The organism is Sporocytophaga myxococcoides (genome assembly GCF_000775915.1).
Taxonomy (GTDB): domain Bacteria; phylum Bacteroidota; class Bacteroidia; order Cytophagales; family Cytophagaceae; genus Sporocytophaga; species Sporocytophaga myxococcoides_A.
Map to the genome: position 1 here is coordinate 57,672 of NZ_BBLT01000007.1, position 115,343 is coordinate 173,014.

Below are 115,343 nucleotides of genomic sequence, written 5' to 3' on the forward strand. Positions count from 1 at the left end.
TAAAGATAAAAATGAAAGCGATATTGCCTGGGCTCCGTTTGCAGCTTCAGATTGGCAAAACTGGAGATGGGTCGAGCAGTGGCTTCCTCATGATGCCTGGTTTCTGGTTTCTGTAGCTCAGTTAAATGCTATTGTGGAAGATGTTGAACCTCTGCCTTTGAGCTTTTCTCCATCTTTTAGAAATGAAGAAAGTATTATCTGTTTTCCTGTGCCATTCCATCATGAACTTTCTGTGCAATTGCCTTCAGGGGTTTCTCCTGAAATGATTAAAGTATTAAATGTGCTTGGTGAGACACAAAAGCTTATTGAGAATCCATCTGGAAATACATTCAATATTTCTACGGAAAATTGGTCTCCTGGACTATATTTTGTAGAAGTGCATACTCAGAGCAAAGTAAAAACCATTAAAGTTGTAAAATAAATAATCATTCGTTTCTACAACTATAATAACCCTCCTGAAAATACTCTTTTGGTTTTTCAGGAGGGTTTTGTTTTTTTAAAACAGTTAAACTTGACAGAATTAAAGCTCAGATTTTATTTGCCTGTTTTTTATATACAAAACATTTGAAAATATAGAGAAACTAATATTAATCAATGACCAAATCCTAAAAGTCAAGGCATTTAAATCTAGGGACTAAAGGAGTTTATTGTTAGTAATGCATTGATTTTTAATGTGCAATTTATGATGAGAACTTAAGGGGAAAACCTTGAGAAATTGGTAAGTGGATGTGGCCTCAAACTTGTTATTAGTAGGTTAGGACTTAAAAAATACTACTCTTATGAAACCGATCATTTATTCAGGCCTTTTTCTAATGTTATTTGGATTAAACATCCCTGCTCAGTCCCAGCCTGGCAGAGGTCATGATAAACAAAAACAACATAATAATAACAATCATTACAACAATAACCGAGGCAATAACAATTCACATCATTATGCACGGGTTGATTACAATAAAAAACATGGTCATTCTAATGGACCGGGTAACAGAAACATCTATGTTGACAGAAGAGTAACAAATGTATACCATACTCCCCAGCGCTATGGAGTTATGCCTGTCTATAGAAGCAGTGTTGCATATGCTCCTTCTTCTTCAATAATTATTTCAAATAGAGGAATAAACTTCCGTTATTATAATGGAATTTTCTACCAGCCTATGAATGGATCTTATATAGTAGCATCTGCACCATGGGGTGCAAGAGTTAGGACTATTCCTGTCAATAGCTTGAGAGTGCATGTTGCTAGTGTACCATATTATTACTACTATGGTTCTTTTTATACTCACTCAGTTCAAAATAATGAATATATGGCAGTGCAACCTCCTATGGGTGCCAGAGTTGATTTCCTGCCTGAAGGAGCATCGAAAGTATATGTAGATGGAAATACTTATTACGAAGTTAATAATACATATTATAAAGCCTTTGCTGATGAAACAGGAGCAATATGGTATGAAGTCGTAGGGCAGAAGTAATAAGGGAACTAATTATAAAAAGAAAAAGGGATATGTTGACGAACTCAGCATATCCCTTTTTTATAGCTAAAATTTTTAGATCTTATTCATCCAGCTTGACCAGAATTGTTGTTCCGAAATAGTCATTTCCTGTATCTTCCACTACTTTCCATCCCATCTTTTTTAAATCTTTTTTCAGGTATCTGTTTAGCAAACCATGAGCAGTAAGCACAACTTTAGCGTTTTCATTACTTGCTTCATCAAGAATTGCTGCTCCTTTTTTAGCTCTGTCTTTGGCTTGAGAAAAGCTTTCAATGTTCTTTGGTTTGCTGATACCGAGCATCCATTTAATTCGGGCTGTTGTCTTCCATCTTTTTATTGAATATTTTTTCTTAGAATCAGACTCTTTAATTGTGTTTTCAAATTCTCTGAAATATGGGGAAACAGTAATTGCTCTTTCGGTTCCGAATAAGTAATGAGCAGTGCTTAGTGCCCTGTTTAACGGACTGGAAAATATTTCTACCTCTTCATTTGCTCCAAGTTCAAAAAAAGGTTTTTCCGGAACTATAATACAAACGCTGTCATAGCATTTTAAAAATTGATTAGCTTCAGTGCAAGTATACTGACCTGTTTTTACCATATCAGGTTCGCCATGCCTGATAATTGCAATCTGGCGTAATTTACTATAATCCTTAACTAGATTATCGTCCTCTTGAATAAACCTCAGACTTTGGCACATAGGTTTTCCATTCGCTTTAATGACAGGTGCAGTCTTACTTAAAGCATCATATTTCTTTTCTATTCTTTCAATAGTTGATTTTGGGGAGTCATTTTTCCCTTTTGATTTACTAAAGCCTGGCGCTATCAATAATGCGAGAGAGAAGAAGATAGTGTGTATTTTCATTTCTTCTAAACCAGTAAGATTTATGTTAAGTTTCAGTCTGCTTAAATCTTTGAGGATATCTTTAATTTAGGTGAGGTGAACTTTTTAGGGTATTTCTGAAACCTTTTAAAACAAGCAAACTGTTTTTTTGAAAATACAAAAACTCACCATCTATAATTGATAGTGAGTTTTGCGGTTTGCAGCGTCTTTCTATTTTTCCAGAATTACCTTAAGTTTTTGAAGGCCTTTATCGAGTTGTGTTCCAAGAGTACCGGATATCATCAGGTTCATAAAGTTGAACGGATACTTGCTTTTGCCAGTCATTCCCCATTTAACCTTGGTTGCTTCATTACCTTCAGATTCTGTGACAAGGTAAGCATATGCAGTACTTTCAAATGGTTTAATAAATCTGAGTTCCAGGTCTACCTTTTCTCCTTCACTTATATTTTTAATTTCCTGTTCACCTTTACCTGCCTTTTCTCCATCCCATGCAAAGACAAATCCAACGTTAGCATCAGTACCTCTATACTCTTTATTCATTCTGGGGTCCATCATTACCCACTCATTGAAATAATTCTGGTTTTTAACGTGTTTGATATATTCAAATACCTGCGCTTTGGGTTTGTTGATTGTTACCTCTCTCTCAATAGCATATTCCTTTGGTACGAAGATAGCAGTAATCAGTAAAAGCGCTATTAGACCTAAAATACCCAGCAAAATGAATCCTAAAATTTTCATATTTTTTAAATGTTTTGGTTATTGATGTTACAAATATCAGTGCTTTCTTTAAATTATTTAGATTAGGAAAACGACAATCCTGAGGGGGATTTCTGACAATTGATTTTAATAAGTATATTGGAATAAAGTTTTTGAAATCAAACAATTTTCCTAAAATGGAACTAATTCCGAACCTATATACAATTGAATAGAAATGATAGAACCTGGAAAATACAAACATTATAAAGGTAAATATTATAAAGTTATTGGCGTTGCCAAACATAGTGAAACCATGGAGGATATGGTTTATTATCAATGTTTATATGGGGATTTTGGTTTTTGGGTGAGGCCATTGAAGATGTTTAAAGAAACCATTACAGTTGAAGGAGAGTTAGTTCCAAGGTTTAAGTTTATTGAAAAAATTGATTGAATTTTTTCTATTTTTTTTGGGATAAAAATGCATTTTATACGTATTGTAGGCAGATTATTTTAAACAATTAGATTAAAATTGAGTTATTTCCGTCAATAGTTTTAAATTTTAATCGTTGGTTATTTGATAGAATAATTTAAATGGATCATTATATGGAAAATTATCATGTCAAAATTTTTAAGTCCAGCAAGCGGATTGGTATTAAAGAAGTTACGGCAGCTTCCATAGACCAGGCAGAAGCTTTTCTGTTAAAAAAGCTGAAAGAAACTTTTTGCAGAGAAGATAATTTGAAAAATCTCATTCAGGTGATTCACCTGGTAAAAGAAGATTTTGAACGGCAAATAAAAGTAGAAATTCCCGGTAAAGAAAAACTAACTATGACTATATGGAAAGGCTAAAAGCCTTTCTTTTTTTTGTTTTATACTCTTTGTGTTTTTGATAAGCTTCTAATACAGATTTTTTAAATTATAATTAAGTATTGATATTCAGGTAAATGGTTTGTCTATTGAGGATTTAGATCTTCTTTTCTAACAGATATTATTATTTTTAGTAGTAGTACGTAAAATATTTTTAAGTAAAAATACGTATTTGTGTTTTTGTTTTTTATATTTGAAAAACAAAATGCAAAAACGATATGCAGATTTCTAAGGCGACCAAAATTGAGCTATTAAACTTTAAATGTGTCCCTATGAAGGCTTTTCATGCTTCATGGCTTACATTTTTTATATGTTTTTTCGCATGGTTTGGTCTTGCGCCATTGATGCCAGAGATAAAAAATGAACTTAATCTGTCTAAAGCACAAATCGCAAATATTTCAATAGCTGCTGTGTCCATGACCGTTTTTGCCCGATTGCTGATAGGGTGGTTGTGTGATAAGATAGGACCCAGATGGTGCTACGTAATTTTACTTAGTGTTGGGGCGCTTCCGGTAATGATGATAGGATTCGTTAATAGTTATGAGTCCTTCCTGATCGGGAGATTGTTTATCGGACTGATAGGAGCCTCTTTTGTAATTACCCAGTATCATACTTCTGTGATGTTTGCCCCGAACATAGTCGGGACTGCTAATGCTACTGCTGCAGGCTGGGGAAACCTGGGTGGTGGTGTAACCCAAGTGGCAATGCCTGCAATCTTTGCAGGTGTTGTATCGCTGGGTTTTACCGCTTCTGAAGCATGGAGGATAGCAATGATTTTTCCTGGACTTGCATTATTGCTGATGGCTTACGTGTATTACAAATATACACAGGATACTACTGAAGGAAATGTCCTGGAGTTAAGAAAGAAGAACCCTGAATTCAAAGCTAAAAATCCCGATATCAAAGGAAGTTTCTGGATGGCTTTTAAAGAATATAGAGTATGGATTCTTGGGCTGGTTTATGGAGCTTGCTTCGGAATAGAATTAACTATGGATGGAATTGCCGCCATTTATTTTACAGAAGAGTTTAACACTCCATTAATGATTGCTGGTATCATAGCTGCGTCATTTGGAATGATGAATCTTTTCGCTAGAGCTCTGGGCGGTATTTATTCAGATAAGATTAGTCAGAAATTTGGTCTGAAAGGAAGGGTTATATTACTAAGTGCTTTTCTTTTCCTGGAAGGAATTGGAATTATATTGTTTTCTGAAATGAACCTCCTTCCATTGGCTATCCTTACTTTGATTTTGTTTGCTTTGTTTGTTAAAATGTCTAATGGAGTCACTTATTCGATCGTGCCCTTTGTGAATAAAAAGGCTTTGGGTAGTGTGGCTGGTATCGTTGGGGCAGGAGGAAATATTGGCGCCGTTTTAGCGAACTCCGTTTTTACTGTTCACTCATATCGTTACGGTTTATTTATTATAGGGACTGTTGTTTGTGGTATTTCAGTATTGGCTCTTTTCTTAAAATTCCCTAATGAAGTATCTTCAGATCTTCTTGTCAATATAGGAGAAGCAAAAGAAAATGAAAAAGTCAGAGAATTAACTCGGATTTAGTAGAAGTATTTATAATAAGCTGTTAGGTTAAAGTAAGGAATCAGCACATGATAACTATTCATCATGTCTGATTCCTGAAATATTTTATTAACTTTTATTTTTCTTAACAAGAGTTCCTTCCGGATCGAAATATACATCATATTCCTGCTCTCCTTGTTTTACCTCAATTTTATATAAAGTCTTACCTTGAGGTTTCTCTTTCTTTTCCACGTCTTTAACAGTCCACGATTTATATTCTGATTTGTTAAGACCGTTTCTTACTTTTTCTGGAAGGTCTTTTTCTGTAAGATCTACTTCAGTTGATATCCAATTACCCGAATTGTCAAGTTTTACTTCATAGTCTTGTCCATCCTTGGTAAATTCTGCCTTGTAGTTGTTGTCCTTCTTTTCCCACTCGATATCGCCAGACTTAAGATCGGGATATTTTTGTGTCAAAGCTGAAGACACTTTACTTGGTACACTTTTAGAATCTACAACATCCTGGGCCTTCATTGTATACCCTGCCACCACTAATCCAATCATTAAAAGCACCTTTTTCATGTTCGTTCTTTTTGTTTTATCTAAGCTTCCCAAAAAGCCTCGAAAAAATAACCTGTGATTTTAAGGAAGTGTTTGAGGGAGGTTGTAAGATGTTGAAAGTTAAAATAATAGTATCTAAGGTTTTTTATTTAACCATTTCAGAAATGTCTGGAATCATGCTGACATAGGGTTGTCAGTCCCCTTGATTAATTTTGCATTGATTTCATATAATAAATACATGAATGGAAACATTGGATTTGACAAAAGCATATAAAACTTATTTTACGGCAAAAGCTAAGCCTGAATTGATAGACATTGAACCTGCTCAGTTTTTATCTATTACAGGAATAGGAGATCCTTCACAAAAAGCTTTTTCAGAAAAGATTCAGGCACTGTATTCAACAGCCTATACTCTGAAATTCACTTTCAAAGCTATGCAAAAGGATTTTAAAGTATCAAAGTTGGAAGGACAATGGTGGTTTGACGAAAATAAGTATAGAGTACTTTCCATGACCGAAACATCCATAAATGTTCCCCGGGATGCATGGGAATATCGATTGCTGATTAGAATGCCTGATTTTATTACAGAAGACGATGTTCGCACTGCAACCAGTTCTGTAGTTTCAAAAAAAGAAATTTTATTGGCAAAGAATGTAGAACTTTTTAGAATGACGGAAGGGAAATGTGTACAAATGCTGCATATAGGACCCTTTTCAAAAGAAGTGGAAACTCTTAAACAAATGGAAATTTTTATGAATGAAAATAATCTGGGCAAAAATGGATTGCATCATGAGATCTATCTTTCTGATTTCAGAAAAACGAGTGAGGATAAATTAAAGACAATTTTAAGGGAACCTGTGAAATTTGCATAAAATGGAGACACCCTTTTTCAAAGGTCCAGGTTATAAAAAGTCATTATAGAATTTAGAATTTGTATAGAGCTGAATATAGTCGTAGTATTTTTATTCAGCTCTTTATGAGATTGATTTTATTTATATATTATACACCTCCTTTTCAAAGCTCCATGATATCTTCATTCCAAAGCTCAGGTTTTTCTTTAATAAAATCTTCCATCATCTTTTTACATTCTGCAAGATCAAGATCTACCACTTCTACACCATGTTCTTCCATAAATGCTCTTGCACCACTGAATGTTCTGGATTCTCCAACAATTACTTTAGGTATTTTAAATTGGACAATAGTGCCAGCGCACATATAACAAGGCATAAGTGTAGAATAAATTACTGTGTTTCTGTAACTGCCTATTCTTCCGGCATTGTTAAGGCAGTCCATTTCTCCATGCAAGATAGGATTGTTTTCTTGGACACGTTTGTTATGACCGTGTGACACAACCTTTCCGTCTTTTACCAATACAGAACCAATGGGGATTCCACCTTCCTTCAGTCCTTTTCTGGCTTCGCTTATAGCCAGTTTCATAAATTCATCCATAGTATCTTGATAATGATTATTAATTGAATAAAAATATTTTATAAGTTAAACAAAGCGGATAATGTTCACTAATATTTAGCTGATTTCTTAAATAAAATATTCAATTTATTAATACTTTTAAAGTATTTTATAAAAAGGTTATATTGCTTGAAAACTTAAAATTAATAAATGGAACTCAATCATAAACAAGCCAAAGAAATTTTAAACGCTATTATTTTTGAACTTGAGAAAAGAGGGAAATATGCAGTAGTTGCGATTGCAGATGCTCACGGCGAACTGCTGGCTTTTGAAAAAATGGATAATACCAAACTCCCGTCCATCGCAAATGCTATTAATAAAGCCTATACAGCTGCACGCACACAGAAAAATACATCGGAGATAGGTAAGGCTCTTAAAGATCCCGTTAAAGGATATGACATAGCTTTTTATGGAGATCCTAAAATCTGCGGCTGGGGTGGAGGGGTGCCTGTTATTGCAAATGGTAAAGTCATTGGCGCTGCTGCAGTAAGTGGCCTTTCACAGGAAGAAGATGAAGATATCGCAATGATAGGGGTAGGGCATTTGACAGTGAAATAACATATAAATATTGCGGATAGAGAGTTTATAGTTTAGGGTAGTTATATTATGATGACTATATTTATTTATCCGTTATTTTACTTCAATTAATAGCATATATTCTTTTGGATAAATGGCAAATTAGGGGAGTTAAGGGAATATTATTAAGTAGTATTGTTTTAAGCAATCCACTGGTATTCCCATGTTTCTTTTTTGTATAGATTGATTCCTTTTGCGCATTGCTAATTCAGGAATTGCAATGTCGTTTTTTATTTTTGGAAAGTTATTGCTGTCCATCTAATTTATCAAATGTTTAACAAAAGTCTCTTTCAGGAGAAAAGCAATAAAAGAGTGATCTTAAGTACCTTTGAATTTGAGAATGATTTATATGAGATAAAGAAAATAACCTTTATTCTATTTCATTTATATTGAATTCAAGAACAAATGTTGTTCCATGTCCCCACTCACTTTCACAAGTAATACTTCCTTTGAGTTGTTCTACCAATAGTTTTACTATAGATAATCCTAGTCCGCTGGAGCTCTCGCCAGCTGTAGGTTTTGCAGATAGCTTTTTAAATTTTTCAAACAAATGTTGTTTGTCCAGTTCTGTCATTCCCTGGCCTTCATCTTTTATAGATATAATAATTTTATCAGGTTTGCTGGTTACATTAACATAAATATTTTTGTCATTGTAAGAAAACTTAACTGCATTTGAAATTAGGTTGTCCAAGATACGCCTTAAAAACTCGGGATCTGTGCTGAGTTCAGAATGTTTTGATTCATAGTTCAAATGAATCTTTATATTTTTCTTCTCTGCAACAGTCTGGCAAATTTTTAATTCTATTTCAAGGAATTTTTGAAGGTCAATAATCTCTTCTTGTTTGTTTATTTTCTGCTGTTCAATGGCGCTAATGTCCAAAATCTCTTTTACCAGGTTAAGTCCCTTTTTTGATACTGCTTTTATATTATCTATAAATACCTTTTGGTCGCCTTCAAGTGGAGCAATCATTTCAATTACCTGAGCCATTCCCTGAATTTGTTGAAATGGAGATTTTAAATCATGTGATACAATATTGATAAGTCCGTTTTTTTCCTGGTTTATTTCTTCCAGTCTGTTGTTCTTGAATTGGATCTCTTCATTTTGAGATAAAATCAAAGCATTTTGCTCTAAAAGGTGATCATTGGCTGCTTTAAATTCCTCATTGTTTTCAGCAAGTCTTTGGTTAGTGAAATAGATTTCACTGATATCCTCAAACATCCATAATCTTCCTTTCTTTCGTTCTGTAATGATAGGTTTGCTTGAAACTTTATAAACACTGTTCTTAAACTTCCAAAGCCAGTTATTGATTTCTTTTTCCGGATCTTTAAATAGTTCGGTGGCAATAGAAGTTATTTCACTTTCGTTAATGGCATTTTCTCTGAACATTCGCATATATTCAGAAATTACAATAGGTGATAAGATTTCATTTTCAGAATAAATTCCTAAAATCTCTTTTCCCTTTGAATTTATCCAGGCATTGTTATCTGTTTCATCCACAAATATCAAAGCCTGAGAAACCGAATGAAAAACTGCATTAAACTTAATTCTCAATTCTTCAAGAGAAAATATCATATAATTAAGCTTCAATACTTCTTTTAGCCTTGTTATACATACATTAAAGAAGTAATCCATCCCTTCTGAAAGCTGAAAATAAGAATTCCAGGCAAGTACGATTGATGCTTTAATATGAATTTCGTCTAAAGGTATATGAATAACTGCTGTATTATCTTTAAGAAAATGAGACTTTCCTACTTTCACTTTTTCATGGTAAGAGTATTGATTTTTAATGTCAGGATCATTCAGAAAAGATGTCTCAGTGAATGTTCCTTCCAGATGAGGTTGATTGGAATAAGTAATTCTTTCAGAAATTTCATCTTCCTTTATTATAAAGAATATGTCATCACATTTTGTAAGGTCTTTCATTCTGAGCAATAAATTGCGTCTGAATGCATGTACATTCTGAAAGTCATAAACTGTTTTAATCTGGATGAGAAAATCAAGAGCTTGTTCTTTCCAGTATAGTAGATCTTCCAACGATATAATCAATTTTACTTTATAAAAATGTCTTTATAGCTTGAATGACCTCCTCAGGAGCACTGATATGAGGAAAGTGCCCATCTGCATTGATCACAAATAGAACGCTATCTTTGATGTTTTTATTTAAATACTTGCCAACCTCAACGGGTACTGCAATATCTTTTATCGACTGAATAATGAGCGACTTTTTATTGAATTTAATCAAATCTTTCCGGTGGTCCGATTCAAAAATTGCTTTACATACTGTATATGCTACATCAGGTCTTAAAGACGCTAATGAATTGGCAAATTCAATTGCAAGCTCAGGTTTTTCAGGATTGCCCATAAAGGTAGGAGCAAATCCACTTACCCATGCATGATAATTTGTCTGCATTTTATTGTATAAATCTTTCAGATCTGATTGCTCAAATCCTCCAATATATTCAGTGTCATTAAGGTATCTTGGGGAAGCATTAATAAAGACATGTTTGCTGAAAAGTTCAGGAGCTTTTATGGAGGCAAGCATACCTGTAATTCCGCTGACTGAATGTCCGATAAAAGTCGCATCTTTTATCTGAAGATTTTCAGCGAGGTCTATAATGTCATCAGCGTAACTTTGGAGTTGCGAATATTTATTATTGCTATAAGCAATCGGAGGAGATTTCCCAGCACCAACATTGTCAAACGTTATTATTTTATATTGTTCTGAAAATGCCTTTGTTACTAATCTCCAATATGTCTGGTCAGTACCAAATCCATGACCGAATACAAGTGTTTCTTCTGAATTCTGATTTCCAGCCACAGTGACAATATTTTTTTCTATAGGATTCATGTTCAATGACTAATACTTCCCTCATAGCGATTTAACAATCTTACTTCGTTCTAGTTCCGCTCAAAAATGATTTTGAAATTTAATGATAGAGGAAAGAGAATGGTTGAGGAAATTTTTTCTACCTTTTGTAGCATTTTTACGATTGTAATTTTGAAAGGTTAAAGTAGATTACGAGAGGTATATAGTAGTATAATTCGCATCAATTTGTTGGAATAGATTTAAAATAATACTTTAACTTTGATTTTAGTTTTTTTAAAAAATGATTGTATACGGTATTAAAAGCTGCGACACGGTAAAGAAAAGTACGGAATGGCTTAAAGGACACAAACTTCAGTTTGAATTTCATGATTATAAGTCCAAAGGAATAAGTAAAGAAAAGCTCAGGGAATGGACAAGTCAGGTTTCTTGGGAGGTTTTGGTAAATAAAAAAGGAACAACTTGGAGGAATCTTGATGAGTCGGTTAAAAATAAGATCGTAGACGTAGAAAGTGCAGTGGAATTAATGAAAGAACATACAAGTCTTATTAAAAGGCCTGTAATAGAAGATAATGGACAGATAATTGTCGTCGGGTTTAATGAAAAGGAATATGCTGAGAAACTCAGTTAAGAGCTGCTCAGCAGTTTGTTTATAGATTTTCTTTCAGATATTTTCTGTCGAGTAACTCATACTCCTCAGGCAGGAACTTCAGAAGGAAAGATGTGTAATAATTATATGTCTTATGCTGATATACCATAGGTTCTTTTTTGTAAAGTTCTTTATTTACAAAATGCCCATTGGAAGCCCTTGGGTAAATAGCCATCAGGGAATCGTTTTGAAGGATGGTTGAATCTTTAAGAATCTTCGGATATACTGCTTTGAAAATTTCAATTCTATTGCCAAGTTTATAATAATTTATGTCTTCAACAAACGGAGGCATGGTTACAGTGCCAACTTCATTTGATATCTGTTTTGCTACAGATGTACTAAGTCTTCTGACAGTATTTGCCAGGTTTTTATCAAATAATAAAAAAGCACCATCTTTAAATTTTTCAGCTAAACTCGCATCGTCAAACAGTAAGGACATTACACCTTGCGAAAACGAACTACTTTCTTTGTAACTCATTGGGAGTAATGGTACTAAGTCGGCGGGATTAACAAAGTTGAAACTTATGTTTGTTTTACAGAATCTCTCATTGTATTCATCTGTGAATGCCTTATTTCCTATCATTGGTGCAGCAAAGGCATAACACTTAAAGGAGTTCTTAGATGACAGTTTATTTTCAGGAAGGTTATTTATATAAGCGAGAAGCATATTAGCTAGTGCTCCTCCCTGACTATGGCCAGTAATCAGGAAATTGAAAATGCCTTCTTCATTTAAGTTTTTAATGTTTACCAATAAATCCTTCTCAAGAAATGCCATAGCAAGGGCATATCCTGCATGCACAGCGGCGTGATTATCTTTAGCAAAAGTATATTTAAATTTATCCTCCTGTATTTTTATTGTCCCTTTTGCTGGAATCATTGCTGAATAAATATTCTCCATCCAGCTTATTTTTTTTGCAGTTGATCCTCGAAGATTAATGACGGCAACATCTTTTTTTCTATAGATTTGAAATAAGTTATCCATTCCTAATACATCTGAGGTATAAGTTTTTATATATCCTTCAGGAATTATAGTTGTGTCCGTGCCAAATAATTCAGTAAAACTAAAACTATTACATAAAGCAATCATATCACGGGCTTCAGCTTTATTGAATTCCTTATCGGGCTGGGCTAATAGCAACGAGCTTAGAAAAAACAGTATAAGACCTGGTAATGCTGATTTATTCATAAATCTGAAGTATGTATATAAGTCTTCTAAATTAGTTTTTTTTGAAAAAAAAATATAGTTAATTTTAATGATATTTTTTGTAATGAAATCAAGAAATAAATTTTATTCTAATGGGATTCTAATTGTATTTTCATACATTTTTAATTATTGTAAATGATATTGCAAGAAGTGTTTTTGTTAAATTTTAACAGATAAAGCCAGACTTAACGTTATATAAAAAAATAGAAGTCAATTTGTTCTTCTATAATAAGTTACTTGAAAACTAAAAGGGTATTAATTAATAAAAAGTAGAATAATGAATTTTTTTAAAACCGATTCAAAACGAGCTATAGAAGCTATATCAGAAGCACAGAAAATAGCATTTGCACCAGTTATTTTTCAGGCAGTCAGATGTTTAAGAGAGTTAGGGATTCTGGAATATGTTTCGAAAAAAGGCCAGGCTGGAGCCAAGCTCGAAGACATTGCAGCCGATCTGGATTTATCGGTTTATGGTGCAAGAGTATTGTTGGAAGCAGGATTAGGTATAGGAGTTTTGTATCAGAAAGAAGATGATTCTTATATAATTACCAAAGTTGGGCATTTTATTCTTTATGATGAAATTACAAATGTAAATTTTAATTTTATACAGGACGTTTGCTACCAGGGATTAAATGAATTAAAAGATTCAATTAAAAACGGGAAGCCTGAAGGATTAAAGGTTTTTGGAAACTGGCCAACAATATATGAGGGACTTTCAAAATTGCCCTCTAAGGCGAAAACGAGCTGGTTTGAGTTTGATCATTATTATTCAGATCAGGCATTTGATACTGTTTTGCCATACATTTTTAAACATAAGCCTGCTCATATTTATGATATAGGGGGCAACACAGGTAAGTTTTCGTTAAAATGTGTGAAGTACGACAAAGATGTCAAGATGACCATTATAGATTTGCCGGGACAGCTGGCAATGGCGCAGGAGAATATTACAAAGGAGGGATATTCCGATAGAATAAAAGGGCATCATGTAAATTTATTGGATGCATCTCAAAGCTTACCTAAAGGAGCAGATGCGGTTTGGATGAGTCAATTCCTTGATTGCTTTTCGGAAGAAGAAATTATTTCTATTCTAAAAAGGTGCGTAGATGCGATTGATGATAATGGTGCGGTTTACATTCTTGAGACCTATTGGGATAGACAAAAATTTGAGGCATCAGCATTCAGTCTTCAGATGACTTCTTTGTATTTTACTGCGATGGCTAATGGAAATAGTCAGATGTACCATTCCAAAAACCTGATTCAATGTGTTCATGCTGCTGGGTTATATGTAGAAGAGGATATTGACAATATCGGAGTAAGCCATACATTGTTCAGATGTAAAAAAAGAAAATAATGATTCTGCATAAACTTAAGCAGTTTGTCTTTTTCTAATAATATCCTTCCAATTCCCTTCCATATGGGGAATTATAATGTTAAATTTGCTTAAAATGTAATTTTTGGAAACCTGAATCTCTTTTTTTGGTTTCTAAAAATTACATTTTTATTTTAGAATCTTGTTATGGTACACTTACCCCCACTTATTTCAGATTTAGGACTGATACTCGGCGCAGCTGGCCTGATTACTTTAATTTTTAAAAGAATTAAACAACCTCTTGTACTTGGTTACATTATCGCAGGTTTGCTGGTAGGTCAGCATATTTCTATATTCCCCAGCATTACTGACCAGGAAAATATTGAAATCTGGGCAGAAATAGGCGTAATATTCCTGCTTTTTACTCTTGGACTTGAGTTCAGTTTTAAAAAACTAGCTAAGGTAGGAGGAGCTTCTTCTATTACCGCTGCCATGGAAGTAATCGTGATGCTGGCATTGGGATATGGTACTGGAAAACTGCTAGGCTGGTCCAGTATGGATAGTATCTTTCTGGGAGGGATTTTGTCTGTTTCCTCAACAACAATCATTATAAGGGCATTTGAAGAGTTGGATGTAAAGACTCAGCAATTTGCAGTGCTCGTCTTTGGTGTACTAATCGTAGAAGATCTTGTTGCTATTCTCCTACTTGTACTCTTATCAACTCTTGCATTGAGTCAGAATTTTTCCGGAACTGAAATGCTTATCTCGGTATTGAAACTGGCTTTCTTCTTAATTTTATGGTTTATAGGGGGAATTTTTCTTATTCCCACCTTCCTTAAAAAAACCAGAAAATTGATGAATGACGAGACTTTGCTCATCGTTTCAATTGCTCTTTGTCTGATTATGGTGATGTTAGCTACAAAAGTAGGCTTTTCTCCTGCTTTGGGGGCATTTATTATGGGATCTATACTTGCAGAAACTGTCCAGGGCGAAAAAATTGAACATCTGGTAAAGTCCGTAAAAGATCTGTTTGGTGCTATATTCTTTGTTTCTGTGGGTATGCTTATTGATCCTGATATGTTGATTGAGAATATCGGACCTGTTTTATTGATCACTTTTATAACTGTTGCAGGAAAATTATTCAGTACTTCAACAGGTGCTTTGATTTCCGGACAATCGTTAAAAGCTTCGGTTCAAACAGGGATGAGTCTTTCTCAGATTGGTGAATTTTCGTTTATCATTGCTACCTTGGGTGTTACTTTGAAAGTTACAAGTGATTTTCTTTATCCGATAGCCGTTGCAGTGTCAGCAATAACTACCTTTACAACTCCTTACCTGATCCGTTACTCTGCAGGGCTCTATGATATTATAGAAGAAAAATTGCCAGCTGGATGGATTAAAAAACTTAACAAATACAGCTCAACGGCCCAGGTTATTACTACAACCAGTGACTGGAAAATTTACCTACATTCATATATTTACAATATAGTTATACAATCGGTTTGTATCATTTCTATATTCTTTGTCACTGCAAGATACATTTCTCCTTTTGTAAGAAACCATGTCAGCAATGCAATCATTGTTGATTTTATGACCGCTGGGTTTGGTTTGCTGCTTGCTGCACCTTTTTTATGGGCTCTGGTAGGTAGAAGGATTCAGGAAAATGCATATTCCAATTTATGGCATAATGAAAATGTGAGCCGTGGTCCACTTATAGCTCTGAATCTTTTCAGGATCGTGTTAGGCTTGTTTTTTACAGTATTATTGGTGATTCAGTTTATCTCGGACCCATATATATTAATACTTGTAATTGTAATTATTGCTGTTTTGAATAGTCTTTTTACGAAAAGGATTCAAAAGATGTACAACCGTATAGAGAGACGTTTTTTGACAAACCTGAACGAAAAGGAAGAACAAGCTTTGCATAAAGATAAAATCAGACCGGATATAGTGCCATGGGACGCTCACCTTGTGGAGTTAAAAGTTTCCCCCGAATCCCCTTTTGTAGGGCAGAACCTATTTGACCTTGGAATCAGAGAAAAGTTCGGGGTAAACATTGCAATGATAGAAAGAGGAAGAAATACAATTGCTAACCCTGGCAGAGATGAAAAATTGTATCCCGGAGATGAGGTAATGGTAATTGGAACTGATGATCAATTGGCCAAATTAAAGCCGTTTATCGAACTGTCTGAAGAAAACAGGCCGCTTGTTCAAAGGGAAACGATGACACTTCAAAAGGTCACAATCAATTCTAATTCGCCTCTTAAAGGAATTACTATCCGCTCCTCTGGTATGAGAGAAAAAGCTAAAGCCCTTGTTGTAGGTATTGAAAGAGATGGTGAAAGAATTTTGAATCCTGATTCTTCTATGCAATTTATGGAAGAGGACATTGTCTGGATTGTTTGCAATCAGAAAAGACTTCAGGAATTTATTATGCAATTGCAATAACTATTAAATTGGGGGATATTAAAGAAGTTTTCTAATAGATATAAGCGAGATGGAATAGGTATAAGTACCCTAACAGGAAAAAGTTTAATAAAAATAAAAAAGCCTGCATTAATAAGAATGCAGGCTTTTTTTATTATTTATTTTGATTCATTGATTTTTTAATCATATCATCAAAGTATAAAATAGACCAGATGATATTGGTTTTTTCAGAATATGGTACAACGTCATCCAATGTTTCAAAAAGTGATTTAATAAAATCCTGCTTGTTTTTCATCTCTTTTTCAAGATGTGAAATATTGGTTTCGGTTTCGGGTATTGACATTTCGCGGAAAGAAGATCCTGGCTCCGGATTCAGAGAAAGGAATGGTAATATCTCAATCAGATAAGCTAATCTGGACTTGTAAACTTCAATCAAGTCAAGTTTCTGAAGCTTGTTTAATTCATCCTTCGAATAGAATTTCGTTATTTTTATATTAGGTTTTACAAAGCAAAGTGTTGAGTCACTTTTTTGATTTGCATTCACGTTTTGTGTGGCTTGCGAAAAGCCTTGTGTATGCAGTAAGGTGGACAAATAAATTGTACAAGCTGCGGAAAGCTTAACAAGTCTATTATTCATAGGTCAAACTGTTTGTTTACGAAATTTAGAAAAAAAAAGTTTAAAAAAAGAATCTAAATCCTTAAGAATCTAAAAATAATTTTAGATCTTCTTGGATCTGTACTATGTTTTAGACTAAATTAAATATATTTCTGATAAGTTATTATTTGATAAATTACAAAATTTAATACTTGCAACAATTCTAATTGTTTGTCCATTTATAAATAAAAGTAAAAGTGTATCAAAAAAACTACCCTGCAGTTTTGAAGCGTTAGGTAAAATATATCCATAACAAATTTGTTCAGGTATAGACTTTATTTTTCTGATTTTAAAAAAAATGACATTTTAAACTAAAGCATTTAATTCTATGTGCTTTGGTAGGACAAAATTCCATGAAAAAAGGCATTTATTATTTATTGGTACTTATTCTTTTATTCAATATAAAAGCAACGTCTTGTCCTGTATCTATTTCCGGTATTGTCCTGGACGCTGCTACGAAAGAGCCTCTCCTTTATGCAAATATTGAAGTACAGGGTAAATCAAGGGGTACTGTGTCTAATAGCGAAGGACGGTTTTTACTTGACACTGCAGATCTTTTGTCTGACGATACCATAGTTTTTTCATACATAGGTTATGAAACCATCAAAATAAGACTTGAGAACCTGATGAAGTCCGGAGAAGTATTGATGGTTCAGGCTTCAGGTCTTCTTAAAGAGATTCAGGTAGTAGCTCAGAAATTGACTATCGAAGAAATTTTAAAAAAAGTAAAAGAAAATTTTAATAAAAATCATCAGGCATCTATAGATAAAAAACATTTGTTTTTTCACAGCTACGAAAGAACTCCTTTTCATCATAACAATCAGATTGTTTTAAAGAAATCCAACTTTGTGGGTATGGATAAAACTACTTTTAATGAATTGTTTAAAAAGATGCCTTCGGAGGTTGTAGAATATGAAGATATCATAGTGAACCTTTATGGAAACGGAACAACCTATAAGCTCATTCCGGAAAAGGCCATTTCTCTTGAAGACGGAACGCAGAAAACTCTTTTGAAGGAATTTGAAGATAGACTGGATATCTTTTTCAGCGATATAGAGAAAAGCAGGGAAAATGAAGAGATTTACTATAAAATCAGGACAGGAATATTGAGTAAAAAAATTAAGAATAATAGCAGTAATGAATCTACATGGACCACAAACAAAAATGATACACTGAATTATATTGTTAATACAGATCTGGTAAAAAGCGAAATTTTATATCTTCTAAAGGAATATACTTTAGTCGAGAGTAAAAACTGGGAATTTATTAATAGTATAAAAAAATATAATTATACACTGCTTGAAATAACCATTCTCGATGATGAGCCTGTATATAAAATTCAGTTTGTCCCCCACAACCAAGGGTTATTTGAAGGAACTATGTATATTTCTACTTCTTCTTTTGCTGTATTAAAATTGGATTTTGCTTTTGCAAAAGGTAAGAAAAGTGAAAATTTTAAGTTATTGGGTGTCGGTCACTCTATTGATTTTAAGGAGGCACATATTATTTTTCAAAAAGGTAAAACATCTTATTACCCTAAATTTATAAGTGTCAATCAAAATGAGTTTGCATCCATTGACAGAAGTTTTTCCATTACTAAAAAGGAAAAAAGGTTTTTTATAGATAAGGAATTGAATGAAATGAAACTTGATCTAAAAATATCTTTTAATTCAGAAAGCAAATGGGAACTGCTTGTGATGGATGTTGAGGATATTGATGAATCAGGGTTTAATCTTATCATTCAGCCAGCCACCATGAAATTTAAAAAGGAATATGCCTATAATCCGGAAACATGGAAAAATAGGACAATCCTGGTTCCTTCTTCAGAATTGAAGAAATATCAAAATAAGTAGGATTTGAATGATTGAATTTTTTGAGGCTTTATTTGAGTCTTTATTTGGAGAATTAGTATATCAGCTGTTTCGTATTACCGGAGCAAGTTTCAGATTTTTGTTTTTAAGAAAGTATACATTCAGAGAAGTATTAAGCCAGAATTGGAATGGCAGAGTAGGGCTAGTTGTTGTTTTATTAATTGTCGGTTTTATATTTTGGCTTATTAAGTTCCGTTAGCAAATAATTTTACTTGCTTTTCCTTTTTAAATTTATCTACTAAATTTGGAGTCATCTGATGATATGATGAGTGTATCTACACCAATAAAACGTCAAAATCTGGCAGAGGAAGTTGCAAACCTTCTTAAGCAAAAAATCAGTTCCGGCGAATATATGGAAGGGCAAAAGCTACCTTCAGAACCAGAGTTGATGCAGCTGTTTGGTGTAGGTAGGTCTACAATCAGAGAGGCCGTTCGGATATTGGCGAATACAGGAATGGTCAGGGTTCAGCAAGGTGCAGGAACTTTTGTAGAAAGTCATCCTGTTATTGCAGAACCTCTATCGAAAAGGCTTCAAAGAGAAAATGGAAATGATCTGAATGAGGTTCGACAACTATTGGAATTGAAAATTGCTGAAAAAGCAGCTTTGTTTCGGTCCGATGAGGATATGGAAAAGATGAAATACTTTCTTAATCAAAGAAAGGAGGCTGCTTTTTCTAATAATACAGAAATGTGTATCGAAACTGATATTAATTTTCATATAAGCATTGCAGAAGCCTCCCAGAACTTTATTCTGGCTGACCTATACAAAACTTTTGCTACAGAGATGAAAAAATCCTTCCAGGAGTCCTTTGTTAATACAGAATCCTTCTTGGAAACCCAGTCCATGCATGAAGCTCTTCTCCAATCTATTATTGATAAAAATTCACAAAAGGCTTGGTACTGGGCAGCTTGTATCACAGGTCAGTGCAAATAAAAAATTTAATCTTAAACATCAGATGATCTGATTAATTTGAAGTATGAAAAATACAGAAGATTTAGCCGCTTCCAAAGAAGCTGCACAAAGCACTGTGATGGTGATTTTGATAGGAATCAGTTTTTCTCACATGTTAAATGATACCATTCAATCTCTGATTCCTTCTATTTATCCTCTTGTAAAAAACTCCCTTGATCTCAGTTTTGCTCAACTGGGTCTCATTACCCTTACATTTCAGCTTACTTCTTCTGTATTGCAGCCGTTTGTTGGCTATTACACGGATCTTAATCCTAAACCGAATTCACTTGCTGTTGGAATGGGATTCACTCTTATTGGTCTTATTTTATTATCACTTTCTACTACTTATCCTATGATTTTGGCTTCTGTAGGTCTAGTAGGAGTTGGTTCTGCCATATTTCATCCTGAAGCATCAAGGCTGGCTTATATGGCATCAGGAGGCAAGCGGGGTTTCGCTCAATCTCTCTTTCAGGTTGGCGGAAATGCAGGTAGCGCTATCGGTCCTTTATTAGCAGCATCAATAGTTGTTCCTTATGGGCAATCGAAGATCATTTGGTTTTCGCTGATAGCTTTGATTGCAATTATCGTTTTATTTAACCTTGGCATATGGTATAGGAATAATGGCCTTAACAGGATTAAGAAGCATAAAAAAGAGTCTGAAGCCAGGTCTTTGCCGAAATGGACTGTAATTTTTTCACTGGGTATCCTGATTATACTCATTTTCTCTAAATATTTCTATATGGCAAGTATGAGCAGTTATTTTACCTTTTACCTGATAAACAAATTCCAAGTTTCTGTACAGGCAGCTCAAGTATATCTGTTTATATTCCTAGTGTCTGTGGCTGCTGGTACCTTGGTAGGAGGACCAGTTGGGGACAAAATCGGCCGTAAATATGTCATATGGATCTCTATACTTGGGGTTGCTCCTTTTACATTGTTACTTCCTTATGCTAATCTGGAATGGACTGCAGTGTTGATCAGCTGTATCGGGTTTATATTGTCTTCAGCGTTCTCTGCTATTCTTGTATATGCTCAGGAATTGGTGCCTGGTAAGGTGGGCATGATCTCTGGCTTGTTTTTCGGACTTGCATTTGCAATGGGAGGAATAGGTTCAGCTATTCTTGGAAAACTAGCAGATATTACAGGGATAGAATATGTCTTTCATTTGTGTTCATTCCTTCCATTGATTGGTCTTATTACTGCATTTTTGCCTAATCTGGAAAAGAAATAATACTATTTGAGTTAATTTATATTTGAAGTATTTAAATGAAAATCAGGAAAACCATCGCAATTGACATGGACAATGTTATTGCTGACATCGAGTCACACTATATTGATTGGTATGAAAAAGAAAAAGGAATACGAGTTGATAAAAAATCATTAAGCGGCCTACCTGAAACGGAAGCCTTACCTGATAAAACAGCAGTTATGAGATACTTATTCACTCCTGGCTTTTTCCGAACGATACCTGTAATGACAGGAGCAAAGGAGGCTCTACAAATTCTTTCCGGAAATTATGAAATTTTCATTGTTTCTGCAGCAATGCAATTCCCTCAGTCTTTAAGCGAAAAGTATCAATGGCTTGCTGAGCACTTCCCTGATATAACCTGGAAGAATATTGTGTTATGTGGAGATAAATCTGTTATAGGCACCGATTACATGATTGATGATCATACAAAGAACCTGGATTGTTTTAAAGGTAAGCCATTACTTTTTACAGCAAGTCATAATGTTCACGTCAATCATCATGTCAGATTGAAAGACTGGAATGAAGCAACCGTTTATTTCGAAAATGAGCTAAGGAAATAAATGATTATTGAGCCTCAATAAATAGAATTCCTACTCATAGCTAATGAATAGTTGAGTGGGAATTTTTTATTTTAGAAAAAACTACTTTTTGAAAATACTTCTTGTATAACAATGGTTTTCCGTTATCAGATTTATAAAGTAAATTCCAGGGAGAAGATCTCCTCCAATAGTTAGTTCGTTTGATTGAATGTCTTTTGTATGAAAAATTTCTTTTCCTTCTGAATTTACCAATTGCACACTTAGAAGTTTTTCCGGTCCATTAAATGAAATTGTTAAGTCTGATAAAAATGGATTAGGGAAAATATTTAACTGATTATTATTATCAATTTCAAGGATGTAGCTTACAGTGCTTACAGCAACAGATATTGTGTTTGATTTTGAGGTTTGACCTAAGTTATCTTTAGCAATGGCAAAAATATCATATTGACCGTCTTTAGATTCTGTCCAGATAAAGGAATAGGGAGCCTGGGAGGTTGTTCCTATGAGTTTAGATCCAGAATAAAACTCAACACTAGCAATGCTACCATCAGAATCATTTGCAGTTGCTTTAATATTGATTGAAGCAGGAGCATTGAACACACTATTATTGACAGGTTCTGTAATTGAAATGAATGGGAGAGCATTAACATGTATTTGTAGAGGAGATGAAACTGTAGTTGCGCCTGCATTATCAAATGCCTTTGCCGTGATTATATGGGCTCCGGCAGGCAAATCGGTTAAAGAAAAACTATAAGGTGCTGTTGCATCTGTTCCCAGAAGGGTAGATCCATCATAGAACTCGACTTTTGTAATCGATCCATCAGGGTCAGAAGCAGTGGCATTTATGATAAATGATGCGGGGGCATTGATTATCGGGCTATTCGCGGGACCTGAAATAGTGATCACAGGAGGAAGATTATTAAGCTTGTAAAGAAAGAAATCATCACCACAGGCACTTCCGTTGCCCGACTGCTTGTACCAGAATACTATGGCACTGGTATTAGAACTTCCTGTAGTAAAGATCACTGAATCTTTAGTGAATGACGTGCTGCTTACACTTTTGGTAATCTGATTTCCTCCATAATTTTTGACTCCAAACATTGCTGTTTCTCCTGATGTATTTACTTTTCCATATCCTCCGAATACGTATCTGGTGTTGGGCTCGACGGTAACTGTTCGTTCAATACTAACAGGGTTTCCTGATAATTTGACACCATAATTACCGGACCTTTTGCAATCTGTAGTTATAGTTGCATTGTTCCATGGTCCCCAGGGAGCAAGGCTTCCGTTTTCAAAGTCAAAATTTGCTGATTCATTTAACTTCCAAACCCGGACCCAGTCACATTGGTATATGGCTGGCCATTGGGCATTGGCTGGTGGAGTAGGAGCCCAGCCATCTATTGCCAGATTAATTAACATATACATGTTTTTACCTTGGGCGGCTTCAGGCCTGTTGGTATAAGAATTAAGCAGCTGTCCATTGAAATAAAATTTCAGGTAAGTAGGCCCCCATTCCACTCCATAAGTATGAAAGCCTTGTGATTTATCTGGTCCGGAATGAGTACTTCCAAATGATTTCTCATTTTGCCAGTCAGGGCCATAGTGATAATAATAATGATGTACTTTGCGGTCTTCCGGAATTTCCAGAATGTCAATCTCAGGAGGCCAGGCTCCATCAGCATTCAGTGTCCAGAATGCAGGCCAGGTTCCTAGTGTGGACGGGGCTTTGAATCTTCCTTCAATATAACCATATGTTGTCTCGAATTTTCCCTTTGAATGAATAGCTCCGCTGGTATAATCAAAGCTGAGGTAACCAAAGCTTGGGTATTTATCAGTTCCAGCAGGGGCGCTTGGATGCCGTTTATTTATTGCTTTTATACTAAGCATTCCGTCTTTGACCGTGACCATTGAATCCGTCATAAATGCTCTGTGATTATGAGTATTTCCCCAGGGATAGTTATAGCCCCATTTGGATTGATCCAGCTTAGTGCCATCAAAATTATCTTCAAATACAAGTTTCCAATTGGTTGATGCCCCAGGTGGTTGAGCATTGGAAAACTGAAAGAATAAAAAATTGATTAAAATCCATATAGAGCAGTTTGTCCTGTTCATAATAGTCAGATCTGTTAGGTCCTGATACATTACAAATTGGAGGGCAAATGGTAAACTGATTATTTAAAAAAAGTGCGATAGGAGCGGTTATAAAAGAAAAAAGCCCCCCGTAAGTCGGGAGGCTTTTTACATTTAAAGATTTCAGTTTATTCAACTACAACTCTTACATGTTCAGTACCTTTAGCGCCTGTAAGTTCAAGCATGTAAATGCCACGGGCAACATTTTGCAATGGTAACTCTTCTGTTAAACCAGAAAGTGTTTTTGTTTTAATAACGTTTCCTGTCATATCCATCATAACAGCTTTATTATAAGACATCTCTTCCTGTCTGATATTGATAAGTCCGTTTGCAGGCATTGGATATACTGTTACTTTACGTTCAGCTTTTGCAGGAATTGATGTAATAACTTCGAAAGCTTCGAAAGTCATGTTATCAATATTTGCATCTGGTCCGTCAAATACCAATCTTATTACTTGCTTTCCTTGGCTCAGAGCAATAGGCTGAGTAGTTTTCAGAGTGGTGTAAGTTTGCCATCCTCCTGTTGAAGCAAGAGAGAAATCGGAGTTTGGAATTTTTTGCCCATTCACTTCCAGATGCCATTTTCCTGTAGCACGCTCTGATGCAGCTCTGAAGCTAACATGATAAGTGCCAGGATACTTTACATCTACCGTGTAGTTTAACCATTCTCCTGTTGATGTATAACCAACGTTCCAATTGTTCGTAGAACCTCCGGCAAGTTCGGTGAAAACTTTGTCTCCTGGTCTGTAGCTTGATGCGGGCTGTCCTTCAGTTATATCATAATATCCTACACCTTGTCCACCTTTATCGAAATTTTCAGCTTCAATAGTTCCTGGGATAGGATATGGAGTTCCTGAATAAGCATTACCATCACACTCAATCTTGCCGGTATTCCCTCCAACACATACGCCGCAAAGGTCAATAAAGGCAGTACCTCCAGCTACACCATTACAATCGCAGCCATCTTCAGGTACTCCACAGCCGCATTTTCCAGGTTTGGTTTTGTTTGGGTCTTCAGGACAAAGATCCACATCAACATATTCTTCACAACTTACAGCTTTAGTCTCGTCATATCCAAGGCTAAAGTTATCAATAGTCCATGTTCCAGTAAAAGGAGGTCTTGAATATACTCCGCTTACATTTGGATTTACCCAAATTGTTATTTTAGTTACTTTAGAAAAGTCAAAAGTGGTTCTGTCATAAGTATCTTCCTTTGGATCACCATTGGTTCCAGGTGTTGCAGGAGGGGTTCTTTTAACTCCATTGGTGAAGTCTGCCACTATAGTTTTAGTGGTGCCATTCACTGGAAGAATGAAACGATTATAAGACCCCAATGCTGTAGCATTGATGCTCTTTTCATTGGCATCAACCAGCTCGATATACAATGCAATATCATTAGCTGAATAATTTGTTTTCTGGAAACTTACATCAAACTTAAGCACCGCATTGGCACGTAGGTCGATAGGAACATGGGTTGTAGCATTTAATTTTCCGAAATCAAATCCGAAAGTAGAGTAGTTCGGGTCAGCATTTACAGAGGTGATTACAAGTTTTTCGTTCTGAATTACTGCAGAATAAACTGTACTTCCTTCTGATGGTTTTTTCCAATATGTAAAATATGGTACTGTATCTTTTGAGAAGTCAGTTCTTACATATGCTTGTTTGGTGTTATATCCCTGACAATAGTTGGTGTTGAAAGTATTGGTAACAGGGCAGCCATAAATGTTAAGATTAGAGCCTGTAGCATTAGGACAAACAGGTGGTTTTGGCGTAACTGGTATAGTTACAGAACCACAAGCTGTATAATTTTTGGTTTTTCTTAGTTCATCATAGATAAGTTTTCCTGAATTTCCTGAATTGTCTGTTCTGAAATCGATCCATGATTCTCTGATACAAGAACCTTCTTTTAACAGAGAAGACGATTCGTTTTTGTCGGAAAACTGCCAGTTAGCCCAGCTTATTTTATTCTGCTCTAACAAGGATAACCAGTCTCTGGAATTGCCAGAATCTATATTACCAGCGCCACTTGCTTCAGTTGTTCCCCACTCTGAAACAAATACAGGAAACTTAGCTGAAACTGCATCTCTCAAATAGTTTTTATACTGATTATGAGCACCACTTCCGGCATAAAAGTGAAGCGTATACATTACGTTCTTTGCATTATTTCCGGATAAGGGATTACTTCTGGCCTGATCGATTCTGCTGCTCCATTCAGGAGTTCCGACAAGGATCACCGCATTTGGGTCATTGTTTCTTATTGCAGGAATAATATCCTCAGCATAAGTTTTAATCTGATTCCATTGTGTTCCGCCATTTGGTTCATTACAGATCTCATAAATGACATGTTTTTTGTCTTTATATTTGCTGGACATCAATGTAAAAAAGGCCTTTGCTTCATTTTGATATTTTGAAGGATTTCCATCCTTTAGAATATGCCAGTCAATAATTACATAAATTCCGTATTTTTCAGTAAGACTTACCATTTTGTCGATCCACTGATAATAAAATTCTTTATTGGTTGACTGGGCAAAACCTTTTGTAGCTCCATCGCTATTTTCAGTATAAAGAGCAAGTCTTAGAAGGTCTGCCTTCCAATCCTGAGCAATTGCTTTAACTGAAGATTCAGTATAACATTCCTGATGAAACATCACTCCATGGGTGCTTAATCCACGAAGTTGTACAGCTGTTCCACATTCATTGACCAGTTTACCGTCAGTTACACTTAACCTTCCGTTCATGGAAAGCGGTGTCTGAGCCCATGAAAGCACTGCCATTAACAGCAGGAAGTGCATTACGAGTAGAGTTTTTTTCATTTTTTCTGTGTTTGATTTGAGTATGTGAAGCCTAAAGATAATAAAAATATCAAAAATCCTAAATAAACATGGCTAAATGCAATTGCTCTTTGTGGTTATATTTTTTAGATTGAAATACTCTAAATTCATTCCTGGCTTGCGTTTTAGATTTATTTGATACTATTTAGATATTGTTATTTAAAAGAAAAATTTTAGAATAAATGCTTCGGGATTGAATAGTCTTTTTAAAAGCACAAGCCTTTGACTTATTATAAAAGGCTTGTGCTTTGATAGAAAGTATTTGAAAGAATTCTCTTTTAATTAACTCTACTTTGTCACAACTAAGTTATTAGTTTTCTGCGATTTTCATTCAATGGTTTTGATACTTTGTTTAAGAGATCTTGCAGTGATAAAACCTTTTGAGGTAATAGTTTAATAATAATTTTGCAAAGTATGGGAGTAGTAGGTTGCATTCCTTCATTTCTATAGAGTTGTTTTTCTATTTGGACAAGTAATAAAGCCAAGGATGTCATAGCCATGTGTCTATGCCACCCTTTATAACCTCTTATTTGATATTCATTCATCCCCAATTGCTGTTTGGCTTCCTGAAAAGATCTTTCTATAAAATATCTTTGAGCCTGCATGAAGGCAAGCCTTTCCAATGATTCATTTATTGCATTAGTTATAGTATACCTGATGGTTCCGTTCTCATCTTTACGGATTAATAATATAACATTCATTACAGATCCATCAGCTTTCTTTACAATATTTGCGGGGCAGGAGAAAAACTTAGCTTTTACATTTTTTCCATTATTGTTCTTTCTCAATATAATTTCTCTGTAATCGGTTTCCTTGATTTGACTGGCAATTTTATTAACAACTATCGACCGACCTTTAATTATTTTTCTGGTTGATTTTCTTCCCCTCTTTCCAATACTGTTAACAGGTTGTAAAACTTTTGGGAGCTTTAAATATACTGCATGGTCATTAGGAATATCGGCCGCAAATGTGATAGAGAGATCCTGTAAAGAAAAAAGTAAACTAGAGTCTCTTCCGTAAAAACTATCAAAACAAACCCACTTAAATGGAATTTTAAAAACTGTTTTTACTCTGATTATAATTTCCAGAGCTATTTCTATTTTAGTCTTATAGGTTTTATCTATAGCAGGTATGTCTGTTTCTTTTATATCGATCCACTTTTGCGGTAAAAAGAGAACAGCCAAAATAAGACAGTATAGATTTCTGCAGATGAGACTAGCAAATACTCCAACTTGGCAATTGGCTAGTTTTCCGAGCTGTCCGCAATACTGATGTGAAACACCTACAGACTTGTTACCTTTTTTAGGAAAACTACTTTCATCAATTGCTAAGCATAAATCATTCTTCCAGCTTGAAGGAAGTATGCTGGTAAATTTAGAGGCTATTAGCGAAAAAAGTTGATTATAATCCCAGGGACTATTAGAAATAAAATGATTTAAAGATTGTTCGTGGCAGGAAACTTTCTCACTTATACTTTGACAGTTTCTTTTTTCAGAGAGAAAAAGGCCATTAAAATATTGATCACAAATCTGATCTGAAGAACTATTGTAAAGGGTGAATACTGACTTAAAACATTCTACAAAGGCCGTTAGCCGGCCTTCAAGGCCTTGCGCAAATGTAGTTTTCTTGTCATATTTGCTATTATCTTTTAAAAAGCGAGGGGTGGTTTTTCTTGTCAATTAAAAACCCTTCGCTTATTTTTTTTACAAAGATATTATAACTTATTGAATATCTATATTTTTATTGTGACAAAGTAGAGTTAATTAGACCGCCTTAATTTTGAATTTACTGCTTTTGATGCAACCTTTATGTTTCACCTGGACCCAAATAAAGTAGTCTCCTGGTTTTGGAAAGACATAAGGAAATATTATTTCACTAGTATATTCTTTTTTTAGTCTCATAAGACTAATAGTCTGTTTGTCAACAATACCACTGGTTTCCAGGCTTGTACTTAGAGAGTCAGACAGATATCCACATATTGTTACATTGTCATCTATCTTTTGTGCCAGTGCATATTGCGAAGCCATTGAAATGGTCCCCATTGGATGCAGGTGAATAAAGACAGATGCATCATCTCTCATCACTACCGCATGTCCAGCCATTCCCAGATAAGGTTGGAGATCAGCAGGCTTACCTTCTTCCTCCGTACATTTAAATGAGATCTTTACTGGTTTTCCTGAAATAATTTTGTCCTGATTAGTTACTTTTATTTTGAGATTGTCAATTACAGAAATATCTGAGCTGACTGGAACATCTCCAGCAAAATCATCTTTATCTGTAATCGGTGAATTTATATTTTCCGAAACCAGTAAAGTATCCGTAAGCGTTTCAGCCATCCCGTTTGAATGGACTACTTCAGCAAAAACAAAATATTTTCCTTGATTCAGAGTTGGTAAAACGCTTGTAAAATGAGATGAATCCTTTTGTGTCGGATGAAGGTGGGCAAACTTATTTCCTTTGGTATCGATGAGAAAAAGGTGCATTAATTTACCATGATCAGCAACCAAGTCGTTGGTTTTTCTTTCTAGCCATGATGGATTCACGATATCAAGGTGAAGGATATTTTTTTCATTATCTTTTTCTATATAAGAATTTAACTTCAGTGGTTTGAACATGTTTTTTTTATAATCGCTTTCTACTTTTCCCCACCAGTTATTGGCAAATATGAGTAGGGATACAATCGAAATAAAAGTAAAGCTCATTACAATAATGGAGGTTCTTTTCCCTTTGTGGGAGGACAATGCTCCATGAGGAATTGTTGATTCCCTGATTGCTGCTCCTATTATTGTGACAAGTGATAAAATTAAGAAGAGGCCCATAAGCTGGAGCCCGAGACTTGTGGTTTTGTTCATGACTCTGGTTGCTGTTGCCACAGCAGGCACAGGAACAACTGTGGTGCCTATTCCTTTTATTCCTTCTATTGAAATTTTAACGCTGGAAGATCCGAAGGTCATAAGCCAAAGACTACCTTCAAATAAATGGTCAGTTCCGTCCACCTTTCTGATAGCATCCTCCTTAGGGGCACCTGATGATCCATATTGATAATAGATTGGTTGTATTTTAATACGGCTTATTTTTTCACTTCCTGCATCTACCAGTACCTTGGCTATGCCAGGTACTACATCGGGAGGTTGTATGGTTATAAGCACAGGATAAGGACCTGCATTACCCTGATATATTATATCCGGACTTCCTAAATGAGCATGCGATTTCAAACATAAAAGGAGCAGTAAGAAAGTTAAATAATGTTTCATCTTTGAACCCTCCTCATCCAGTTACCCCATTTTAAACCCAGGTATGAAAAGACTATGGCATATAATAATGCGATCATAAATCCTGTATAGTATTGTATCGTTGTTCCTGGATACTTTATAAATTCAAATCTATGTGGCGCATTAGGATCCTTGTAGTAAGGCAAGGCATGTGTCTGGAAAATCCAATTGCGGGACATTGGCGAGTTAAGAAAATAAGAAAAGAACCATTGTGCTACAAATAGGGAAACAAAGAAAGCAGAACCGCAATATGCTGCCTGAATAAAAATATTTTGCGTGCTGATTCTTTTATAAAGCTTATCAAGGATAAAGCCTGGTATAATTAATAGCAAGGGAAATAGCAAGGGGACATAATGTTTTATAGGATTAAGAATGGGAGCAAGCTTCGGTTCAGCCGGAAACAAGGGGAATATCCATAGGTGAATGAGCAATATGAGCGTATAAAGGCCAGTAATGCTTGTTGCAGGATAACTCAATCTTGATCCACGCATAGTAGCTGTAAGGGGCATTATCAAAACTGAACAAATCAACTGGTAAAAAAGTGGGTTATGCATTTTGGTATTGCCTAATTCCTCGATAATGAATATATACATTGCAGTAAGGAACAAAGATGCCGTATAGGCAAAGCTCCATCTGAGCATATCATTATTAATCGGATTAATATTTTCCCTTTGATTTTGAAATGATAGGACAGTAAGCATTGTTCCTATGAGAATACTTATAATTCCGGCAAAAAGAAGTGCATGAGGAGGACTTAAAATTTTCACATCAAGTCCATATGTATTATGCCACCAATCATCAAATGGAGCCGATGTGAGCATTGAAGCAGCTCCCCATATACAAAACAAGGTTCCCAGAGGTGCTTTCATTCCCCAGAATGACACACTGCTATTTCTGTCTTCTGCTTTCTTACTGAGGGTTACCATTAATAATTTAATGATAGATCCAATTCCAGTAACAAGTCCTCCTAAATAGATTGCGAGGTGAGGAGGAGAAAATAAGCTGTCTCTGCCTATACTCATATGCCAGCAAATATCCCAAAGCACCCCTGTCATAATGCAGGTCACTCCTAAAATTAGGAAGAATGTATATACTGAAACAGGCCTTCTTCCCTGTTCAGATTTATTTAGTGGTAGTTTAAATATTGGAGTAATTGTTTCCATATTAGTTCTTTAAAAAATGAGTATATGAAAACAGGAATAATCTCAGGAAGTTTAAAAAAATGAAATACTTCCTTTTTTTTTAATTCTTTGTTATAGTATAAAAAGTCTTTAAGCTACATAAAGTAAAACTAGCTTAGTTCATTCTATCTAAGTCCTGAAATGTATTTATAGTAAAAAATGTCACCCAAATTTACATTCTTTTATTGCGGATTGTGGATGATAACATTGACTTACATTTTATAACCCCAATAATGAATAGCTTAAGATCAAAAAAAAATTATTTATTATTGATATAGTGAATAACACCATTTGCTGCTTCTGATCTGTTTGGCTCAGCTTCTATATATTCTCCACCTTCGTTTTCAAAATGAATAGGATGTTGAGAACTTTGATAGACATAAGAATATTTAGCCTTATCTTTTTCTACTTTTTTATCAGGATCAAGCATTGGTATACTTTTTAAATTATATAATAAAAACGAATAGAGTCTCAGGAAAAGTTTCAATAAAATAACATGTTATAATCAAGTAATGATATTTTTTTCTTCCAGAAGATACCATAAAAGTTTTATTATATGTTTATAAAAAGAAACTTAAGGGACTTTAAGATTCGTTTTAAAGAAAAGGAGGCAATTATGGGAAATTTATTATATATAATAGCTGTAATCCTGTTAATAGGTTGGCTTGTCGGATTCTTAGGCTTTGGCGATGCAGTAGGAGGTTTTATACATATATTGTTAGTTTTAGCTGTTGTCTTTTTCCTTTTAAGGGTTATAAGAGGAGCTTGATCAGGTTTTATAAAATCAAAGAAGATAAACAGCAATAAGTACTCTTATCTTCTTTGATTTTGTATTTATGGGTAAAAAACAAAACTTATCTGTCCATTTCTTTCAAGATAAATCTTTTCAATATTTTTAAGACTTTCTGAATGTGTTTGCAATCTTATTGCTTCAAGTATATCGTCTTGGGAGATATTGTTTTTTTTTAATGTTGCATCAATAAAATTCCCATTCTCATAAAGTAAATGTGGGTTTCCTTTGACCTGGTGGCCAAGGGAATGGTAATAAAGAGTCATTTTTGAAAGAAAATAATGTATAGTAACGAGTATAGAAGAAGTAATGATCGTTGGTATAAATTTTGCGCTTCCGACAATAGATTTAGCTAGTATTGCTCCAATAATGATACTTATAACAACATCAAAAGTGCCAAATCTGCTTAATATTCTTTTGCCTCCTAACCTTATCATGAATATTGCGAGGAAATAGATGACTATACCTCGGAAAAGCATTGCCCACCATGTAATTTCAGATTGGTTAGCTTTAAAGAGAAGGTGAATGATGTGATCCATTTATCTTAAAATCATTACCAATGATTTTTAATACTTCAATAAAGTAACTTTCAGAAATAAATAAAGTTTATTTTGATCGTAGGATTTTCTATTAAAAAAGACTGAGTTGATTTGAACCTTTATCCTCAGGCCTTTTAGATTTGCCAAATACAGTCATCCCACCATATTTATGAGCATTATTTCTTTCCATTTCAATAATCTTATCGAAGTTATCATTAGGAATAAATTCTTTTTCTATTTCAGATGAAATTTGTGATAGCTTTTTTATTGCTTGATCTTTTTCAGTACTTCCAAGCCGGGCTTTTTCTACAGCGTTTTTCAGTGTTTCTATTGTTTCATCATATACTTTGGTTAAAACAGGAAATGGATGTCCATCCTTACCTCCATGAGCAAAAGCAAATCTTGCAGGATCTTTAAACCGAGAAGGTGTACCATGTATGATTTCGCTGACCAATGTCATAGACTGTATAGTTCTTGGTCCTAGATCTTTAAGGAGAATAAGCTCTTCGAAATTTCTTACTTCAGTTTCATGAGCAAGAGCCAGCACGCTTCCAAGTCTTTTTAAATTAACATCCGTTACGTTGAGCTCATGGCGGAGTGGCATTATGAGCTTCTTAATTTCATTCATCATTATGCGCGGTTGTTCCTTGGTTAGTTCCAAAATCCCGTTTCTTGCAGGAGCCGCTTCTTTATCTGTCAGGTTTAATATCAATCCCTGATTCTTGCCATAGATGCTTGTATGAGGTTCTTCTTCAAATGATTTTATGCTTGAACTATGCCAATGATATCTCCTTGCCATTTTGTTATGTTCGTTCATCCCTTGCTGCACTACAGCCCATTCACCGGAGTTTGTAACAATAAAAGAATGGAGATATAGCTGGAAGCCATCCTGTATCGCATTATTATCAATCTTTGCTGTGAGTCTGCTGCATCTTATCAGGTCTTTGGAATTCAAGCCTTGCTTTTCGGAGATTTTTAATAATTCGTCAGGCGTGTTTCTTGAATATTTTCCTTTACCTCCGCAGATATAAATTCCAAGTTCTGAAGATTTAGGATTAACAGCTTTCTTTAACGCTCCCATTACAGATGTTGTAATACCAGAGGAGTGCCAATCCATACCTAAAACAGCTCCAAAAGCCTGGAACCAAAAGGGATCGCTTAATCTTTTCAGAACTTCAGAGGTACCATAATGGTAAACCAAAGATTCGATTATTGCGCCTCCTAGTTTGGCCATTCTTTCACTAAGCCAATATGGTACTTGACCACCATGTAATGGAAGGTCGGCAGAACCCGAACGTTTCATGAAATAGTCAGTTCAGTCTTTTGTGGTTGAAGAATATCTTTGTATTTAAAATTACTAAAGAGAAATAGCAGGAAAAAGTAATTCAAAAATTAAAAATGTCTCTTTCTTTTACCGTTTTTTGGTTTTTTATAAAGAGAAGCCGATGGCTGGTATTGTTCTAGTTCTTTTCTTTTATTTTTTACACTTTTAAGATGTTTTTTAGTCTCTCTGTTGCTTTCCTTTTGCCAGGTATGATTTTCACTGTTAAGTGTTTTAGCAGAAGTCTTTTTTTCAGAACTGCATGCAGAAACCAGAACTATCCCCAGTGAAAATAAAATTAGTGTTTTTCCTATAAATTTGAAATAGAGAAGGTTCATGGCTTAGGATATTTTAGTTCATCTTCATATTTTGTATGTTGCTGACAATGCTTTTGAATGATTCAAAATTATGATTTATTTTAATACTTGAATGTAACTTTATTCAGTTGGCCGTTTATTTTTATAATTTATTCAGATAATCCAACTCTATATGATTTCCAAACAATTTGACAAGCTACAACTTTGGCAATTTCTAAACCTGAGTAAACGAAATGAAATAAATCATTTTATATCAGGGCGAAAAGGCGGTTGCAGTACCGGAGAATTAGGAGGCTTAAACCTCAGTTTTAAAGTCAACGATAATGAATTAAACGTACTACAGAATAGAAAGTTACTCTCGTTAGCAATGAATGTTGCTGAGAATCATATTGTTTTCCCTGACCAAACTCATTCGGACAGAGTTGCTGTACTAAGAAATCTGGATAGTGGTGATGCTCTTAGTAATACTGATGCACTTATCACTAACATCAAAGGGGTATGTATTGCAGTAATGTCTGCCGACTGTGTACCTATATTGCTATTTGATAAGACAAATATGGCTATTGGAGCTGTTCATTCAGGATGGAGAGGAACAGTATCAAAAATTCTTGAAAAGACAGTTGAGGCTATGAAAAAGGAATTTGGAACAAAACCTTCTGATCTTATAGCAGGAATAGGGCCAAGTATTTCTCCCGAAATTTATGAAGTAGGTCAGGAGGTAATTGATGCTGCAGAGAATGCTTTTGGGAATGTTACATCTATGGTACTAAAAAAAGATGGAAAAACTTTTTTTAATCTGTGGGAAGCAAATAGGTTTCAGTTGATGTCAAAACAGCTCAATCCCGAGAATATTGAGGTTGCTGGTATTTGTACCTATCAAAATGCTGATAAGTTTTTTTCAGCAAGGAAATCTCAAAATAAATCTGGAAGATTTGGTGCAGGGATTGTTATCAATCCCTGCTGATTATAATCTTTTAAGAGCCATTTCAGCTACCGTCAATCCTATAGAAAGGGAAGATGTTGCAGCAGGTGAGGGAGCATTCAATACATTGATAGTATTGCTGTTTTCAAGAATCATAAAGTCATCAATCAGTCCTCCGTTTCTTTCACAGGCTTGTGCACGTACTCCTGCACCTCCAGGAATTAGATCACTTTCTTGTATTTCAGGTAGTAATCTCTGCAGTGCTTTTGTAAACGCAGATTTGGAAAACGACCTTTGATATTCACCTAATCCTGTTTTCCAATACTTTTTAGCTACTTTTTGAAAGCCGGGCCAAGTAATAGATTCATAAAAATCAGTTATACTGAAATCTGTCCTTTTATAACCCTCTCGTTTAAATGCAAACACTGCATTCGGGCCAGCTTCAATACCACCATTTATCATTCTTGTAAAATGTACTCCCAGGAAAGGAAAATTAGGATCCGGAACTGGATATATAAGATTTTTAACAAGATGTTGTTTTTCCTTTTTGATCTCGTAGTACTCCCCTCTGAAAGGTATGATTCTGACATTAACAGGTTTTATGTTCAGAGCGGCAATTCGGTCACAGAACAGACCTGCGCAGTTAATGATTAATTTTCCGGAAAAAGTTTTATCTGATGTTATCACTTCCACTCCGGGAACTTTAGAAACTATATCATTTACCTTTTGATTGAGAAAGATTTCTCCTCCTTCCTTTTTAAATAGTTCTGCATACTTAAGGCAAACTGCTTTATAATCAATAATTCCGGTCTGAGGAACTACTATTCCTTTTATTCCTGTACAATGTGGTTCGTATTCTTTTATTTCTTCACTGCCAATTAATTTAAGTCCCTGAAGTCCGTTCTCAAGTCCCCTTTTATATACATTATCCATAGCAGTCAGTTCATTTTCACTGGTAGCCACTATAATTTTTCCACACAATTCAAATGGAACTTCATTGGTTCTGCAAAAATCTAAAAGCATGTTGTATCCCTTAATACAATTTGTTGCCTTTAAACTTCCCGGTTTATAGTAAATTCCCGAATGGATTACACCACTATTATTTCCAGTCTGATGTTTAGCCAGCTCATTTTCCTTTTCTAGCAAAGCTACTTTCAGTTTTTTGTTTAATTCTTTAATCTTCAGTGCCGTAGCAAGTCCTACTATACCGCCACCAATAATTATAATATCGTAGTTCATCTTATTTAGTGTACTTTCGGGGCTTACTTTTTGATTTTACCCTTGAAAACAAAATTAATAAGATAAAAATCCAAAAGCGAATAGCGTTACAAACTAAAGTATTTTTGATGATGTTATAAAGAAGGACTAAACATTGAGGAGGACTTAAGATGCTGATTGTAATTCCGTCTTTAATAATTGTATTTATGATGCTTGTGATTGTGTATTTGGTCAATTTTAATAAGCATAAAAGTAAAAGAGATCTAAGGTATACGGTTACTGAAAAAAATTTGTATAATAGAAGGGCTGATGAATTGAGAAAGACTGGACCAGAAGTTAGAGAAAAACCTATTTATGAAAATAAAAAGAGAGTCAGGGAGCCAGTCAGAAACACCAATAGACGACCTAGAGAAAATTTTAAAAAAACTTCTGAAGACTCGGAAAGATCTGAGATTTGATTTAAGTGGTTTGTTATCAGTTATAAAAGCAAGAGAGACCGCCATTTGCGAGGCGGTCTCTCTTTTTATAAACGCTATGAGAATTATTTGCATTAAGGTATTTTACAATAATCTTGCCATATTTTTTAATAATTTTCAATATAAATGGAAAGTGGATAAAAAGTCCCAATTTGATCCATTTAAAAGGAACATATAAAGAACTAATCCGTTTAATTTTTTTCAAATGAATTTAATCTATTATATTAAAGAGTAGTTGATAGGACATTAGCTTTATATATTTTTAGCAGTGATTAGTAATCTGGAGAAAAAATACAAGTTTAAGGATCTTAAGATCTTTTCATCCACTGAAACAATGGATGGCAATACCAAAAAGTACAGACGGGTGTATGATACTAAAGAAATTACCTATTTGTATTGTGAGTTATCTTTTTACAATAAATTATTTGATGAAGCTGACTGGGAGGCTAAAATTAGTTTAAAAGCCTTTTCCCTAAATGAGACAGGAAGGAGAGAGCTTTGCAGTATTGATAGGAAAGTGGAAATTACCTCAGATCAGAATATAGTTATAATTAGGGAAGGTTGGGGTAATAAAGAGGAAGGAACTTTTTGGCTAAGAGGGGATTATGAGTGGGAAGCTTATATAGAAGATGAATTTGTAGGGGTAAAAAGTTTCTATGTTGAAAATGGTGGGATGGTTGATCAAAATCTAAATCCTTATTTTGAAGTAGATATTGTTCGCTTGTATGAGGGGCCCAATGAAGGTATAATTCCGGAACAGAGAAAATCTTATATCGAGTTTGATGCAAATGAATGCAGATTTATTTGGGTAGAGTTTAATATTATTAATAAACAGGCCCTTCCATGGTATTGTGAATTGTTTTTTAATTTTTACAACGATGCAGGGCAATTAAAAGGAAACACATCGGAACTTAAATATATAAATCCCGAAGATAGTTTTATAACCTTCACCACCGGTTGGGGCGCAGATAGCAAGGGGACATGGTATCATGATAAATATACACTAGAGGTTATTTTCATGGATCAGCTTATAGCTGTAATTCCATTTGAAGTGAAAGATGATTTTGTTGAAGGAATCCCTTTAGTTGATTTAAATTTTAATAATATTCCTCTTCCTATGTCTATTCAGGAAGAAAAGGGACCTTCTCTGGAAGAGCTCATGAAAAGCCTCCATGAAATGATAGGTCTTTCAGGTATTAAATCAAAGATTACAGATTATACTTCTTACCTCAAATTTTTACAGCTTAGAAAAGATCAGGGGTTTGAAGAAAATCAAAAAATAAGTCTTCACTCTGTCTTTCTTGGTAATCCGGGGACTGGCAAAACAACTATTGCTAAATTGCTTGGCCAGATTTATTTCAAACTTGGGCTCCTTTCCAAAGGTAAAGTTACTGAAGCTGGCCGAGCAGAACTTTGTGGCAAATATATTGGACAAACTGCTCCTCAGACAAAAGAAGTAATAGAAAAGGCAAGGGGGGGAGTCTTATTTATAGATGAGGCTTATTCTCTGGTCAGAGAAGGCGATACAGGACAGGACTTTGGCAGAGAGGTAATAGAAGTTTTACTAAAGGAGATGTCTGATGGCCCTGGAGATCTGGCAATTATTGTTGCTGGTTATCCGAAGGAAATGAACCATTTTCTGGCATCCAATCCTGGTCTAAAGTCTCGTTTCAATCTCTTATTCGAATTTCCTGATTATCTCCCTCAGGAGTTAATTCAAATTGCAGAACTGGCAGCTGAAAAAAGGTATGTTAAGTTTGCAGAAGATAGTAAGAAGTTTCTTTCAGAAAAATTAACAGAGGCTTACAGAAATAGAAGCAAGGCATTTGGAAATGCCCGTATGGTTACCGGTCTTGTAGAAGAAGCCAAAATGAATATGGGTTTAAGGGTTATGAAATCTCAAAACCCGGAAACATTGACTGCAGAGCAACTACAAACGATCGAACTGGAAGATGTAAAGCAATTATTTAAAAACTCTTCTTTAGTTTCTCCGGATATTCCTGTGGATGAGCTGCTTCTTCAGGAAGCTTTAAGTGAATTGAATAAACTGTCAGGACTTGAAGAAGTAAAAAATGATCTTCTAGAAATGGTAAAACTGGTTCGGTTTTATATCGAAACGGGAAGGGATGTATTAAATAAATTTTCACTTCATACTGTTTTCACTGGAAATCCCGGAACCGGTAAAACTTCAGTAGCAAGAATCATTTCAAAAATATATAAAGCTCTGGGAATATTAGAACGGGGACATCTGGTTGAAACGGACAGGCAGGGGCTTGTAGCTGGCTACATAGGACAAACTGCTATCAAAACGATGGAACAGATAGAGAAAGCTCATGGAGGCGTTTTATTTATTGATGAAGCCTATGCGCTTTCAGAAGGAGGAAACAGCGACTTTGGCAAAGAAGCAATAGAAACTCTTCTTAAGCAAATGGAGGATAAAAGAGGGCAGTTTATAGTAGTTGTAGCTGGCTATGTGGATAATATGAGAGTATTTATGGAAGCAAACCCAGGCTTAAAATCCAGATTTGATAAAGTTTTGGAATTTAATGATTATGAGCCTTCTGAATTATTTTCTATAGCACTTAATATGTTGGCAGAGGAAAATCTGACCCCTGATGAAGAGGCTTCTTTAAGGCTCAAGGAATATTTAAATTCAATCTTTTTGAAACGGGATAAGTTTTTTGGGAACGCCAGATCTGTTAGAAAGGTAATCAAAGAAGCTATCAGAAATCAGCATCTTAGGATGGCATCACTTTCTGGAGAAGAGAGAACCACTGAAGTACTTCAAATGCTGACAATAGAAGATGTAAAATCCTTTATTCCGGAAACCTATCAGCCAGCAGGACGAATAGGTTTCCGGTTAGGAAGTTAAATGATCTTTTACTGATTGAGGAATGCAGATAGCATCCATACTTGCTTTTCATGGTCTTCGATAAAGTCGTTGACCATATTATTAGTGCCGTCATCATGACCATCAGCCGTGAGTTTCATGATTTCCTTTTCTTTGAATATCAGGATGCTCAGATTTTGAAGAGTATCCTTTACGCAAGTTATTTCATCAGTAATATCTTTCATTTCTTTAATATCACTTGTTCTGATAAAATCAGAATAAGCATGCTTTGGAATAAATCCTAAAGCCCGGATTCTTTCCGCTATTTTATCAATATCCTCAAAAGATTGAGTATAGAGTTCTTCAAACTTTGGATGTAGAGCAAAGAAATTTTTACCTTTAATATTCCAGTGGAACCCTCTTACATTCTGATAAAATATATGATAATTTGCGGAAAGGTCATTTAATTTTTCAGCTATTTCTGTCGCAACATCAACCTCAATTCCAATTTTATTCAATTCCATCATACCCCTATTTATTTAAAATTAAATAGATACCTTTGTATTAGAACACATCCTTTATTATAAAGGTTAATTTTAAGAATTAAGCCATTGTTAATTAGTTAGATTGTGTCTTAAGTTAGAATTAAAACAAAATTTTTGAAACAGGATTTAATAAATTATCTGCTCCAGTTTGTCACAGAAAACAAAAGGGAAAAAATGGAGGAAGTTCTTGCAACAAGGACAAGGTTTTTAACAGTAGTAGTAGAAGATATTTTTCAACCGCATAATGCCAGTGCTGTTGTGCGGACATGCGATTGTTTTGGCATTCAGGATATTCATGTAATTGAAAACAAGAATAAATATAAGGTTAGTGCAGATGTTACCTTAGGTTCTGCACAATGGGTAGATATCATTAAACATAAAACTAAGGGAATTGATAATACCTTGGCATGCTATAGGAAGCTTAAAGAAAAAGGTTATAAAATAATTGCAACTACCCCACATACAAATGATATTGCTTTGGATGATTTTCAGATGGATGCCAAAACTGCTTTAGTTTTTGGTAGTGAACAAAATGGTATCAGTGATATTGCAAAAGAACATGCAGACGGGTTTATTAAAATTCCAATGGTGGGTTTTACTGAAAGTCTGAACATTTCTGTGTGTGCAGCAATTTGTATACATCAGCTGACATTAAAGATGCGTGAATTACCTTCAGAAGTTTGGCAGCTTTCTCAGGAAGAAAAAGAGACGATTTACTTAAAGTGGATCAAAGGTGTTGTCAGAAAGTCTGATTTATTGGAAAAAGAGTTTTATAAGAGATGCAAATAAACAATATCAAATTAGAGCTTGAGCAGTGGTAAAAAAGATTTTTAAAATAGGGGCAATATCGTTTTTATTGTCAGTCCTGATTATTTTTTTATGTAACCTTTGGGTGGTACATTCCACAGAACAGCAGGTTTATTATGATGTAAACCAGGTTCCTGCTAAAAATATCGCATTGGTACTAGGTACCAGCAAGTACTTCAGAACAGGGAAGCCTAACCTTTTTTTTCATAATCGGATAGAAGCAGCCAGGAAGTTATATCAAAAGGGGAAGGCGAAGTTTTTTATTCTAAGCGGAGACAATTCTCTGACTTATTACAATGAACCCCAGGATATGAAAAATGCATTGGTTAAAGCTGGTATTCCTGATTCAGTAATTCAGCTTGATTATGCAGGATTCAGGACTTTTGATTCGGTAGTACGGTCCAAAAAAGTATTTGATCAAACTTCAGTGATTATCATTACTCAGGAATTTCATATTTATAGAGCTTTGTTTATCAGTAATTATTATGGGATGAATTCAGTAGGTTTCGTAGCTGAAAAAGTCGAGATGAAACATTCATTTTATACAAAGACGAGAGAGTACCTTGCGAGATGTAAAGCAGTCATTGATCTTTACATTTTGAAAAAGAAGCCGAAATATCTGGGGCAAAAAATTCAGATTAAAATTTAATTAAAAAACAGAATTTATATATTTTTAGAGGGTGAATAGTAAAAGAAAGTTTTTATTTAACAGCATTATTTTTTCTCTTTTGATGCAGATTTTCTGTGGGCTGACCGCAAATGCCCAGGAGATCACGGTAAAGGGTAAAGTAACAGACTCGGAAACCGGAGAGGGAATTCCCTTTGCCAATGTAGTAGAGCGTAAATCTAACCAGGCTACACTTACTGATTTTGAGGGTTATTACTCATTGAAAGTCAATCAGGGGGCAGATTCTATTACGGTCTTATTTATAGGTTATCTACCAAAATCCAAAGCAATAAATAAGAATCTGTCAAATCAGGTCCTGGATTTTCAGATTTCACCCGAAGTGAAAAATCTGGAAGAAGTAACTGTAGTTGCCGGTGAAAACCCTGCCTTTAGAATTCTTCGAAAGGTAATTGATAATAAAGATAAAAACGATTATAGAAGACTAGATGCTTATGAATATGAAAGCTACAGTAAGATAGAACTCAGTATTGATAATATCACGGAGAAATTCAGAAAGCGTAAAATTATGTCAAAGTTGGTTCAGGTTTTTGATAGCTTGAAAATAATAGCTGGAGATGAGGGTAAACCAATTCTGCCCGTATTCATGTCTGAATCAGTCTCTAAATTTTATCACAGAACCAGTCCGGATAAAACTTCAGAACATATTATAGCTACCAATGTAAAAGGCGTAGGAGTTGATGATGGAACCCTCGTTTCTCAGCTTATCGGATCTACATTTCAACAATATAATTTTTATAAAAACCGTCTGGGTATTTTGAACAAAGATTTCATTTCACCGATAAGTGATGGGTGGAACAGTTCATACAATTATTGGTTGGTTGACAGTGCCTTTATGGATGGAAAATGGTGCTATAAACTTGAGTTTAAACCTAAAAGGGCTCAGGATCTGGCATTCAATGGATTTATGTGGATTGCTGATACTACTTTTGCATTAAAACAGATTGATGTTACGGTTAATCGGGATGCCAATCTCAATTATATTGATAAAATAAAGATCCAGCAGGAATTAGCTCCAACAGAAGCTGGCCCATGGCTACCTGTAAAATCCCGTATTCTAATAGATATAGATGAAGTAGGTGAAACTTCTCCTGGGATGCTTGCAAAGTTTTATACTTCCAATAAAAAGATTGAAATTAATAAACCAAAGCCTTTAAAGTTTTACGACTCATTATTGGAGGTAGAGGAAGATGCTCAGCAAAAAGGCCAGGAATACTGGCAGCAAAACAGACATGATTCTTTAACGGCGACTGAGCAGAATGTTTATAATATGATTGACTCGGTAAATAATGTGCCAGTAGTCAAAACTTATGTTGAAATTGTAAATATTTTTATAAATGGATATAAAAAAGTTGGCAAGATCGATGTAGGACCATATTTAATGGCCTATGCCAATAATAATATCGAAGGAAATCGCTTTAGACTTGGCTTCAGAACGAATATTGATTTTAGTAAAAAATGGGTATTTAAAGGCTACTTGGCTTATGGAACAAAAGATAGTTATGGATTAAACGGTTTTAAATATTCTGCTGGAGCTAGTTATATTTTCTCCAGAAAACCATGGACTGTTGCTACAATAGAACGAAAGGCTGATATAGAACAGTTGGGCGTTGCAACAGAGAATATAACTTCAAATGCATTATTTCTTGCCTTTACAAGATGGGGAACTCTCAGGGGACCTTATTGGAGTGAGCAAAATACTTTTTCTTTTCAAAGTGAGATTAAAAAGGATTTTACCCCTAAAATACAGCTTCGAACCAGATATCTCAATCCGATATTTCCTTTTGCCTATTACAGCAGTTTGAAAAATGGAGATTCTACATTAAAAAGTACTATTCAGACAACAGAATTGACATTGGAAACAAGGATCACTAAAGATGAAATCTTCGTGCAGAATGATAATGAGAGGATAAGTCTAGGAACAAAAAAATGGCCTGTCCTGACAATTGGTGTAACTCAGGGAATAAAAGGCTTTTTAGGTGGAGATTTCAACTATACAAGGCTTAATCTCCATGTTAATGATATGATTCAGCTAGGAATTCTAGGACGAGGATATTATGATATTTTTGCAGGGAAAATATTTTCCAAAGTTCCATATCCACTTTTGAACATTCCATTAGGAAACCAGACCATATTTTTTACAAATTTTGCATATAACCAAATGAACTATTTTGAGTTCATAAACGATTCCTATGCAGGGATCAAATATCGTCAGTACTTTGAGGGATTATTTTTCAACAGAGTTCCTTTGTTGAAAAAGCTTAAATGGAGATTTGTAGGTTCTGCCAATGTACTCTTCGGAGGAATAAGTAAGGCTAACAAGGAACTGATTGCAAAAGAAACTTCGGCAGGGGAGGAAACTCCTCAGTTTAACTACTTGGGAGCAAAACCTTATGTTGAAGTTGGATACGGAATAGAAAACATTTTCAAGATATTCCGGGTTGACTTCGTCCACAGACTCACTTACCTGAACCAACCTGATGTACGGAAATTCGGAGTCAAAGTATCTGTTCAATTTGTATTGTAAATACCAAATCCCTTTTTAATTTTGAGCGGAAACAGATATGAGGAATTTTATATTTTTAATATTTTCGGTTTTAATATGTACCGGTTGTTCAATGAATGCTAGGCAGGATACAATTCCTCCTGTTGTATATAATGGTTCATTTGAACCTCAACTAACATATCTTAATAGTTTAATTGAAGATGATCCTGAAAATCCTGAATATTATTTTCAGAGGGCTAAGGTTTTTTTTGATATACATAAATACAGTGATGCACTTAAAGATATAAATCAGGCTATCTCCCTTGAAAGCAATGAAGAGCTCTACTACGAATTACTGGCTCGTATTTATCAGAAAATGGGAAAAACAAGTCTGGCCTTAAATAGTGCACATCGAGCTGAAAGCTACAAAAACGATGATCCTGAATTGTTTTTATTACTTTCCAGGCTTTATTGGGAATTAAAGGATCTTGGAAAAGCTCAACAATACCTTGCCAAAGCTAAACAACTTGCCCCTATGCATTCAGAGGTGTTTTTGCTTCAGGGAGTATTTGATTCTGCCAAAGGAGATACTACTGCAGCGGTAAAATCTTTCAAAGTAGCCCTCGCTCAAGACCCGGAAAATGCCAAACCGTTTCAGGAGCTTGCTAAAATATACTTAGCAAGAAATAAAGAAGATTCTGCAATGTATTATGTTTTGGAAGGCAGATCTATTAATCCTAACAATCCATTTTTTACTTATTTTGAAGGGGTGGTTCTGGAATCAAAAGGTTTAAAAACAAGCTCACTCAGGGCATTTAGAAAAGCGATTCAGATGGACTCTACATTCTACCCTGCTTATTATCGTTTAGGAGTAGATGCATTCAATTCTGGAAGTTACACAGAAGCACAAAATTATTTTGCTCCACTAACCGATAAATCTGAGTTTAGCTTAAATTCCAATTTGTACATTGCGGAAATTTTAGAGAAGACTGGCCAGGGAGCCAAGGCAGTATCGTATTATGAAAATGTAAAATCTGAAGACACTACAAATGTTAAGGCAAAAGAAGCTTTAACCAGATTGTACAAATTATATCCCCCCGTAGTGAGGGCCCCGAAAATAGATTCTTCTGCTATTAAACCTGGGGTGAAAGCTCCGCTGACTGATACAGTAAAATCCGGAGTTAAAGCACCGAAAGTTGAAACTAAAAAAGATACAGCTAAGGTTAAGAAACCGAAACCAATTGTTCCTCAAGATACCACCCGTATAAAGAAGAACATACCACCTATAAGAAAAACTGATTCAATTAATAATATCGCCCCAGAGCGAAAAGATAGTTTAAAATGATCAAAATTACATTACCCGACGGATCGGTTAGAGAATTTCCGGAAGGGGCAACTTCAATGGATGTAGCCCTAAGTATTAGCGAAGGTCTTGCAAGAAATGTCCTTGCCGCCAAAGTAAATGGAGAAGTATGGGATGCTAATCGTCCTATAAAGAACGATGCCACATTACAATTGCTAACCTGGAATGATACGGAAGGTAAATCAACGTTCTGGCATTCTTCTGCCCACCTAATGGCTGAAGCGCTGGAAGCTTTATATCCTGGAACAAAATTCGGAATAGGTCCCTCTATAGAAAATGGGTTCTATTATGATGTCGATTTTGGAGGGAAAGAATTTTCCCAGGAAGATTTCAAAAAGATTGAAGACAAAATGCTAGAGCTCTCAAAGAGCAAAAGCGAATATGTTCGTAAAAATATTTCCAAAAAGGATGCAATAGAGTATTTCACTAAAAAGGGAGATGAATATAAGCTTGATTTGTTGGAAGGGCTTTCTGACGGATCAATAACATTCTATTCTCAGGGAAATTTCGTTGACCTTTGTCGTGGACCTCATATTCCCAATACAGGTTTCATCAAAGCGGTAAAATTATTAAATGTTGCTGGGGCATACTGGAGGGGAGATGAGAAAAATAAGCAACTTACCAGAATTTACGCAATAACTTTCCCGAAGCAGAAAGAACTTACAGAATATCTTGAGTTTCTTGAAGAGGCTAAAAGAAGAGACCATAGGAAACTCGGAAAAGAACTGGAACTTTTTGCTTTTAGCGAAAAGGTAGGACAAGGGCTTCCTCTATGGTTGCCTAAAGGTGCTACTTTAAGAGATAGACTAGAAAACTTTCTGAAAAAAGCTCAGATCCGATCAGGATATCTCCCTGTCGTAACTCCTCATATTGGAAGTAAAGAATTATATCTGACTTCTGGGCACTACGAGAAATATGGAGCTGATTCTTTTCAGCCAATAAAAACACCTCATGAAGGAGAGGAGTTTTTGCTGAAACCTATGAATTGCCCTCATCATATAGAAATATACAGGACAAAACCGAGATCATATAAAGACTTACCTATTCGTCTTGCAGAATTTGGCACTGTATACAGATATGAGCAAAGTGGTGAACTTCATGGTTTGACCAGAGTGAGAGGATTTACTCAGGATGATGCACATATTTTCTGTCGGCCAGACCAGGTAAAAGATGAATTTAAAAAGGTAATAGACCTTGTATTATATGTATTTAATGCCTTAGGATTTAAAAACTATACAGCTCAGATTTCTCTTCGTGATCCTGAAAATAAATCTAAATACATAGGCGAAGATGCTCAATGGGATTTGGCAGAAGCAGCTATCAAGGAAGCAGCAGCAGAGAAGGGACTAAATACAGTTACCGAATTAGGTGAAGCAGCTTTTTATGGTCCAAAACTGGATTTTATGGTTAAAGATGCACTGGGAAGACAGTGGCAACTTGGAACAATTCAGGTAGATTACCAGTTACCGGAAAGGTTTAAGTTGGAATATATCGGGTCTGATAACCAGAAACACAGGCCAGTAATGATTCACAGAGCTCCATTTGGATCTATGGAAAGATTCGTAGCTGTATTGATTGAACATTGTGCTGGGAATTTCCCTTTATGGTTGTCTCCTGATCAGATTGCTGTATTACCAATTTCAGAAAAATACGCTGATTATGCCTCTCAAATTTTTTCAGAGTTGGAGGAAAATGATATAAGAGGTTTTATTGATCATAGAGATGAAAAAATTGGAAGGAAAATTCGAGATGCGGAAGTGAAAAAAATTCCATTTATGTTGATTATGGGTGAAAAAGAACAGGAAGAAGGGAAAATAGCAGTAAGGAAACATGGACAGGGAGATCTTGGAACTTTCTCATTGTCAGAGTTTATTGATATTTTTAAGAAAGAGGTTGCTTTAGAGCTCAATAAAAAATAAAGAAATATTTCATTATAATTCAAAAGTTTACGAAATTCGCACTTTAGTAAAAAGAATAACAAGGAGGTTTTGTTAAATAAATGGCATTACAAAGAGGTCCGAGAGATAGGGGTCCGAGACAAAAAGAAGAGCCCTATAACATCAATGAGAAAATTCGCGCTGTTAAGGTACGTGTAGTTGGTGAGAATATAGAACAAGGGATTTATCCCATTCAGGAGGCGATTCAAATTGCAAAAGGTGTTGGGTTAGATCTGGTGGAAATATCTCCAAATGCAGATCCTCCGGTTTGTAAAGTCACAGATTACTCCAAATTTAAATACGAGCAGAAGAAAAAGCAAAAAGAGCTTAAAGCTAAAACTCATAAAGTTGTAGTAAAAGAAATCAGATTTGGTCCTAACACAGATGATCATGATTTTGAATTTAAGTTGAAACATGCTCTAAACTTTCTGAAAGAAGGTTCAAAGGTGAAGGCTTATGTGCATTTTGTAGGTAGAACAATTGTCTACAAAGAAAGAGGAGAACATTTGCTTTTGAAGTTTGCCAATGCACTGGAAGAAGTTGGAAAAGTAGAGGATATGCCAAAACTTGAAGGGAAGAGAATGATTATCATGCTTACTCCGAAGTTGAAAAAATAAGCTTTAATTTAAAAGTAAACATAAAAATGCCGAAAGTAAAAGTTAAATCTGGTGCAAAAAAGAGATTTAAGGTTACTGGAACTGGTAAAATTAAAAGAAAACACGCTTTTAAAAGCCACATCCTAACCAAAAAATCTACTAAAAGAAAAAGAGGGCTTACTCATGCTACTCTTGTAAGCAACGCTGATACTAACAACGTAAAAGCAATGCTTCAGCTATAATTGCGAATCAGTTTCTGATTTGTGATTAGGTTAAAATCAATGTTAAACCAGGATGCGGTATAAAGAACCCGAAAGGGTCACCAAAATCCAAAAAACAAATTAATTATGCCAAGGTCGGTACCATCGGTTGCTTCCCGCGAAAGAAGAAAAAAAGTATTAAAAGCTGCGAAAGGTTATTTCGGCAGAAGAAAAAACGTTCACACTGTAGCAAAAAACGCAGTTGAAAAAGGTCTTGTTTATGCTTATATCGGCAGAAAACAGAAGAAAAGACATTTCAGAAGTCTTTGGATTATGAGAATAAATGCAGCTGCAAGAGAGCAGGGGCTTTCTTACTCAAAATTCATGGGTAAACTGAATGCTTCAGGATCTAAAATCAATAGAAAGGTTCTTGCTGATTTGGCATTGAACGATCCTGCTGCTTTTAAAGCAATTCTTCAAAAAGTTAAGTAAGAATTCATTTACTATGAATATAAAAGTCCCTCATTTGAGGGACTTTTTTTTTCTCTTAAGTTTATTTGTATTTTTTTTATAACTAGTTGATTTTTAGCCACAATGAAATTGAAAATAAACATTCTCAACTTTTTATTTGTTAAAATTTAGAAGTCAATAAAAGTTTAATGAATGGGCTTAAATTCAATTCTTTTAGTAGATGATGATAATATCACTAATTTCATTAACAAAAGGCTTATTTCAAAACATTTGGAAAATCCCAAAATAGAAGTAGCCCTTAATGGTGAAGAAGGTATTGATTATATCAAGGATAATTGCAATTCTGAAGACAAAACTTGTCCTGAACTTATCCTTTTGGATATAAATATGCCTGTCATGGATGGCATCGAGTTCCTTTCCATTTTCAATAAAATGGATTTTAATAACAAGGAAAATGTCAAAGTTGCAATATTAACGACTTCTTCTAACCAAAAAGATGTGGATAAAGTAAAAAACCTGGGTGATTTTGAATACATTAATAAACCTCTCACAGAAGCTAAGCTTAAGAATCTACTTTCAAAAAATATTGATTAAATTTGAAGAAGTTTTCTGATAATTCATCAATAAAAAGAAATTTATGTATTCTGGTTTTGCTAAGTATTTTTTAGCTACTATTTTGATAGTTTTATTTTGGCGGTGTCAGTCTAATGATCAGCAAGAAGCTTCCGAATTTTATGTAAGGGCAAATTGCGAAATGTGTGAAGAAAGGATTGAAGCTACCGCAAATAGACTGGCAGGAGTTGAAAGTGCTGATTTTAATCTTGAAAGCCATCAACTAACCGTTACTTATGATACGGCTAAGATTTCCGAATTAGAAATTCATAAAGCTATAGCTAGTGTGGGGCATGGAACTAAGCTTGTTCCTATGAGTTCAACAGCTCATGATAAACTTCCAGGTTGTTGCAAAGAGATTGAATAATAGTACGAATAATAAAAAGGAGGTTTTTACTCGCAATAACCTCCTTTTATACTTTTTTAAATAATTAAAGTTCTGCTTTTTGTTTACTGAGATCGTAATCCAGTAGTTCACTTAAGGTTCTTGTAAAAACAGTTCCTCCATTTTTTAAATCTTCATCAATCAATTCTGAATGCCCTAGCATCATTAGCCTTTTGATGTCATCAGGTTCTTCTTCTCTGGTATAATATATTGCTACATAATCATCATCGCGAATGTCAAGGATATCAAATATGTCATTCACTTTATCCTGGACCTCCGCAATTAGTTTGGAATTAAGAAGAAAATACTGGATTCCTCCTAACTTATAGATAAGATGCCTGGGAAATGTTTTTTCAATAGATTCTAAAAACACGTTCCCTGATTCAGGGCTTCGAAACCGATATAATATTATAAAATTATTCATATGTATTGGTTTAAATTTGAAATCCAACGAACTAAAATCGGAAGATCTTTTAAACATGAAAAGCTTAAATGCTCCTCCCTGCTTCTATATTTTAACCTTTACAATTTTTTTAAAGTTTCTACATTCCGAAGGGATAAGTCTCCGGAGTTTCAGATTTATCTGGAGCTGTGTGAATTGGATGTAGTGCTTTTGTTTCATCAAAGAACAAAAAAGCATCATACCTTTCTGCCATTATTGAGGGGACATAATTCCCCCAATGCTCTCTCTCAGGATTGTAAACAACGCCAATGGCTCTGTGTGGAATGGATTTTCTATAAACTCCTTTTTGCTTTTCCGAAATAATTAATCGATTGGTGGCAGATTCATTATGGAGCATTGCTTCAATGCTATCTTCCCTGGCTTCCGGCACTTCCATGATCTTCATTGGGGCGCCCCATTTAGGCCCTGCAACAACTGTCCCTTTGTATGATCCTAAACCAACCAATACAACTCCATCAGATTGATGTTTTTCCCGCAAAATTTGTCCGATATTTAGTAATCCATCATCCTTCATATCTGTTGCACGGGCATCTCCTATGTGAGTATTGTGTTCCCAAATGATAGCCTTTGCATTTTTTCCATGAAATTTCATTAAACGCTCTAAGGTATCGGCCATATGCATATCCCGGATGTTCCAGGAGTTGGAACCAAACGAAAGCATATCACTATAATACTTTTCCGCATTGAGGGCTACATATGCGTTCTGTTCCGTATTTAAAGGAGCCTCTCGGTCTTTGTCGTAACCTGGCAATTTGGATTTTATCTGAAGTAATAGTGCTTTTACTTTTTCTTTGCAAATTTTTGAAATGTTTCCCGGATGCTTGTGATCATCTCCATGAAATGGTTCAAAGCAATGAATGGCTGATTTTACATATTCTGCCGCTTCAGGATCTTCTGTTGACAGGTATTTGAGCATATTGTCAAGAGATTCGTATAGACTGTAAACATCAAGTCCATAGAATCCTGCTTTATGATGGTCTTCCAAATGAAGATTATGATTTTTAAGCCATTCTGCGAGGGCTGCAATTTCCCAGTTAGACCACATCCAGGTTGGCCAACGGTTAAATTTCTTTAATAAGTCAGTAACCTTAACCGGAGCATCTGGATAGCTTTTCACAAATCTGTTGACTTGGTAGCAATCTGGCCAATCTCCTTCAACGGCAATAAAAGAAAAACCTTTTTCCTCTATAAGCCTTTTGCTTATTGCAGTCCTCCATATATAATACTCATGTGTCCCATGGGATGCTTCCCCAAGCAGAACGTACTTTGAATCACCGATCAATTGAATTAAAGGATCCAGATCTGCTGCCGAAGACAAGGGACTATGAATTGTAACAGGTTCACTGCTTGAGATTTTTTTTGAAGTAGCGGTAGGTTTCATATTGGATAAAGTTCAAAAAGTCCAACTCAAGCTAACCTTTTTTGTTGTGGATTTTATTAGATGCAGGTATGAAAAAAGTTATTTAAAATAATAGAAAAAAGAGACAGGTCTTATCAAGAACCTGTCTCAACCAAACAAATTACAGAACAGCAGCAAGACTTTTTAATACTGCTCCTAATCTGATAGAATCAAGAATTCTGGATTGGGAGGTATTTAGTTTTAAGAGTGATTCTTCGTGTGCATTGACACACATTTCACAGCCGTTTAAGGCACTGATTACAAGGCTTACAAGTTCGAAGAATTCTTTACCTGTAACAGGTGATGCCATAATACTCATTTTTATGCCCGCCGGCGTCTGGGTATAGAAGTCCTTTTGGGTGAAATGTCTGAAACGATAGTACACATTGTTTGCATTCAGTAAGGACACACAAGACGCTATCTCTGCAATTTCTTCATCCGAAGCTCCTTCTTCTTTACTCCTTGATTCAAGTCCCTTTATAAGAACTTGATTTTTTTCATTAATAGCTACACCATATGCAATTAAGTAAGACTCTTTTTTTGTGAGGTTTGGAGAATTAAACCCATTGCTGATATTTATTCTTAAATCTTTGAGATATTTCGGATATTTTTCTCCTATGTTTGTTAATGTACTATTATCAATGGATTCGACGCCAACTTCTCTTAGAAGTGTTGTCAGTGTATCTGAAGTTATAGTTGTCATTTTAAAGTTAATTAGTGTTAAACTGCTAAAGTTGCTTCTCCTTTGGTCCAGTTGCAAGGACAAAGTTCATCTGTTTGCAATGCATCAAGCACTCTTAATACCTCATTTACATTTCTCCCTACGCTAAGGTCATTAAGACTTACCCATCTAACAATGCCAGTTGGATCTACAATATATGTTGCCCTGTAGGCCACTTTTTCTTCTGCTTCCAATATTCCCAATTCTTCTGCAAGTGATCTGTTAGTATCTGCAAGCATTGGAAATTTTAGATCTTTTAAGTCGTTATGATTGTTTCTCCAGGCATGGTGAACAAATTCTGAATCAGTTGAAGCCCCAATAAGTATTGCATCCCGATCTGCAAAATCCTGAGCTCTCTTATTGAATTCAGCTATTTCGGTAGGACAAACAAAGGTGAAATCTTTGGGCCACCAGAACATTACTAACCATTGATTATTGGTTTTATAATCCTCAGAACTGAACTCTGAAAATTCTTTACCTTTTTCCAGTGAAACCACGGTCTTTTTTCTGAATTCCGGAAATGCTGAACCTACTGACAAAATATAGTTTTTCATGAGTTTAATGTTTTTGTTATGTGAAATTTGAACTGATGCAAATATGGGGCACTTGTTCTGATAGAACAAATTGATTATTTTTATAGGAGAATAGATAGAAACTATGACACTGGTTCAATTGGAATATATCGTGGCCCTGGATACATTCAGGCATTTTGGGATTGCAGCTGAAAAATGTTTTGTAACCCAACCAACCTTAAGTATGCAGATTCAAAAGTTAGAAGAAGAGCTTGGGATTCTTTTGTTTGACAGAGGAAAACAACCGGTAATACCAACAGATGCCGGAAAAGATGTAATTGCACAAGCCCGCAGAATACTAAAAGAATCTGCTAAGATAAAAGAGATTATTAATTCAAAAAAAGGTCTTTTAGAAGGAGAAATAAAGATTGGGATAATTCCAACACTTGCCCCATATCTCATTCCTTTATTTCTCCCTTCCTTTATAAAAAAGTATACTTCTGTCAAAGTAATTCTGGAGGAGCTGAAAACAGAAGATATTTTATATAGATTAAAAAATGATCTGCTGGATACTGGAATTTTGGTGGGGCCTTTGGGAGATCCCCAGATACATGAGAAGAAATTGTTTTATGAACCATTCGTAGCTTATGTTTCGAAAAAACATACATTATACAAGAAAAAGATTTTGAAGGAGGAAGATCTGGAGGTAAATGACTTATGGCTTTTGCAGGAAGGGCATTGTATGAGGAGTCAGGTTTTGAAAATGTGTAAAGCATCAGGTCATGACAATGGAGACAGTCAGGTAATATACGAGGCAGGTAGTATCGAGACATTAAAGAAGCTTGTCGAATTGAATCAGGGGGTAACCCTTTTGCCGGAGTTGGCTTTAGCTGATTTAAATGCAGGTCAAAGAGGAATGGTAAGATATTTTTATGAGCCAGAGCCCGTAAGAGAGGTCGTACTGGTAACACATAGAAATATTGTGAAGGAAAGACTGAATGAAGTACTATCAGAAGAGATTATAGCCAAAGTTCCTCAAAAAATGAAAAAAGATAATCCGAACATAATTAACATTGAGTTATAAGTAAATATTCAGCTATTAAAGCTGAATATTTACATCTACATATTGCCTTATGTCTGTAGCCATCATTCCTCCTTCCAATGCAGCTTTAATACCTGCATCTCCGTCTTCAAATACCTGACAGAATTGAGGTTCAATACCAATCAATGATGCACATTGTAAAAATGTATCTGGTGCAGGTTTAGGATTCTTGACATCTTCACAAGTTACAATGTGTTCAAATTTGTCAAGTATACCTGCAGCTTTCAAGGTCATCATTGCAATTTCACGCGTAGCTCCGGTTCCCAGTGCTATAGGAAGTTTTCCTTCATATTTAAGAACAATATCATATACAGGTTGAAGCGGTTTGACCTCATGAACCAGTTCGAGGTACAGATTTTCTTTTTTTTGACCAATTTCACGGCCGTTAAAGTCAAGGCCAAGATGTTTCATTAAAAGCTCAAAAACTGTAAGTGTAGGAACTCCTGCATACGCTTTAAAGAAATCCAAGGGGAAATCAAAGCCATATTCATTACAAGCAATCTGACTAGCTTTATAATGAAGGTACATAGTATCTACAAGGGTGCCATCTATATCAAATATTAAACCTTTAGTATTAGATGCAATTGGAATTTCAATCATAATTATAATCTATATAACAAACATAAGGTAAGTAGCAGAAAATTCAATGATAACATCTGAAATTATAGAAGCTTTTTTTATGTAATCTCTTACTGTTTTTTAATTTTTATCATTATTCATGTATATGGAGATGAACATGAAGTTGACTTTTAATTCTTTAGTAATAAATTATTTTGTGACTTTTAATGAACCAACAGAGGTTTGTTCATCCGACTTGCCTGAAAATGTTTTTTGTCATGGATATTTATTCAAGTTGCGAAACACAGTTTTTTAGAAAAGATAAGGTAGACTTTAGTGAAGCAGATTTTACCTAATTTCTAAATCAATCTAATGGCCCATTTAATGATTTTATTCGATGAATTTTGTTTTCTTTGTAGAAATCATTTCGACTTAAAGAACTTATGAGCCAGTATCATCACCTAAAAGTTAAGGAAATAATAAAAGAAACTTCAGACACTATTACAGTGGTCTTCGAGAGTGGATCAAAACAAATATCCTATAAGTCAGGTCAATTTTTAACTTTAATAGTTCCTGTAAACGGTGATAAATTAAGAAGGTCTTATTCCCTTTGTTCTTCTCCTTATACAGACAAAGAATTAGCTGTTACCATTAAGAGAATTACAAATGGAGTAGTATCCAATTATCTTCCCGATAATTTAAAACAAGGAGATACTTTGGAAATAATGGAGCCTGCGGGAACATTTAATTTTACCCCCGATCCTTCGAGAGCTGTAGATATTGTCCTTATTGGAGCTGGGAGTGGAATTACACCACTAATTTCAATTGCAAAAACTGCCCTTGAAAAAGAGCCTAAAAGCAAGGTGTTCCTGATTTATGGCAATCGAAATGAAAATTCCATTATCTTTAAACATAAACTTGAATCATTACAATCAGAATTTAAGGATAGGTTTACTGTAATACACAGATTGAGTCAGCCTCAGGACAAATCATTGCCTGCCGGACGGTTGAACAGGTCGGAAGTGATCAAGCTTCTGGAATCTTTTAATAAACTCAAAATTGAAAAAGCTGAGTATTATGTTTGCGGTCCGGATGGAATGATGCAGGAAGCAATAGGTGCACTAGAACTATTAAAAGTTTCTAAAAGCCAGATTAAAAAAGAAAGTTTCCTTCCTGCTGATGCCAATGCATTGAGTAGTGGCAAAGTCGTTTCTGATAGCCCTGAATCTCCTCAGGACGTTACTATTATTTATCAGGGAAGCGAATATAAAATAACAGTGCCTCCAAATAAATCAATCCTTGAAGTTGCATTAAAGCAAAACATTGATTTGCCATATTCTTGTCAGAGTGGAATGTGTACAGCTTGTATGGGTAAATGTATCAGCGGAAAGGTACATCTTGATGATAGTGACGCACTTTCTGATATAGAGTTGGAGAAGGGATATGTCCTGACTTGCGTAGGACATCCTGTAACTCCTAATGTAGTGATTGAAATAGATTAATGTGGTGAGAAAAAAAAGAACCTTTTTAACCGAGGAGTTTAAAGTAGAAAACTGGGATGTTGTAAAACCATTTTTTGAAAAGTTAGAATCAAGGGAAATTAATAATGCTCATGAGCTGAATCAATGGTTTTTGGACAGAAGCGAATTAGAATCTGTACTTTCTGAAGATCTTGCATGGCGCTATATCAGAATGACTGGAGATACCGCAAATAAAGAGTTTGTCGATAGTTTCAACTTCTTTGTTTCAGAAATACAACCAAATGTAGCGCCTTATACAAATGTATTAAACAAGAAAGCTATTGAAAGCCCTTACATTGAAGAGCTTCAGGAGCAAGGGTTTGATATTCTAAGAAGAACTCTCAAAAAGGACTTTGAAATTTTCAGAGAAAAGAATATTCCGCTTTTTACACAACTTGATCAGGAAGCTCAACAGTATGGCGCAATCTCCGGCGCTATGACTGTTACAATAGAGGGTAAAGAGTTGACTCTTCAGCAAGCTTCAGACTACCTTCAGTCCTCAGACAGACATGTAAGGGAAAATGCATATAGAGAAATAGTTTCAAGAAGACTTAAGGATAAAGATAACCTGGATGATTTATTAGATAAGTTAATCCAGCTTAGGAATGAGGTTGCATTGAACGCTGATTTTTCCAATTTCAGAGATTATATGTTTCGCTCTATGGGGCGTTTCGATTATTCTGCTGAGGATTGTTATGCATTTCATAAAGCTGTAAAATCAGAAGTCGTACCGCTTTTGAATGAGTTTGCTAAAGAAAGAAAGCAAGCCCTAGGATTAGATCAGTTAAAGCCATGGGATAGTAATATAAATTATTTGGGTACGGGGCCTTTAAAACCTTTTGAAACAGGGGAGGAGCTTGAAGAAAAGACTATAAAATGCTTCACACAAATTGACCCGTACCTTGGTGAATGCATTTCATCAATGAAGCAAATGGGGCATCTTGATTTAGTTTCCAGAAAAGGCAAGGCTCCTGGTGGATATAACTATCCATTAGATGAAACCGGAGTTCCATTTATCTTTATGAATGCTACTTCTTCTTTAAGGGATTTAGTAACAATGGTCCATGAAGGTGGACATGCATTACATTCATTCCTTACCAAGGATCTTCCGCTGAATACATTTAAGCAAGTGCCATCTGAAGTTGCGGAATTAGCTTCAATGTCAATGGAACTGATAAGTATGGAGTATTGGGATATATTTTTTCCGAACACAGAAGATCTGATCAGAGCCAAAAGAGAGCATCTGGAAAGTATCATATCTACATTGCCCTGGGTTGCAACCATAGACAAGTTTCAGCATTGGATGTACCTGAACCCTGAACATACTGCAGAACAAAGAAAGGATGCCTGGAAAAGTATAGTTACAGAATTCAGTAATAGTATCACTGATTGGACAGGCCTTGAAGAGAGTCTTGAGTATCTGTGGCAGAAGCAACTTCATATTTTTGAAGTCCCATTTTATTACATAGAGTATGGAATGGCCCAGCTTGGAGCTATTGCTGTGTGGAAGAATTATAAAGAGAATCCGGAAATGGGGTATAAAGCTTACAAAGAAGCTTTAAAGCTTGGATATACCAAGCCTATAGGGGCCATCTATGAAGCCGCCGGTATAAAGTTTGATTTTTCTAAAGAAAATATAAAGAACCTGATCGGATTTGTTCAGTCAGAGTTGTCAAAACTATAGCTTTGAAATCAAGGCTGAATTTGGAATAACGGCCGAATTTTGTATTCCGAATATGGGGTGCCCATTTTAGTAAGACGTCCTTTATTATTTGTTACAATTTCATTGAATTGAATGGCCCACCTGTCGTACTTATATCTGAGCACAATAAGGTTGCCATCGGCAGTTGTAATGGAGCTTTCAAGTTTTGCGATCAACGGATGCTCTTCGGTAGAAGGCGTTGAAGCAATCAATGCAAGAGTGCTTCGGATCAATTTGTCTGTCAAGACATCATAATCATCAATCTCCTGGCTGGTCATGCTTTCAGCACGAAGCATTGCCGTCTTGATGATTTTGACACTAGATTTCAGACTATCTATTTTAACGGTGTTTGAGCCATTTATGTAAGAAAGCTCATCCAGCAACCTGTCTATAGATTGTAGTTTATCTTTTTCCGATGCATCCATGGATGACCAGTTCGTATACATGCTATCTACAACCATTTTAAGATTAGTCTTGAAATCTGGCTGAGACGATGTCGTAGTAGCGGTTTTCTTTGAACACGCATAAAAGATAGCTATCCCCAGGATAGCCATAAATAATTTCGCCTGTAGTTTATTGAACATTGGAAGATCCCATAAATTCATTTAACTCTTTCATTTCGCTATATGGAGGGCCTGCTGCAGTCAGTTCTTTCTTATATGCTTTGACAAATTCATTGTTGATCATGACCCATCTTCCGTAGTTAACCCTCAATTTGATAAGAGTGTTTGTGTTTGCTTCATTTATTTCACTGATCAATTCTTCCGCAAGTGGATGCTGAGGTAATTCCGGAGTGCTGCCTGCAAGCGACATCACTCTACCTATATATTTGTCAGTTAGAGCATCATAATTATCTATAGCTTGAGCATCCATCGTTTCCTGAGTGTATCTGGAATTTTTAACCTGATCACAGGCTTTAACGAGAGAATCATGAAGAAGGTGGTTATATCCGGAAGTATATGATATTTCCTGAAGAAGACGTTTTATATTTTCAAATTTTTGATCATCAGATTTGATCATAATCCCCCAATTGGCCTGAAGACTATCTGAAATAATTTTAGCACTAATTAGTAAACTGTCTTTCTCAGCTTGGCCTTTCTGTTTAGACTCCTGTTTTTCATTTTTACAACCAATCAGGTAAAAAGCAAAAACAATTGAAAATAGAATAGAAATGATTCTCATAAATTAAGTTAAGAACTATCAATAAAGTCAAAATTATATTTTTCTTATAAATTCAGAAACGAATGATTAAAATTTATGATCTTCATGTTTCTCGTTTTTTTTTAAATTTTTAATAAAAAAGCCTTTAAACGAAGTACAATCAAATTTATTTTAGGATTTTTCAAATATGAAAAATCCGAAATATACCGCTTACCTTTTCATTTTAATATGGATTAAGTTATGAAAAGCATTAAAACAGATGTAATTTCACATCCTGAATACATTAATTTAAGGTTATAATCGTTGTAAGGAATAAAAATTTGACATGAAAAAAGGTACCATTCTTTTTATAATCATTTTTTGCTCTGTTCATTTTGCTTTCGGACAATTAACAGCTCCCAAATACAGTAACGAATTTTTGAATATCGGTGTAGGCTCCCGGGCTTTAGGCATGTTTAATGTTCAGGCTGCCACAGTGGGAGATGTAACAGCGGGTTATTGGAACCCTGCAGGTTTATTAAAAATTCAGTCTAAGTATGAGCTTGCTGGTATGCATGCTGAATACTTTGCTGGTATGGCTAAGTATGACTACCTGGGAGCAGCAGTGAGACTTGACAGTAACTCTGTTTTGGCGATCAATGCTATCCGATTCGGGACAGATGAAATTCCTAATACATTAAACCTATATGATAATCAGGGAAACAACACCCCAAATTATAATAACATAAGTTATTTTTCTTCAGCGGATTATGCTTTTCTTGTTTCATTTGCCCGGACTAATAATTTATTACCAGGATTAAATCTGGGCGCTACATTGAAAGTTATTCACAGAACAGTTGGTCCCTTTGGTAATGCCTGGGGGTTTGGTCTGGATGCCGGAGCCCAATATGTAAGAAAAAACTGGCAATTTGGTCTTATGGCAAGAGATGTAACAGGTACTTACAACGCCTGGTCTTTTAACACCGCTTTATTTGAAAAAACTTTTGCCCAGACAGGCAATGAAATCCCTCAGAATTCAGTAGAAGTAACATTGCCAAGATTGATATTCGGAGTAGGGAGATCGAAAAGATTTAGTAAGGATAAGTTTGGTATTCTTGCAGGAATGGATTTCGATTTTACATTTGATAGGAAAAGAAACGTATTGGTAAAATCAAATTTTGCTTCAATTGATCCTCATGTTGGTCTGGAGTTGGATTATAAAAAACTGGTTTTCCTTCGGGCAGGTGCCGGAAACACTCAGCAGATAAAAGATTTTGATGGTAAAACCAAAACAGATATTCAGGCTAATTTCGGAGTAGGAATTAAAATAAACAGAGTCTCTATTGATTATGCTCTGACAGGTGTCGGTGCTGATGCGAATCTCTATTCCAATATTTTTTCTTTAAAGCTTGCTCTTAAGTGATAGTTTATGGTGAAGCGTTTGCTAAAATGTGGTTTCCTTTTTTCTTTTTTTATATTCTTTCATTGTTCCTTTGCTCAGATTTATGGAAATGAATGGATAGTTTCAGGACAACGATATTTTAGAATCCCGGTATCAAAGAGTGGGATGTACGTATTAACCTACAATGATCTGGTAAATGCAGGAGTGCCATTAAACAGTGCAGATTGTAAAAAGATACAACTTTTTCATCGCGGAAAAGAACAGGCAATTCTTATAAAAGGAGAAGAAGATGCTCATTTTGATCAGAATGATTCTTTGATTTTTTATGGAATAAGAAACAACGGCGAATTAGATAGCCTTCTTTATGATCCTTATAATAGTCAGCCTCATAAGTATTATAGTTTATATTCAGATACTTCAGCTTATTTTCTTACTATCTCTAATTCTATTAATGGAAAGAGAATGCAGGAAATTACCGGAGCTTTTTCCGGTACATCTGAGACTTATCATCTTGAAGAAATATTAAATGTCTATACAGATGAATATGACAGGGGAATGAATTATTCTATTGAGACAGCCAAATCATCCTGGGATTATGGAGAAGGATGGACAGGTAAAGTGAAATACAAAGGTGAAAGTTCTGAATATCTGTTTAACACACTTAATTATTATAGTGCTGGCCAATCTCCTACGCTTGAAATACTTTTTTCCGGAAGAAATGACCTTAATCATAATCTTCAGGTAATTCTGGGAAATGACGCGTCTTCAAGTCCTTATTCTTACAACGTAAATGGTTTTTCAAATCATAGAAATAAGAAGTTTCAGATCGACGTAAATCCATTAGCTTTTTCAGGAGGGCAGCTTAAAGTTACCATTAAAATATTGGGAGTTGGCTCTGATGCAGATGCAGTTTCAGTAGCGTATATGAAACTTACATATCCTCAGGGAACAGATATGGCCGGAAGGACTGAAGCCGTGTTAAACCTTTTGCCTTCTGCAACATTAGTTTCCGTCTCAGGGATATATTCAGTACCTTCTATACCTGTTGTATATGATTTATACGATAGAAATAATTTGAAACTTATAAAAGGGCAATTATCAGGAGGCAATCTACAACTGCCTGTAAATAGTTTCTCAGGATCAAAATATTTCATTACCAGTGCAGCTAACTATAATAGAGTAACAAGAATTTCAGAAGCTGACCTATCACCTTATCCTTTAAACTTAAATTATCTGATCATAACGCATCGCCAGTTATGGACAAAGGCTAATGAATATGCTTCTTACAGGCAATCAATAGAAGGGGGAGGTCATTTACCTCTTGTTGTAGATGTGCAGAAGCTATATGATATGTTTACATATGGTGAAAAGTCATCTGCAGCGATTAGAAAATTTTTAAATTATTATATTGATAAAGGTAAACCGGAATATGCATTGATCATAGGAAAAGGTCTTGATCCGGCTCATAAAACAAATAATGTTTTTTACCGATTAAATCCGACCCCTTCAAGAACAAATCCTAATATCGCAGAGCGGGTGGATGATTTAATTCCGCCAGCTGGAAGCCCTGGAAGTGACTGGATTTATGTAACTGGATTAGGGGGCAAAAGTAAAAATGTTCCCAGGATACCAATAGGAAGAATTCCTGCAAGAAATAATGATCAGGTAGCGAACTATTTGAATAAAGTCAAAGAACATGAAAGCGCTTCATCAAATCCCAATGCTTTATGGAGAAAGAAACTTGTACATCTTAGCGGAGGAAATAACGCGAATCAGATTATTACTTTCAGAGATTATCTTGCTGGATTTAAATCGATTGCAGAAGGTGCATATTGGGGAGGAAGGGTAAAAAGTTTTGTGAAAAATTCGACCAATCCTACTGAATTTATAAACCTCTCCTCTGAAGTTAATGACGGGGTAGGACTTATAACATTTTTTGGTCATTCGTCTCCCTCATTTTCAGATGTAGATATTGGTTTTGTTTCCATGAACGTATATGGTTATAACAATAAGGGGAAATATCCGATGATTTTAATGAATGGATGTTCTTCTTCCAATGTATTTTTTGGAAACTCTTTTGCTGAAGACTGGACTTTAACTGCAAATAAAGGTGCTGTACTTTTCATTGGACACTCTGATGCAGGCTATCCTCAGGAGCTAAGAAGGTATTCAGATTTCTTGTATAGAAAGATGTTCTCTGATACTCTTGGAATGCATAGACCTCTAGGACAGATTCAAAGGGAAGTTATTGAAGCTTATTTAGGATCCACAAACCAGGAAGTGCCTGTTGCCAATGCAGAACAGATGATTTTAGTAGGAGATCCTGCAATCAGATTTTATGCACCCGGTTTTAATCAGCATGGCAAATCAACAACTGATTATGCTATAAATAATTCAGGGCTATTTTTGAAGTCCTTTAACTCAGATAGAATTACAGCAGTATCAGATTCTTTTGCAATTGGCATTCCTGTTAGCAATTTGGGGATTACGAATTCAGATTCATTTAGTGTTTGTTTAAGGAGAACTATTGGAACCAAGGTAATCAATGAAAGTCCTGTTTATTTTTCTCCCATTAGTTTTGAAGACACTATTTATTACACAGTCCGTTCCAAAGGTGCGGAGACCTATGGAATGAATAATTTCGAGATTACACTTGATTGTGAAAATGCAATACCAGAAGCTGATGATTACATTAACAATAAAGCTACTCTGGATTATTTTATTCCTCTTAGCGCTGTTGCATGTCTGTATCCTGCCGAATTTAGTGTAGTGAATAAGCAGCCCGTCACATTCATAGCTCAGACAACCGATTTATTTGAAGATGAGGCAGATTATTATATTGAATTAGATACTTCGTGGAAGTTTAATAGTCCATTTAGGAAATCAACGACACTCCATTCAGGTTCTTTGATAAAATGGCAAAATGTCAAATTGCTGGATACCATTGTTTCTAATGACAGTATTGTATATTACTGGAGAATTAAAAAAGTTCAGGCAAATGAGGGCGAACAACTATGGGGGACTAGTTCATTTATATTCATTAATAAAAGTCCGGAGGGCTGGTCTCAGAGTGAATACCCTCAGTTTCTCAAAGATGAAGGATTAAGTGCAAACGTAGATACTGTAAGAGGAACTTTTAAATTTTCTGATCAGAAAACCAGAATAATACTTCATTCTGCTGGTCCAAAATTTTATCCACCTGTAAATTCTGAATTTCCTGAGCATAATGATAACCAGTTTGCTCAAACAATTGTCAATACAAATGGTATTCCATGGGTTTATAATGGAAGAGGAGGATGTCAGACAGATACTCTTGTCGGCAGAATGCTTGGTTTATCCTTTGATAGAATAAGCAGCGAGTTTTATTTGGCGAGCCGTGGTGTAGATTTGTGTGGCAGAGCTGAACGTGTTATTGCAGCTCTTATGGAACATCAATATTCTACATATATCAAAAGTGTCAGGTATGGAGATTATATAGTATTAATAAGTCATGGGATGGTTTCATTTGAGAATTGGTCTCAGAGTACAAAAGATCTTTTTAAAAATGAATTGGGTGCCAAACTGATTGATAGTCTTAAAAATAATTATGCCTATATAATTCTTACTAAAAAAGGTCTTTCATCTCCAATCTATGAAAGGTTCTCTGAAACTCAGCTTGATCTTGATACTGTCTTGTTAGGGACTAATTACAAGGGATCTATTACCTCTACTTTAATCGGGCCGGCAGACGAATGGGGGAGTCTTTTTAACAAAGTTGAAAAAGAAGCTAATGATAACTTTGAAATTAAGATTATCAGATTTAATCTTAACGGTGTTTCTGATACTTTGGCTATCCCACAAAAAGACAGCCTTGATCTGAATACTTTGATAAATGCCGATCAGTATCCTTATATTAAACTATATGCTGAAATGCTGGATAGTATAAATCTTACTCCTCCTGATTTAAGGAAGTGGCAGGTTATTTACAGTCCTGTTCCTGAAGGAACAATTAGTCCGGTAGCAGGAAAGCTGGAACAATATAAAATCAATCAAAAACCGGAAGGGGCGCCTATCAATCTTGATTTCGATTTTACGAATATAACCAACATACCTTTTAAGGATAGTTTGAAAGTGAAATACACTCTTAAAAACATTTCAACTGGTAAGGTTGATACATCCATTGTTAACATTGGAAAACTTGATCCTCTTGCAACTGTGCGTTTTAGCCATGATATTACTACTGCAGGGTTTTCAGGTAAAAATTTATTTCAGACTTATGTAAATCCTCGCCTTCAAAAGGAGCAGTATTACAATAATAATATCCTTGAAATAAACTTTGATGTTGAAGGAGATAAGACTAATCCTTTGCTGGATGTTATATTTGATGGTATTCATATAATGGATGGAGACCTGGTTTCTCCAAGCCCGTTAATCAACATCATAATTAATGATGAGAATAAGTATCTTCTTAAAACAGACTCCGTTGGAATTTCTGTTTTCCTGCAAAGACCAGGGCAAAACCCTGAAGCTATATATTTTTCAAATCCCGATATATTGAGATGGGGACAAACTGCTAATGCAAAAACCAATACATTCAGTATTGACTATAACCCTAAAAATCTTCCTGATGGAACTTATAAGTTAATTGTTCAAGGTGCAGATGCTTCTAATAATAAATCAGGTAAGAATTTTTATGAAATAACATTTACCGTTGAAAATGCTTCTACCATTTCTCATTTTTATCCTTATCCCAATCCGTTTTCAACTTCTACCAGATTTGTGTTTACTCTTACAGGAAGCTATATTCCTGAAGATCTGAAGATCCAGATTATGACTGTAACAGGTAAAGTAGTGAGAGAGATTACAAAATCAGAACTTGGATCTATCCGGATAGGAAACAATATTTCGGATTATGCCTGGGATGGAAGAGATGAATTTGGAGATAAACTCGCCAATGGCGTATATCTATACAGAGTAGTCATTAAAAATGCAGGAGATAATTTTAAACAAAGACCTACAGCAGGAGATAAAGCTTTTAAAAAGGATTTCGGGAAACTATACATACTCCGTTGATGCGAATTGGGAGTAATCTTTGGCAAAGGATAATTTTCTGGGGATTTCCACCTCTATTACTTATCCTGGTATATTTTAGCATAGGTTTTTACTACGAAAATAATGATGATGTATCCAGAGATTATGCGTTAAGAAATCAAGAGCATCCTATTTTCAATTTTATTGTTTGGCTTCCATTATTATCTGAAGTTTTAGGCAGGCTTTATATTATTAATCCAGCCTTCCCATTTTACTCTTTTTTTATCTATGGGATTCTACTTGTTTCCATATACATCACTGCCTCTTTTTTTATAAATAAAAAGTCAGAAGATCCTGAATTTTATTGGATATCCTGGGGTTTTTTCCTTTTGTTTTTCATAGCTGCTATTTCTGAAAATGTAATGTATTTAACTTATACAAGGGTAGCGATACTTGCATGCGGTTTGATTATACTAAAACTTGTCTTTTCTGAAAAGCTGACCCGTTTTCAGACAGTCATATTATGGACCTTCCTGTTGATAGCTTCATTTATTAGATTCAGTTGTCTGAATCTTTCTTTTCTGGTCCTGGTTCCTGCCTTTGTCATTCAATTTATTAGGGAAGGAAAAAATGTATTATATCGGTCGTCATTAATCATACCAGTCATTTTGATTTCTGTAATATTTCAAATCTATGAGACATCACCAGAGGTTGACCAAATTGGAGTAATTCAGAAAATATATGATTATAAATATATTGATTCAGATAAAATTATGGATGAACAGGGAAAACTCCTGTTAGAAGCGATTTACAAATGGTTTTATGCTGATACCAAAATTATTAATACTGATGTATTGCGAAATTTCCTGGATGATTATCATATTAATTTTCTTAAGTCAAGCTTTAAGTATGATGTGGTATATTTTATTGATCTAGTATTGAGAAATTACTTTTTCTTACTTCTTATCAATTTAGCATTGCTTATATTTTTTTATAAAACAAAAACTAAAAAGGAATTTTTATTTATTGTTTGCTACTACATATTTTTCTATGTAATGATAACGTTTATCTCATTGGCCTTAAAGTCAGAACCGCGAATTATTGGTCCTTCAATTTTGCTTTTTACAATCGTTCTGTTTGTATTGGCAGATGTTGAATCTGCAGTTCGATGGCTGGTAAGGCAAAGGTTTTTTATGGCTCTGGTATTGTTTTCCTTTGCTTTAACTGTTTATAAAATAAATAGCAGAGTAAATTTTAACATTGCAGTCCGAAAAAAAAATGAAGCAACCTTAAAAACAATAAATGACTTTAGTAAAGGCAAGGTTGTATTGATTACCTCATTAGGAAGTCATATTTCTTTTCTTGATCCGTTTAAATATTATCCGATGTATATGGGGGATAAAATGGTTAGACTTTCTGGTGGGTTATCGTTTTTGCCTGAAAATCAGAAAATGGTAAGTAATATTGTCGGTTCAGTATCTATATTGGGTTTATTTCAAAAAGCTTCTAACAATGATCAAATTGTATTGATAGCAACGGAAGATGATAAGGATTTCCTTGGAAGATATTTTCGTTTTTTTTATAATAAAGAGTTTCTATTCAGCCCAATTGAAGAGGAGAGATTTCAGAATGAACAGCTTAAAGCTTTCGTTGTTTCTCAATAAATTTAAAGTTATTGAAAATGAACTTCAATGCAAATTGTAAAGGATCAACAACTATAATTAAAGTCTTGCTGATAGCAATGATGGCAAGTATTGCTTTATTATTATCCGGATCTTTTCTTTTGGGGTACGAAAAAAGTATCAATGCTCTTATTACATTATTCAATAAAGAAGAAAGAAAAGAGTTTGTATTTGCTATTGCTACTAAAGAATTGTTCTTAAAGGTTAGAATTTATTTCATGATTTTGTTGGTTTGTAATTTTGGCATCTCCTTGTACTTATGGAATAAACTCGAATACCTTTTGATATCTCTGAATGACACACTTAGAAGTTTGTTCAAGGACTGTATTGCTTTTTACTGCTCAATGACCAAAACAGAGCGGCTATTGGCTGTGATAATTCTGGTTTCATTGATTTGGCATAGACTTTATCTGATGTTCAACCTTCCTGTAAATTCTGATGAAATCTGGATGTTTCAGTCTTTTGGTAAGAATAATCCTTTGCTTAGTTTTTTTTGGTATCCTCTCCCAAGCAACCATGTTTTGCAGACCTTTGTGTCAAGGATTTTTCTTTATTTTTCTCCTTACTCGCTTGTAAGCATGAGATTTCCAGTAGTGCTAGCAGGAATTGTAACTTATATCTTATACTGTGTTATCGCTGATACTTTCTTAAATAATAAAAGACATACTTTATTGTCTGCAGTAATATTTGCTGCCTCTGCGGGGGTTAATACCAGTCTTGTATATGCGAGAGGATATGCGTTTACAATGATATTTACATTACTGTTGATTTATTTTATTCTGAAAATCTTCAGAGAGGGAAAAAGTAGTCCTGGTGATTATGCAATGATTTATTTCTCAATAGTAATGGGATTTGTATCTGTGTTTTCATTTGCCTATAATTTTGTAACTGTTGTAGGCTTCTTTATTATCTATTTAATTTTAAAAGGAAGAGTCCAGGATGCGGGCAAGTTGATTGCTTTTTCAATACTTTCTATTGTAACAGTTTTGGTAATATATGGTCCTATATTCATTGTTAATGGATGGGATGCTGTATTTATTCCTCCTCATACTAATGAATATTTAAATACCGTCTTAAAAGATCATATAAGAGTAAAGATCATTGACTGGTTTATCGGAGTACATGATGCTGCGCCTGTAATAATTTCCGCACTGGCGGTGTTACCCGTTATATTATGGTTTGTGAAAAAGGATGAGGTAAGCAGATTGATTTTGTCCTTAACTATTTTTTCAATGCTTATTCCATGGGTAATTATGTTTGGACATCAGGTATATCCATTTGGAAGGATGCTGAACTTTATATGGATTTTTATTGCAATAGAAGGGGGAATTCTGTTCTCTCTTATTAAGACAAAAATGAATGAAAAGTTTTTTTCTTTTTCCTTGTTGGTTGCGCTAATAATGGTTTTTGGTTTAAATGAAATCTCTCTGAAGAATGGAGTGTTTGGAAAACACTTAAAAACAGGGCATCATAGCGAAAAGATTGCGGAGAAATTACTTGCTGAAAACAGAAGAAACGTATATTTTGAAAATTCGGAATATAGTATGATGGCTGAGTATCTGTATGCTAAATCAGGAATACCTATCTCTTTTGCCTATTCAAAAAATGAAGCCGTTGATGCTGTAGTCATTAACAGAGCTTCTACACCTGCTCCATGGATTTTAGATAAGTTTAAGTTAAAATATCAGGACGAAGATGTTTGTATTTACGTTCCTTAATGTTTCATATAGGTGAGAAAGGAGTAGTTGTAAAGGTTTTTTTCATCTGCCAGATGGGCCTCAGAATTTATTTCTTTCCAAAGTTTCATATTGAAATGAAGATATACATCTCCCACAAAATTCTCATGGATTCTTGTAAGATAGAGTTTATCAGCAAATTTCTCTGATTGATTAATGATGTCTGCTCCTCCGATTATAAAAGCTTCAGATTCATTATTCTTATTGCAATACTCAAAAGCATTTTCTATTGAATGAACTACAGTGGCACCCGGTACCGTATAGCTTTTATCTCTGGTTACAATTACAAAAGTTCTTCCAGGTAATATCTTCCCAATTGATTCATAGGTTTTTCTACCCATGATAACATGATGGCCCATTGTCAGATTCTTAAAATACTTCAGGTCTGCAGGAAGATGCCATGGAAGTTTATTTTCATAACCGATAACATCATTGCCGGAGACTGCTACGATAATGGATTTTAGCATGGTTTATATCCTCTTAAAAACTCGTCGATCATCATTCGTTTCTTTCCCTCAAGCTGAACTTCTTCTAGGCTAAGGTAACCATTGCCTGTTCTGAAATACAGATAGGTTTTATTATCAGATAAAAATGATTTTTGTTCCGGATTTTTTACATTTAATGCATTCACTATGGATGCTTTGTATATTTTCAGAACCTTGTCATTTAATATGGTCCATGCTGATGGAATCGGAGATAAACCTCTTATCAGGTTCGCTATATTGATAGAAGATTTTGACCAATCGATCCTACCTGTTTCTTTTGAGATTTTAGGCGCTGGTTTTAGTTCCTGAGACATCATCTGTGGTTTAGGAACTACCGCATCATTTTTTATTGCATGCACGGTATTCAGTACAAGTTCAGCACCAAGGTTCATCAGTCTTCCATAAAGCGTTTCAAAATTATCTTCTGTATAGATAATTTCTTTCTCTTGAAAAATTATATCTCCAGTATCAATTTCATGTTTAAGGAAAAAAGTAGTTATGCCTGTTTCTGTTTCTCCGTTAATAATTGCCCAGTTGATTGGAGCTGCACCACGGTATTGAGGCAGGAGGGATGCATGCAGGTTAAAGGTCCCAATTTCAGGCATATTCCAGACAGATTCGGGAAGCATACGGAAAGCTACAACGATCTGAAGATTTGCATTATAACTTTTCAGTTCATCCAGAAATGCAGGATCTTTAAGGCTTACAGGCTGTAAAATAGGGATATTCACTGATTCGGCATACTCTTTTACCGGTGAAGCTTTTAGCTTTAATCCTCGCCCAGCAGGCTTGTCAGGAGCAGTAACAACAGCTACTACATTATAGGAGTTCTTAACTAAAATTTTCAGACTGGGAACAGCAAAATCCGGGGTTCCCATATAAATGATTCTTAAATCTTTTGGCATAAAATGTTGGTAACAGGGAATGAAGATGAGTTTAAAAGTCTTTGTACAAAAGATATTTTTTCCTCATGAGCTTGTATTTGTCAAGGTTAGCCTGCCAGCTTTCCCTGATAGCAGTTTCGCTCATCCCTTTTTTTATTTGATCCTGCAAGCTACTGTTTCCTGCAAGTTTATTGAAAAAGTTATTAAAGTATTTTTCTTTGTCGGGTGCTTTTTTATACATGTCAATGACATATTTCAGCTTCAAACCCCGCTCAGGATATTGTTTAGTAAGATCAACTCCATAGCAGACCTTATTTTCATATGGAGGATTTTTGGCACCAGGAGTTGAAACAGGTTTAAATGTATCTTCCCCATATGCGGTATCAGGTGCACCAATAACCTGAAAGGCTTTGTCAGTTCCTCTTCCTACAGACATTACAGTGCCCTCAAAGAGTCCCAGTGATGGATATAGCATGATTGAAAGTTCGTTTGGAAGGTTTGGAGAAGGTTTTACAGGTAGTACGTAGCGGTCTTTGTGTTCATAGTTTTTCACTTTCACAATTTTTAGATTGCATGTTTTATTGCTGTCTAGCCAGCGTTCTCCGTTGATCATCTGAGCAAGTTCTGCAACCGTCAGACCATGAACAATAGGAATAGGGTGCATCCCTACAAAAGACTTATACTTTGGTTCAAGTATCGGACCATCAATGTAAGAGCCATTAGGATTAGGTCTGTCGAGAATCAGAAGGCTCTTATTGTTTTCAGCACAGGACTCCATTAAATAATGCATAGTACTGATGTAGGTATAAAACCTCGCTCCAACATCCTGAATGTCAAATATTATAACATCAACATCTTTAAGTTGGTCTGCAGTGGGCTTTTTATTGTTGCCATATAGAGAAACAAGAGGTAAGCCTGTCTTTTTATCAACATCATTCTTCACTGTTTCGCCGGCATCTGCTTCTCCACGAAAACCATGCTCCGGAGCAAATATTTTTTTGATTTTCACTCCGAGACTAAGTAAGGTGTCAGCCAGGTGGGTATTATTGATCAGACTGGTTTGATTTACAACCAAAGCTATATTTTTATTTTTCAGATAAGGTAAATATTCCCCAATCTGATAAGCCCCGGGGAGAATCGGGGAAGCTGCAGTCTGAGAAGTATTATCTTTTGCAGAATCAGTTTGTTTATCCATTGAATGGCAGGATGAAACATTCACCAACAGGCTGAATGATAGAAAAAAAGCCAAAAACATTTTGTCCATTTTTAAATTTTTTGAATGATAAACAAATATGTAAGTATATTTAAGGGTTAAAATTAAAACGATTTTTTTGATGGTTTATAATTTTCTTTCTTTTATTAAGATCGTTTTTAATTTAAATCAGTTCTATCATATGAAAGTTATTTTCCGCTCGATCGGTTCATGAATATATACCAATTTATTTCCAGTAGAATTCGTCACGTCAGAAAAGATTCTTTTACATATCTGGTCAGGAATATAGCGATAGCAAGTATTGCCATTGGACTTGCCTTTATTATTGTGTCTTTTGGTATACTGGAAGGCTTTAAAAAAAGAATCAAAGAGAAGATTTTTAGTTTTGGTGCACATATTCAGGTTAGCAGGCATGATATTAGTCGTTCTTATGAAGAATCACCTTTTCCGAAACACACAGATTTATACGACCATCCTTCAAAGATAAAAGAGATAGCTCATATTCAGGTTTATAGCAAAAAGGCAGGCTTGCTTAAAACGGATGAGGAAGTAAATGGGGTAATAGTGAAAGGAATAGGAAAAGATTTTAGCTTTTCCAGGTTTAAAGATAATATCGTAGAAGGTAGATTTTTGACATTGCCCGATAGCGGATATTCAAGGGAAATCATGATCAGTAAAATGATAGCCAATAAAATGAGGCTAAGCATTGGTGATAGTGTTATGATTTTTTTTGTCCAGAATCCCCCACGATATAGAAAACTTCTGATCAAAGGAATATACGAAACCGGACTTGAAGAATTTGATGATCTCATTATTCTTGGAGATATAAGGCTGTTGCAGAAAATTAATAACTGGAATGAGGAATTGATTGGAGGATACGAAATCTTTCTGAAAGATTTCTCAACACTGGACACTGCTTCAGAAAAGGTTTTTGATGCAATGGACTATGATATGCAACTGGAGAAAATAACTGATAGATATATACAGATTTTTGACTGGCTTGCTTTGCTAAATCGAAATGTTGCTATTTTTCTGGTACTTATTCTTTTTGTTGCCAGTTTCAATATGGTTTCAACCCTTTTTATCATGATTATGGAAAGGACACGGATGATAGGTATATTAAAGGCATTCGGTGCTACGGATGGACAAATTCGGGGAGTATTCTGGTATAACGGTATTTTTATAATTCTAAGAGGGATGCTTTGGGGAAATATAGCTGGGATTGGTTTTTGCCTTTTGCAGTATTACTTTAAAATTATACCCCTTGACCCGGAGAATTATTATATGAGTTCTGTTCCTATTGAATGGAATTTTGAAGTATTGGGATTAATAAATTTAATGACATTTATTCTGATAGCCCTAGTGATGTTTATTCCGGTATTTGTGATTTCAAAAATAAAGCCGGTTAAATCAATAAAATTCAGTTAGAGAAAAATCAGAAGAATAATTGTATGATAGTTAATTATTCTTCTGGTATATATTGTTTGAAAAGACTCTCGATCTTCATCTGAAGCACGCCAAATACAGCTTCTTTAAAAATTCCGGAAGACATTTTTGACTGGCCAAGTGTACGATCAGTGAATATAATCGGCACTTCTATTATTTTGAACCCATATTTCCAGGTTAAAAATTTCATTTTGATCTGAAAAGCATATCCAGTAAACTTTATATCATCCAGGTTAATTGTTTCAAGAACTTTTTTTCTGTAGCACTTAAAACCGGCAGTGGTATCCTGAATTCTCATGCCTGTAATAAATCGCACATAAGTACTGGCATAATAGGACATTAAAACCCTGCTCATTGGCCAGTTAATTACAGTTATTCCATTTACATAACGGGAGCCGATAGCTAAATCATAGCCTTGCTCTGCACATGAATTATATAACTTAACAAGATCTTCAGGATTGTGAGACATGTCAGCATCCATTTCGCAGATGTATTCATAATTTCTCGCAATGGCATATCTGAAACCATGTATATAGGCAGTGCCAAGTCCAAGCTTTCCTTTTCTTTGCTCGAGAAAAAGCCTTCCGGGATATTCAAGCTGAAGTTCTTTAACAATATCTGCAGTTCCGTCAGGCGAGCCATCATCTATAATAAGAACATCAAAAGGAATACTTAATGTAAAAACCTTTCTGATTACAGTTTCAATGTTTTCCTTCTCGTTATAAGTAGGTATAATGACAATCGCCTTTTCCACGTGTTAAAAATAAAAAACTATTTTAAGAATGAATATCCTTTAAGGTGGAAATATTTTTAGCAAGCTGCATTGCGTTTTTTATGCAATCTGAAAGTGATATTCCTTTGTACCAGCCAGCACAGAAATATAAGCCTTTGATCTGAAGCTTTTCTATTTCTGAATAAGCTGCTTGAAGGTTCTTATCATATTGAGGGATTGCTTTTTCCCATCTATGAATCTTCTGCATCAGAGGTGTTCCTTCAATCTTCAAATCTTTTTGAAAATCCCGGGTAATGTTTTCCTTGATCTGATGGTCTTCGCTTATATATTGGTCATAATATTGACTGCCCCCAACAAAAGATGTCAGAAGTATTTGATCAGTTGGGACTCTGTTTGAAAATACAGAAGAGGTCCAGATGGAACCGGATGCAAATTTATTTTCAATTTTAGGATTCAGTCCACCAAAACCATTCAACTCACCTTTGACATTTTCTTTTGAATATATGGTATGAACCAAGGCCATAGGAGGATATTCAACCTGACTTAAAGCTTGGGAAACATCTGGAGATATATTTTTTACAATAGAAGATGCTGTAAATGCAGGAGTCGCTATTACCAATTGACTGAAGTCGTACGATAGTTTTTGTTCATTCGAAAGAGCAGTTACCTTGAATTGACCATTTAGATATTCAACTTTTTCAACTTTTGTATTGACATGAAGATTTTTGAGTTTTTCAGCAATGGCTTTTGGAAATGTAGCCATGCCTTTTTTAAAATTAAATGATTTTCTTCTACCGCTTCCTCCGGATTTTATCATTCCTTTTAAAACGGAACCATATTTATTTTCCAGGTCATTTAAAATGGGAAAAGTAAGTTTTACCAGCAGTTTTTCAGGATTTCCGGCGTAAATACCTGTTACAAATGGATTTAGTACGTAATCTGTGACTTCTTTATTAAATCTTCTGGTTATAAATTGGGCTAAAGTTTCATCTTCAACCTTTTCTGTTTTTCTGAAAAATTCCCTTAGGATTGAAATTTTGGTTTTGAAAGAAAAGAAATTGCTTTTGAGTAATCTGGGTGGTGAATCGGGCAAAATCCGGTATCTTCCGGCTTTATAAATAAAGCGTGCTTTACTGTTAGGATTTGCTTCAATAAGTTCATTTTCAATGTCTAGTGTTTTAAAGAAATTTATTATTTCTTCATCAGCCAAAATACTGTTTGGTCCTATATCAAGTATATAATTCTCCCTGATTTCAGTTTTTATATATCCTCCAGTAATGTCTTTTTCTTCCAATAAGAGGTAAGGGATGTTCTTTTCCTGAAGGTGAAAAGCCAATGTTAATCCTGAAATTCCTGCTCCGATTATTCCAACCATAATATCTGGTGTAAGTTCCTGCCTGCGAAAATACATTCCAATGCACATAAAAGGATTATTTTTGGAAAAAAAAAATAAGGAAATTTAATGGGCGCTAAATGTATTTTTCTTGACCGTGATGGTGTAATTAATGTTGACAAAGTTGACTATACCTATACTTTGGAAGATTTTAAAATTATACCTGGAGTAATAGAAGCTTTAGAGGCATTTAAAAAGGCAGGTTATCTGTTGGTAGTCATTACAAACCAATCAGGAATTGCGAAAGGCATTTATGGTCACGAGGATGTCAAAATCTGTCATGATTTTTTCCAGGAGAAGTGTGGATCTCTTATAGATAGATATTATTATAGTCCATACCATCAGACAATTTCTGAATCAATTTCAAGAAAGCCCGATTCGCTTATGTTTGAAAAAGCAATTGCTAAATTTGATATAGACATAGAATCTTCCTGGATGATTGGGGATAAAAACCGGGATTTGATACCTGCAAAGAAACTTGGAATTAAAACAGTCCTTGTAGGACATGAAGAGCCTAACCCGGTTGAAGTAAATATTAAAGCTGATGATCTTAAAAAAGCATCAGAATTAATTCTGCAAGTATAAAAATAAGAAGTTCCGAATGGTTAAAAAAGGCCTCTGAAATACATCAGAGGCCAGTTTTTTTCAGATAAAAAAAAATTAAAAAAATATGAAAAAATAGATGAAATGTAATGAGTAGCTTGTTTTACTACTTATTACTCTTATTCAATGTATTGTTATACGTAAATTTTTAAAATTGTTTCATGTTTTGGAGTGTAAATCATTGTAAATAAGGTAAAGTTATATTGTTTTAGGCATTTTGATGGACGTAGTTTTTCTTTGAATTTTTTATGTTTTATGCAATTTTGAAGAATTATTTGAGGAATTGAGACCCTAAAGTGACGAATCAAAATCTTTAATTTATTCAATTTTTTTTCTGAATTTACTATACTTCTTTTCTCTTAAGTTTTAATCTGAATACACCATACTATTCTCGAATCCAATATCATAAATTTCGAAAAGACTGGTTAAATTTTATTTATGGAACAGGTTTAGAAGCTTTAAATATTGGGAGAAGGATAATTTTAGTAGTTTCTTTTTGAATAAGGTTTATACATCTGCATTTATGATTTTAGCTTTTGATACTTATTATTTTGAAAACAAAGCAAAAACGGTCTGTCTTGAATTTGCAGAATGGAATGATAAAATTCCTTCTAATATATATTCAGAAATAATAGAAGATGTGAGCGAATATGAATCAGGAGCTTTCTATAAACGGGAATTACCTTGTATTTTGAGTTTATTAAAGAAAATAAAGGTTGATATTAATACCATCATTGTAGTGGATGGCTTTGTCTTTCTTGATGATGAATTTAAACCAGGATTGGGAGCTCACCTTTATAATGCATTGGAACAGCATATCCCTGTTATTGGAGTAGCCAAAACCAATTTTGCTCAAATCTATAATTTAAAAAAAGAAGTATACAGGGGTGAAAGCAGAAAGCCTTTGTATGTTACTTCTGTGGGAGTACAGGTTCATGAAGCTTCAGCATATGTTCAATCCATGTACGGTCAATACAGGATTCCCGACCTTTTGAAGCAATTGGACAGTTTGACAAAGGAGCTATAATTTTTTCTCAGAATGATAAGCGAAAAAGAAAATCAAAGAATCAGTAAGTTTTTAAGCCTGGTATTAAGGCATAAACCAGAGACTATTGGTATCAATCTTGACAGGAATGGTTGGGTTGATACTCAATTGCTGATTTTTAAAATAAATCAACATGGATTCAATATATCAATGGAAATACTGGATTATGTTGTCGATACCAATAATAAAAAAAGATTTGCATTCAACGAAAATAAAACTTTGATAAGAGCCAGTCAGGGGCATTCGGTTAAAATTGAATTGGGCTATGAGCCTCAAAAACCACCTGAAATATTATATCATGGCTCCGCAGAATGTTTTTCTGAATTAATACTAAAAACCGGACTTATAAAGCAAAGTCGTCAACATGTACATTTAAGTGTTGATGTTACAACAGCTATATCTGTGGGCAAGAGGCACGGAAAGCCTGTGATTTTTGAAGTAGTATCAGGAGAGATGTTCGCAGAGGGTTTTGTCTTTTATTTGTCGGAGAATAAGGTATGGCTTACAGAGCATGTTCCTGTTAGGTATTTGAAACAGGGATTGATGGTATTGTAGGATTATCTTTTGTTTGAACTGGGATTCGTGGATTAAGGAATAGACAGGATTAGCTACGATTTCAAAAACAAACAATACATTATGATTCCCAATCTAGCTTGATAAAAACAACCGTATTTTACCAGAACAAATTTAAAACTAAACTATCAAAAGCATTTATTGTCTGAACCAGGAAATTTATCAGAGATAATTTTATCTATCCTTTCATTCCATAAATCCCAGTTCAGACAAAGGTAATTCTGTCTATACTCCCATGAATTCCAGATCAGACATAAAAAAACTCAGACTTATCATCTGAGTTTTTTTTATTTTTCAACTTATTGAAAGCTTATTTTACATTAAAGCCGCCTTCTCCGATTTTATGTCCTTCAGAGTATACATGAATTTTGTATTGACCAGGAATATAGTTGAAGCCTTTGGAAAGAATGAAAGAGAGCTTTTGATTAGAGTTGTCAAAGCTTAGATCCTGGCTAAGTGTGTATTGAGCTTCAGTTCCATCGGCAAGATTGATGATACCACCACCGTTGATAGGATCTGAGAATGGAGTTCCTGAAGGAGGAACAAGTGTTACATAGAATTTTTTCAGGTTTTTCTTAGCTGCTTTGTTATCAGCAAGAACAAAGGTGATTTTTATTCTATCAATTTTGCTGTGCTTGTATTCTTCCTGATCCATTTCTTTTCCGTTTTCTTTAAGCGCTGTTACCTTAACGCCTTCGGCTTTGAGGATAGATGCATAAGCAAGTTCTTTAGAAGTAAGATCAAGTGAATCTCCAAGTCTTCTTTTTTCATGGGTTAGATTGCTTACACTTGTGTTTAATGAATCATTAGCAGTTTTTAGCTGAGCGATTTCATAATCTTTAGTAGTAATCTCTTCTCTAAGTTTAGCAACTAACTCTTCAAGTTCTTTACGTTTTTTAGAATCAAGCTTGTTTGTTTTTTTCAACTGAGTGATAAATGAGTTCAGGTTAGCGATTTGCTTATCAAGAGAGTCATTTTGTAATCCAAGGTTTTCTCTTTCCTGTCTGATTCTTTCAAGATCCTGGCTCATTGTTTCCAGTTCTTGTGTTTTAGCTACGATTTCACTGTCTTTAGTACTTACTACACCTGTCAGCTCATCAATTTTTTGGGCTTTTTCATCATTTTGGTTATTTAAAGTAATTACAAAAATGATTAAGGCAATATTCACTACGAGTGAAAGAGCAAGGAGAATTTTTACAGTCTTGTTGCTTTTTTGTTCCATAAGTTGTTTTAGTTCAATTTTTCGAGGTTGTAAATTAAAAGGATTTTATATGGTTTAGCAAATTTAAATTCAAGTCAAATGGTATTTTTTAGTCTTCTTGTAATTTGAAAATTAGAGAATTAAACACTCATCCGCATTGCATTGGGTGAAAAACGGGTAAAAAAACGAAAAATTATGTGATTATAATCATTTGATGCATCAAGATCTGGCTTATTTTCTTCAAAATTGATATTGATCCTTTAGATCAATTGATTGGCTGTTTTACTGAATTTTAAAGAAAAAGTTTAGCAGAATAATTAAACTTAATTCCGATCATTAGGGTATCGTCTTGCTTAATCTTTAGGTTTTACAAGATAATTTGCCTAGCTTTGAACTGTTGTAGCACTTGCGGATTGATTGCAGAGTTTCCTTCAGCCCTTCATTATGAGGCAAATTGAACTAATAACTACCTCATTTAGTTTCTTTTAAGTTACACAATCAGTTTTAAGCAATAAAATTTCCAGGGAATCAGAAAGAAATTTTTTCCAAAAATATTCACAAAAAGGGAATTCACAATTGGACATATACTTCCCTGGTAATGTCAAAAACAGGTAGATAAATCCTTCTTATATAATCGACGAAGGATTCAGGTGAAGCCCCTTGTAAAACAAAATTACATGTCTTTTAAAAATTTAAATCTTATATCCCCGATCCTTGAGGCTCTGGAACAAGAGGGATATACACAGCCAACTTCTATTCAGTCTCAGGCTATACCTTTTATTCTTGAAAAGAAGGATCTGCTTGGTTGTGCCCAGACAGGTACCGGAAAAACGGCAGCTTTTGCATTGCCGATCATTCAATTGCTTGAAAGTAAAATTTCCGATAACAGAGGTAAAAGAACTGTAAAGTCTTTAATACTTACTCCGACCAGAGAACTTGCCATTCAGATAGGGGATAGTTTTTCAGCTTATGGTAGAAATACAAGAGTAAATCATGCTGTAATATTTGGCGGGGTTTCTCAGAATGCTCAGGTGGAGGCTTTAAAAAGGGGAGTAGATATTCTTGTAGCTACTCCGGGAAGACTTTTGGATCTCATGAACCAGGGATTTATAAAACTGGATCATATTGAGATTTTTGTTCTGGATGAAGCCGACCGAATGCTGGATATGGGCTTTATTCACGATATCAAAAAAATTCTGACAAAACTTCCTGCAAAAAAACAATCATTGTTCTTTTCAGCGACGATGGCTCCGGAGATAAAAAAACTTGCAGAAACTATTCTGGTAAATCCATCGAAAGTTGAAGTCGCTCCTGTTTCGTCTGCTGCCGAAACTGTGAATCAATCTGTATATTATGTTGAAAAATCCAACAAGAAAGGATTGTTGATTCATTTGCTTAAAGATCCTGCTATTCCTCAGGCCTTAATATTTACGAGAACCAAACATGGTGCAGACAGAATCAGTAAGGATCTTACCAAAGCAGGGATAACGGCTGAAGCTATCCATGGCAATAAATCTCAAAATGCAAGACAAAGAGCATTGGAGAATTTTAAACTTAAGAAAATCAGGGTACTGGTAGCCACAGATATTGCTGCTAGAGGGATAGACATAGAAAAGCTTTCGCACGTTATTAACTATGAATTGCCCAATGAGCCTGAAACCTATGTACACAGAATTGGAAGGACAGGAAGAGCCGGAGCTAACGGGATTGCAATTGCTTTCTGTGATACGGAAGAACGTGCTTATCTCAGAGCGATCAATAAATTGATCGCAAAGGAAATTCCTGTAATCAAAGAACATCCTTTTGATGGGCCTGGTATTGAAGTTCCTAAATCTACCAACTCGGGTCGGTCAGCTGGACCAAAGCAAAGCCAACCAGGTGCCTCTAAGCAAAGCAGTAAGCCTTCCGGAGGAGGAAAACCTAAATGGTTCGGAAGAAAAAAATCACACGGGAATAATAAGCAGAGCAACAATAACAAAACTTCCAAAGAGGCCAGATAACAAGTATTGGAAAGTATAGGTTATAGAGTTTAAAAGCCCTTCTGAAATATATTCTGAAGGGCTTTTTATTTATATGGATACATTATAATTAAGCTTTACTTCATCACCGTGATATCCTCTGAAACCCCAGTTATGTGCAGGAGCCTCCATTATGCATATTTCGATATCTATTTCAGATATACCAATTTTTTCTTTTATTCTTTCAAATAACAATCTGACGAGTTTCTTTTTGGTCTCAACAGTTCTTCCTTCGATCATTATCAATTCAATAATGGTATAGGCTTCGGTACGCCCATCCGGATAATAAAAATCGTCTTTTGCTAGACCTATAAACCTATGCGCGCGCTTGTCTCTTGGGAACTCCAGAGCCTCCACAACACATTCATGAATAACATCGGAAAGCTCCTTTTTTACAAGGTCAAGCTTTTCTTTTAACCCATATATTTTTACCTGTGACATTGTTTGTTATTTTTATTGCAAATAAAACAAAAAACTGGTTACAGAATCTGCTTTTGAATATTACAGGAAATGAGTTCCTTAATTTTGCTCCTCCATAGAACTATATATATATTCGTAAAAATATTTCTTATTAAGAATGTCAAAAATTGTACTTGTAACCGGTGCTTCATCCGGCATAGGAAAAGTGATTGCAGATTATCTGGCTGCTAAAGGCCACATAGTATATGGTACTTCCAGGTCAATAAAACAAGACGGGCTAAAATTTAAAGCTCTTCCAATGGACGTTTGCGATAATGAAAGTGTTCTTAATGCGACCAATAATATTTTAAAAGAACATGGAAGAATCGATGTTGTAATAAACAATGCAGGTATTGGAATTGCCGGAGGATGTGAATACTTGTCCTTAACTGATGCAGAAAAAGTAATGAGTACAAACTTTATCGGAGTTATCAGAGTTTGTCAGGCGGTTTTACCTTCTATGAGAAATAATAAGTCTGGTTTGATCATTAATATAAGTTCCATTGCTTCTGAAATGGGATTGCCATACAGGAGTGTCTATAGCTCAAGCAAAGCAGCTGTAGACCGCTTTACTGAAGCTCTGAGAATTGAAACAAAGAAATTTGGAGTAAAGGCTTGTTGTATTCAGCCAGGCGGGATTAAAACAGATATAAGTGCAAACAGGCTGTATACTCCGGTACCCGAAGGTAGTCCGTATAGGGATAGCTTTGGAAGAGCCTATGATGCTATTAATAATAGTGTAAAAAAAGGTCTTGAGCCGGAAGTATTCGGACCGCTTATCGAATCAATCATGAAGGCTGACAAGGTTAAGATGATTTACAGAGTTGGTAAAGTAACTGAGAAACTCTCTGTACTAATAAAAAAGATTGTTCCTGATTATGTGTTTGAGCGCATCATTGCAGGATTTTACAAGATTTAATTCATGATCTTTCAGCTGAATAAAAAAGAAGTTCTCATTCAGATCCTATATGCATAGCTTGAAGCGATGGCATCAATTATAGGCAAAGCTCATTAAGTTTTACTTGTCCTTAAGGAGAAGGAATTTAAGAAAACAAAGCCTCCGCTTGTTGAATAGATTCTGGTTTTCCTACATCCAGCAAAATGTCGTTAGTATGATCAAACCCCATGATAGTATGTTTGCTGCATAAATCAAGGTAGACATCCACCATTGAAAATTTACCTTCCCGGTTTATCAGATCAAATATTTGGGGCTCAATTATATGAATTCCACTGAAAGCTTTTGGCGTTAAATCATCTTCCGTTCTCTTTATTTTTTCTTCACCTGTTTTAGTATTCTGCCACCCACATAATTCGTTCTTATCGTTGAATAGAAAATACCTGGAAGTTTCACGTCTTGTCACGGCGAGGGTTGCAAGAGCTTTGCCGGATTTGTGAAAGGCTATCATTTTATCTACTGCCAGATTAGTGAGCATATCTACATTCATCACGAGAAAGGGTGTATTGCCTTTTAGAAAAGTGGATGCCTTTTTTAGACCGCCACCAGTTTCAAGAAGGGCATCTGTTTCGTCGGAAATACTGATCTTGCAACCAAAGTTGTTTTGCTCTTTTAAGAAAGAAATGATCTGATCCGGAAAATGATGAACGTTTATGACAAATTCATATATTCCATATCCTTTGAGATATTCAATATTCCTTTGTAATAAAGACTTATTGTTTACAACAGCCAGTGCTTTGGGATGATTTTCTGTAAAGGGCTTTAAGCGGGTTCCCAAACCTGCAGCAAATATCATTGCCTTCATAAAAATAATCTGATTTATTAGTTAACCCAGTTTTTAGCATCCTGGATGCAGTGTGATAATTCAATTTTAACCCCAAACTTTTGCTGAAGGTGCTTTGCAAGACTATCCGCAGCAAATACACTTCTATGTTGCCCGCCTGTGCAGCCAAAACTAATCATCAGACTGTCAAAGTCTCTTTTCAGATAATCAGAAACGCTTATATCAACAAGGCTGTAAACGTGCTGAAGGAATACGGGCATTTCAGTCTGGTAAAGAAGGAAATCCTGAACAGGTTTATCTCTTCCCGTAAGTTTTTTATAAGGCTCATATCTACCGGGATTCAGGATACCTCTGCAATCAAAAACAAATCCCCCGCCATTTCCTGATAAATCTTCAGGATGTCCGGTTTTATAGGAGAAGCTACAGATCTTAACAACTAACTTACTTTCCTTATCAGCCTTAATGTTTTCAAAGCGTTTAATGATCTCTTCATCCACCATAGCGTTAAGTACCTTTTCTAATTCAGGCAGCCTGATTGGTATTCCCTTATTCTCAAGAAACCAACGTAAATTCCTCAATGCAAAAGGAATGCTGCTAATGAAATGAGGTTTGCGTTCAAAGAGTCCACGGAAGCCATAAGCTCCAAGGGTTTGAAGCATTCTAATAAGGACAAAGCCTTTGTATATATCAAGGAAATCTTTTTTGTTGAGCTGATTTCCCAAAAGATCATTTACCCTGTCAAAATAATAATGTACAAGTTCATCTCTCCATTCAAATGGTAAAGCGGCTTTAGCCTGCCATAGCATTGAAGCCACGTCATACTGAAGGGCACCTTGCATGCCTCCCTGATAATCGATAAAGTAAACTTTATCATCTTTTACCATTACGTTCCTGCTCTGGCAATCTCTGTGCATGAAATACTTGTTGCGCTCCTGCATCAGATAGTAGCTGAGCATTTCGAAGTCATTTAACAACAGGTTTTTGTCATAGTTAAGCTTAAGTGCTCGCAGAAAGTAATATTTAAAATATAGTAAATCAGAGTAGATAGCCTGTCTGTCAAATGAACGGGTAGCAATGCAGTAATCATAGTTAAGGCCTGTGCCACCCTGAATCTGCAACTGAGCAAGCTGAGCGAAGGTTTTTTGATACAATTCAAAGGTACGGTCTGTATAACCTTCGGTCTGAACTATATCAAACAATGATGTATCTCCCAGATCTGCCTGGATATAGAATTGTTTATCAGCACTGGAATGAAATATTTCCGGAACTGCAAGTTGCTTGCTGGCAAAATGCCTTGAAAATTCCAGAAATGCAGAGTTTTCAGGGGTATTGTTATTATAGGTAACAATATAGGAACGAGGGGGTGTTTTTACTCTGAAATACTGTCTGTCACTTCCTGCCTGAGCAAGTTGTCGGACGTCCTCCACCGGTGTTTCGGGTTTCCAGCTTTCAAAAAATGTTTTTACTTGTTCTATAATTGTAGACATGTTGCTTCTGATTTCTAAAGGAGGTAAAAACTCCTTATTTTAAATTTGGATTTGAATATTCTATATTCTTTTTTTATTACAAAGTAAATAAAACAATAATTAGTTGTCTGAAATTCATTTTTATAAAAGGATATTTTTAATTAAAGTGAAGTTTTAAATTTAAACTGTTGATTTGTAGTAGAATATCGAAATTCTGCTGACGCTGATAGCTATAACTTCTGTCAATAAAATTCACGTATACTAAAGGAAGGTTTTTTACCGAAACATGAGTATTTAAAAAAAATATTTTTTCAGCAAATCTGAGTTTAATGTCATGCCATAGCTGCCTGCTGGCGACTTGACCGGAGAATAAAAAGAAAAATAATATTTTCTAACAAACAAAAGACAGATACAATTACCCTGATATGCATATAGTCAAACTTAAAATCCACGGTGGAAAAATTGCTGATAAGGAGTTTTTAGAAGAATATTTCAACCGGCATAATTTTTTTGAACAGATGGGGAATTACCTGGGTGGGTTATTCAGGAATAGCCAAATTATTAATCTTGAGTGGCAATATGAATCTATCGAAGATGGGTTTGAGTTAAACTTGTTCTGTCCTGAAAAAGATTCTTATAAAGATAAATATTCAACTAAGGTTACTAAAATTTACAAAAATAGACTTATTGATTATTTTAATTGCTCATTTGAATTTGTTTACATAGGTCTTGATCCGGAATTTGAAGAAACTTTAATTTATGAAAAACCAAAATTTTTAATCTTAAAATCTAACCGTATTTCCCCAATTCATGACGGAGATTCAATGGATCAAATTCCGTTATATAAATTGCCATACACCTGTAATGGAGAATCTTTCAGCGATATTGTAATGTGGAACCGGGACTTCGATCATATTGAGGGTCTATGGTATAGTGATTATGGAGGAGAAGTATGGACCTCTGAACAATTAAGCAATCCCAATAGTGAATTGAATAAAAAAGGTAGAGATTGTTGTGCTAATCTTGAAAAAATTACTGGAGTCCCTACATATTATTATCTGTTTTATGGTGCGCAAATCTCAGGGACAGAAGATCTTATTATGAGAACTTGTCCGGATTGTAAAGGTGATTGGATTATAGAGGAACATTCAGATTTTAGACTTTATGACTGCAAGTGTGATAAATGCAGACTTGTATCAACAATGACATATTGATTTTTAGAATAAGTATGATTTTCAAAATGAAACAAGGTAATCTGAAAATTATTTTACAATTGGGCATAGCTCTTGTCTGGCTAATCAATGGATTGTTCTGCAAGCTTTTAAATATGGTACCTCGCCATCAGGAAATTGTTGGACGAATTTTAGGAGACGATCATGCTTTGCAGATTACAAAAGCTATTGGGGTAGGAGAGTTGTTTATAGTAGTCTGGATAGTAAGCAGAATAAAATCAAAATGGTGTTCAATTGTTCAGATCGCACTAGTCATTACAATGAATATGATCGAAGCCATCCTTGCTCCTGATCTGCTCCTGTTTGGTCGGGCAAATTTATTTGTGGCATTGGTATTTGTGATTTTGGTTTATATGAATGAATTTTTTCCAGTAAGAATTAATACAACTTCAGATAATGCTGTCTCTTAAAAATCATCCGTTTGCAGTAGAGACTTTTTTTGAAAGCTCTCTTGTGCTTACCTATGCCGTCCCTAAGGAACAGCTTCAAAGTCTTATTCCTCTATGTCTGGAGTTAGACACATTTGACGATAAGTGGGGATTTGTAGCAGTTGCTCTTGTGCAGACTAAAGACCTTAGGCCCAAAGGCACTCCGAAGTTTATGGGTAATGATTTTTTTCTGGCAGGATTCAGGATCTTTGTGAAATTTCATAATAACAGAGGAAAGAGGCTTAGAGGTCTTTATATATTGAAGTCAGAAACCAATAAAAGAAAGATGTCTTTCATTGGAAATATTTTTACACATTACAATTATTCAACAACGGATATCACAATTAAGAGTACAAAAGAGGCTTTCTCTGTATCATCTGTTAAATCAGCGCTGGATATAGAAGTCAGTTTATGTGAAAATGCTCCATTACCCCAAGGCTCACCTTTTAATAATTGGAAAGAAGCAAGGAGATATGCAGGACCATTGCCTTTTACCTTCACTTATAATGCTGCAGCTTCAGAAGTTTTAATTATAGAGGGAGTAAGGGAATCATGGATACCAAAACCGGTAGAAATGATTAAAGCAAAAGTAGGATTTTTAAATCAAATGAATTTCGAAGGAGTACAGCTGGCAAATGCCTTTTTAATACAGAATATTCCTTACTATTGGAAAAAAGGAGTGATAGAAAAATGGACAGCACAATAAGAAAACCATTCCAGGGGGTAACAAATATTATTCTGTTTAACTGGCATACCTTTGTTATTGCTTTGGTATTTCTTTTATTATTGATAATCGGAAAGATTAACTTTCCTGATAATATTATTATCACAGCAACTATTCTTGTCACATTGCTCAGTATTGCTCTTTCTCTTGTTACTTCACTTTATGTTTATGATTTAACTGACTTATACAAACTCCGCTTTCTTGATAAACTGATTTCATTTAAGCCTGAATCAATTGTTAATATCAATGCTGGATTTGATGAAATAAGTGAAGTCTTGAAAAGAAAATATCCTGAAGCAAAATTTTCTATTTTTGATTTTTATGATCCGTTATTGCATACAGAAGTCTCTATTGAAAGGGCAAGAAAACTTTATAAACCTTATCCGGGTACAGAGATTATTAATACTAAGGCTCTCCCATTAGAAGAAGGTAGTGTTGATATAATACTACTTATGTTTGCTGCTCATGAAATAAGAAATGAAGATGAAAGAATATTGTTTTTCGAACAGTTAAGAAAAGCTATTACAATTCAGGGGATGATCATTGTGGTTGAACATCAAAGAGACCTAGTAAATTTTATTGCTTATAATATTGGTTTCTTTCATTTTTATTCCGGGAAAAATTGGCTAAAAGTATTTACAGGAGCAGGCTTGAAAATTTATAAAGAAATAAAAATTACACCATTTATATCTGGTTACGCATTAAAAAAGTATGGAACTGCATCTTAAAATCATAGGCATAACCTCCATGATACTTGCTTTCATTCATGTGATCTTTCCCAAATACTTTGATTGGGAAAATGAGTTACAATCCGTAAGCTTGATCAATAAGCAGCTTATGTACGTGCATACATTTTTTATTGCTCTTGTCGTATTTTTATTTGGAATGTTTTGTTTTTTCAGTGCAGAAGAATTATTGAATACAAAGCTTGGGAAACAAGTGGTGCTTGCATTGGCAGTCTTCTGGGGACTTCGGATGTTATTTCAGTTTTTTGTATACTCTCCCAAACTTTGGAAAGGAAAGGCGTTAGAGACTTTTGTTCACATAGTATTCTCGCTCATCTGGACTTATTTCACAGTTGTATTTTTAGCGGCTTATCTTATGTGAGTTGGGTATAACAGCCCTAAATACTAATTCACATCTGGAACACGCAAATCTATAAAAGGTCTACTTCCATTTTAAACTATATATATATAATTCTTCTTTTAAAATAAGATTTTGCTTTATGTAGTCTGGTTTTTACCATTTTTTTCTAAAATGCTCAAGATGTAATTGTTAGAGGATACAATGGTTTGCTCAGTTGATGTTATTTGGTTGATTATTAGATATGAATTGGTAAAATATTATTTGCTCTGCGCTATTATACCTGGGATGGAACTGTACAGTTAATTGCAAAGCATTGACTAATCTAATTGAGGAGAGGAAAATTCCTCTCCTTATATTTTAAGGTAGTGTAAGGTCAACAGTTTTATCAATGACATCAGTATCTTTTAAATTATGTTGGCCATCTAGAGCAATTTCCTCTGCCAAAACTCGGTCAGATGGAACTGAAGTGCCTATCATAGCTTTTTCTTCTTTAGTTATATTACATTCAGAAGGAATACGAGCGCTGTTATCTGTGATGGTTTTAAAAGCCAGTGATCGAGCCTTTTTAGAATGATAAATTGCTTTTTGATACTGGTTTCTTATATACATTTTCTTGGCAAATTGTTGGTGTCTGAGAGCATTTACATAATCTCCGTTGTAAACCTTACCTCTTTTAATTGCCGAGTGAGCAGTTGTAATAGCCTTGTTGGTTCTGGTAAGAAATTGTTTTGTTTGTGCTTTAGTCACCTGACTAATGCCGGCTTCAAGGGGTATAAATATTACCACCATGAAGAGTATAATCAAATAGTTTCTCATAATTTGATAGAATTTATTGAATTTGAAGGTAATAATATATGGTAAAATAGCAATAAAAAGATAAAAAATGGCATTTTGTTTACTTTAATCTGTTTTTTAATTCAAGTTTGATAGGTTTGTTAAGTAAGTGTTTGAATATTAATATATTTGTTCTTCTTTCAAAATGATTTATCATAGAGTTGCAACAATTAATTTAACTGGTGTCTAATCTTTAAATTGAAATATATGCAAGCTACTTTGTCTGCTCTGTTAACTGTTAAAAGTAAAATATTGAAATCATTAATGATTGATGGACAGGAATGTTCTCAGGCAAGTTATGTGTGCTTATATGAAGGTGAGATACATGGAACTGGGATAGTTGCAACATTACCTTTCGGAATTGAAGAACAAATTTATGGCATTGAAAGATTTTCTGGAAATATTGGAGAAAAATCAGGGACCTTTGTTTTGGAAAATTATGGTTATTCGGAGATTGAAGAGGGCAAGACAATAAAGAAAATAGTTCCTGGGTCTGGAACTAATGATTTTTTAGGAATTAAAGGAGACATAACATTAGTCTCTGCAAAGGATAAAAAAGTTAATATAGCGGTTCAACTCGAATTTGACACTAAATTAACCAAAGAGGATTAGCCTTTATCTCAATTGCATCGCCTGTTTGAGGATGTTTAAAATGAAGTGTGGAGGCATGGAGAGCTATGGAATTGGGAGCATATTCAAATTTAGATCCATACAAAGCATCCCCAAGAATAGAGCATCCTGAAGCAGCTAATTGAGCTCTTATTTGATGATATTTACCTGTATGCAAACGAATGTTCCATAATTGAAAATTATTTTTAAAGGGAGTTATTATGTAATCAAGTAAAACTTTTTCGGCATCTGTATGTGATGGATCCACAATCACAGCTTGTTTGTTTTTTTTATCCTTCCATAAATAATTTTCAAGCTTTCCTTCTTTGGTAGTCGGAGAAGTTTCAGTAAGTGCCTGGTAATACTTCTTCACTTGTCGGGTGGCAAATTGCTCACTCAGATTTTTTAATACTGATTTTTTTCTTGCAAATAGTACAATCCCGCTTACAGGTCTGTCAAGTCGATGCACATGCTGAATGTAAACTTCTTTAGATTTTGGATGCAAGCTTCGCTCATATTTTTGCACTTGCTGAAGCAAATTGGGATGACCATTTCTGTCTGGCTCAACCATCAGACTACATGGTTTATTTATTACTATAATACTAGAGTCTTCATATAGAATATGATCAGGAACATTGATTTTAATAGACATGAGGTAATTATGTAATTCTGACTTTCAAAGCTAATAAATATGGGGGAGGTTAAAAAAGCGATAAAGTATTATTCTTCTGATCAGTCTTTCAACCCCATGAAAGTAGCTACAGAAAGAAAAAAAACATGAGATGCAGCATCCCAGAGACTACTTTTATTACCAGTGTTTGGGAGTCTATGGTGATCCTTCTTGTTTCTATTTGGAGAAAACGTATTTTGAGGAATTCATCAGTTGAAAGATTTTGAATTAATAGATTATTTTAATATTTAAAATTATCTATTAAATTGCCTGAAATTTAAATATTTATCCTGCCATGGATCGTATCAGTCTGTTTCCGGAAAATCAAGAAGACCACCGAGATTTAATGTATATCTTACAGGAAGAAATCATTCCAAAATACAATTTTCTTTTAGGTATTAACTTTCCTAATGAACAAGAATTGAAAGAAAAGAAAGGACTGAAAGATTTATTAGAGTTAACCAAAACCATTATTGATTCTTATTCTGATATTTTGCAAAGCAGCATGCTCCAGAAAAGCGGGGTATTTGTAAATGAGAAAATTAAAGCAGAGGAAGGAAATGATTATAAGGTATTGCTATATGAAAAGTTAAAGGGTTTAAACAACTCAATGATGGAAGAAGCGGAGTTAAATGAACAGAGAAAATAATTAAAAAAGCCTCAGTTTTTTTTCTGAGGCTTTTTTAATTTACCAATCACTTTTCTTAGCAGGATCGTTTTGAGCTTCTTTTACCTTTTTCTTGAACTCTTCTATTAGCGCATTTACCTGAGTTTGAGTAGAGTTTTTAATAATTACCCAGCTTTTTGCCAACATTGCATCTTTACCACAGTCCGCTGTTGTATTTTCCAGCTTACCTCCAGATCCAGCACCATTCTGACCTTCATGCACAAAGTCAGTTAAGATATATCTGTATTTCCCTGCTTTGCAAAAAACTGAAAAAGTAAACTTTACAACTCCTTTATCTTTTTTTCCTGGTTTTACTGCCTCATATTCCACAGGTATCTGTGCATTAAAAACTATAGTATAAGCTGCATCATCTTGACTTTTTACAGGCCAGTTTTTAGCTTTCCCAAAGTCCTGTGCAATGGTGAATACATCTTTCTCTGTAAGAGGTGCAGACTCAACGATATTTATAAAAGTTATTTTACCTGTATTCTGGTCAACAGGCAAATTTTGTCCTTTTGAAGTAAAGGCAATAAACAATAAAATAACAAGCGCTTGTAAACTTTTTCGTAACATAAATTTTTCGTGAATTTTCATTTGAAAATGGCAAAAAAATCGAAAAAAGAAAAAAAAATATTTATATTTTCCTATTCCGATAATTAATATGCTTTTTTTATTGGCATCAAACTGTCTTAATGATTAATTTGTTTCATTGTTTGAAATCAAAAATCCAATATAAGCATGTTAAAGGCAGAAATGCACACCAGCAAGGGTGTAATGAAAATTGAGTTTTACGAAAAAGATGCTCCGAACACTGTAAAGAATTTTGTGAAGTTATCCCAAATGGGATTCTATGACGGATTATCTTTTCACAGGGTCATACCTAACTTTGTAATTCAGGGGGGGTGCCCTAATGGAGATGGCAGAGGGGGGCCTGGATACCAAATTAAATGTGAATTAGATGGAGAGAATCAATTCCATGATCGTGGTGTACTTTCTATGGCACATGCCGGAAGAAACACTGGTGGTTCTCAGTTTTTTATTTGTCACAGCAGAACAAATACCAAACATCTTGACAGAAATCATACCTGCTTCGGAAAAGTTACTGAAGGAGTAGACATCGTTGATCAGATCAAACAAGGGGATAAGATTGAAAAGATAGTTATTATTGAGGGTTAATTTTCTCTGTTACAACCATTAATATTGAAAGCTAAAAACTAATACGTTTTTAGCTTTCTTTTTGAATTTTATCCAATTAGAAATCATCATACTCATCCATTCTCTGGATTATCTGGATGACGATTTCATGACTATCTCCTTCATTATCCTCGATTTTAAAAATCACTTTAGGGTTGTCATCCTTTAATCTTTTATCGACTCCTACAATCTTATTTGGCTTTATTTTCTCTTCAATATTTTTGATCAAACTCTCAAATGCTTTTGCAAATTTCACTTCCAGTGTGCTGGGATTGTAAATAAACGTTTTCATAAAATCTCCTCCAAGAACTGGTTTATAATTTTAACATTTGAAAGATGAATAAAATTTCTTGAAAAAAGGAACTAACTTCTGAGCGATCAGGTTTGTGTGAAATGAAAAACAGAAAATTCATTCCTATTTTTACACTTTTTTTTATGATCTGTTCTGCAAGTACTGGAAAGGTCACTACTGTCGGAAATGATCTGGTCACAAGAAAAGTAGTAAAATCTAAAGCCGAAGGTTCATTTGACATTTTTGTTGACCAGGTATTTAGAGATTGTAATCTGGAGGGGACAGGGATGAAGAAAACTATTTTTAGAAAAGCCCTTATAGGATATCTTAACATTAAAAACAATAATCTTCTCCAGGATAATTCAATACTTTCTATTATCGATTATTCTAAAGCCTCGACAGAAAAAAGACTTTGGATTATAGATTTGAGAGAAAAAAAGGTATTGTTTCATTCACTTGTAGCACATGGGAGAAAAAGCGGAGATAATCTGGCTATTAATTTTTCTAATAAAGTCAACTCACACATGAGCTCACTGGGCTTTTATAGAACAGGTAAGGTGTATTTCGGTAAGCATGGAAAATCGCTGGTGCTTCATGGATTGGATAAAAACTATAATTCAAATGCTGAAGGCAGATCAGTAGTGATTCATGCAGCAGATTATGTTTGTGAGGATTTTATCAAAACAAATGGTCGTTTGGGAAGGAGTCATGGTTGCCCGGCTGTATCGCCTGAAGAAAGTGACCAGATTATCCAACTACTAGAAGGAGGATCATGTTTGTTTATTTATCACCCGGAATTAAAAGTAGCCCGCTCTGAATATCTGAATGAAACTTCTGCAATCAGGTTTTATTCAAAGCAGGCCAATGTTTTTTAATAGTATTAAAAGTATGTTATCTGGCAGCCAGGATGGTTTTTCTTGAATCGCTGTATTTCGTTCTTATTTATTTTTGTATAAAAGCATTTTAATACTTTTATATACTCAAGTTTATGAATTGGACCAAGTTCTGTTAATTCAGTATTGGATATATCCAGCTCGCGTATTGCATAAAAGTTATTAATAGCAGATAGATCCCTAACACTGCTTGATGCTAAATAAAGATTGGCGATGTATTTAAAGTGTTTGATAGGATCAAGACTTGAAACTTTAGTATGGTCTATGTTTAGGTGAAACAGCTTTACAAGGTTTCTTATAGGTTCTAGGGTATTGATATCTGTATTGTAACAATCAAGGTAAACAAGATTAACCAAACTACTTAATGGGGCAAGAGATTTAATGTCGATTTTCTGAATGCTTAGTTTCTCCAGAAGTACCAGGTTTTTCATCATTGAGATGTCTTTCACCTTAATATTTAAACCGACATTCAGTTCTTTAAGGTTTACAAGATTGGTAAGAGGGGTAAGGTCTTCTATTTCATTATTAGAACAATCCAGCTCCACCATCTGAACCAAATCTTTCAATGGTTCAATACTTTTGAGTTTTAGATTTGAAACTTTCAGTACTTGAAGTTTTTTTAAATTTTCAATACCGTCCAGACTGCTAATCTGAGTTTTGGTGAGATCAAGTTCAAGTAAAGAGCTCACAGCAAATATTGCAGAAGGATCAGTAATAGGATTACCTGATACATTTAATTTCTCAAGAGAAGTAAATTTCCTTAATGGCTCAAGATTTTTCAAATTTGAATTTGAGCAGTCAAATTCAAACACACCTGTTGCTTTTTCAAGGTCAAACTCTCTGGGATATTCTTCCAGATTTCTCTTTTTCCTTATCATTGCTTTCCACTCAGGTTCCAGTGTCAGCCACCATGAAATCAGGGGAGGAAGAGGCTCTAACTTTGGAGCGACTCCGGTTTTACTGATTGCAAAAATTTTAAAGTTTTTAGAGATATTGTTTTCTCTGTCGAATTTTATGAAAACAGATATACCTTTTTTTATAGAATGGACGATCGTATCACTAATGGCAATTGAATCAGCAGATGAAGAAACTGAATCTGCCTTTTGTACTATTTCCTTCCAGGTAAAATCTTTCTCTCCTTTTATTTCAACAAAATAGTACTTTCTGATTTTATCATACTTTACTTTCTCAACTACCAGATTTTTAGGAGTAGTCTTAATTTTAACTGTTGCAGGAAAAGATTTTGGAACCCGCTGACAATATTTGAAAACGTTTTCAAAGTCCTCATTTTGAGCCGCAGAATCAAGGTCGTTATAGACCGAAACATTTGCATTGCTTATTGTTGTTTTTAAAAATGTGACAGATTCCTTTTTCTGGTCAGCATCGGAAGGTTTCTGAGCTACAAAATTCAGAAAGCCGTCATAGGAATTAAGAAGTCGAATAACCTCCTTCTTTTCTATATCATTCATTGGAAGAAGAATGTCAGTCTGAGCATTCATTTTCAATGAGATAGTTGTAAGAAGTAAAATAAAAAGGAATTTTTTCATATTTGTCACAAGATTTGGCCCGGTAATTTAACCAAAAAAAGTTCCGTTTAGTACGTTTATTTTATTTTTTGTGATTTTTCTAATGTTGTTTTGGATTTCAATCAGATTTAAAAAATGCTAACAATATAAACCTCTCATAAGGATAGACTTAAGATTTAATTTTTCCACATATTTCAATTATCTGGTATTTCCTTGTTTAAAAAATAAGTAAAATTTGAACTATTAAAGTAATTTCGCAGTAAGAATGGAACAAGATTTAGATTTTATTTCCCCAAAAATGAAACTAACTTGTCTTTTATAAACTTGTAAATCAGTTCAATTAAATTATTATGGCAAAAACCAAAACTGAATATACCGAAGATAGCATTAGGTCGCTGGATTGGAGAGAGCATATCAGACTTCGTCCAGGTATGTATATCGGAAAACTTGGAGACGGATCAGGACAAGATGATGGTATTTATGTTTTGGTCAAGGAGATTATTGACAACTCCATTGATGAGCATATGATGGGAAATGGAAATGTCATAGATATTTCTATATCCGATAATAAAGTGGAAGTCAGGGATTATGGTCGTGGTATTCCCCTCGGAAAAGTAATTGATTGCGTTTCTAAAATCAATACCGGAGGAAAATATGACTCCGGAGCTTTCCAGAAGTCAGTGGGGTTGAACGGTGTAGGTACGAAAGCAGTGAATGCACTTTCCAGTTATTTCAGAGTACAATCTATTCGTGACGGGAGAACAAAAGTAGCTGAATTTGAAAAAGGTGTACTTATAAATGATCATAAAGAAACAAAGTGTGACCAGAAGAATGGAACACTTATGTCATTTATACCGGATGATACCATTTTCAAGCATTTTAGATTTATTCCTGAATACCTCGAAGATCAGCTTTGGAACTATGCATTCCTTAATGCAGGTCTGACTATCAATTATAACGGAAAAAAATACTACTCTCAGAATGGATTACTTGATCTTTTGAAGAGAAAAACTGATGAAGAAAGTTTAAGGTATCCTATCATCCATCTTAAAGGTCATGATATTGAAATTGCTCTTACACATGCTAACCAATATGGAGAAGAGTACTATTCATTTGTGAACGGTCAGTATACCACTCAGGGAGGAACTCATCTTGCAGCATTAAAAGAAGCAGTTGTAAAAACAGTCAGAGAATTTTTTAAGAAAGATTTTGATGCTTCGGATATCCGTGCATCGATTGTAGGTGCAATTGCTGTAAGAGTGCAGGAACCTGTATTTGAATCTCAGACCAAAACCAAATTAGGTTCAATCAACGCAGGTCCGGACGGTCCTGCCATCAGAACCTGGGTAAATGAGTTTGTTAAAAAAGAGCTAGACAATTATCTCCATAAAAATTCAGCTGTTGCAGATGCTTTATTAAAAAGAATCCTGCAATCAGAAAGAGAAAGAAAGGACATTGCAGGTATTAAGAAACTTGCCAATGAGCGAGCTAAAAAGGCAAATCTTCACAATAAAAAACTCAGGGATTGCCGATTCCACTTTGACGAGCTGAACAACGAAAAAAGGCATGATTCTACATTATTTATTACAGAGGGTGATTCTGCGAGTGGTTCAATTACAAAATCCAGGAATGTGGAGTTGCAGGCCGTCTTCAGTCTCAGAGGAAAGCCTTTGAACTGTTTTGGACTTACTAAAAAGATTGTTTATGAAAATGAAGAATTCAATTTGTTGCAACATGCTCTGAATATTGAAGATGGACTCGAAAATCTCAGATATAACAGAATAGTAATAGCAACCGATGCCGATGTGGATGGTATGCACATTCGTTTGCTTATGCTGACATTCTTCTTGCAGTTCTTTCCTGATCTGGTGAGAAATGGACACCTGTTTATTTTGGAAACACCTTTGTTCCGGGTAAGAAACAAGAAAGAAACAATTTATTGCTATAGCGAGGAAGAGAAAAGAGCTGCCATAAAGAAACTAGGAGGTAAACCTGAAATAACCCGATTTAAAGGATTAGGCGAAATTTCTCCGGATGAGTTTGGGGCATTTATAGGAGAGGATATCAGGCTTGAGCCAATTTTATTACAAAAAGAAACTTCGATACAAAAACTGCTAAATTACTACATGGGGAAAAATACTCCTGAAAGACAGCAGTTTATTATTGAGAACCTTAAAGTTGAAAAGGATTTAGTAGAAAGTGATGAAAAAGATGCATTAAGGAAAGAAGCTAGTGTTATGGAGATTTAAAATCTGTACAAAAACAGGTTGCTCATTACATATATTTCTTTAATCGTATATTGTGGTTAACTAAAAAAGCTTGGGTTTTATCTAATTGTAGGTTAAATTCGTCTACAATCAAACTTTAGCCGCTATGCTAGACCACTATGTTTTAATGAAAGAAATTTTTCAACCTGAATTAGCCAGGAATTCGAAGAATGATTCGAATTCTGGTAATAAGAAAAACCCTCAAAAAAATAAAGAGAAGTTAAAAAAGAAGGGGAGAATCTTAATGAAAATAGTGGCCAGAAGGTTACTAATGCTTTTATAAAATTATGCACTCAGTACCTGTATGGTGGTATGAGGGATTTTGATTTCCAAATTTTAATTTTTTCCAGGAAGCCTGTTTTGAATAAAACAGGCTTCCTTTATTTAAAACAGTAAGAAGTTCTGTTAAAATCAGTTTTGGATTGTGATTAAAGCAATGAGGCCTAAGGCATTCATTTCAAAAACAATTTTTTTACCCTCATCAGAATTTTGGAGGGAGCATTGTTTGCCTGGAGTTATATAATAAGAGTAAATTTTTCTTCCTCTCTTCTGATAATCATGTTTATCAGGTCTTCCAAGCTTTTCCAGAAGTATTTCTTCTTTAAGTCCCAGAATTTGTTCTTTATTGTTTATCAGATCGGTAGCCATTTCTTCTCTTTTATTCTGGCAGGCTTTTTTATCATCAAGCCAAGCATTTTTATCAATCTCCGGAAATTTATCTTTTGATCTACAAGAATAAAAACCAACACAAAGACACAGTAAAAGTAATTTTATTTTGCTCATAATAAGGCAAAGTTAATAATTAGGCAGGAATGTGTAAATTTTCCGCTTCGGGAAAAAAGAATTTTATAATATATTTGAAGGATCCGGAATTCTACCGGTAAAACCTTTTGTTTAGATCAGGAACTTTAAAATTGAATGGCTGACGATAGAGATAATAATGAAAATAATATACAGGACCAGGGAGCTGGTAATGGTGGGGATATCATTCACGATGTGCTGCCTGTTTCCGGTATGTATGAAAACTGGTTTCTGGAATATGCCTCCTATGTAATTCTGGAACGTGCGGTTCCTGCTATTGAAGATGGATTAAAGCCCGTTCAAAGAAGAATCCTCCACTCTATGAAGGAAATGGACGATGGCCGATTTAATAAGGTAGCAAATGTCATCGGGCAAACCATGCAATATCACCCTCATGGTGATGCTTCAATTGGTGAGGCCATTGTTAATATAGGTCAAAAAGACTTGCTTCTTGAGACTCAGGGAAATTGGGGAGATGTCAGAACCGGTGACTCTGCTGCCGCTCCCAGATATATTGAGGCTCGTCTTTCAAAGCTTGCCCTGGAGATCGTTTTTAATCCGGAAACTACGGAATGGCAAGTGTCATACGATGGAAGAAAAAACGAACCTGTTACACTTCCTGTCAAGTTTCCTTTACTCCTGGCACACGGTGTTGAGGGAATTGCTGTTGGGCTATCTACCAAAATTCTTCCTCACAATTTTTGTGAATTGATAGAAGCTTCTATTCTCCATCTGAAGAACAAGAAATTTACCCTTTACCCTGATTTTGCTACAGGAGGTTCAATTGATGTTGCTAACTACAATGAAGGTCTCAGGGGCGGAAAAGTAAGAGTTAGAGCGAAAATTGAAGACCTTGATAAAAAGACTTTGGTTATCAGGGATATACCCTTTGGTACTACAACAACTTCTTTAATAGAAAGCATTATCAAAGCTAACGATAATGGGAAAATCAAAATAAAGAAGGTAATTGATAACACTGCGAAAGATGTAGAAATACTCATTCAGCTTGTTCCTGGCGTTTCTTCAGATATTACTATTGATGCTTTATACGCTTTTACAGAATGTGAAATAAGTATTTCCCCAAATGCCTGTGTAATTATTGATGAAAAGCCTCATTTCATAAGTGTTAATGAAATTCTGAGAATATCTACAGACAAAACTGTAGAGTTGCTTAGACAGGAGCTGGAAATCAAAAAAAGTCATTTACTGGAAAAACTATTGTTTTCTTCTCTTGAAAAAATATTCATTGAGAAAAGGATATATAGAAATATCGAAGAGTGCGAAACCTGGGAAGCTGTTCTTGAAACGATAGATAAAGGCTTGAAGCCTTATAAAAAACAGTTTTACAGAGAAATCACTCAGGATGACCTCGTTAAGCTAACTGAAATTAAGATCAAGAGAATCTCGAAATTTGACGCATTTAAAGCGGATGAGTTAATGAGAAATCTTGGAGAAGAACTTAAAGAGGTTGAGCATAATCTTGCACATCTGATAGAGTTTGCAATTGCTTATTTCCAGAACCTGCTTAAAAAATATGGTCAGGGCAGGGAGCGCAAAACCCAGATCAGAACTTTTGAGACTATTTCAGCCAATGTAGTAGCTGCAACAAATGCGAAGCTCTATATCAACAGGTCGGAAGGTTTTATTGGTCATGGTTTAAAGAAAGATGAGTATATCTGCGATTGTTCTGATATAGATGATGTCATAGTTTTCAGAAAAGACGGGGTTTGTGTAATCAAGAAAATAGGAGAGAAGGTCTTTGTTGGCAAAGATATTCTGTATGCAGGTATTTTCAGAAAAGGTGATGACCGAATGGTTTACAATATGGCATATCTTGATGCGGCCTCTGGAACTGTATTTGTTAAAAGATTCCAGGTGTTGGGAATTACCCGGGACAAGGAATATGATTTGACTAAAGGAAGTAAAGGCTCCAAGATCCTTTATTTCACTGCTAATCCGAATGGAGAAGCCGAAACCGTTAATGTTACTCTTGCTCCTACTGCAAAAGCAAAGATTAAAGAGTTTGAGTTTGATTTTTCTGAACTTGAAATAAAGGCAAGAAACGTATTGGGTAATATCCTGACTAAATATCCTGTTAAGAAAATACAGTTTAAAGCTGCAGGGAAGTCAACTCTTGGAGGTAAGGATGTCTACTTTGATGAAACTGTAGGTCGACTGAACAACGATAAAAAAGGAACATACATTGGGAATTTTGAAGGGGATGAAAAGATTCTTGTATTCTATAAAGATGGTACTTATGAAATAACAACTTATGAGTTGACCAACAGATACAATACTGAAGAGTTATTGCACATAGAGAAATTTGATCCTGATAGGCTTATATCTGCTGTTTATTATGATGGCTCATCAAAGAATTATTTTGCAAAAAGATTTAGGATAGAGACCAATACAGCAGGCAAGAAGTTTGGATTTATTTCTGAAAATTCAGATTCTAAACTGGTAATTATAAGCACTGGTAAAAACCCTGTAATTAAGGTGGATTATGCAAAAGGTAAATTTGTCTCTGTCCCTTCTGAAGAAATCAGCCTTAATGAATTTGTTGAAGTGAAAGGGTGGAAAGCTGTTGGAAATAAGATTAGTACCAATAAAATCAACAAAATACTTTTGCTGGAATCTTCAGATGAAGGTGAAGGAGAAGACGGTGGCAAAACATCGTCTGCTAATCCTAAGAAAAAGTCTAAAGATGATCAGTTAGGATTGTTCTAAAAATCAAAAAACGGCTGTTTATTAATGGACAGCCGTTTTTTTTGATATTTTTTATGAATAATGTGCGATTACTTTTTCATAGGTCCTGAATGTATCATTAAACGTTTCCGGAAGCATATTAAAATCATTATTACAGATATCTACCTCCACTGCATTTTCGGTAAAATACTTTAGTAAAATTCCCAATTGCATTTCGAAAGGAAGTAATTCAAAAGAAATTCCATTCAAAAAATGCAACTTATTGAAATTTTGAGAGTAAAATCCATCAAAATCTTTCCAGGCATTTGGAGCCTCTGTTTTTATTAATTCAAAATTTATAGTAGCATTCATATCTGTATACTTTTGGTAAAATTAATCGAAAAAGACATTTCAGGCCAGACAATTTAAAACGAATTGAATTGGCTTAAATTATTGATATTTAAAGAAAGCTATTATCGTTATAAAGAAACTTGTCCACATTAGCCGAAATGGGAAAACTCAGGGAATGTGATCATCGTATTTTTACGTGTAATTCATAACTTTTTATGCAAACGATTGTCAACATCAACACCAGATTTTCAGAAATCGGCTATCAGCCCAATCTGGGAAAAATTGCATTTAACGATCTGGCCAAAAGCCTCAGGTCTGATGAGACCATTTTAAATGTTGTGGAAGGAGCAATATCTAATACTCTTGGAGTTGCAATTGCAACAGATTATAGAGTCTTTTATGTCGGGGTCAACAAACATCATCAACCAGTATTGGAACAGCTTATTTATGATGATATCGTAGGGATTGAAGTTACGAAAAGTATGTTTGTTTCTGTTGAATTAATTGTTCAGACAAAAAGTAAAAAGGAAATCAGACTAAAAGGGTGTGATCCTGAAAGGGCAGCGGAGATGGTGGAGCTAATAAACCTCCTTATCCGGGAAAATTCCTGAAATATATTTCTCGTTTAGAAAAAAGTGTCTAATTTGAGGTATGAAAAGTTTGATTGAGTTATTTAAAAAATATAAAAAATACTATGTGGTAGACGCGATAATGTATTTATCCTTCATTATCACTTTTCTGCTTATGGTGTTGATCTTTGGATAGTAAATGCTGCTATCAAAAGAGAACTTCTAAAAAGAGACAAAAAAGGGACGCAATTCGCGCCCCTTTTTTATTAATATAAATCGGAATATTAGCTTTTTACTCTTTCCATGTAGTCACCAGTACGGGTATCTACTTTAATTTTTTCACCTATTTCTATAAATAAAGGAACTCGTATTTCAGCCCCAGTTTCAAGAGTAGCAGGTTTTAAAGTTTTAGTTGCAGTATCTCCTCTTATACCTGGTTCTGTATAAGTAACTTCAAGCTCTACAGACGTAGGAGGCTCTGCATAAATAGGAGTTTCGCCATCGAAAGAAACTTTAATGACCATCCCTTCCTTAAGAAATTTCAGACTTTCTCCAAAAAGTATTTTATCTACAGAAATTTGCTCATAAGTTTCACTATCCATAAGAACAAGGCTAGGTCCTTCATCATAAAGATAGGAGAAATCATTTACATCAACCCTTACAAGCTCAACATCTTCACCGGCACGGAACCTGTGTTCCACAAGTTTACCAGTCTTTATGTTTCTCATTTTTACCTGATAAAATGCACGTAGGTTTCCGGGAGTACGGTGTTCGTATTCCAAAACCTGAACCAATTCGTTATTAAATCTTAAAAAACACCCTTTTGAAATGTCTGAAGTATTAGCCATAAATAGAAATTTGGCTCAAATTTAACTGAAGTATTACTTAAAAAACAAATAAAACTTTAAAGAATCCTTTTAAAACCTTGTCAGTCAAAGTTGATACTGTCAATTGAAGCATAAATAAACGAATATAAAAGAATCATAGAAGCTGTGGTAAAAACATATCCAATCGAAAAGGTTACACCAAGGATAAAGCTCAATACCAATAAATCAAGTAATTTCATATGTTTGAGAAGATACGTTGAAGTTCTACAAACAATAGCCTGAGGAAAATCATTCCTCCATTTCAGGATTATTTATAAATAGCAAGGATAACCATGAAAATATTCAGGAAGAAATAAGTGATTAAAATAACCTTCCCTGAAGTTTTATTAAAACTACGTGCATTATTCCGTCTTCCTCTTCTGTCCAGAATTAAAGAATAGGCATTTGCAGCTATTATAAATAAAATAAAAAGGAATGTAATTGAATGAAGGGAATCGACTAAGGTGAAAGATGTAGTTTCGGGAAGTATGGAATCTATAATATACTTATTACCAACTGAAGCAAATAGCCCACCTACAGGAAGACCGAATTTGGGATCTACATCCTCCGGATCAATGACAAAACTTATTGCTGCGATAAAAAATGCGATATACATTCCCAGGAACAACTTGAAAAATAATCCCCAAGCGTTTCTTTCCAGATCAAGTGTTATAAAAAAAGCGCCATATTCTGAATGTTGTGTGTCCAACGTTATATCTCCAAAAGTTGTTGAATATTCATTTATACCTGTGCTTACTTTAAAATTGGAGATGTTCCAGCCATCTATAGCAAAGTCCTTATCAAACTTGCTGCCTGAGGTATCCGGGACAAACACAAGTTTGCTCGCATCAAACATGGTGTTTTCTATGTGAACTTTAATATGCTGTCTGTCGAATGGGTAGTCATGCACTTTCCAGTTTTGCTTCATGATACATTTCATTTTCATCAAAACCCATATTTTCCCGTCAATTGTATCTACCATCACATCGGGTTTCTCAATACTCTTGGCATTAGGAACTTCTACCTGGGTAGTGAAGTCAAACTCAGGATTATTATACAACATCCAGAGCCAAAGGCGCATAGTATACTCTTTATCTTTAAAATTTATATCATGAAGACTCAAAACATAAGCTCCAATGTTAACGGTGTCAGCAGTTCTTTCCTTCTTGGAAATAGAATAAGCAGTATTAAATGAAAAAGTAAAAATAAATATTAAAACAAATAGAAATCTTTGCATGAGCTTATTATCTCAAAGAAAATTAGTAAGAATTACTGAACTGAAAAAATCAGTTAATTTATTATTTTAATTTTTTACTGAATCTGTATATGTCTTCAGGTTTTCCCAATAGGTAAATTGTATCATTTACGAGGATGCATTCATCTGGACCTATTGAAGTAATCAGTTGATTTTTTCTTTTGATCGCAATAATTGTTATTCCGAATTTTTTTCTTATTCCGGAATCTGCAATCTTTTTATTTACAACTTCGAATGCTTCATTCTGCACTGAAAGGGCAGCTATTTCTATATCTGGTATAGCGAGAGATAAATTTTTTCTTGTTGTTGATCCTGGTAAAAGTCTCAGCATTTCATAATTGTCTTCTCTGATTTCCTGAATAAACTCTTCAATTTCCTGTCTCGGTACCAGATAAGATGTTAATACTCTTGTAAATATTTCTATAGATGTCTCAAACTCTTCAGGTATCACTTCATTGGCTCCAAGACTGAATAAAAGCTCAGTATCCTGTATAAATCTTGTGCGGACAATGAGGTGGATATTTTTACTGACGTTTCTGATATTAACAACAATCTGATTGGTAGCTACCGGATCTGATACTGCAATGACCGCTACTCTCGCTTTATGTATATTTAAATGTTCCAGTACAGGTGCATGCACAGCATCTCCGAATATTATATTTTCACCTTTAAGTTTTTCCCTTTTTACAGTGTCGGCATTGAGTTCAAGAATAACATATGGAATACTTGCAGCTTTGGCTGCTTTAGCAACATTCCTGCCATTTAAGCCATAGCCTATAATGATCAGATGATCCTCAAAATGATCAATTTTTTTCTTTGAAAGATACTCTTTCATTCCTGTATAACGGTCTGAAATATTGCTGGGCAATATAAACCTTTGTACCCAAAGTGATATTTCATTTCCAGACTTGATAATAAATGGAGAGATAGACATTGTAAGAATTGATATTGCCAGAAAGTACTGATAATATTCACCATCTAGTAATCCATTCGAAACACCTGTCTTGGATAATATGAATGCAAATTCTCCAACTTGAGCTAGTCCGAGACCTACTAAAATTGAACTCCTTATTGGCATTCTTAATAACCTTCCGGAAAAGGCTGATATAATAAATTTGAGAATTATAACAGTAAAGGTTAATAAAAGGATGTAAAAGGAATGACCTATTACAAATCCTACATTTAAAAGCATTCCTACAGAAACAAAGAAGAAGCTTGCGAAAATTTCTCTGAATGGAAGAATATTTCCCAATGCCTGGTGACTATATTCAGATTCAGAAATTATTAATCCAGCCATAAATGCGCCAAGCGCCAGTGATAAGCCTATAGAAGACGTAAGCCAGGCAACTGAAAAACAAATAACAACTATTGAAAGAATAAACAATTCTTTGTTTTTTGTTTTTGCGATTTGGTATAAAAGGTTAGGAACGATATATCTGGCAGCTACAAAAACAAATATTATAATGAGTGCTACTTTTAAGGTGAGAAGTACAAAAGGAAAAAAAGTTATAGGTTGTTTACCCGATAAAAATGGGACGGACAACATCATCGGAACTACTATAATATCTTGAAAAATTAAAATTCCCAGAATGGTTTTTCCATGAGGACTGTTAACTTCACCTTTTTCCTGAAGAAGTTTTAATACTATTGCAGTGCTGCTTAAAGCCAACAGACAACCGGCAAAAATAGCATGACCAGTTCCCCAGTATAACGAAGTCAGAATAGCAACAACCGCAGCTATTGTTAGGAAAACCTGGGAGGCTCCTCCCCAAAGCACTGATTTTTTTATTTTGGCAAGATCACCTAATGAGAATTCAATCCCTATTATAAATAACAGAAGAATTACACCGATCTCCGCTAAGAGCTCAACTTCATGAGAAGCTGTAACCAGACTCAAACCATGTGGACCTGCAATGGTGCCTGTTAAAAGAAAACCTATAATTGTCGGAAATTTGAGCTTCTCAAATAGGAGAGTAACTATTACTGCAATACCTAATATTACTACAATGTCCTGAAAAAGAGGGGTCATTACTCGTTATTTAACCTATTTTATTTGAAATGCGTATTAGCCTACTAAATTAAGAAATATACTAAGGGGATATCCTTATTGCTTTTCTCAAAAGCTAAGTAACATACTAAAATTAATATCTAAATGAAAAGAATTTTAAGAATTTATTGCCTGCTTTTTTTTCTATCACTTCAGTCCACTTTTAATGCTTTTGCCCAGGATAAAGACATTGCTAAAATACAGAGCCAGGTTGATGAATTGATTAAAGCAGGGGAATATGAAGATGCTTTGGAGCCAATATTAAAGTTGACATCCCTGAAACCTGAAGATCCTGAAATTGCATATAAAACGGGGGTCATTTATTTTAATTTAAAAGATGCAATAAAAGCACAGCCATATTTTGAAAAGGCAAAAAACGGAGGTGCCAAAGCATCGGACCTGGCTCTTTTTATTGGAGATTGCTATCATTTATCCCACAAACTGGAAGAAGCTATCAATGCTTATGAAGGTTATAAAGCAACACTTAAACTTAAAGAGAAAGACAAACTAAAGCTTGTTAATCAGAAAATAGATTATTGTAAAAATGGATTAGAACTTATTAAAAATCCTCAAAAAGTTACAATCACGAATCTTGGGGCTGGAGTTAATTCAAAATATGCAGATTACGTGCCCGCAGTTTCAGTAGATGAAAGCATACTGGTGTTTACATCGAGGAGAGATAATTCAACAGGTGGTGAAAAATTTCCTGACGACAACCAGTACTACGAAGATATTTATATTTCTCAAAAAGATAATGGTGTATGGGGGCCTTCAGTTCAGTTTGGTGATGGTATAAACACTTCTACACACGATGCTTGTGTGGGTATATCACCGGATGGTCAGGAAATCTACTTATATAAGATAGACAATGGAGGGGATTTATTTGTAAGTGAACTGAATGGTAGTGAATGGAAAACTCCTAAATCATTAGGCAGTCAGGTTAATTCCTCTTCCAGGGAAAGCAGTGCAAGTATTTCAGCGGACAATAAGACCTTATTTTTTACCAGTGACAGAAAAGGTGTTGGGGCTATGGATATCTATATGACAAGGAGACAAGCGAACGGAGAATGGGGCAAACCGATTCTTCTGGGGCCACAGATCAACACACCTCTTGATGAGGAAAGTCCTTTCATTCATGCAGATGGGAAAACACTTTATTTCAGCTCCAAAGGTCATAACTCAATGGGAGGTTTTGATATATTTTCCGTTTCCATTGATATAGAAACCGGAGAAATACTTTCCGAGCCTGTTAATGTTGGGTATCCTATTAATACAGCGGGTGATGATGTATTCTTTGTCTGGTCTGCTGACAACAAGAGAGCTTATTTCAGCTCTGAGAGGGAAGGAGGCTTTGGAATGAAAGATATATATATGTTGGAAAGAAATGCAAAGGCTTCACTTGCGGTATTAAAAGGGGTAATTATGAATTCCGAAACCAAGTCACCTGTAGCTGCAACGATTATAGTTTCAGACATTAATAAGAAAAAAATTCTTGGCGCTTATAACTCTAATAGTAGCACTGGTAAATATACAATCGTGTTACCTGCAGGTAAAAACTATGGAGTATCTGTGGAAGCTTTAGGGTATTTGTTTTATTCAAAAAATATAAATATCCCATCATTAAATGAATACGTTGAAATGAATGATTCCATCTTTTTGGAAAAAGTTGTGAAAGGTAAAAGAATGATATTGCGAAATGTGTTTTTTGATGTAAATAAATCAACATTAAGGGATGAATCATTGCCGGAGCTGGACAGGCTGTTAGAAATGTTAAAAGCAAACCCGAATATTAAGGTTCGGATTGGCGGATATACGGATAACGATGGAAATGACGAACATAATCTCAAGCTTTCAGAAAGCCGTGCAAAAAGTGTTTATGATTATCTGATATCTAAAGGAATTCCTAATGAACAGCTTTCTTATAAAGGCTTTGGTAAAGAACATCCAATTGCACCTAACGATACTCCTGAAAATAAACAATTAAACAGAAGGACAGAAGCAGAAATTATAGAATAGAAATGAGCCCCGTTAGTTGGGGCTTTTTCTTTATGTTTATTGTGGTCCAAACAATTTATAAGGAACATCGTTTTTTAAAAACAGTGTTACTTATTTTCCTAAATCTTTAAACTAAATTTAATCGGCCACCTTTGTTGTATTCAATAATTTTAATAAGGTATCCTATGAATACTGAGATCATAAGATTATAATGATGAAAAAAATGCCTAACCTAATAGCAGCCTTTTCGTTTGAAACTAAGAATCAATTTTTAATTTTAAAAAAAGTGAAGATTTTTTCATTAACCATATTAAGTTGTTTGATCTTGGGCATTCTAAATGTTAATGCCCAGAAACTTACTTTGGGAGCTAAAGGAAATTTTGGAGCTTCCAGAGTAAATTCTAAAAAACTTAAGGATGCAATAGGTATAATTGGATCACAGGAAGGATATTGGAATTTTTATTCTGAATCCATGTTCCGTTTAACCGGCGGTATAGGAGGTTTTGCAGAATACAAAGCAAGTTATAATCTATTTTTAGGGGCAGAACTTAATTTTCAACATACGAATACAAAGTATTATATAAATAAATTTTTTGATGATTTTGATTCACTTGGCACAGGTAAAAAACAAAGAGTAACCTCAGACTTGTATATCAGATATCCATCGTTTAACATTCCCATTTATGCGAGATTCCAATTTACTGAAGTAAAAAAGTATTATGCTATTGGAGGTCTAAGCCTGAATATTAATTTTAATCCGAAAATAATTGATAAGAAAACTGTAGTAACTGACAATTATGTAGGCTGGAATCTCGAAAACAATGATCTGGAGAAAAGTACTGATAAAGCAAAAGCCGATAATTTTAAGAATTTTGGTGCTCAGGTGTTTTTAGGTTTAGGAAGAAATTTTGGTAGATATGGCCGAGATGTATTGGTGGATATCAGGTATTATTTCCCATTGACAAAAACTCAGATCAACACCAGTGACCAGGCGTTTTTGGAAAATTCTGGCAATGGCTCTGTCTTTACCAAGACTGGAGTTGAGCATATAAATGTTACAACCGGGAAAAATATAAATGATTTCAGGGCTTCATATTTTACTTTGAATCTGGCTATTTCTCTTTATAAGAAATAATTTCATTGCAGGTAAAACCTGATTTTTAAAAGCTATGCTTGAGTTTCTGAAGAAAATATTTGAAGGGGATTTTATTCCCCACGGGCACTGCTATTTTTGGAAGCCCGAAATCCTTTGGTCTCATGTTATAGCAGATTCTTTAATTTCTTTGGCTTATTTCTCAATTCCATTCAGCCTATATTATATATTTAGATTAAGAAGAGATTTTTTATATGGAAGATTAATGCTTTTGTTTGCTGTATTTATTTTTGGTTGTGGTGCAACTCATTTAGTATCTGTCGTTACAATCTGGAATCCTGTTTATAGACTGGATGCTTTTCTTAAAATTATTACAGCTTTTGCCTCTATTGCTACTGCTATAATTTTGATAAAAAAAACACCCCAGATTCTTCAAATACCTTCTGCTAATGATTGGAGAAGGTTAAATTCAGAACTGAAGAATTCCAATGAAAAGTTAAAGGAGAGTAATGAAGAACTATTAAGGGCGGACGAAGTTCTGAGAAAAATCAATTCGGAATTGGAAGAAAGAGTGAAGTATAGAACTGAAGAACTTGAGGCAAGCATACTTCAGTTTAAATTCATGACTGATTCAATTTCTCAATTGGTCTTTACTGTAAATGAAAAAGGAGAGTTTGATTATTTTAATCTAAATTGGTATGAATATAGTGGACTTGATTCTAAGCAATCTTTTCAGAAAGGGGTGTTTGAAATTACTCATCCGGAGGACCTTGAAGAACTATCATCTTTCTGGAGACGGGCTTTACAAGAAGGGACAGTTTTCAGATATACTGGAAGGCTAAAAGATAAAGCTTCAGAGGAATACCGTTGGCATTTGATAGAAGCCAATCCTTTAAAAGATTCATTTGGAAAAGTTGTGAAATGGTTTGGAACCTGCACAGATGTAAATGCTGAAAAAATATATAGAAAAGAACTTGAACGGACTAATAATGAGCTGAAAAGAATCAATACCGATCTGGATAATTTTGTTTATACAGCATCGCATGATTTAAAAGCACCTATTTCTAATTTGGAAGGTCTAGTCAACTCATTGTCTCTGGAACTGCAAAACAGTAAATATCCTCAGGAGTTTGATTTATATCTCAACATGATGAAAAACTCCATCCTGCGATTTAAAACTACAATAAGTGAACTTTCAGATATAAGTAAAATTCAAAAGGACACAGAGGAAGATGTGGACCTGGTTGATATAAGGGAGCTATTGGATGAAATACTTCTTGTACATCATGATACTATTATAACAGCCAGAACGCAGATAAACATAAATTTAAAAACCACACAAATAAGTTTTTCACGAAAGAATCTAAGAAGTTTATTTACAAATCTGATCACCAATGCCATTAAATACAGATCTCCGATGAGAAGGCCGGAGATTACTATCACCAGTGAAATAATTAATGATATCTTGATCTTAACTGTTTCTGATAATGGACTTGGAATAGAAACCAAACAAATTGATAAGGTATTTGGAATGTTTAAAAGAGTTCATACTCATGTTGATGGTACAGGAGTGGGGCTTTATATTGTTAAGCGAATTGTAGAAAATGCCGGTGGTAAAATTACCCTTAACAGCACAGTAAATATTGGAACTACTTTTTCTATTCAATTACCCTTAGGAAGGGAAATTACCTTATAATTTCCAGCCATCCTTTAATCATGCGTTTATTTTCAACGTGCCTTAAAAAATAATAATAGATACCGTCTTCAAGATTTTCTCCATTAAATTCATTGAAATAGCCATCTTTGTAATACACTCTGCTTCCCCACCTGTTATATATTTCCAGATCCCATTTTCCTTTTTTCAGGTCACCTATCTTGAAATATTCATTTGTGTCATCTCCATTAGGCGTGATAAGGTTTGGTGGATCTTGAATAAATGGCGAGCAATCTACTATTAGTGTATCAGTATTGCGGCAACCATTATGTCCCGTTACTTGCAACCAGTATTTATCCTCTCCATTGTGAGGAGTGATAGTTGTAGATATTGTATCTCCTGTATTCCATAAATAGGTTGCAAAATTTTTATTTGCAGATAATGTAATGATGGTATCTTTGCAAAAGTTCAACTCATCAATAGGTTGCAGAATTTTTACCTCTGGGATTGCAAGGCCTGAAATAGCTATTGAGTCAGTTTTTTTACATCCAAATTCATTACTTACTTCAACCCAATAAATGCCTGGACTTGGCACTTTGAATGTATTAATAGTACTTTTATCCTGCCAGGAATAAGAATTGAATGAGTTTAGGGTAGAGACAGATATATTAGTATTAAGGCAATAAGAAGTATCTTCCGGTAAAATTAATGACGTTATTTCGGGAAAGAAATTAATAATCACAGAATCCTTCATTTTACAATCCAATCCTTTGGTTACTTCTACTTTGTACGTTCCTGAATCAGCAATTACTATTCTTTGTTGATCGCTGAAGGGATTATTATTAAATGTCCAGTTAAACTGGCTGTTCCCATATCCTCCATCGAGTGAAACCGAAGTCCCGGGACAAATTTCTTTATTCCCTCCAAGTTCCAGAAAGCCATAATCGGAAAAATATCCGTAACGAAATCCTGTTCCTGTTTCTGTTCCATTTAATGTTGCGAGATGAAAATCACCTTTCAGATTTTCTATGTATGCCGGAAGATCAGGAGGGACAATAGTGATGTCCACATCTCCTGAATAATATAGCCATGTGCTGTCTGTTCCCTTGACTGGTTTAAAATCACTTCCTTTAATCCAGTCTTTACCATTTAAAATAAATGAGTTTTCATTTCCTTTTCTGGTAACCAAATTCAATACAAACCTTTCATCATTCGTCCTTGTAAATACAATTCGTTTAGATCCTGAACACTGTAATGATGGAAGTAAAGCTCCTGCAAGTTCCTGTCCAAATCCAGATATATGAAATACATAAACCGGCTTATCTGATTTTATAAAGGATGCAGAATCAGTCATTTTAAATTCTAAGGTCTCTCTTTTGTTGAGTGTAGCAAAAAGACTATCTGATATATATATGTTGGTATTATCATCTGTCGCAGTAATGTAGGCTCTGTCACTAGAATATTCTCCGCTACCTTTGACAATTACATATTCTTTTCCCGTTTTATCCACTGAAACGATCTGATCACCGGCAAGATCATAAGAGATTCCTTCTTCAATTGAATCATCTTTTAATGTAACAGCTATTGGTTTGTCTGAGATAATTTCTGATCCAGACATATGCATGGCTCCTAAACGTGAAGCAGCTTTTATAGAATAACACTGCCCTCTGTTAAGTGTAATAGTGAATGGACTATCTGCTTTATGGCCAGATGCATCATTTGTTAGTGTTACTGTTATCCTGGTATTATCTTCAGTAGCTACAATATCAATGGACGACCATCCATCAACGCTGGCTTCATTATCCCAATATGTCTGAAATGGTGTTATAAAATGTGTCCCTAGGCCAAAATTACCCTTAAGTGTGAAAATGTCGGAATTCACAACATTGCCATTATTACTTCCCATTATTTCATAATATGCTGAAATAATTTCAGTTGAGGTAATATGCAGTCCTTTGTTTAATACAATTTGATCAGGTGTACATTCCAGCATTCCAAGATAAGATGAAAGATCTATAGACCTTGAAGAAAATGCGCTTAAAGAAAATTTAATTGGTTTGAATGCTTTATTGGCAGGAACAGAAACTTCTATGTTCGCAGAATTTTCAAATGAAGAAAATCTAAGATAAACAGGACTGTTACCGTGTTTTGAAGAAACCTTAGGTGCTGCAAACCAAAATTCTTTGTCAGTCTGAGCTTTTAATCCTGATGATAAATGAAATAAATAAAGAAATAAAATGAAAATGATCTTTTTCACATTTGCTAAATCAAAAACCCGAAAACTAAATTATAATAATTTTCGGGTTTTTAAGAGAATATATGAACAATAAAAATTATCGCATTATAGTAACTTTTCCTTCTTTTTTATAAGGGCCTTTAAATTCCCCTTCTAATCCTTCATAGGTAACTATATAATTATAAGATCCTTCTGGCATAGGCTTACCTAAATAGGTTCCATCCCAGGTTTTATATCTGTCTTCTGTGTAGAAGATTATTTCTCCCCATCTATTGTAGACTGTCATCTTGAAGTTGGTAAAGTATTTACCAAAGATATGTAAGTTCTGGTTTTTACTTTCATCTCCCGCTGGCTCAATTGCATTAGGTATATATACTGTTGGTGCGCAAACCTGAACTATTTGAGTGCTGTCTGTTAATGAACAGTTAAAGCTGTTGGTTACAGTTACAATATATACTCCGGGTTCAATAATAGCTTTATGTCTTAATGTGTCAAATGAATTTTCCCATTTAAATTTTTCTCCTGGACCTGCATCAAGCATCATATATTTATTGTTGTCAAAACAATAGATCTGACGTTCAGGCATGAATGGTTCCGGTAGTTTATTCATCTGTACATTAGCTTGATAAGAAGCAGCACACTCACCAATTGTTACTGTAACTCCATAAGTTCCTGTAGTTTTAACTTCTGCTGTATCATTAGTACCAAGACTTGACGGAGTCCATTGGTAAACAGGATTATACTTAGCCAGGTCATTAAAGTTCGTTGGTGTTCCAACAAGTACAACTGTTTGACCTTCACAGGAAGCAACATCATTTAAATTACCGGTAATAGGAGAGTCAATACCTATTATACGGATACTGTCTTCAGCGGAGCATTTTACATCAGTAATTTTAAGCTTATAGAAATTTGAATCGGGAATTACAGTGAAATCAACTGGATTCGTGTTGCCAATAAAATTTGATCCCATGGTCCATGAATATATTTCCGGTGCATTTGGAATTGCGTTTATCTTTGCAACCAATGTTCCTGTGCTTTGATTACATAATATCTTTTCAGCAGGAATATTGAATTCCGGTAAAGCATATATGGTTGCTGATGCTTCAGTTTTGCAGTTACCATAATAATATTGTACAGTATACAATCCCGGATCTCTGGTCGCTAAGAAATCCTGATTCTTATTCTGTAAAATAACTCCATCTTTATACCATGCAAATGAACCAGGTACAGAAGGTATATTATAAGGATTGGATCTTAATACCAGAGTGTCGTTATAACAATTTTCAGAAATCAAATTCCAGCTTGGTGGTGTTATAGTAAAAACACTTACGGTATCATAGTTAGGGCATTTCTTTGAATCTGTAACAGTTAAGACAATGGTTTGATTTGCAGGGGCATTTATGGTAATAGTTGCTTCATCTCCAAGAGAAGTACCTGACAAGGATTTCCATGAATAACTGTTCCCCGGATAAGTAAAGGCATTAAGTGTTGCATTGCTGGATGTACACACAAATTGATCACTTCCTGCATCTGCGATTGGTAATGGTGATACGAGTAATGATGTATTAGTGGACTCTGCATTACAAACTCCATTTCCTGTAGAATACGCAGTAATAATAACTGTTCCATTAGCTGCAATATCGGCCTCTGACGGGAAATAGGATGGATTGAGTTCATATGGACTTAATGAGAATGTTCCTGTTCCTGATGTTTTCCATTCAATTCCGGAAGCATTGACAACAGTTCCTGTTAATGCTACACCATCTTTATATACACAAGGATTACCTGATGTTGCTGTCACTATTGGAGCTTTGTTAATTGTAACTTCAAGAGAATCATTTACAATATTACATTTTCCATTATTTGTTGAATATGCTGTTAATATTACCTTTCCCGATAAATGATCTGCTTGGGAAGGGGTATAGCTCGGATTTAAAGATGCTGGTGATGGCAAGAATATACCTGACCCGGAAGTAATCCAGATCATTCCTCCTGCAACTTTAACATTGCCATTTAACTTAATTGAAGGCACATTAGCACAGGTTAAAATGTCTGGTCCTGCATTTATCACAGGTTTAGGTGTAATAGTAATGGTAACTTTAGAGGTTACCTGATTACAGATTCCTGTTCCCGTTGTAGTCAATACCAGATTGACTGCAGACGATTGAATGTCCTCAGGGGATGGGATATATGAAGCATTCAGACTGTTTGCATTTGGACTGAATGTTCCGGTTCCGGTTGTTTTCCATGTTCCCCCGGTAGCTCCAGTTACTTTTCCTCTTATTGCAATTTGGGTTAAGTCTGCACACACAGTTTGGGCCTGACCTGCATCAGCAGTTGGTACAGGAAGAATCGTAATTTTTTTAGATGCACTTACTGCATTACATGTGCCGTTTCCGGTAGTAGTAATGGTGAGTCCAACTTTTCCGGCACTTATATCCGATTTGCTAGGTATGTATGAAGCATTTGGTGTAGTGGCGTCAGGGACAAATGTTCCTGAGCCTCCTGTTTTCCACTCGATTCCAGATGAGACTGTGAATTTTCCGGGAAGTTTGATAGAATTCAAGTCTCCGCATATAGTAGTATCAGCTCCGGCAGTTATAGTAGGAGGGGCGGTAAATGTAATGGTCATCGTATCTGACTGGGCGTTACAAAATCCATTGTTGATTGTTGTTAACACTATGTCTGCTTTACCGTCTGTTTTCTCTGCTGCTGCAGGATAAAATGTACCTTCCAGATCATTGATGTTAGAAAATGTTCCTCCGTTTATTGAAGACCAGACTCCTCCTCCTGCATTAGCAATGAAGCCGGTAAGTTTTACTGCCATGACATCCTTACATAATGATTGGTCCAATCCCGCATTTACAGTTGCTACTGGAGCTGTATAGATACTCAATGAACTTAGATCTGTATATACTTTACAAAGACCAGTTCCAGTTGTTGTAGCAGTAAATATCACTCCTCCATTTGCCTTGTCTGCAATAGATGGAGTATAAACAGGAGTTAATGAAGTGGGATCTGAAAATACACCGGTTCCTGTACTGCTCCAGATTATTCCTCCTGTATTGCTAATATTACCTGAAAGCGTTATTGTTTTTTCATCGGTACACATTGTTCTATTAACTCCTGCATTGATAACTGGTTGTTTTTGGATAGTAATATCAACAGTGTCAGAAACAGCCTGACAATCTCCATTGTCAATGGTTATAACAATGATTCTTACTGAACCCGTAGCTGTATCATTTATTGATGGTATATATAACACATTGGGTTCTGCATAAGATGTTAGAAAAGTTCCGTTGCCTGAGGTTTTCCAATTTACTCCTCCGGCAATTGAATAAGTGGATGATAGTGAAATACCTGCCGTATCTGCACATACTGTATGATCTGAACCTGCAGATACAACTGGTACAGGTGTAAAGTCAATTTTTAAGGCATCTGTCACTGCAAGACATTTTCCCATACCTATTGTAGTAAGTGTTAATACTACAGAACCATTTGATTTATCCGATGTCGATGGATTATAGCGTGTTCCTAAATCTGAATCATTAGAGAATGA

104 protein-coding genes (2 of these 104 cut by a window edge) are annotated in these 115,343 nt (G+C 34.8%); 56 read left to right on the top strand and 48 right to left on the bottom strand.

The annotated features are described in order from the left end of the window. A protein-coding gene (locus tag MYP_RS16540) for a glycoside hydrolase family 9 protein (protein ID WP_052430284.1) crosses the window boundary here: on the top strand, positions 1–421 show its end. 2,096 nt of this gene lie to the left of the window's left edge; only the last 421 of its 2,517 coding nucleotides appear in the window; its start codon lies beyond the left edge, outside the window; the stop codon is at positions 419–421. Positions 422–779: 358 nt separating this feature from the next. Next, on the top strand, positions 780–1,469 hold the full coding sequence (locus MYP_RS16545) for a DUF6515 family protein (protein WP_156140686.1): 690 nt from the start codon (positions 780–782) through the stop codon (positions 1,467–1,469). 82 nt (positions 1,470–1,551) lie between these two features. Here the strand turns inward: MYP_RS16545 and MYP_RS16550 are convergent, their stop codons facing one another. Both MYP_RS16550 and MYP_RS16555 read right to left on the bottom strand, forming a co-directional pair. Then, on the bottom strand, positions 1,552–2,352 hold the full coding sequence (locus tag MYP_RS16550; protein WP_045465732.1) for a histidine phosphatase family protein: 801 nt from the start codon (positions 2,350–2,352) through the stop codon (positions 1,552–1,554). Between the two features lie 189 nt (positions 2,353–2,541). Then, the gene (locus tag MYP_RS16555; protein ID WP_045465734.1) at positions 2,542–3,069 is read right to left on the bottom strand and encodes an SRPBCC family protein; all 528 of its coding nucleotides are present in this window, start codon (positions 3,067–3,069) and stop codon (positions 2,542–2,544) included. 193 nt (positions 3,070–3,262) lie between these two features. Between MYP_RS16555 and MYP_RS16560 the strand changes: the two genes are divergently transcribed. From MYP_RS16560 to MYP_RS16570, 3 genes are all read left to right on the top strand, one after another. Beyond that, positions 3,263–3,478: a DUF1653 domain-containing protein gene (locus MYP_RS16560; RefSeq protein ID WP_045465737.1), complete on the top strand. Its 216-nt coding sequence runs from the start codon at positions 3,263–3,265 to the stop codon at positions 3,476–3,478. A 152-nt stretch (positions 3,479–3,630) separates the two neighbouring features. Further along, positions 3,631–3,876: a hypothetical protein gene (locus MYP_RS16565; protein ID WP_156140688.1), complete on the top strand. Its 246-nt coding sequence runs from the start codon at positions 3,631–3,633 to the stop codon at positions 3,874–3,876. A gap of 236 nt (positions 3,877–4,112) precedes the next feature. Beyond that, a complete protein-coding gene (locus MYP_RS16570) occupies positions 4,113–5,450 on the top strand; it encodes an MFS transporter (protein WP_045465743.1) in 1,338 nt (445 codons plus the stop codon). A gap of 87 nt (positions 5,451–5,537) precedes the next feature. Here MYP_RS16570 and MYP_RS16575 read toward each other — a convergent pair whose 3' ends face one another. Beyond that, positions 5,538–5,990: a PepSY-like domain-containing protein gene (locus MYP_RS16575; RefSeq protein ID WP_052430286.1), complete on the bottom strand. Its 453-nt coding sequence runs from the start codon at positions 5,988–5,990 to the stop codon at positions 5,538–5,540. A gap of 221 nt (positions 5,991–6,211) precedes the next feature. Here MYP_RS16575 and MYP_RS16580 point away from each other — a divergent pair, with 221 nt between their 5' ends. After that, entirely contained in the window at positions 6,212–6,841 is a 630-nt protein-coding gene (locus MYP_RS16580; RefSeq protein WP_045465746.1) for a GyrI-like domain-containing protein, read from the top strand. Between the two features lie 142 nt (positions 6,842–6,983). Here MYP_RS16580 and MYP_RS16585 read toward each other — a convergent pair whose 3' ends face one another. Then, positions 6,984–7,418 carry a nucleoside deaminase gene (locus MYP_RS16585; RefSeq protein ID WP_045465749.1) on the bottom strand — a complete coding sequence of 145 codons (435 nt, stop codon included), beginning with the start codon at positions 7,416–7,418 and terminating at the stop codon, positions 6,984–6,986. Positions 7,419–7,586: 168 nt separating this feature from the next. Between MYP_RS16585 and MYP_RS16590 the strand changes: the two genes are divergently transcribed. Then, the gene (locus MYP_RS16590) at positions 7,587–7,994 is read left to right on the top strand and encodes a GlcG/HbpS family heme-binding protein (protein WP_045465752.1); all 408 of its coding nucleotides are present in this window, start codon (positions 7,587–7,589) and stop codon (positions 7,992–7,994) included. Between the two features lie 388 nt (positions 7,995–8,382). Here MYP_RS16590 and MYP_RS16595 read toward each other — a convergent pair whose 3' ends face one another. Both MYP_RS16595 and MYP_RS16600 read right to left on the bottom strand, forming a co-directional pair. Further along, positions 8,383–10,047 (bottom strand): sensor histidine kinase, encoded by a 1,665-nt coding sequence (locus MYP_RS16595; protein WP_045465755.1) that lies wholly within the window; start codon positions 10,045–10,047, stop codon positions 8,383–8,385. Positions 10,048–10,066: 19 nt separating this feature from the next. Continuing rightward, entirely contained in the window at positions 10,067–10,861 is a 795-nt protein-coding gene (locus MYP_RS16600) for an alpha/beta fold hydrolase (RefSeq protein ID WP_045465758.1), read from the bottom strand. A 259-nt stretch (positions 10,862–11,120) separates the two neighbouring features. Here MYP_RS16600 and MYP_RS16605 point away from each other — a divergent pair, with 259 nt between their 5' ends. Next, a complete protein-coding gene (locus tag MYP_RS16605; RefSeq protein WP_045465761.1) occupies positions 11,121–11,468 on the top strand; it encodes an ArsC family reductase in 348 nt (115 codons plus the stop codon). Positions 11,469–11,487: 19 nt separating this feature from the next. On the opposite strand, the gene MYP_RS16610 is transcribed toward MYP_RS16605, so the two are convergent. Continuing rightward, positions 11,488–12,672, bottom strand: a complete 1,185-nt coding sequence (locus MYP_RS16610; RefSeq protein ID WP_045465764.1) for a lipase family protein — start codon at positions 12,670–12,672, stop codon at positions 11,488–11,490. Between the two features lie 295 nt (positions 12,673–12,967). Here MYP_RS16610 and MYP_RS16615 point away from each other — a divergent pair, with 295 nt between their 5' ends. Both MYP_RS16615 and MYP_RS16620 read left to right on the top strand, forming a co-directional pair. Beyond that, positions 12,968–14,041 carry a methyltransferase gene (locus MYP_RS16615; protein ID WP_045465766.1) on the top strand — a complete coding sequence of 358 codons (1,074 nt, stop codon included), beginning with the start codon at positions 12,968–12,970 and terminating at the stop codon, positions 14,039–14,041. Positions 14,042–14,206: 165 nt separating this feature from the next. Beyond that, on the top strand, positions 14,207–16,447 hold the full coding sequence (locus MYP_RS16620) for a cation:proton antiporter (RefSeq protein WP_045465768.1): 2,241 nt from the start codon (positions 14,207–14,209) through the stop codon (positions 16,445–16,447). A gap of 133 nt (positions 16,448–16,580) precedes the next feature. Here MYP_RS16620 and MYP_RS16625 read toward each other — a convergent pair whose 3' ends face one another. Next, positions 16,581–17,063 carry a hypothetical protein gene (locus MYP_RS16625; protein WP_045465771.1) on the bottom strand — a complete coding sequence of 161 codons (483 nt, stop codon included), beginning with the start codon at positions 17,061–17,063 and terminating at the stop codon, positions 16,581–16,583. A gap of 371 nt (positions 17,064–17,434) precedes the next feature. Between MYP_RS16625 and MYP_RS16630 the strand changes: the two genes are divergently transcribed. The 4 genes from MYP_RS16630 to MYP_RS16650 all read left to right on the top strand — a co-directional run bounded on the left by MYP_RS16630 (position 17,435) and on the right by MYP_RS16650 (position 21,713). Further along, complete coding sequence (locus tag MYP_RS16630) at positions 17,435–18,934, top strand: carboxypeptidase-like regulatory domain-containing protein (protein WP_045465774.1); 1,500 nt, start codon at positions 17,435–17,437, stop codon at positions 18,932–18,934. Between the two features lie 262 nt (positions 18,935–19,196). After that, entirely contained in the window at positions 19,197–19,886 is a 690-nt protein-coding gene (locus MYP_RS16640; protein WP_231570063.1) for a FadR/GntR family transcriptional regulator, read from the top strand. Positions 19,887–19,929: 43 nt separating this feature from the next. After that, positions 19,930–21,135 carry an MFS transporter gene (locus MYP_RS16645; protein ID WP_045465780.1) on the top strand — a complete coding sequence of 402 codons (1,206 nt, stop codon included), beginning with the start codon at positions 19,930–19,932 and terminating at the stop codon, positions 21,133–21,135. A 35-nt stretch (positions 21,136–21,170) separates the two neighbouring features. After that, a complete protein-coding gene (locus MYP_RS16650; protein ID WP_045465783.1) occupies positions 21,171–21,713 on the top strand; it encodes a 5' nucleotidase, NT5C type in 543 nt (180 codons plus the stop codon). Positions 21,714–21,794: 81 nt separating this feature from the next. Here MYP_RS16650 and MYP_RS25270 read toward each other — a convergent pair whose 3' ends face one another. The 6 genes from MYP_RS25270 to MYP_RS26150 all read right to left on the bottom strand — a co-directional run bounded on the left by MYP_RS25270 (position 21,795) and on the right by MYP_RS26150 (position 31,536). Then, a complete protein-coding gene (locus MYP_RS25270; protein ID WP_052430287.1) occupies positions 21,795–23,834 on the bottom strand; it encodes an Ig-like domain-containing protein in 2,040 nt (679 codons plus the stop codon). Between the two features lie 116 nt (positions 23,835–23,950). Further along, the gene (locus tag MYP_RS25275) at positions 23,951–26,635 is read right to left on the bottom strand and encodes a cellulase family glycosylhydrolase (RefSeq protein ID WP_052430288.1); all 2,685 of its coding nucleotides are present in this window, start codon (positions 26,633–26,635) and stop codon (positions 23,951–23,953) included. Between the two features lie 320 nt (positions 26,636–26,955). Then, complete coding sequence (locus tag MYP_RS16665) at positions 26,956–28,332, bottom strand: IS701 family transposase (RefSeq protein WP_045465786.1); 1,377 nt, start codon at positions 28,330–28,332, stop codon at positions 26,956–26,958. A gap of 84 nt (positions 28,333–28,416) precedes the next feature. After that, positions 28,417–29,907 carry a hypothetical protein gene (locus MYP_RS16670; protein WP_045465790.1) on the bottom strand — a complete coding sequence of 497 codons (1,491 nt, stop codon included), beginning with the start codon at positions 29,905–29,907 and terminating at the stop codon, positions 28,417–28,419. Further along, positions 29,904–31,088 carry a hypothetical protein gene (locus tag MYP_RS16675; RefSeq protein ID WP_045465793.1) on the bottom strand — a complete coding sequence of 395 codons (1,185 nt, stop codon included), beginning with the start codon at positions 31,086–31,088 and terminating at the stop codon, positions 29,904–29,906. Before MYP_RS16675 ends, MYP_RS16670 begins: the two co-directional genes overlap by 4 nt. Positions 31,089–31,365: 277 nt before the next feature. Beyond that, positions 31,366–31,536 carry a hypothetical protein gene (locus MYP_RS26150; RefSeq protein ID WP_156140690.1) on the bottom strand — a complete coding sequence of 57 codons (171 nt, stop codon included), beginning with the start codon at positions 31,534–31,536 and terminating at the stop codon, positions 31,366–31,368. A gap of 186 nt (positions 31,537–31,722) precedes the next feature. On the opposite strand from MYP_RS26150, the gene MYP_RS16680 reads away from it, so the two are divergent. Next, positions 31,723–31,875, top strand: a complete 153-nt coding sequence (locus MYP_RS16680; RefSeq protein ID WP_156140704.1) for a lmo0937 family membrane protein — start codon at positions 31,723–31,725, stop codon at positions 31,873–31,875. A 65-nt stretch (positions 31,876–31,940) separates the two neighbouring features. On the opposite strand, the gene MYP_RS25280 is transcribed toward MYP_RS16680, so the two are convergent. The 3 genes from MYP_RS25280 to MYP_RS16695 form a co-directional block, all read right to left on the bottom strand. Further along, a complete protein-coding gene (locus MYP_RS25280) occupies positions 31,941–32,435 on the bottom strand; it encodes a DUF421 domain-containing protein (RefSeq protein WP_052430289.1) in 495 nt (164 codons plus the stop codon). 91 nt (positions 32,436–32,526) lie between these two features. Continuing rightward, positions 32,527–33,738 (bottom strand): DUF763 domain-containing protein, encoded by a 1,212-nt coding sequence (locus tag MYP_RS16690; RefSeq protein ID WP_045465798.1) that lies wholly within the window; start codon positions 33,736–33,738, stop codon positions 32,527–32,529. An 89-nt stretch (positions 33,739–33,827) separates the two neighbouring features. Then, entirely contained in the window at positions 33,828–34,094 is a 267-nt protein-coding gene (locus MYP_RS16695; RefSeq protein ID WP_045465801.1) for a hypothetical protein, read from the bottom strand. Between the two features lie 151 nt (positions 34,095–34,245). Here MYP_RS16695 and pgeF point away from each other — a divergent pair, with 151 nt between their 5' ends. Further along, positions 34,246–35,037: a peptidoglycan editing factor PgeF gene (pgeF, locus tag MYP_RS16700; RefSeq protein ID WP_045465804.1), complete on the top strand. Its 792-nt coding sequence runs from the start codon at positions 34,246–34,248 to the stop codon at positions 35,035–35,037. Here pgeF and lhgO read toward each other — a convergent pair whose 3' ends face one another. Then, positions 35,038–36,234, bottom strand: coding sequence for an L-2-hydroxyglutarate oxidase (gene lhgO, locus MYP_RS16705; protein ID WP_045465807.1), 1,197 nt, complete (start codon positions 36,232–36,234; stop codon positions 35,038–35,040). Positions 36,235–36,383: 149 nt separating this feature from the next. On the opposite strand from lhgO, the gene MYP_RS16710 reads away from it, so the two are divergent. After that, positions 36,384–36,671 (top strand): hypothetical protein, encoded by a 288-nt coding sequence (locus tag MYP_RS16710; RefSeq protein WP_045465810.1) that lies wholly within the window; start codon positions 36,384–36,386, stop codon positions 36,669–36,671. A 286-nt stretch (positions 36,672–36,957) separates the two neighbouring features. Then, the gene (locus tag MYP_RS16715; protein WP_197060107.1) at positions 36,958–39,561 is read left to right on the top strand and encodes an AAA family ATPase; all 2,604 of its coding nucleotides are present in this window, start codon (positions 36,958–36,960) and stop codon (positions 39,559–39,561) included. 8 nt (positions 39,562–39,569) lie between these two features. Here MYP_RS16715 and MYP_RS16720 read toward each other — a convergent pair whose 3' ends face one another. Next, positions 39,570–40,046: a Dps family protein gene (locus tag MYP_RS16720; protein ID WP_045465813.1), complete on the bottom strand. Its 477-nt coding sequence runs from the start codon at positions 40,044–40,046 to the stop codon at positions 39,570–39,572. A gap of 132 nt (positions 40,047–40,178) precedes the next feature. On the opposite strand from MYP_RS16720, the gene MYP_RS16725 reads away from it, so the two are divergent. The 10 genes from MYP_RS16725 (at position 40,179) to MYP_RS16770 (ending at position 49,587) form a co-directional block, all read left to right on the top strand. Next, the gene (locus MYP_RS16725; RefSeq protein WP_045465816.1) at positions 40,179–40,853 is read left to right on the top strand and encodes a TrmH family RNA methyltransferase; all 675 of its coding nucleotides are present in this window, start codon (positions 40,179–40,181) and stop codon (positions 40,851–40,853) included. Between the two features lie 25 nt (positions 40,854–40,878). Beyond that, entirely contained in the window at positions 40,879–41,520 is a 642-nt protein-coding gene (locus MYP_RS16730) for a SanA/YdcF family protein (protein WP_045465819.1), read from the top strand. An 82-nt stretch (positions 41,521–41,602) separates the two neighbouring features. Continuing rightward, the gene (locus MYP_RS16735) at positions 41,603–44,083 is read left to right on the top strand and encodes a DUF5686 and carboxypeptidase-like regulatory domain-containing protein (RefSeq protein WP_045465822.1); all 2,481 of its coding nucleotides are present in this window, start codon (positions 41,603–41,605) and stop codon (positions 44,081–44,083) included. 91 nt (positions 44,084–44,174) lie between these two features. Continuing rightward, complete coding sequence (locus MYP_RS16740) at positions 44,175–45,386, top strand: tetratricopeptide repeat protein (protein WP_045465825.1); 1,212 nt, start codon at positions 44,175–44,177, stop codon at positions 45,384–45,386. After that, positions 45,383–47,323, top strand: a complete 1,941-nt coding sequence (thrS, locus tag MYP_RS16745; RefSeq protein WP_045465828.1) for a threonine--tRNA ligase — start codon at positions 45,383–45,385, stop codon at positions 47,321–47,323. The genes MYP_RS16740 and thrS overlap by 4 nt, the downstream gene beginning before the upstream one ends. A gap of 80 nt (positions 47,324–47,403) precedes the next feature. After that, positions 47,404–47,958 (top strand): translation initiation factor IF-3, encoded by a 555-nt coding sequence (infC, locus tag MYP_RS16750; protein WP_051312768.1) that lies wholly within the window; start codon positions 47,404–47,406, stop codon positions 47,956–47,958. Between the two features lie 26 nt (positions 47,959–47,984). Continuing rightward, positions 47,985–48,179 (top strand): 50S ribosomal protein L35, encoded by a 195-nt coding sequence (rpmI, locus tag MYP_RS16755; RefSeq protein ID WP_045465831.1) that lies wholly within the window; start codon positions 47,985–47,987, stop codon positions 48,177–48,179. Positions 48,180–48,284: 105 nt separating this feature from the next. Beyond that, positions 48,285–48,629 carry a 50S ribosomal protein L20 gene (gene rplT / locus MYP_RS16760; RefSeq protein WP_028978497.1) on the top strand — a complete coding sequence of 115 codons (345 nt, stop codon included), beginning with the start codon at positions 48,285–48,287 and terminating at the stop codon, positions 48,627–48,629. 171 nt (positions 48,630–48,800) lie between these two features. Further along, the gene (locus tag MYP_RS16765) at positions 48,801–49,202 is read left to right on the top strand and encodes a response regulator (RefSeq protein ID WP_045465835.1); all 402 of its coding nucleotides are present in this window, start codon (positions 48,801–48,803) and stop codon (positions 49,200–49,202) included. An 82-nt stretch (positions 49,203–49,284) separates the two neighbouring features. After that, positions 49,285–49,587: a heavy-metal-associated domain-containing protein gene (locus tag MYP_RS16770; protein WP_231570064.1), complete on the top strand. Its 303-nt coding sequence runs from the start codon at positions 49,285–49,287 to the stop codon at positions 49,585–49,587. Positions 49,588–49,651: 64 nt separating this feature from the next. Here MYP_RS16770 and MYP_RS16775 read toward each other — a convergent pair whose 3' ends face one another. The 4 genes from MYP_RS16775 to MYP_RS16790 form a co-directional block, all read right to left on the bottom strand. Further along, the gene (locus MYP_RS16775) at positions 49,652–50,029 is read right to left on the bottom strand and encodes a hypothetical protein (RefSeq protein ID WP_045465838.1); all 378 of its coding nucleotides are present in this window, start codon (positions 50,027–50,029) and stop codon (positions 49,652–49,654) included. A gap of 118 nt (positions 50,030–50,147) precedes the next feature. After that, positions 50,148–51,449, bottom strand: a complete 1,302-nt coding sequence (locus MYP_RS16780) for an erythromycin esterase family protein (protein WP_045465842.1) — start codon at positions 51,447–51,449, stop codon at positions 50,148–50,150. 139 nt (positions 51,450–51,588) lie between these two features. Beyond that, entirely contained in the window at positions 51,589–52,170 is a 582-nt protein-coding gene (locus MYP_RS16785; protein WP_045465845.1) for a carboxymuconolactone decarboxylase family protein, read from the bottom strand. Between the two features lie 17 nt (positions 52,171–52,187). Next, positions 52,188–52,742, bottom strand: coding sequence for a peroxiredoxin (locus tag MYP_RS16790; protein ID WP_045465848.1), 555 nt, complete (start codon positions 52,740–52,742; stop codon positions 52,188–52,190). Positions 52,743–52,845: 103 nt separating this feature from the next. On the opposite strand from MYP_RS16790, the gene MYP_RS16795 reads away from it, so the two are divergent. Then, positions 52,846–53,784, top strand: coding sequence for a hydrogen peroxide-inducible genes activator (locus MYP_RS16795; RefSeq protein WP_045465851.1), 939 nt, complete (start codon positions 52,846–52,848; stop codon positions 53,782–53,784). Between the two features lie 15 nt (positions 53,785–53,799). Here MYP_RS16795 and MYP_RS16800 read toward each other — a convergent pair whose 3' ends face one another. Next, a complete protein-coding gene (locus MYP_RS16800; RefSeq protein ID WP_045465853.1) occupies positions 53,800–54,402 on the bottom strand; it encodes an HAD family hydrolase in 603 nt (200 codons plus the stop codon). A 401-nt stretch (positions 54,403–54,803) separates the two neighbouring features. Between MYP_RS16800 and MYP_RS16805 the strand changes: the two genes are divergently transcribed. Both MYP_RS16805 and MYP_RS16810 read left to right on the top strand, forming a co-directional pair. Continuing rightward, on the top strand, positions 54,804–55,862 hold the full coding sequence (locus MYP_RS16805; protein ID WP_045465855.1) for a ferredoxin--NADP reductase: 1,059 nt from the start codon (positions 54,804–54,806) through the stop codon (positions 55,860–55,862). A gap of 4 nt (positions 55,863–55,866) precedes the next feature. Next, a complete protein-coding gene (locus MYP_RS16810) occupies positions 55,867–57,564 on the top strand; it encodes a M3 family oligoendopeptidase (protein WP_370568883.1) in 1,698 nt (565 codons plus the stop codon). Positions 57,565–57,572: 8 nt separating this feature from the next. Here the strand turns inward: MYP_RS16810 and MYP_RS16815 are convergent, their stop codons facing one another. Together MYP_RS16815 and MYP_RS25285 are read right to left on the bottom strand one after the other, a co-directional pair. Then, a complete protein-coding gene (locus MYP_RS16815) occupies positions 57,573–58,166 on the bottom strand; it encodes a hypothetical protein (RefSeq protein ID WP_045465860.1) in 594 nt (197 codons plus the stop codon). Beyond that, on the bottom strand, positions 58,156–58,764 hold the full coding sequence (locus MYP_RS25285; protein ID WP_052430290.1) for a hypothetical protein: 609 nt from the start codon (positions 58,762–58,764) through the stop codon (positions 58,156–58,158). The genes MYP_RS16815 and MYP_RS25285 overlap by 11 nt, the downstream gene beginning before the upstream one ends. 304 nt (positions 58,765–59,068) lie before the next feature. On the opposite strand from MYP_RS25285, the gene MYP_RS16825 reads away from it, so the two are divergent. Genes MYP_RS16825 through MYP_RS16840 form a run of 4 tightly spaced genes read left to right on the top strand, consistent with a single transcriptional unit; the run spans position 59,069 to position 68,534 of the window. Further along, positions 59,069–60,145: a hypothetical protein gene (locus tag MYP_RS16825; protein WP_052430291.1), complete on the top strand. Its 1,077-nt coding sequence runs from the start codon at positions 59,069–59,071 to the stop codon at positions 60,143–60,145. 6 nt (positions 60,146–60,151) lie between these two features. After that, positions 60,152–65,176, top strand: coding sequence for a C25 family cysteine peptidase (locus MYP_RS16830; RefSeq protein ID WP_045465863.1), 5,025 nt, complete (start codon positions 60,152–60,154; stop codon positions 65,174–65,176). Then, a complete protein-coding gene (locus MYP_RS16835) occupies positions 65,176–66,798 on the top strand; it encodes a hypothetical protein (protein ID WP_045465866.1) in 1,623 nt (540 codons plus the stop codon). The genes MYP_RS16830 and MYP_RS16835 overlap by 1 nt, the downstream gene beginning before the upstream one ends. A gap of 17 nt (positions 66,799–66,815) precedes the next feature. Continuing rightward, positions 66,816–68,534: a glycosyltransferase family 39 protein gene (locus MYP_RS16840; RefSeq protein ID WP_045465869.1), complete on the top strand. Its 1,719-nt coding sequence runs from the start codon at positions 66,816–66,818 to the stop codon at positions 68,532–68,534. On the opposite strand, the gene MYP_RS16845 is transcribed toward MYP_RS16840, so the two are convergent. The 3 genes from MYP_RS16845 to MYP_RS16855 are packed head-to-tail and all read right to left on the bottom strand — an operon-like array spanning position 68,531 to position 71,116. After that, positions 68,531–69,019 (bottom strand): dihydrofolate reductase, encoded by a 489-nt coding sequence (locus tag MYP_RS16845; protein WP_045465871.1) that lies wholly within the window; start codon positions 69,017–69,019, stop codon positions 68,531–68,533. The genes MYP_RS16840 and MYP_RS16845 overlap by 4 nt on opposite strands. After that, entirely contained in the window at positions 69,013–69,942 is a 930-nt protein-coding gene (gene fmt, locus MYP_RS16850; RefSeq protein ID WP_045465873.1) for a methionyl-tRNA formyltransferase, read from the bottom strand. The genes MYP_RS16845 and fmt overlap by 7 nt, the downstream gene beginning before the upstream one ends. Before the next feature lie 31 nt (positions 69,943–69,973). Continuing rightward, the gene (locus MYP_RS16855; protein ID WP_231570065.1) at positions 69,974–71,116 is read right to left on the bottom strand and encodes an exo-beta-N-acetylmuramidase NamZ family protein; all 1,143 of its coding nucleotides are present in this window, start codon (positions 71,114–71,116) and stop codon (positions 69,974–69,976) included. 228 nt (positions 71,117–71,344) lie between these two features. On the opposite strand from MYP_RS16855, the gene MYP_RS16860 reads away from it, so the two are divergent. Continuing rightward, positions 71,345–72,562, top strand: a complete 1,218-nt coding sequence (locus tag MYP_RS16860) for an ABC transporter permease (RefSeq protein WP_045465876.1) — start codon at positions 71,345–71,347, stop codon at positions 72,560–72,562. Positions 72,563–72,596: 34 nt separating this feature from the next. Here MYP_RS16860 and MYP_RS16865 read toward each other — a convergent pair whose 3' ends face one another. Together MYP_RS16865 and hemG are read right to left on the bottom strand one after the other, a co-directional pair. Beyond that, positions 72,597–73,334: a polyprenol monophosphomannose synthase gene (locus MYP_RS16865; protein ID WP_045465878.1), complete on the bottom strand. Its 738-nt coding sequence runs from the start codon at positions 73,332–73,334 to the stop codon at positions 72,597–72,599. A gap of 22 nt (positions 73,335–73,356) precedes the next feature. Beyond that, positions 73,357–74,688, bottom strand: a complete 1,332-nt coding sequence (gene hemG, locus MYP_RS16870) for a protoporphyrinogen oxidase (RefSeq protein ID WP_197060108.1) — start codon at positions 74,686–74,688, stop codon at positions 73,357–73,359. 87 nt (positions 74,689–74,775) lie between these two features. Here hemG and MYP_RS16875 point away from each other — a divergent pair, with 87 nt between their 5' ends. The 3 genes from MYP_RS16875 (at position 74,776) to MYP_RS16885 (ending at position 76,909) form a co-directional block, all read left to right on the top strand. Next, entirely contained in the window at positions 74,776–75,291 is a 516-nt protein-coding gene (locus MYP_RS16875) for a D-glycero-alpha-D-manno-heptose-1,7-bisphosphate 7-phosphatase (protein WP_045465881.1), read from the top strand. 541 nt (positions 75,292–75,832) lie between these two features. Continuing rightward, complete coding sequence (locus tag MYP_RS16880; RefSeq protein WP_045465885.1) at positions 75,833–76,336, top strand: endonuclease V; 504 nt, start codon at positions 75,833–75,835, stop codon at positions 76,334–76,336. Between the two features lie 12 nt (positions 76,337–76,348). Next, positions 76,349–76,909, top strand: a complete 561-nt coding sequence (locus MYP_RS16885; protein WP_045465888.1) for an RNA 2'-phosphotransferase — start codon at positions 76,349–76,351, stop codon at positions 76,907–76,909. 328 nt (positions 76,910–77,237) lie between these two features. Here MYP_RS16885 and MYP_RS16890 read toward each other — a convergent pair whose 3' ends face one another. After that, complete coding sequence (locus MYP_RS16890) at positions 77,238–78,149, bottom strand: hypothetical protein (protein WP_045465891.1); 912 nt, start codon at positions 78,147–78,149, stop codon at positions 77,238–77,240. 656 nt (positions 78,150–78,805) lie between these two features. On the opposite strand from MYP_RS16890, the gene MYP_RS16895 reads away from it, so the two are divergent. Then, positions 78,806–80,128 carry a DEAD/DEAH box helicase gene (locus MYP_RS16895; RefSeq protein ID WP_045465895.1) on the top strand — a complete coding sequence of 441 codons (1,323 nt, stop codon included), beginning with the start codon at positions 78,806–78,808 and terminating at the stop codon, positions 80,126–80,128. A gap of 69 nt (positions 80,129–80,197) precedes the next feature. Here the strand turns inward: MYP_RS16895 and MYP_RS16900 are convergent, their stop codons facing one another. Continuing rightward, positions 80,198–80,587: a tautomerase family protein gene (locus tag MYP_RS16900; protein ID WP_045465897.1), complete on the bottom strand. Its 390-nt coding sequence runs from the start codon at positions 80,585–80,587 to the stop codon at positions 80,198–80,200. A gap of 136 nt (positions 80,588–80,723) precedes the next feature. Between MYP_RS16900 and MYP_RS16905 the strand changes: the two genes are divergently transcribed. Next, the gene (locus tag MYP_RS16905) at positions 80,724–81,524 is read left to right on the top strand and encodes an SDR family oxidoreductase (RefSeq protein WP_045465901.1); all 801 of its coding nucleotides are present in this window, start codon (positions 80,724–80,726) and stop codon (positions 81,522–81,524) included. A 124-nt stretch (positions 81,525–81,648) separates the two neighbouring features. On the opposite strand, the gene MYP_RS16910 is transcribed toward MYP_RS16905, so the two are convergent. Further along, positions 81,649–82,365, bottom strand: a complete 717-nt coding sequence (locus MYP_RS16910; RefSeq protein ID WP_045465904.1) for a nucleotidyltransferase family protein — start codon at positions 82,363–82,365, stop codon at positions 81,649–81,651. A 17-nt stretch (positions 82,366–82,382) separates the two neighbouring features. After that, positions 82,383–83,831 carry a RapZ C-terminal domain-containing protein gene (locus MYP_RS16915; RefSeq protein ID WP_045465907.1) on the bottom strand — a complete coding sequence of 483 codons (1,449 nt, stop codon included), beginning with the start codon at positions 83,829–83,831 and terminating at the stop codon, positions 82,383–82,385. A gap of 404 nt (positions 83,832–84,235) precedes the next feature. Here MYP_RS16915 and MYP_RS16920 point away from each other — a divergent pair, with 404 nt between their 5' ends. From MYP_RS16920 to MYP_RS16940, 5 genes are read left to right on the top strand one after another with little or no spacing between them, the layout of a single operon-like run. Next, on the top strand, positions 84,236–85,024 hold the full coding sequence (locus tag MYP_RS16920; protein ID WP_045465911.1) for a DUF2310 family Zn-ribbon-containing protein: 789 nt from the start codon (positions 84,236–84,238) through the stop codon (positions 85,022–85,024). 26 nt (positions 85,025–85,050) lie between these two features. Then, entirely contained in the window at positions 85,051–85,452 is a 402-nt protein-coding gene (locus tag MYP_RS16925) for a DoxX-like family protein (RefSeq protein WP_045466233.1), read from the top strand. After that, positions 85,439–86,176 (top strand): DUF2071 domain-containing protein, encoded by a 738-nt coding sequence (locus tag MYP_RS16930; RefSeq protein WP_045465914.1) that lies wholly within the window; start codon positions 85,439–85,441, stop codon positions 86,174–86,176. Before MYP_RS16925 ends, MYP_RS16930 begins: the two co-directional genes overlap by 14 nt. After that, positions 86,161–86,922, top strand: coding sequence for a class I SAM-dependent methyltransferase (locus MYP_RS16935; RefSeq protein ID WP_045466235.1), 762 nt, complete (start codon positions 86,161–86,163; stop codon positions 86,920–86,922). The genes MYP_RS16930 and MYP_RS16935 overlap by 16 nt, the downstream gene beginning before the upstream one ends. Then, the gene (locus MYP_RS16940; protein WP_045465917.1) at positions 86,906–87,301 is read left to right on the top strand and encodes a hypothetical protein; all 396 of its coding nucleotides are present in this window, start codon (positions 86,906–86,908) and stop codon (positions 87,299–87,301) included. Before MYP_RS16935 ends, MYP_RS16940 begins: the two co-directional genes overlap by 17 nt. Before the next feature lie 336 nt (positions 87,302–87,637). Here MYP_RS16940 and MYP_RS16945 read toward each other — a convergent pair whose 3' ends face one another. Further along, a complete protein-coding gene (locus tag MYP_RS16945) occupies positions 87,638–88,096 on the bottom strand; it encodes a hypothetical protein (protein ID WP_156140692.1) in 459 nt (152 codons plus the stop codon). Positions 88,097–88,321: 225 nt separating this feature from the next. Here MYP_RS16945 and MYP_RS16950 point away from each other — a divergent pair, with 225 nt between their 5' ends. Next, the gene (locus tag MYP_RS16950; RefSeq protein WP_045465923.1) at positions 88,322–88,726 is read left to right on the top strand and encodes a DUF3224 domain-containing protein; all 405 of its coding nucleotides are present in this window, start codon (positions 88,322–88,324) and stop codon (positions 88,724–88,726) included. On the opposite strand, the gene MYP_RS16955 is transcribed toward MYP_RS16950, so the two are convergent. Further along, the gene (locus tag MYP_RS16955) at positions 88,704–89,375 is read right to left on the bottom strand and encodes an RluA family pseudouridine synthase (RefSeq protein WP_045465926.1); all 672 of its coding nucleotides are present in this window, start codon (positions 89,373–89,375) and stop codon (positions 88,704–88,706) included. The genes MYP_RS16950 and MYP_RS16955 overlap by 23 nt on opposite strands. Before the next feature lie 313 nt (positions 89,376–89,688). Between MYP_RS16955 and MYP_RS16960 the strand changes: the two genes are divergently transcribed. Then, a complete protein-coding gene (locus tag MYP_RS16960) occupies positions 89,689–90,042 on the top strand; it encodes a hypothetical protein (protein ID WP_045465929.1) in 354 nt (117 codons plus the stop codon). A gap of 39 nt (positions 90,043–90,081) precedes the next feature. Here the strand turns inward: MYP_RS16960 and MYP_RS16965 are convergent, their stop codons facing one another. Continuing rightward, positions 90,082–90,633 carry a hypothetical protein gene (locus MYP_RS16965; RefSeq protein ID WP_045466238.1) on the bottom strand — a complete coding sequence of 184 codons (552 nt, stop codon included), beginning with the start codon at positions 90,631–90,633 and terminating at the stop codon, positions 90,082–90,084. A gap of 165 nt (positions 90,634–90,798) precedes the next feature. Between MYP_RS16965 and MYP_RS16970 the strand changes: the two genes are divergently transcribed. Further along, positions 90,799–91,236 (top strand): peptidylprolyl isomerase, encoded by a 438-nt coding sequence (locus MYP_RS16970; RefSeq protein ID WP_045465932.1) that lies wholly within the window; start codon positions 90,799–90,801, stop codon positions 91,234–91,236. Between the two features lie 76 nt (positions 91,237–91,312). Here the strand turns inward: MYP_RS16970 and MYP_RS16975 are convergent, their stop codons facing one another. Continuing rightward, on the bottom strand, positions 91,313–91,546 hold the full coding sequence (locus MYP_RS16975) for a hypothetical protein (protein WP_045465935.1): 234 nt from the start codon (positions 91,544–91,546) through the stop codon (positions 91,313–91,315). Between the two features lie 101 nt (positions 91,547–91,647). On the opposite strand from MYP_RS16975, the gene MYP_RS16980 reads away from it, so the two are divergent. Further along, entirely contained in the window at positions 91,648–92,421 is a 774-nt protein-coding gene (locus MYP_RS16980) for a murein L,D-transpeptidase catalytic domain family protein (protein ID WP_045465937.1), read from the top strand. Between the two features lie 5 nt (positions 92,422–92,426). On the opposite strand, the gene MYP_RS16985 is transcribed toward MYP_RS16980, so the two are convergent. After that, positions 92,427–93,986 carry a leucine-rich repeat domain-containing protein gene (locus MYP_RS16985; protein WP_045465939.1) on the bottom strand — a complete coding sequence of 520 codons (1,560 nt, stop codon included), beginning with the start codon at positions 93,984–93,986 and terminating at the stop codon, positions 92,427–92,429. A 329-nt stretch (positions 93,987–94,315) separates the two neighbouring features. Here MYP_RS16985 and MYP_RS16990 point away from each other — a divergent pair, with 329 nt between their 5' ends. Then, positions 94,316–96,214, top strand: coding sequence for a DNA topoisomerase IV subunit B (locus MYP_RS16990; RefSeq protein WP_045465941.1), 1,899 nt, complete (start codon positions 94,316–94,318; stop codon positions 96,212–96,214). A 429-nt stretch (positions 96,215–96,643) separates the two neighbouring features. Here the strand turns inward: MYP_RS16990 and MYP_RS16995 are convergent, their stop codons facing one another. Then, the gene (locus tag MYP_RS16995) at positions 96,644–97,015 is read right to left on the bottom strand and encodes a hypothetical protein (RefSeq protein WP_045465944.1); all 372 of its coding nucleotides are present in this window, start codon (positions 97,013–97,015) and stop codon (positions 96,644–96,646) included. Positions 97,016–97,150: 135 nt separating this feature from the next. Between MYP_RS16995 and MYP_RS17000 the strand changes: the two genes are divergently transcribed. Next, on the top strand, positions 97,151–99,760 hold the full coding sequence (locus MYP_RS17000) for a DNA gyrase/topoisomerase IV subunit A (RefSeq protein ID WP_045465947.1): 2,610 nt from the start codon (positions 97,151–97,153) through the stop codon (positions 99,758–99,760). Between the two features lie 51 nt (positions 99,761–99,811). Here the strand turns inward: MYP_RS17000 and MYP_RS17005 are convergent, their stop codons facing one another. Next, a complete protein-coding gene (locus MYP_RS17005) occupies positions 99,812–100,090 on the bottom strand; it encodes a hypothetical protein (protein WP_045465950.1) in 279 nt (92 codons plus the stop codon). Positions 100,091–100,284: 194 nt separating this feature from the next. Between MYP_RS17005 and MYP_RS17010 the strand changes: the two genes are divergently transcribed. After that, on the top strand, positions 100,285–100,680 hold the full coding sequence (locus MYP_RS17010) for a PH domain-containing protein (protein ID WP_045465953.1): 396 nt from the start codon (positions 100,285–100,287) through the stop codon (positions 100,678–100,680). 242 nt (positions 100,681–100,922) lie between these two features. Here the strand turns inward: MYP_RS17010 and efp are convergent, their stop codons facing one another. The 4 genes from efp to MYP_RS17025 all read right to left on the bottom strand — a co-directional run bounded on the left by efp (position 100,923) and on the right by MYP_RS17025 (position 104,788). Next, positions 100,923–101,486: an elongation factor P gene (gene efp / locus MYP_RS17015; protein WP_045465956.1), complete on the bottom strand. Its 564-nt coding sequence runs from the start codon at positions 101,484–101,486 to the stop codon at positions 100,923–100,925. 80 nt (positions 101,487–101,566) lie between these two features. Then, a complete protein-coding gene (locus MYP_RS26155) occupies positions 101,567–101,704 on the bottom strand; it encodes a hypothetical protein (protein WP_156026825.1) in 138 nt (45 codons plus the stop codon). A 68-nt stretch (positions 101,705–101,772) separates the two neighbouring features. After that, positions 101,773–102,741: a hypothetical protein gene (locus MYP_RS17020; RefSeq protein ID WP_052430293.1), complete on the bottom strand. Its 969-nt coding sequence runs from the start codon at positions 102,739–102,741 to the stop codon at positions 101,773–101,775. Positions 102,742–102,802: 61 nt separating this feature from the next. Next, entirely contained in the window at positions 102,803–104,788 is a 1,986-nt protein-coding gene (locus MYP_RS17025; RefSeq protein ID WP_045465959.1) for a cation:proton antiporter domain-containing protein, read from the bottom strand. 123 nt (positions 104,789–104,911) lie between these two features. Here MYP_RS17025 and MYP_RS17030 point away from each other — a divergent pair, with 123 nt between their 5' ends. The 3 genes from MYP_RS17030 to MYP_RS17040 all read left to right on the top strand — a co-directional run bounded on the left by MYP_RS17030 (position 104,912) and on the right by MYP_RS17040 (position 109,590). Beyond that, entirely contained in the window at positions 104,912–106,822 is a 1,911-nt protein-coding gene (locus MYP_RS17030; protein WP_045465962.1) for an OmpA family protein, read from the top strand. A gap of 304 nt (positions 106,823–107,126) precedes the next feature. Then, positions 107,127–107,936 carry a hypothetical protein gene (locus MYP_RS17035; RefSeq protein WP_197060109.1) on the top strand — a complete coding sequence of 270 codons (810 nt, stop codon included), beginning with the start codon at positions 107,127–107,129 and terminating at the stop codon, positions 107,934–107,936. Positions 107,937–107,970: 34 nt separating this feature from the next. Then, entirely contained in the window at positions 107,971–109,590 is a 1,620-nt protein-coding gene (locus MYP_RS17040) for a sensor histidine kinase (RefSeq protein ID WP_045465968.1), read from the top strand. On the opposite strand, the gene MYP_RS17045 is transcribed toward MYP_RS17040, so the two are convergent. Beyond that, positions 109,580–111,805 carry a gliding motility-associated C-terminal domain-containing protein gene (locus MYP_RS17045; RefSeq protein WP_045465971.1) on the bottom strand — a complete coding sequence of 742 codons (2,226 nt, stop codon included), beginning with the start codon at positions 111,803–111,805 and terminating at the stop codon, positions 109,580–109,582. The two genes, MYP_RS17040 and MYP_RS17045, sit on opposite strands and share 11 nt — an antisense overlap. 76 nt (positions 111,806–111,881) lie before the next feature. Beyond that, positions 111,882–115,343: the 3' end of a T9SS C-terminal target domain-containing protein gene (locus MYP_RS17050; RefSeq protein ID WP_045465974.1), read on the bottom strand. The gene runs 9,417 nt beyond the window's last position; 3,462 of the gene's 12,879 nt are visible here — the last part of the coding sequence; the start codon falls outside the window, past its right edge — the gene reads right to left on this strand; its stop codon occupies positions 111,882–111,884.

Coding starts and splice junctions, on each gene's coding strand:
- MYP_RS16545 (WP_156140686.1), top strand. CDS start 780: ATGAAACCGATCATTTATTCAGGCCTTTTTCTAATGTTATTTGGATTA.
- MYP_RS16550 (WP_045465732.1), bottom strand. CDS start 2,352: ATGAAAATACACACTATCTTCTTCTCTCTCGCATTATTGATAGCGCCA.
- MYP_RS16555 (WP_045465734.1), bottom strand. CDS start 3,069: ATGAAAATTTTAGGATTCATTTTGCTGGGTATTTTAGGTCTAATAGCG.
- MYP_RS16560 (WP_045465737.1), top strand. CDS start 3,263: ATGATAGAACCTGGAAAATACAAACATTATAAAGGTAAATATTATAAA.
- MYP_RS16565 (WP_156140688.1), top strand. CDS start 3,631: ATGGAAAATTATCATGTCAAAATTTTTAAGTCCAGCAAGCGGATTGGT.
- MYP_RS16570 (WP_045465743.1), top strand. CDS start 4,113: ATGCAGATTTCTAAGGCGACCAAAATTGAGCTATTAAACTTTAAATGT.
- MYP_RS16575 (WP_052430286.1), bottom strand. CDS start 5,990: ATGAAAAAGGTGCTTTTAATGATTGGATTAGTGGTGGCAGGGTATACA.
- MYP_RS16580 (WP_045465746.1), top strand. CDS start 6,212: ATGGAAACATTGGATTTGACAAAAGCATATAAAACTTATTTTACGGCA.
- MYP_RS16585 (WP_045465749.1), bottom strand. CDS start 7,418: ATGGATGAATTTATGAAACTGGCTATAAGCGAAGCCAGAAAAGGACTG.
- MYP_RS16590 (WP_045465752.1), top strand. CDS start 7,587: ATGGAACTCAATCATAAACAAGCCAAAGAAATTTTAAACGCTATTATT.
- MYP_RS16600 (WP_045465758.1), bottom strand. CDS start 10,861: ATGAATCCTATAGAAAAAAATATTGTCACTGTGGCTGGAAATCAGAAT.
- MYP_RS16605 (WP_045465761.1), top strand. CDS start 11,121: ATGATTGTATACGGTATTAAAAGCTGCGACACGGTAAAGAAAAGTACG.
- MYP_RS16610 (WP_045465764.1), bottom strand. CDS start 12,672: ATGAATAAATCAGCATTACCAGGTCTTATACTGTTTTTTCTAAGCTCG.
- MYP_RS16615 (WP_045465766.1), top strand. CDS start 12,968: ATGAATTTTTTTAAAACCGATTCAAAACGAGCTATAGAAGCTATATCA.
- MYP_RS16620 (WP_045465768.1), top strand. CDS start 14,207: ATGGTACACTTACCCCCACTTATTTCAGATTTAGGACTGATACTCGGC.
- MYP_RS16625 (WP_045465771.1), bottom strand. CDS start 17,063: ATGAATAATAGACTTGTTAAGCTTTCCGCAGCTTGTACAATTTATTTG.
- MYP_RS16630 (WP_045465774.1), top strand. CDS start 17,435: ATGAAAAAAGGCATTTATTATTTATTGGTACTTATTCTTTTATTCAAT.
- MYP_RS16645 (WP_045465780.1), top strand. CDS start 19,930: ATGAAAAATACAGAAGATTTAGCCGCTTCCAAAGAAGCTGCACAAAGC.
- MYP_RS16650 (WP_045465783.1), top strand. CDS start 21,171: ATGAAAATCAGGAAAACCATCGCAATTGACATGGACAATGTTATTGCT.
- MYP_RS25270 (WP_052430287.1), bottom strand. CDS start 23,834: ATGTATCAGGACCTAACAGATCTGACTATTATGAACAGGACAAACTGC.
- MYP_RS25275 (WP_052430288.1), bottom strand. CDS start 26,635: ATGAAAAAAACTCTACTCGTAATGCACTTCCTGCTGTTAATGGCAGTG.
- MYP_RS16670 (WP_045465790.1), bottom strand. CDS start 29,907: ATGAAACATTATTTAACTTTCTTACTGCTCCTTTTATGTTTGAAATCG.
- MYP_RS16675 (WP_045465793.1), bottom strand. CDS start 31,088: ATGGAAACAATTACTCCAATATTTAAACTACCACTAAATAAATCTGAA.
- MYP_RS26150 (WP_156140690.1), bottom strand. CDS start 31,536: ATGCTTGATCCTGATAAAAAAGTAGAAAAAGATAAGGCTAAATATTCT.
- MYP_RS16680 (WP_156140704.1), top strand. CDS start 31,723: ATGGGAAATTTATTATATATAATAGCTGTAATCCTGTTAATAGGTTGG.
- MYP_RS25280 (WP_052430289.1), bottom strand. CDS start 32,435: ATGGATCACATCATTCACCTTCTCTTTAAAGCTAACCAATCTGAAATT.
- MYP_RS16690 (WP_045465798.1), bottom strand. CDS start 33,738: ATGAAACGTTCGGGTTCTGCCGACCTTCCATTACATGGTGGTCAAGTA.
- MYP_RS16695 (WP_045465801.1), bottom strand. CDS start 34,094: ATGAACCTTCTCTATTTCAAATTTATAGGAAAAACACTAATTTTATTT.
- pgeF (WP_045465804.1), top strand. CDS start 34,246: ATGATTTCCAAACAATTTGACAAGCTACAACTTTGGCAATTTCTAAAC.
- lhgO (WP_045465807.1), bottom strand. CDS start 36,234: ATGAACTACGATATTATAATTATTGGTGGCGGTATAGTAGGACTTGCT.
- MYP_RS16710 (WP_045465810.1), top strand. CDS start 36,384: ATGCTGATTGTAATTCCGTCTTTAATAATTGTATTTATGATGCTTGTG.
- MYP_RS16720 (WP_045465813.1), bottom strand. CDS start 40,046: ATGATGGAATTGAATAAAATTGGAATTGAGGTTGATGTTGCGACAGAA.
- MYP_RS16735 (WP_045465822.1), top strand. CDS start 41,603: ATGCAGATTTTCTGTGGGCTGACCGCAAATGCCCAGGAGATCACGGTA.
- MYP_RS16740 (WP_045465825.1), top strand. CDS start 44,175: ATGAATGCTAGGCAGGATACAATTCCTCCTGTTGTATATAATGGTTCA.
- thrS (WP_045465828.1), top strand. CDS start 45,383: ATGATCAAAATTACATTACCCGACGGATCGGTTAGAGAATTTCCGGAA.
- infC (WP_051312768.1), top strand. CDS start 47,404: ATGGCATTACAAAGAGGTCCGAGAGATAGGGGTCCGAGACAAAAAGAA.
- rpmI (WP_045465831.1), top strand. CDS start 47,985: ATGCCGAAAGTAAAAGTTAAATCTGGTGCAAAAAAGAGATTTAAGGTT.
- rplT (WP_028978497.1), top strand. CDS start 48,285: ATGCCAAGGTCGGTACCATCGGTTGCTTCCCGCGAAAGAAGAAAAAAA.
- MYP_RS16765 (WP_045465835.1), top strand. CDS start 48,801: ATGGGCTTAAATTCAATTCTTTTAGTAGATGATGATAATATCACTAAT.
- MYP_RS16775 (WP_045465838.1), bottom strand. CDS start 50,029: ATGAATAATTTTATAATATTATATCGGTTTCGAAGCCCTGAATCAGGG.
- MYP_RS16780 (WP_045465842.1), bottom strand. CDS start 51,449: ATGAAACCTACCGCTACTTCAAAAAAAATCTCAAGCAGTGAACCTGTT.
- MYP_RS16785 (WP_045465845.1), bottom strand. CDS start 52,170: ATGACAACTATAACTTCAGATACACTGACAACACTTCTAAGAGAAGTT.
- MYP_RS16790 (WP_045465848.1), bottom strand. CDS start 52,742: ATGAAAAACTATATTTTGTCAGTAGGTTCAGCATTTCCGGAATTCAGA.
- MYP_RS16795 (WP_045465851.1), top strand. CDS start 52,846: ATGACACTGGTTCAATTGGAATATATCGTGGCCCTGGATACATTCAGG.
- MYP_RS16800 (WP_045465853.1), bottom strand. CDS start 54,402: ATGATTGAAATTCCAATTGCATCTAATACTAAAGGTTTAATATTTGAT.
- MYP_RS16805 (WP_045465855.1), top strand. CDS start 54,804: ATGAGCCAGTATCATCACCTAAAAGTTAAGGAAATAATAAAAGAAACT.
- MYP_RS16815 (WP_045465860.1), bottom strand. CDS start 58,166: ATGTTCAATAAACTACAGGCGAAATTATTTATGGCTATCCTGGGGATA.
- MYP_RS25285 (WP_052430290.1), bottom strand. CDS start 58,764: ATGAGAATCATTTCTATTCTATTTTCAATTGTTTTTGCTTTTTACCTG.
- MYP_RS16825 (WP_052430291.1), top strand. CDS start 59,069: ATGAAAAAAGGTACCATTCTTTTTATAATCATTTTTTGCTCTGTTCAT.
- MYP_RS16830 (WP_045465863.1), top strand. CDS start 60,152: ATGGTGAAGCGTTTGCTAAAATGTGGTTTCCTTTTTTCTTTTTTTATA.
- MYP_RS16835 (WP_045465866.1), top strand. CDS start 65,176: ATGCGAATTGGGAGTAATCTTTGGCAAAGGATAATTTTCTGGGGATTT.
- MYP_RS16840 (WP_045465869.1), top strand. CDS start 66,816: ATGAACTTCAATGCAAATTGTAAAGGATCAACAACTATAATTAAAGTC.
- MYP_RS16845 (WP_045465871.1), bottom strand. CDS start 69,019: ATGCTAAAATCCATTATCGTAGCAGTCTCCGGCAATGATGTTATCGGT.
- fmt (WP_045465873.1), bottom strand. CDS start 69,942: ATGCCAAAAGATTTAAGAATCATTTATATGGGAACCCCGGATTTTGCT.
- MYP_RS16855 (WP_231570065.1), bottom strand. CDS start 71,116: ATGGATAAACAAACTGATTCTGCAAAAGATAATACTTCTCAGACTGCA.
- MYP_RS16860 (WP_045465876.1), top strand. CDS start 71,345: ATGAATATATACCAATTTATTTCCAGTAGAATTCGTCACGTCAGAAAA.
- hemG (WP_197060108.1), bottom strand. CDS start 74,688: ATGGTTGGAATAATCGGAGCAGGAATTTCAGGATTAACATTGGCTTTT.
- MYP_RS16875 (WP_045465881.1), top strand. CDS start 74,776: ATGGGCGCTAAATGTATTTTTCTTGACCGTGATGGTGTAATTAATGTT.
- MYP_RS16880 (WP_045465885.1), top strand. CDS start 75,833: ATGATTTTAGCTTTTGATACTTATTATTTTGAAAACAAAGCAAAAACG.
- MYP_RS16885 (WP_045465888.1), top strand. CDS start 76,349: ATGATAAGCGAAAAAGAAAATCAAAGAATCAGTAAGTTTTTAAGCCTG.
- MYP_RS16890 (WP_045465891.1), bottom strand. CDS start 78,149: ATGGAACAAAAAAGCAACAAGACTGTAAAAATTCTCCTTGCTCTTTCA.
- MYP_RS16895 (WP_045465895.1), top strand. CDS start 78,806: ATGTCTTTTAAAAATTTAAATCTTATATCCCCGATCCTTGAGGCTCTG.
- MYP_RS16900 (WP_045465897.1), bottom strand. CDS start 80,587: ATGTCACAGGTAAAAATATATGGGTTAAAAGAAAAGCTTGACCTTGTA.
- MYP_RS16905 (WP_045465901.1), top strand. CDS start 80,724: ATGTCAAAAATTGTACTTGTAACCGGTGCTTCATCCGGCATAGGAAAA.
- MYP_RS16910 (WP_045465904.1), bottom strand. CDS start 82,365: ATGAAGGCAATGATATTTGCTGCAGGTTTGGGAACCCGCTTAAAGCCC.
- MYP_RS16915 (WP_045465907.1), bottom strand. CDS start 83,831: ATGTCTACAATTATAGAACAAGTAAAAACATTTTTTGAAAGCTGGAAA.
- MYP_RS16920 (WP_045465911.1), top strand. CDS start 84,236: ATGCATATAGTCAAACTTAAAATCCACGGTGGAAAAATTGCTGATAAG.
- MYP_RS16925 (WP_045466233.1), top strand. CDS start 85,051: ATGAAACAAGGTAATCTGAAAATTATTTTACAATTGGGCATAGCTCTT.
- MYP_RS16930 (WP_045465914.1), top strand. CDS start 85,439: ATGCTGTCTCTTAAAAATCATCCGTTTGCAGTAGAGACTTTTTTTGAA.
- MYP_RS16935 (WP_045466235.1), top strand. CDS start 86,161: ATGGACAGCACAATAAGAAAACCATTCCAGGGGGTAACAAATATTATT.
- MYP_RS16940 (WP_045465917.1), top strand. CDS start 86,906: ATGGAACTGCATCTTAAAATCATAGGCATAACCTCCATGATACTTGCT.
- MYP_RS16945 (WP_156140692.1), bottom strand. CDS start 88,096: ATGAGAAACTATTTGATTATACTCTTCATGGTGGTAATATTTATACCC.
- MYP_RS16950 (WP_045465923.1), top strand. CDS start 88,322: ATGCAAGCTACTTTGTCTGCTCTGTTAACTGTTAAAAGTAAAATATTG.
- MYP_RS16955 (WP_045465926.1), bottom strand. CDS start 89,375: ATGTCTATTAAAATCAATGTTCCTGATCATATTCTATATGAAGACTCT.
- MYP_RS16960 (WP_045465929.1), top strand. CDS start 89,689: ATGGATCGTATCAGTCTGTTTCCGGAAAATCAAGAAGACCACCGAGAT.
- MYP_RS16965 (WP_045466238.1), bottom strand. CDS start 90,633: ATGTTACGAAAAAGTTTACAAGCGCTTGTTATTTTATTGTTTATTGCC.
- MYP_RS16970 (WP_045465932.1), top strand. CDS start 90,799: ATGTTAAAGGCAGAAATGCACACCAGCAAGGGTGTAATGAAAATTGAG.
- MYP_RS16975 (WP_045465935.1), bottom strand. CDS start 91,546: ATGAAAACGTTTATTTACAATCCCAGCACACTGGAAGTGAAATTTGCA.
- MYP_RS16980 (WP_045465937.1), top strand. CDS start 91,648: ATGAAAAACAGAAAATTCATTCCTATTTTTACACTTTTTTTTATGATC.
- MYP_RS16985 (WP_045465939.1), bottom strand. CDS start 93,986: ATGAAAAAATTCCTTTTTATTTTACTTCTTACAACTATCTCATTGAAA.
- MYP_RS16990 (WP_045465941.1), top strand. CDS start 94,316: ATGGCAAAAACCAAAACTGAATATACCGAAGATAGCATTAGGTCGCTG.
- MYP_RS16995 (WP_045465944.1), bottom strand. CDS start 97,015: ATGAGCAAAATAAAATTACTTTTACTGTGTCTTTGTGTTGGTTTTTAT.
- MYP_RS17000 (WP_045465947.1), top strand. CDS start 97,151: ATGGCTGACGATAGAGATAATAATGAAAATAATATACAGGACCAGGGA.
- MYP_RS17005 (WP_045465950.1), bottom strand. CDS start 100,090: ATGAATGCTACTATAAATTTTGAATTAATAAAAACAGAGGCTCCAAAT.
- MYP_RS17010 (WP_045465953.1), top strand. CDS start 100,285: ATGCAAACGATTGTCAACATCAACACCAGATTTTCAGAAATCGGCTAT.
- efp (WP_045465956.1), bottom strand. CDS start 101,486: ATGGCTAATACTTCAGACATTTCAAAAGGGTGTTTTTTAAGATTTAAT.
- MYP_RS26155 (WP_156026825.1), bottom strand. CDS start 101,704: ATGAAATTACTTGATTTATTGGTATTGAGCTTTATCCTTGGTGTAACC.
- MYP_RS17020 (WP_052430293.1), bottom strand. CDS start 102,741: ATGCAAAGATTTCTATTTGTTTTAATATTTATTTTTACTTTTTCATTT.
- MYP_RS17025 (WP_045465959.1), bottom strand. CDS start 104,788: ATGACCCCTCTTTTTCAGGACATTGTAGTAATATTAGGTATTGCAGTA.
- MYP_RS17030 (WP_045465962.1), top strand. CDS start 104,912: ATGAAAAGAATTTTAAGAATTTATTGCCTGCTTTTTTTTCTATCACTT.
- MYP_RS17040 (WP_045465968.1), top strand. CDS start 107,971: ATGCTTGAGTTTCTGAAGAAAATATTTGAAGGGGATTTTATTCCCCAC.